We start from the raw sequence: 112,827 nt of genomic DNA, 5'->3' as shown, positions 1-112,827 counted from the left end.
CGCATCATCATCACCGGCGGCGGCTCCGGGCTGGGCGCCGAGACCGCCCGGGTGCTGGCCCGCGCGGGCGCGGAGGTGACCGTCGGCGTGCGTACCCCCGTGCCGACGCCGCCGGCCGGCGTGCGGGCCCGGCCGCTGGACCTCGCGGACCTCGGCTCGGTCCGGGCGTTCGCGGCGGCGTGGGACGGGCCGCTGGACGCGCTGATCGCGAACGCGGGCGTGATGGCGCTGGCGAACCGGCGGCTGAGCCCGGCCGGCTGGGAGATGCACCTGGCCGTCAACCACCTCGGCCACTTCGCGCTGGCCACCGCGCTGCACCCGGCGCTGCGCGCGTCCGGGCACGGCCGGCTGGTGGTGCTCTCCTCCGGCGCGCACCGCGACCACCCGCTGGACCGCGACGACCCGCACTTCGCGCACCGGCCCTACGACCGGTGGGCCGCCTACGGCCAGTCGAAGACCGCGGACGTGCTGCTCGCCGTGGAGGCCGCGCGGCGGTGGGCCGGCGACGGCATCCTGGCGAACGCGGCCAACCCCGGCTGGGTGATGACCGGCCTGCAACGGCACGTCGACGACGCGACGATGACCGCGATGGGCGCGACGGACGCGAACGGCACCGTCATCCCGCGGCCGTACTCCCGCACGCTCGCCGAGGGCGCGGCCGGCCCGGTCACGCTGGCCGTGTCCGCGACCACCACCGGCGCGTACTACGAGGACACCGCGCCGTCGGCGAACGTGGCCCCGCACGCGACCGACCCGGAGACGGCCGCGTGGCTGTGGGACCACGCGTCAGAGGCCGTCCGAGCGGCGTAACCGCCACCGTGGCACACCCGCGGTCGCCAGCTGCGCCGCCAGCTCCGGCGCCGGATCGTCGAAGAACACGGCGACCTGGTGCACGTCCGCGAGCGCGCAGGTGGCCGCGAACGTGCCCACATTGATCGAGTCGACGGACTCCGCCGCGGCCAGGTCGACGATCAGGCGCAGCGGCCGGGTGCGGCGCACCGCGTGCACCAGCATCTGCCGCAGCTGCACCGCGTCCTCCACCCCCACGTCCCCGATCGCGCGGATGACCAGGCTGCCGTCCGCGCGCGTGGAAACATGCAACGTCATGTCCATGAATGCCTTCCGGCGAATCGGAGTGCGTCCGGCGAGGGACCGTCGGGCGGACACGGTATGACCCGCAGGTTAACGAACCACCGGCCGCTGGTCGTTAACCGTGTTGCGAGTCGGACACATTCCGGTCCGCCCGGCCCTCACCGCGCACCCTCCGGCACGCCGCCCGGCATCGGTGTCAGGACAGCAGCGTGCGGATCTCCGCGGCGAGGGCGACGGAGGCCTCGATCTCGACCTTGCGGCGGGAGACGCTCTCGACGTTGAAGCCGAACGGGAGCCCGAGCCGGCGGCAGAACGCGATGAGCTCGCGCGCGTTCGACACGCACTGGTCGTACGACTCGTTCAGCGGGTCCTCGGTGTGCCGGAGCGTGTTCTCCAGCCAGCGCGGGACGTCGACGCCGAGCCACTGGAGGAACTCCAGCGTCTTGACCGAGCCGCAGACCGACAGCGTCAGGATGACCGGCCGTGGGGCGACGCCGCGCTCCCGGCAGGCGTAGAAGTAGTCGGACAGCATGCTCTTGGTGGCGCCGACGTCGTAGACCACCTGGGAGATGAAGAACGCGACGCCGCGCTGCTGCTTGTCCAGCATGCGCAGGTGCTCGTCACCGCGGCGGGTGTAGCGCTCGGTGATGCTGACCGCGCCGAGCGCCAGGTCGCCGCGGATCTCCCGGCGCAGCGCGTGGGCCTGGCCGAGGTGGGTGTGCACCGGCTTGTCGCCGGAGGAGGCGCCGACGAAGACGCTGAGCACGCGGTCGGTGTCGACGGAGCGCAGCCACTCGGCGAGGTCGGTCTCGGGGTACTTGCCGACGCACCGGTAGACGATCACCGAACGGTCCCAGCCGGTCAGGTGCGTGTCGTGGAACGACGCCGGGTCCATGGTCGGCAGGTACGGGAACGGGCGCTGCTCCGGGTTGCGGTCGCTCTCGTCGTCGATGTCGTAGAGGATCAGCCCGTCGATGTCGACGGCGGCGAGCCGCTCCAGCGTGCGGCCGGCGATCTCGGCCGCCTGCGCGGGGTCGGTGGACCGGCGGGGTGGCGTGATGCCCACCAGCAGGGGCTCCCCGCCTGTTTCGATCATCTGCCGGAGACTCGGCCTGGTTGCAGCGGACATAGCCGCCAAGCCTACCGAGCGTGATCCGCTTCTGCCGACCGCGTCCCACGGGTCAGTCGCATGCGGCGACCGCGGCCTCCCGGCTGATCACGACGCTGGTCTCCGAGATCGCGCTGTTGATCAGGATGCCGGCGCAGTCGAGGTCGCCGGCGGCCATCTCCAGCAGCACCGACCCGGGCACGCCGACGTTGAAACGCCGGCCGAACGTGCGCGCGTAGACCGGCGGGTCGGCGAACGTGAGGATGCGCGGCCGCCCGTCGCCGTGCGTGGTGCGGCCGACGCCGAACCCGGCGCCGGACGTGCCGTCGGCCGCGACCGGACCGGACCCGACCGCGCCGACGATCGAGTTGCGGAACACGCCGATCAGGTGTGCCCAGTTCTCGTCGGTCCGGTCTCCGGCATACGCGGCCAGGGCGTCGGAAAGCGGCGAATCGCTCATGCCCGAGCACTATAGATCCTGCGGTCATATCAATATTTGGCTATGGTCGGGCACATGACTCACGTCCGCCCGTTTCTGGAAGAGGTCGTGCTCGACGCGGTGGCGGCGTCGCTGCGCGCCCGGGGTCAACGGGTGGTCCGGCTGGACGCGTACGGCTGGACCGAGGACGACGATCCGCACCGGGAGATCGCGGCCGCGCTCGACCTCCCGGCCGGCGACGACACCTCCCCGGACGGGCTCCGGCACGCGCTGGACGGGGTACGCGCCCCGGACGGCCTCGCGCTGGCCTTCGTCGGCTACGACGGTTTCGCGGCCGCGCGCCCGGAGACCGCCCGCGCGGTGCTGACGGTCATCGACGAGTGGTGCGCGGCCGGGCCGCAGCGGTCCTGCCTAGTGCAGCCGCCGGTGGACGGCTAGCCCTCGGTTCCACCACAGCGACAGTCCCCCGCCGGTCACCACCAGGACCGCGCCGGCCAGCAGGAACCAGAACGAGACCTCCACGTCCTGCCGGTGCAGGCCGATCTCCCGGGGCAGGTCGCCGAGCACGTCGGTGAGCTGCTCCGAGTCCTCGGCCTTGAAGTACTGCCCGCCGGTCAGGTCCGCGACCGCGGTCAGCGCCTCCTCGTCGATCTCCTGGATCCGCCGGCCACCGCTGCCCCAGCCGCCGGGGTCGCGCCCGCCCGGCCCGCGCCGGCCGGAGAACGCGTCCGTGCCGATCTGGTCCGGCGTGCACACCATCTGCGCCGGCTCGGTCGTACCGAAGCCGATCGTGAAGATCCGCAGTCGCCGCGCGGCGGCCTGCTCGGCCGCGGTGACCGGGTCGACGCCGGTGCTGTTCGCGCCGTCGGTGAGCACGACGATCGTGTCCGGCTGGAACGCGGCCGGGTCCGCGACCGGTGGGTCGCCGATGTCCACGCCGGTCGCGGCCACATTCGGGTTGATCTCGGCGATCGCGTCGATCGCGGTCAGGATCGCCGCGCCGATCGCGGTGCCGCGCGCGGTCTTCAGCCCGTCGATCGCGGCGAGCAGCGCCTCCTTGTCCTCGGTCGGCGCGACCAGCAGCCCGGAGATGCCGGAGAACGCGACCAGCCCGATCCGGGTGCCGTCGCGCTGCTCGCGGATGAACTCGCGGGCCGCGTCCGCCGCGACCGCGAGCCGGTTCGGCGCGATGTCCGTGGTGCACATCGAGCCGGACACGTCGATCGCCAGCAGGATCGTCGTGTCGTTCGACGGGACCGCGAGCGACGCCTGCGGCCGGGTCAGCCCGCCGGCCAGCGCGGCCAGGCCGGCCAGGAACAGGATCACCGGCACCCGGCGGCGCCACGACGACCGGGCGGGCAGCGCGGCGCGGATCAGCGCCACGCTGGAGACGCGCAGCGCGGCCCGTTTGCGGCGCCGGAGCAGCCACCACCGGGCGATCAGCAGCAGCGGTACGACCAGCAGCGCGAGCAGGCCCAGCGGCCACGCGACCGACATCAGATGATCCTCCCGTGCCAGCGGGTGTGCAGCAGCGCGCCCACGGCGAGCAGCAGCAGCGCGGCCCCGGCGAACGGCGCGGTCAGCTCGACCGGCTCCCGCTTCGTGGTCAGCCGCAGGTCGATGCCGCCGGTGGTGTCCGCGAGCGCGTCCGCGTCCCCTGCGGTGTGGTATTCACCGCCACTGACCTGCGCGATCGCGGTCAGCAGCGTCTCGTCCAGCGCGGTGGTGAGCCGGTACCCGTCGACCTCGACGGTGGCGCCCTCGGGTGTGCCGACGCCCACGGTCTGGATCCGCACCCCGGCCGCCGCGGCCAGCCCGGCGGCGGCCTCCACGTCCGGGCCGCCGGTCTCCTCGCCGTCGGAGAAGAGCACGATCGTCGCGGACGGCCAGTAACCGAGGTCCGGTGGCGCGGCGTCCGGGTCCACCACCACCGGCTTCCCGGTGATCGCGCCGAGCGAGACCATGATCGCCTGGCCGAGCGAGGTGCCGCCGCCGGCCCGGGCCCGGCCGATCGCGGCGATCGCGAGGTCGTGGTCGTCGGTCGGCGCCTGCGTGTTCAGCGCCTGATCGCCGAAGACGACCACGCCCACGTCGACCGACTCCGGCTGCCGCCGGACGAACTCACCGGCCGCGGCCTGGGCCGCGCCGAGCCGGGTCGGGCTCACGTCGTCCGCGGCCATGCTGTTGGAGATGTCGAACGCCAGGATGACCGTGCCGGCCACCCGCGGCACCGCGACCTCCGCCTCCGGCCGGGCCGTGCCGGCCAGCATGACCGGCAGCGCGGCGAGGAAGAAGGCCCAGGGCAGGTGTCTTCGGACCGCCGCGCGCCGGTCCTTCGCGGCGACCAGACCGGCGGACACCAGCACGCGGGTACGACGGCGGGCCAGCCACACGTAGGCGGCGATCGCGGCGGCGGTCAGCGGCACGGCCGCGATCAGCACGGCCGGGTAGAGCACGGTCATCGGCGTACCCTCCCGGACCCGTGGGTCATCGAGACCAGCGTGCCGAGCAGGTCGGCGTCCGTGGTGACCCGGTGCGCGGCCACGCCGGCCCGCCGCATCGCGGTCGTGATCAGCGACTCGCGGCCGTCGACCTCCTCGGCGAGCCGCCGGCGCAGCAGCGGGTCGCCGGTGTCGACCAGCAGCTGCTCGCCGGTCTCCGCGTCCTCGACCAGCACCAGCCCCACGTCCGGCAGTTCCAGCTCGGCCGGGTCGACCACGCGCACCACCACCACCTCGTGCCGGTGGGTGAGCATCGCGAGCGGCTTCTCCCAGCCGGGGTCGCCGATGAAGTCGGAGACCACGAAGATCAGGCTGCGTCGCTGCTTCGTGGTGGCGGCCGCGAACGTCAGCATGCGCGCGAGGTCGGTGGTCCGCCCGGTCCCGCCGCGGGCCGGCTTCATCAGCTCACCGGCGATCCGCAGGATCTGGTCGCGGCCGCCGCGCGGCGGGACGACCCGCTGCGCGTCGTTGTCGAAGAGGATCGCGCCGACCCGGTTGCCGCCCCGCGACACCAGCCGGGCCAGGCTGACCGACAGCTCCGCCGCGACCGACTCCTTGCCCTGGTCGCCCGGCCCGAACCGCATGGACGCGGACCGGTCCACGACCAGCCACGCGGTCAGTTCACGGTCCTCGGTGTACTGCCGGACGAACGGCTCGTCCAGGCGCGCGGTCACGTTCCAGTCGATGTGCCGGACGTCGTCCTCGGCCGTGTACGCGCGCAGGTCGGTGAAGTCGAGCCCGGTGCCGTGCCAGACCGTGCGGTAGGCGCCCTGCAGCCGCCCGTCGAGCCGGCGGCCGAGCCGCCACTCCAGGCGCCGCAGCAGCCGGTCCGGTGCCGAGGTCATCGCCGGCCGGCGGGCTCGGGCACGGGCAGGTTCGCGAGGATCTTCTGCAGGACCAGGTCCGCGGTGACGTCGTCGGAGAGCGCCTCGTAGGACAGCACGAGCCGGTGCCGCAGCACGTCAAGAGCAAGATCGGTCAGATCCGCCGGTACGACGTAGTCGCGCCCGCGGATGAACGCCAGCGCCCGGCCGGCCAGCACCAGGCTGATCGAGCTGCGCGGGGAGGCGCCGTAGGTGACGTACCGGGCCAGGTCGTCCAGCCCGATCCGGCCCGGTTCCCGGGTGGCGTGCGCGAGGTTGACCGCGAACTCGATCAGCGACGGGTCCACGTACACCTGGTCGGCCTGTCGTTGCAGCGAGACCAGCGTGTCCGGGTCGATGATCCGCTGGATCACCGCGGCCGGGGCGAGCGCCCGCTCGACGATCACGAACTCCTCGGTCACGCTCGGATAGCCGACCAGGACCTTCATCATGAACCGGTCGGTCTGCGCCTCGGGCAGCGGATACGTACCCTCGCTCTCGATCGGGTTCTGCGTCGCCATCACCAGGAACGGGTTCGGCACCCGGTGCGTCTCGCGGCCGATCGTGACCTGCCGCTCCTGCATCACCTCCAGCAGCGCGGACTGCACCTTCGCCGGCGCCCGGTTGATCTCGTCGGCGAGCAGCAGGTTCGTGAAGACCGGGCCGAGCGACACCTGGAACTCGCCGGTCGGCTGGTGGTAGACGCGGGTGCCGAGGATGTCCGCCGGCACCAGGTCCGGCGTGAACTGCACCCGGTGGAACTCACCGCCGATCGCCTCGGCCAGCGACTTCACCGCGAGCGTCTTGGCGAGACCGGGCACGCCCTCGACCAGGATGTGGCCGCGGGCGAGCAGCGCCACGACCAGCCGTTCGAGCAGCGGATCCTGCCCCACGATGGTCTTCTTGACCTCGTAGAGCACCTGCTCGATCGGTCCTTCCGGCATGGTTTCTCCTTCTCGTCTACAGGGGCGGGGCCTGGCCGTCGCCCTCGCTCGCGCCGAGCGCGGCACCGATCGGGACCGCGAAGCCGATGCCGATGAACGTGCCCGCGTCGGTCGGGTTCGCCAGCGCCACCACGATGCCCACCACCTCCGCACGGTCGTTGATCAGCGGCCCGCCCGAACTGCCCGGGTTGACCGCCGCGTCGAACTGGATGAGTCCCGGCAGATCGGGCTCGTTCCCGCGATCCAGCGTGCGATCGAGCGCGGAGACGACCCCGCTGGTGGTGGTCCCGGTCAGGCCCAGCGGGTTGCCGATCGCCACCACCGCCGCACCGACCCCGACGGCACCACCCAGCGTGGCCGGGACCAGCGTCTCCGGCAGCCGGTCCGGTCGCAGCACCGCGATGTCCAGGTCCGGCTGGGCCCGCGCGATCGTCGCCGGCGTCGTGCTGCCGTCCGGGTACGTGACGGTGATCGCCTGCCCGTTGTCGACCACGTGATGAGCGGTGAGGACCGTGCCGTCCGCGTTCGCCAGCACCCCGGTCCCGGTCGACCCGCCGGCGGTTATCCGCACCACGGACGGCAGCACCGCCTCGTAGATCTGCGGCACGCTCAGCGGCCCCTCCGACGCGCTCGGCGACGGCGCCGCCGCCGACGGCACGGCCGCCGGCTCCCCGCGGGCGCTCTGGAACACGACGAGCCCGGTGATGACGACGGCCCAGACCGCGACCGCACCGGTCAGCAGCCGCCGCCGGTCCAGCCGCCGCCCCGGCCGCGCCCCGCCCTCCGGCGTCCCGCCCGGCACCGGGGGCGTCCCGGCCGGCACCGGGGTCGTCCCGGCCGGCTGCGAAACGGACGCGGGGTCGCGCACCACGGTCATCACCACCGGCGCCCGACGGTCGGTCTGCATCCACCGACTGTAGGAGCCCCACCTCGGAATCCGCCAGGCAAGTGGAACACGCTACGTAGCGGAACCCGGCGGACACGCCACGACTCGTACCCTGGCTGCGCGCTTTCCGCCGGACCGCCCGCCCGCGGCGACCCCGCGCGGACCCGATGTGCGGGATGCTTGGCCGGTGCAGCGTCCAGAGACACCGAAGGCCGCCCGCCGCCGCGGTCCCGCGGATCTCGCCCGCTGTCGCCCCATATCGTCCTGGATCCTGATCGCCACCTGCATCGCCATCCTGGGCGCGGTTGCTGCCGCCGGCGGGTGGATGTGGACCCAGACCGACGTGAGCGGAAGCATTCCCACCGATGGACTGACACCGAAAGAGCTGGCGGAGACACGGCTACGGGCCGCGCAGCTCCGCGCGGACGTCATCCGGAACATCCTGGGCGTCGCGGCCGGCGCCGGAGCCGTCATCGCGCTGATCCTGACCCTGCGGCAGACGATCGTCGATCTCCTTTGCGCCTGTCTCCGGATGCCCTACGATCCGGAACCGGGCTCGACGGACGCGACACCCCTCGGAGCGCTCACCGCCGGCGGCACACCGGAGGCCGACGCCATCACCCGGCAGGAACGGGAGGTGCGGCTGACCGCCCCAGAGCATCATCGCCCGGCACCTGAAGAATCCGGCGCCGCGGCCCCACGGCGGCATACCTCGACGCGTCCGAGGCATCCTTCCTCGGCGCGGCGAGCTTCGGCCGCTGCGTGGCGGACGATGCGGAATTCGGCCGGTCGGTGTTCTACCGGCGAGCCGTCTTCAGGGACTCGACCTTCGCCGAGCGGGTCGGCTTCAGCAGGGCGCTGTTCTTCGGCGACGTGCTGTTCCGGGGCGCGGAGCCGGCGGCGACGGACTTCGACGGATGCCGGTTTCTCGGCCGGGCCGACTTCTCGCAAGTCGTCTTCCACGCCGGCATCCGGATGCGCGACCTGGAGTTCGGTGAGCCGATCGCGCTGACCGGCAGCATCACCGGGTCGACGACGGACCGGCTCTGGGTTCCCGGCGGGTGGGAGATCGGTGCGGAGCTCGATGGCGTTCCCGCCTACTTCTCCGTGGCGGAAGCGTCGCGCACGCCCCTCGAACCGGACGGTCCCGCAGCCGACCCGGGGAGCGCGGGACACGCCGCCGCGGATCTCACCGAGGTGCATCCGGGAGTGATCGCCGCCCGGTCGACGCGACCGACACAGTTCGCCAGGGCGCTGGGCACGAACGAACCGCCCACCCGCCGATAGTGGCCCGGGGCGCTACCGGGTGCCGGCCGGTGGGCGTGGGGTGAGCAGGCCGCGGTGGAAGGCCTCGGTGACCGCGGCGGCGCGATCGTTGACCTTGAGTTTGGCGTAGATGCTGAGCGTGTGGGACTTGACCGTGGCCTCGGTCAGGAAGAGCTTGGTGGCGATCTCCCGGTTGGTGGCGCCGGCCGCGATGAGCCGCAGGACCTCGATCTCGCGCGGGCTGAGCGGGCTCGGCGGTGGGGTGCGGACGCGGTCCATCAGCAGCGCGGTGACGGACGGCGCCAGCACGGGCTCGCCGCGGGCGGCGGCACGGACCGCGCGGGTCAGGTCCTCGCGGGTGGCGTCCTTGAGCAGGTAGCCGACCGCACCGGCCTCGATCGCGGGCAGCACGTGATGGTCGGTGTCGTAGGTGGTCAGTACCAGCACGCGGGTCTCCGCGGCGAGTTCCCGGGTGGCGGCCAGACCGTCGGTGCCGGGCATGCGCAGGTCCATCAGCACCACGTCGGGGTGCAGCGCGCGGGCCAGCCGGATCGCCTCGGCGCCGTCGCCGGCCTCGCCGGCCACCTCGAAGCCGGGGTCCGCGTCGAACAGGCTGACCAGGCCGTCGCGGACGATCGGGTGGTCGTCGACGATCAGCAGCCGGATCGGCGCGGCGTCGCTCATGCCGGTCTCCCGTCGTCGATGGTGCGCAGCGGCACGCGGGCGGAGACGCCGGTGCCGTCGCGCGCGTCGGACTCGATCTGCAGCGTGCCGGAGAGCGCCTCGATCCGCTGTCGCATCGCGGTCACACCGAAGCCACCCGCGAAACCGCCGGCCCCGGCGGCACCGGACCCGCCACCGGACCCGCCACCGGACGCGGCACCGGACCCGCCACCGGACGCGGCCGCACCTGCACCGTCGCCGGTGGCCGGGAAACCGCGGCCGTCGTCGCGGATGTCGAGAGCCACCTCGGCGTCCAGGAAGGACAGCGTGACCCCGGCGCGGGTGGCGCGGGCGTGCTTGGCCACGTTCGTCAGTGCCTCCTGCGCGACGCGGAGCAGCGCGTCCTCCGCGTCCGGCGGGATCGGCAGCGGCGTGCCGGTCGTGGTGAACCGGACCGGGATGCCGTGCAGCGCCGACCAGCGCGACGCCACCCCGTCCAGCGCCTCGGCCAGCCGCGCGGTGCGCAGCGGTTCGGGGCGCAGCGCGTGCACGGAGCGGCGCGCCTCGGTCAGGCTCTCGCCGGCGAGCGCGGTCGCGGCCTCGACGTGCCGCCGCCGGCGGTGCGGGTCGTCGTCGGCGTGCGCGGCGGCCCGGAGCTGGCTGATGATGCCGGTCAGGCCCTGGGCGAGCGTGTCGTGGATCTCGCGGGCCATCCGCCGGCGTTCGTCCCGTACCGCCGCGTCCGTGGCCTGTGCCAGCAGCCGTTCGTGGAGTGCGGCGTTCTCCGCGAGCGACGCGGCCAGGCGGTGGTTGGCGTCGCGCGCCTCGGCGAGCGCGGCCTCGCGTTCCTCCTCGTGCCGGGCGGCGCGCCGGACGAACCAGGAGAAGCCACACATCGGTACCACGTTGCCGGCCACCACCGCGGCCCAGATCAGCGGGTGGTCCACACCGGACGACTGCGCGGTGCCGGCCACCGCCGCGCAGCCGGCCACCGCGACCGGCTGCCACGGCCAGTCCAGCTGCCGGAACGCGTTCACGTAGGAGACCGGCGTGAACAGGCCGAACCACGGCGTCAGCAGCACCAGCACCGCGTTGAGCGCGATCAGCCCGGCGACGAACCCGCCACGGCGCCACCACGGTTGCAGCATCCAGGCCGCGGTCAGCGCGCACACCGCGAGCACGGCCGGTGCGCCGGCGTTGACCGCCGCGAGCGCGGCCAGCAGCGCGAACGGCCACCACCTCATGGGCCGCAATCTACAGTGGCTCGACGGACAGGCCGTGCCGGAACACGTTCCGGGCGTCGTACCGCGTCTTGATCTGCCGCAGGCGCGCGTGGTTGCCGCCGTAGTAGGCGGCGCGCGGCAGGTCGGTGTCCGGATAGTTGATGTACGACCCGTCCGCGGGCACCGCGCCGAACACGTCCGTGTAGACGTCCCGCGTCCAGGCGATCATCGCGTCGTCGTGCGCCTCCTCCCGCCACACCGCCTGGCAGAGCGCCTTCATCACGGCGGACCGCTGCCAGATCGCGGTGGCGTCCGGCGCGACCGCGTTCGCCTGCCCGCCGTACCCGATGAGTGACGTGCTTCCGCCGTAGGCGCCGGTCAGGTGCCGCCAGATCGCGGCGAGCTGGTCGTCCGAGTACGCCCGTCGCAGGTAGGCGGCCTTGACCTTGTAGCGCCGGACCAGCACGTCACCCGGTTCGCCGGTGCCCGGCCAGGTCATCCGGTGCAGCCACGGGATCGGCGTGCGCAGGTCCAGCACCGGGGTGAGCCCGGTCCCGGCGGTCACGTCCGCGACGAACCGGTCGGTCAGCCCGCCCGCGTCCGGCAGGTCCGCGTCGGTCTGCGCGACCAGCATGACCGTGCCGGCCGTGCGGTGCGACGCCTCCAGCACGCCGTAGACGCCGCACTCCGGGGCGCCGGGCGCGCTGTGCCGCTCGTGCCAGGCACCGAAGTTGCGGATCAGGCCGGTCAGCGCGGCCTCGGTCATCCCGTCCCAGGACCAGACGAGCACGTGCTGCAGCATCGTGCGCGGCGACGGCGGCAGGTCGCGGAACAGGTACCTGGTGACCACGCCGAAGCTGCCGCCGCCCGCGCCGGTGTGCGCCCACCACAGGTCGCGGTGCGGGTCGCCGGGCTCCCGGGTGGCGACGACCGTGCGGGCACCGCCGGCGGCCGGCACCACGACCTCCACGCCGTACAGGTGGTCGGCGACCGTGCCGAACCGGCGGGACAGCGGCCCGTATCCGCCGCCGGCGACGTGCCCGCCCGCGCCGACCTCCGGGCAGCCGCCACCGGGGACGGTGACGCCCCAGCCGGTGAACAGCGCCCGGTAGACCTCGCCGAGGGTGGCGCCGGGCTCGACGTAGTGCGCCCGGTGGGCCGTGTCCCAGCCGACCCGGTTCAACGGCGACAGATCCAGCAGCAGGCGTACGGCCGGGTCCGCGGTGAAGTTCTCGAAGCAGTGCCCGCCGCTGCGCGGTGCGATGCGGCGGCCGGTCCGGACCGCGTCGGCGACCGCGCGCACCACGTCCGCGGTGGACGACGCGATCCGGATCTCGTCGGGCCGGCCGGCGAACCGGTGGTTGTTGCCGCGCAGCAGGTTGTCGTAGCGGCGGTCGCCGGGCCGGACGGCGATCGCGGGCGCGGCCGCCGCGGCCTCGGGGAGTCCGGCGACGCCGAACCCGGTGGCACCGACGGCGGCGGCCGCGAGAAGGCCCCGGCGACTGATCTCTGTCATGCCCTCAGCCTGCCGGGACGGCCCGGCCGGGCGCATCGCCCGGCCGGTGGGGAGCGGCGGTGGATCCCGCCGCTCCACCGAACGGTCAGATCAGTCCACCCATGCCCGGGTCGCTGATGCTCGGCCTGCCGTTCTCGACGTGACCGGCGTAGCGCAGCTCGGTGTCCGCGGCCGTGACGGTCAGGTCGTACCAGCCGCGGGTGCGGGCCAGTGACCAGCGCTCCGAGCGGCTCTCCCGCGGCCGGAGCGTGAGCGTGCGGGCGCGGCTGCGGTAGCGGTCCGCGACCCGGACCTCGGCGCGGACCGCGGACCGGTTGGTGATCTCCAGGATCACCTCCAGGCGGTGCTCGTCGTACCGGGCCCGGACGTCCACCGGCGTGCCCGCGCCGACCGCGAAGCGCCGGTAGAAGCCGTTCGGCCCGTGCACCTCGGTCTCGCGCAGGCCGGCGAGCGACTCGGTGATCTCCGCGCCGTTGCCGACCGTGACGCTGCGCGGGTCGCGGTCCGGCGAGCGGACGCCGAACACGGCCGCGGCACCGCCGTCGCTGCGCAGGCGAAGATCGGCACCCCGAAGGTCCGCGTACAGCCGGTACGGGAGTGCGCGCGCCGGCCGTACCCCCTTCTCCTGGGTGGGCAGTTTCGGGTCGGCCGGCGGGACCGGGACCTCGTCCGGGTGCCGGGTCAGGTCCGCCGGCCGGTACGAGCCGGTGTCCGGCAGCCGCACGTGCGCGGAGTCGTTCGGCGTGCGAAAGTCGAACGCGCCGGTCAGATCGCCGGTGATCGCGCGCCGCCACGGCGTGATGTTCGGCTCGCGCACCCCGAACCGCGCCTCCAGGAAGCGGATCAGCGACGTGTGGTCGGACAGCCGCGAGTCGACCCAGCCACCGCGCGTCCACGGCGAGACGATCACCATCGGTACGCGCATGCCCAGCCCGTACGGCCCGGGGACCAGCGTCGCGTCGCCGGGGAAGAGTTCGTTCACGGTCGGCACGGTGGAGACGTCCGGGGTCGGCGGGACCAGGTGGTCGAAGAAGCCGCCCTCCTCGTCGTACGTGATGAACAGCGCCATCCTGCTCCACACCTCCGGGTGCGCGGCGAGGATGTCGATGACCTGCGAGACGTACCAGGCGCCGTAGCCGGGCTCCCAGTTCGGGTGCTCGCTGTACGCCTCCGGGGCGACGATCCAGGACACCTGCGGCAGCCGGCCGGCGGCCACGTCCGCCTCGAAGTCGGCCAGCAGCCGCTCCGGGTCGCGTCCCTCGTCCACGACGGACGTGCCGGTGCGGCTCCGCCGGTGCAGGTCGTCACCCGGTGTGGCGGTGCGGTAGCGGTTGAAGTAGAGCAGCGAGTTGTCGCCGTAGTTGCCGATGAACGGGTCCTGCGTCCAGCCCCACGATCCGGCCGCGTCCAGCCCGGTGCCGACGTCCTGGTAGATCCGCCACGAGACGCCCGCCTCGGACAGCCGCTCCGGATATGTCGTCCAGTCGTAGCCCAGTTCCGCGTTCGTCACGACCGGCCCGCCGCCCCGCCCGTCGTTGCCGACCCAGCCGGACCACATGTGGTAGCGGTTCGGGTCGGTCGGCCCGAGCAGCGAGCAGTGGTAGTTGTCCAGCACCGTGAACGCGTCCGCCAGCGCGTACTGGTACGGCAGGTCGCCGCGCACGTGGTGGGTCATCGTGGTGACGCCCTTCTGCGGCACCCAGGCGTCGAACCGGCCCCCGTTCCAGGCCGCGTGCCCGTCGTTCCAGCCGTGCGGCGGGTCCGGCAGGAACATCCGTCCCACGTCCGGCACCTCCGGGCGGAACGGCAGCAGCACGCCGTCCCCGTGCGGCTGCCGCCAGACCGGGTCGCCGTTGCGCAGCCGCGCCGGATGCGGGTCGGCGAAGCCCCGCACGCCGCGCAGCGCGCCGTAGTAGTGGTCGAACGACCGGTTCTCCTGCATCAGGAAGATGACGTGCTCGACGTCGCGAATGCTGCCGTGCCGGCTGTCCGGCGCGATCCGTACCGCGCGCTCCAGGCCACCCGGCAGGGCCGCCCCGACCGCGGGCGCGCCGAGCATGGCCAGAAAGCTACGCCGATCGACGGTGCTCATGGTGCCCCACGCTAGGAGCGCAACCTTGCCTCCAGGTGACCACCAGCCGTCCCCCGCACGACGGACCGGATCGGCAGAAAGATCGCGTGGTGTTGAACGCAGCGGGCCGGTGCGGACGTACCTAGGGCCGGGTAGGTCGGACGGCCCGTACGGGTCCCGCTGCGAAGGAACTCACCGTTGTCGCTGATCACGCGCTTCCGCCGTACACCAGGTCTGGACATGCCGGTGGACACGCCGCCGGACGACGTGACCGCGACCGTGATCGCCGAAGCCGACGCCCCGGACGCCGCACCGGTACCCGGGCCGCGGAGCACCGGTGGCGCCGGGCGCGCGCGGCTGCGGACGGCCGCCGGGTGGATGGTCACGCTGCTCGCCGCCGTGCTGGTGCTGGGCGCGCTGCTGTCGCCGAACCAGGTGAGCAGCCTCGGGCCGGCGGCGTTCCTCCGGATCCCGCTCGAGGCGCTGATCGCGGTCGCCGTCCTGCGGCTCCTGCCGCGCCGGCCGCGGACCGTGCTCGCGGCGGTGCTCGGCGCGCTGCTCGGCCTCCTGCTGATCGTCAAGCTCGTCGACATGGGCTTCTACACCACGCTGTCCCGGTCGTTCGACCTGGTGCTGGACTGGCCGTTCTTCGCGGACGCCTACAACATCGTGCAGGGCAACACGAACACGGCCGTGGCCTGGCTGGTGCTGATCGGCGTGGTGCTGCTGGCGGTGGGCGTGCTGGCGCTGACGGCGGCCGCGACGATCCGGCTGTCCGGGTTCGTGGTGCGGCACGACCGGGCCTCGGTCCGTACCGTGGCGGTGCTGACCGTGATCTGGGTGTTGATCGCCGGCACCGGGCTGCGGGCCGATCCGGGCGGACCGGTGGCCGCGTGGAGCACCGCGCGGATGGCCGCGGACAAGGTGCGCCAGATCAACACCGGGCTGGCCGACTCGCGCGAGTTCGCGGAGCTGGCCGCGAACGACGCGTTCCGGGACGTGCCGCCGGAGCGGCTGCTGACCGGGCTGGCCGGCAAGGACTTCTTCCTCACGTTCATCGAGAGCTACGGGCGGACCGCGGTCGAGGGCCCGGACTACACCGGCCCGGTGACGACCGCGCTGGACGCCGGCGAGGAGCGGCTGACCGCGGCCGGGTTCAGCGCCCGCAGCGGCTGGCTGACCTCGCCGACCGCGGGTGGTGGCAGCTGGCTGGCGCACTCCACGCTCCAGTCCGGGCTGTGGATCGACAACCAGCAGCGGTACCGCAACCTGGTCAGCACCGAGCACACCACGCTGACCGGCGCGTTCCAGCGCGCGGACTGGCGGACCGTCGGCATCATGCCCGCGCTCACCTACGCCTGGCCCGAGCAGCACTTCTACGGCTTCGACCAGGTCTACGACTCGACCACGATCGGGTACGAGGGCGAGCACTTCACCTGGGTGGTGGTCCCGGACCAGTTCTCCTACTCCGCGTTGCAGCGCCGCGAGCTCGACGTGCACGACGGCCCGGTGATGGCGGAGATCGACACGCTGTCCAGTCACTCGCCCTGGACGAAGCTGCCGCGGATGGTCGACTGGACCGCGGTCGGTGACGGCACGATCTTCACCCCGCAGGCCCGGGCCGGTGTGCCCACCCGCGAGCTGTGGAGCAACTCCGACCGGGTCCGCGCCGCCTACCGGCAGTCCATCGAATACTCGATCGAGGCGCTGACCTCGTGGATCGCCACCTACGGCACCGACGACACCGTGGTCGTGTTCCTCGGCGACCACCAGCCCGCGCCGATCATCACCGGCGACGGCGCCAGCCGCGACGTCCCGATCACGATCGTCGCCAAGGACCCGGCCGTCCTGGACCGCGTCGCCTCCTGGGAGTGGACGCCCGGGCTCAAGCCGGCCCCGGACGCCCCGGTCTGGCGGATGGACTCGTTCCGCGACCGCTTCCTGACCACGTTCAGCGACCTCTAGAGCCGGCGGTGCTGTCGACAGCCTGCGCGAACGCGTGCCGGCGGACCTCGGCCGGAAGGCCGGGAGCGGCGCGGCCCGGTAGTGCTTTCGGCCAGAACCGTGCCGGGATTGGCGTCATCCGCGATCTCCGCGTCTGGTGCCCGGATTGACGGTCAGGAACGATGTCATAGACCGACAGTGAGCGGGAGGCGGCGCATGAGTGCGTTTCGGGTCGAGGTCGACGGCGGGAGCTGCATCGGCTCCGGGATGTGCCGCTCGATCGCCCCGGAGGTCTTCGACCTCGACGAGGACGCCGGCCTGGTCCGCCTGCTCGACTCGCGGCCACCCGCCCACACCGCGCTGGCGGTCCGCGAGGCCGTCCTCCGGTGCCCGGCCGCCGCCATCGTCAGCCACGAGCGACCGGCACCGGTCCGGACCTGACCCCCGCACACCGGACGGCGGCGCGGCCGAACCCGACGGCCCCGGCGCGGCCGAACGCGACGGCCCCGGCGCATCCACCCGGGAGGAGTGGGTGGGGCGCCGGGGCCGGGCGAGCGGCGATCAGGCCTTGACGGGCTCCGGCTCGGTGGCCGGGGTGGCCGGGTCGGGGCCGAGGAAGTCGTAGCCGGACTCGCGGTGGACGCTGTCGATGCCCTCCTGCTCGACCTCGGGGCTGACCCGCAGGCCGACCGTCAGGTCGAAGAGCTTCGCGATGACGAACGTCAGCACGAAGCTGTACGCCAGCACCGCGACCGCCGCGATGGTCTGGTCGAGCAGCAGCTCGACGCCGCCGCCGAAGAACAGGCCGTCGCGCTCGTTCGGCGCGTCGGCGGTGGCGAGGAAGCCGATCAGCAGCGTGCCGATGATGCCGCCGACCAGGTGCACGCCGACCACGTCGAGCGAGTCGTCGTAGCCGAGCTTGTACTTGAGGTTGACGGCGAGCGCGCAGAGCGCACCGGCGATCGCGCCGATGACGAGCGCGCCGAGCGGGTTCACGGCGCCGCAGGCGGGGGTGATCGCGACCAGGCCGGCGACGATGCCGGAGGACTTGCCGAGCGAGGTCATCGCGCCGCCGCGGAACCGCTCGACGACGATCCAGGCGAGGCCGGCGGCGGCCGCGGCCGCGACCGTGTTGAGCACGACCACGGAGGCGGAGTTGCCGGCGGCGAGCGCGGAACCGCCGTTGAAGCCGAGCCAGCCGAACCAGAGCAGGCCGGCGCCGAGCGCGGTCAGCGGCAGGTTGTGCGGCTTGTGCGGCGACGACGGCCAGCCGGTGCGCTTGCCGAGCACGATGACGACGGCGAGCGCGGCGATGCCCGCGTTGATGTGGACCGCGGTGCCACCGGCGAAGTCGATCGCGCCGACGTCGTTGGCGATCCAGCCGCCGACGACGGTGTCGCTGTCGAACGCGAAGACCCAGTGCGCGACCGGCAGGTAGACCAGCGTGGCCCAGACCGCGGTGAACGCGAGCCAGACGCCGAACTTCATCCGGTCGGCGACGCCGCCGGCGATCAGCGCGGTGGTCAGCGCCGCGAACAGCATCTGGAACACGGCGAACAGCGCCGGCGGGATGGTGGCGGACTCGTCCTCGGCGATCACGCCGCCGAGGCCGAAGTTCGCGGTGTCCAGGCCGAGGACGCCGGCCCCGCCGATGGAGTCACCGAACGCGAGCGAGTACCCGTAGAGCACCCAGATGACGCAGACCACGATGGCCGCGCCGAAGGTCATCATGACCATGTTGATGACGCGCTTGGCGCCGACCATGCCGCCGTAGAACAGCGCGAGGCCGGGCACCATGAGCAGGACCAGCGCGGTGCTGGTCAACACCCACGCGGTGCTTCCACTGTCCACTGTATGTACTCCCTCGAGTCTTCGAAGCGTTGTGAGCGGCAGTGAACTCAAGGTTGATTACGGGCGGTAACGCGCGGTGTTGCGTGATCGTTTCCTGACGTTCCGAAACATTTAAAACCGTGCGACGGTACGGATCCGCGGTGTTGATCATGGTCGCGCGGCCGGCGTGGTGCACCGTGGGCGGCGAATGTCACATCCGTTTCCGCCCGGATCTGGCACACTGGTTGATGCATCAACCTAAGACGGAGAGCGTGATCATGAGTTACGGACACCCCCTCGAGTTCGGCACGTTCGTCACGCCCGGGAACGCGCCGCCGCACGACCCGGTCGACCTGGCGAAGCGCTCCGAGGAGCTCGGGTTCGACCTGGTCACGTTCCAGGACCATCCGTACCAGCCGAGATTTCACGACGTCTGGACGCTGCTGGCCTGGGTGGCCGGGCAGACGTCGCGCATCCGCCTCGCGCCGAACGTGATCAACCTGCCGCTGCGTACCCCCTCGGTCCTGGCCCGCGCCGCCGCCTCGCTCGACCTACTCTCCGGCGGGCGCCTGGAACTCGCGCTCGGCGCCGGCGGCTTCCCGGACGCGGCGCGGGCGATGGGCGCGACCGTGCGGCCGCCGCGGGAGAAGATCGAGGCGCTCAGCCAGGCGATCGACGTGATCCGCGAGTTGCAGGACCTCTCCAGCGGCCGGCCGGCGCGCGCGGGCGGCGAGTTCCACCGCGTCGTCGGCGCGCAGCGCGGCCCGGCCCCGGCGCACGCGCTCCCGATCTGGGTCGGCGGCGTCAAGCCCCGCATGCTGCGGCTGATCGGCGCCAAGGCGGACGGCTGGCTCCCGTCGCTGCCCTACATCGGCCGGGACGGCGTCACGGCCGGCAACAAGATCATCGACGAGGCCGCGGTGGCGGCCGGCCGTGAACCGGCTGACATCCGCCGGCTGCTCAACATCTCCGGCGCGTTCCAGGACACGTCCGCCGGCTTCCTGCAGGGCCCGCCGGCGCAGTGGGTCGACGAGTTGCTGCCGCTGATCCTGGAGGACGGTGTCGGCACGCTGATCCTGATGACCGACTCGGCCGCCGACATGGAGACGTTCGCGACCGAGGTGATGCCGGCCCTGCGCGCCGCCGCGGCACCGCTGGCGAGGACCAACCACCGGCCCTCCGCGGTACGCGCGAAGCGCCGCCCCGGCATCGGCTACGACGACGTGCCGGCCTCGCTCGCCCGGTCCGCGGTCGAGCCCGGCGACGTGGAGTACCCCACGGTCCGGTCGAACTACATGCGCGGCGGCTCCCCCGGCCTGGTGCTGCGACCGTCCACCCCGGACGAGGTCGGCGACGCGCTGCGGTTCGCCGCCGGCCACCGCCACCTGCCGTTCGGTGTCCGCAGCGGCGGCCACGGTGTCAGCGGCCGGTCCACCAACGACGGTGGCGTCGTGCTGGACATGGGCCGGTTCCGGACCTTCGAGGTGCTGGACCCCGCGTCCCGGCTGGTCCGGATCGGCGCCGGGATGCGCTGGATGGAGGTGGCCGCGGCGCTCGCCCCGCACGGCTGGGCGCTGACCTCCGGCGACTACGGCGGCGTGGGCGTCGGCGGGCTCACCACCGCGGGCGGCATCGGCTGGATGACCCGCAAGTACGGGCTGACCCTCGACCACGTCCGCGCCGCGACCGTGGTGCTGGCGGACGGCTCGGTGGTGCGCGCATCCGCGGACGAGCACCCGGACCTGTTCTGGGCGCTGCGCGGCGCGGGGGCGAACGTCGGCGTGGTGACCGACTTCGACTTCCGGGTCGACGAGGTCGGCGACGTGGGCTGGGGCCAGTTCGTGCTGGACGCGTCCGACACCGCCGGCATGCTGGTCCGGTACGGGCAGGCGGTCGAGGCCGCGCCACGCGACCTGACCGCGAACCTCCTGATGGGCCCGCCGCAGCCGGGCCAGCCGTCGTTCGCACAGGTCATGGCGCTGGTCGACGCCGCCGACCCGGAGACCGTCGTGGAGCAGATGACGCCGATCGCCTCGGTGTCCGCGCTCTACGACCAGAACGTGGTGATCGCGCCGTACTCCGCGGTGATCTCGAACGCGTCCACCGAACCGCACCGCGGTCAGGGCGAGCCGGTCAGCCGGTCCGGGTTCGTCCGGCACCTGACCCCGGAGGTGGCGGCCGGCATCGCCCGTCTGCTGGCCAGCGGCGCCACCTACTTCTTCCAGATCCGCGCGGTCGGTGGCGCGGTCTCCGACGTCGCGGTGTCCGACACCGCGTACGCGCACCGGGACGCGAACTTCCAGATCGCCGCGATCGGCAGCAACCGGCAGCGGCTCGACCGGGTCTGGGACCGGGAGCTCTACCCGCTGATGGAGGGGCTCTACCTCAGCTTCGAGACCGACCCCCGGCCGGAGCGGCTGACCGACGCCTTCCCGCCGGCCACGCTGGCCCGGCTGCGGACGATCAAGGCGGTCTACGACCCGACGAACCTGTTCCGCGACAACTTCAACATCACCCCCGCAACGGAGGACCGGTCATGACCGACTACGGACACGAGCTGATCTTCGGCGCGTTCGTCACGCCCGCGGCCCGGCCGCCGCAGCAGGCCGTCGAACTGGCCGTCGCGGCGGACGGGTTCGGGCTGGACGTGGTCACCTTCCAGGACCACCCGTACCAGCCGTCCTTTCACGACGCGTGGACGCTGATGAGCTACGTCGCGTCCCGCACCAGCCGGATCAAGGTCGCCGGGAACGTGCTCAACCTGCCGCTGCGCGAGCCCGCGGTGCTGGCCCGGGCGGTCGCGTCGCTGGACCTGCTCTCCGGCGGCCGGGTCGAGCTCGGCCTGGGCGCGGGCGCGTTCTGGGACGCGATCGAGGCGATGGGGGGGCGGCGGCTCACCCCCGGTCAGGCCGTGGACGCGCTGGCCGAGGGCATCGAGATCATCCGCTCGGTGTGGGACACGTCGGTCAAGGGCGGCGTGCGGGTGCCCGGCAGGTACTACACGGTGGACGGTGCGAAGCGCGGCCCGACGCCGGCGCACGACGTGTCGATCTGGGTGGGCGCGCTCAAGCCGCGCATGCTGGCGCTGACCGGTCGGCTCGCGGACGGGTGGCTGCCGTCGCTGGCGTACCTGAAGGGCGGCCCGTCCGACCTGACCGACATGAACGCGCGGATCGACGCGGCGGCCGTGGACGCCGGGCGGTCCGCGTCCGACGTCCGGCGGCTGCTGAACGTGGGCGGGTCGTTCGGCGCGCAGAGCCGGGGCTTCCTGAACGGGCCGCCGGACCAGTGGGCCGAGGAGCTGGCCGGGCTGACGCTGGAGTACGGCACCAGCGGCTTCATCCTGGCCGCGGACGATCCGGCCGCGCTCGAGCTGTTCGCGAAGGAGGTCGCGCCGGCGACCCGGGAACTGGTGGCGGCGGAGCGCTGACGCCCGCACCGGCGCGCCCGCCCTCGCCGCGGCGCGCCGGGCCCGCGAACGCACGGCGACGCCGCCCGCCGGGAGGCCGACGTGGCCTCCCGGCGGACCGGGTCAGCCGGCGACCGGCACGTGCTCCCACTCGGCGAACGCGCCCGGCCATTCCTTCGTCTCCGCCACGTACGGCGCCTCGTGCTGGTGGTAGGCCCGCAGCCACGACTCGGACAGCGGGTTGGACACCCGCCAGGTCGGCACGGACCAGTCGCTCTTGGACGCCCGGAACACCTGGTGCGGGTTGGTCTCGTCGCAGTCGCGGAGCGCCAGCCGGCCGTTGTCCGGCAGGTACTCCCCGATCAGCTCCAGGCACTCCCGCACGTTCTTCCGCACCGTGAACACCGGCCGGCCGTCCGCGTCGACGTCGAGCTCCCGCGTCAGCCAGATCTGCGCGAACGACCCGTCGCACGGCTTGACCCGCACGATGGACCCGCCCGTGCTGTCGTCCCGGACCGCGGTCAGGCAGCCGTCCAGTCCGACGTTGCGGATGTAGGACGGCTCCAGGCCCGGAGCCGCGTGGGCGGCCCCGGGGAGTGCCATCGCCGCGAGAGCCCCGGCGATGACCGCCACGTACCGCACCTTGATTCGCATGATGTTTCCCCCCGTATCGGGCCGGTGGCGTGGTTTGCCCGCAACGGGCCGGCCCACCGGCGCACCGCGCACATCGTGTCACCGCGATCACCGGTGCGGGCGTGATCAGGGGAAATGCACCCCGGAACGGGTGACGCGCGCGGCCGTGCCGGTCACACCCGCGGGACGGCCGCCGCGGGCAGGGCACTCCCGATCGCGGCCACGAAGTCGCGCAGCACGGTGTCGTCCGGCGCGTGGTCCGGATTGATCTCGGTCAGCACCAGGGCGGCGAACCGCGGGGAGGCGGCGAGCACGGCCAGCGACGCGGTCAGCTCCGCCAGGGTCAGGCCGGCCGGGTCGCCGCCGGAGTCCGGGACGTCGGCGAGCGGCACGTCCACGAACGACAGCACGTCCACGTCCAGGTGCAGCACGAACGGCCGGCCGGTCGCCTCGATCGCGGTCCGCGCGCGCCGGGCCGCGGTCGTGGCGTCCGCGTGGACCTCGGCCGCGGTGACGTACGGGATGCGCAGCTCGTCCAGCAGGCGGCGCTCCGGGTCGTCGTCACCGGCCAGCGCGTCACCGTAGCTGACGATGTCGGACGGGTGCAGCAGCGGCGTCACCGGCCCGATCCCGGCGAGCTCGGGCGCGCAGCCCGGCAGGCCCAGCAGGTGCGCCGTACCCATCGCGTCCAGATTGCCGTTCGCCCTGGTCATCGGCGTGAAGAGGTCGGGCCCACCGTCCACGTAGAGCAGCGCGGGCGCGGTGCCGTGCCGGACGAAGCCGGCGACCACGCCGACCGTGATCGAGCAGTCCCCACCGATCACGACCGGCCGCTGCGCACGCGCGAGCACGCCGGCCACCGCGTCCGCCGTCTCGGCCGCCACGCGCGCGACCGCGCCGACGTTCTTCGCGTTCGGGCGCTCCCGGTCCGGCCGCCAGCGGAACGCGGCCACGTCGCCGTGGTCCTCCGCGCCGCCGGCCAGGACCGCGGCGAGCCCGGCCCGCCGGATCGCGGCCGGTCCCTTCTCCAGGCCGGGCGTGTGCGCTCCCGCGCTGGACGGTACGCCGACGATTCCCCAGGCCGCATCCATGACGATCATTCTGTCACGGGCGCGGCGTCCGCCCCGGCCGGGGAACGATCAGCCGGCCCGCCGGCGGGCCCGTCGCGCCGCGAGCTCGTCGCCGAAGGACTCCACCGGCTCCGGGTCCGCCGCGGGCCGGGCGAAGACCGCCGGCTCCCCCGGCAGGTGCGACAGCGAGCCCTGGATCTCCTTGAACGCGCCGCCGATCGCGATGCCGAACACGCCCTGCCCGCCCTGGAGCAGATCGACGACCTCCTCCGGCGACCGGCAGTCGTACACCGTCGTGCCGTCCGAGATCAGCGTGATCCCCGCGAGGTCCTCGACGCCGTGCGACCGCAGCGTCTCGATCGCCTTGCGGATGTTCTGCAGCGAGACCCCGGCGTCGAGGAGGCTCTTGACAACCTTGAGAACGACCAGGTCGCGGAACGAGTACAGCCGCTGGGTCCCGGAGCCGGAGGCGTCGCGGATGCTCGGGACGACCAGCTGGGTCCGTGCCCAGTAGTCGAGCTGCCGGTAGCTGATGCCGACCGCGTGGCAGGCGGTCACGCCGCGGTATCCCACGGTGCCGTCCTCGCCGATCCCGATGCCGTCGTCGACCCCTGGGGCCGACCCTGATCCAGCAGATTCGTCCATGCGACTACCTCCCGCTGTGCGGTGCCGCGTCCCTCGACGAGCCCCACCATATAGCGCACATCGGACCGGATCGCGGATGCTTTGCCGCGACACGCCGCGTACGGGGGATCCTGCGCAGCGTGATGACTCCGTCACCGTATCGCAACGCCGCGGAAACCCGTTGATGCCGAGCCGGACGTCAGCCCGCGAAGTCCTCCGGGCGGACGCCCTCGAGGAACTCGCGGAACTTCTCGACCTCGTCCTCCTGCTCGTCCGGGATGACGATGCCGGCCTCGGTGAGCACCTGCTCGGCGCAGCGGATCGGCGCGCCGACGCGCAGTGCGAGCGCGATCGAGTCGCTGGGCCGGGCGGAGACGCGCACGCCGTCGCCGATCAGGAGATCCGCGTAGAACACGTTCTCCTTCAGCTCGGTGATCTCGACGGCCTGGAGCGGCGCCTTGAGCGCCGTCAGGATGTCCCGGAGCAGATCGTGGGTCAGCGGCCGGGCCGGCTTGACCCCCTGCTGCTCGTAGGCGATGGCCGTGGCCTCGACCGCACCGATCCAGATCGGCAGGTACCGGTCGCCCTCGACCTCGCGGAGCAGGACGATCGGCTGGTTGTTGGGCAGTTCCACCCGAACCCCGACCACGCTCAGCTCGCGCACCGCTGCCTCCGTGTCGCTTATGTGTGTACGCCCCGACGCCACCGCACAGCAGCGGCCCCGAGGCGCGTTTCTGCCCCTCACCTGCACGGTACACGGATCACCATGCGTAAGTGCCACCCGCGCCGTGCGGTGCCGGGCACCGTACCCAAGCGAGCCTACGGCACGCGTGTTACGGACAAATCCCCAACTCAGCGCTCAAGGACGTCGCGCAGACCGGCCCGGAGCAGCGCCGCGTGCAGCATCTGCGAAAGTCCGGCCAGCTCAAGCGCGGTCTCGGCGGCCCGGGCCCGGGCGGCGGGGTCACGCTGCCGGGCGAGCGGCGCGATCAGCTGCGCGTAGAGACCCACCTCACGATCGGCCGCGGCCCGGAACGCCCGCAGGTGCCGGGCCTCGATGCCGTGCCGGGCGAGACCCGCGACGGCCTGCGCGACCGCGAGCGCGTCCTCGTCGTACCACCCGGGCGAGCGACACGTGATCAGACCGAGCCGCTCGATCTCGCCGAGCCCGGTGTCCGACAGGCCGGTGCGCTCCAGCAGCTCGGTGCGGCTGCACCGGGTGTCGACGGGTTCCGCGGCCGGCTCGTCATCCGCGGGAGCCCCCACCAGCCGGAGGGCCACCGGCGCGGAGCCGGCGGCCTCCATCTCGGCCAGCTGCGCGCGGATGACGCGCAGCGGGAGGTACTGGTCCCGCTGCGCGGTCAGCACGAATCGCAGGCGCGCGACATCGTCCCAGCTGTACTTCCGGTAGCCGGACGCGGTGCGCTCCGGCTCCACCAGGCCCTCGGCCTCGAGGAAGCGCAGCTTGGAGATCGTCGTGTCGGGGAACTCCGAGCGCAGCTCGGACAGCACCTCGCCGATGCTCATCAGCCGGCGCCCGTCCTGCTGCGCCGCCCGGTGGTTCCCGGGCGGCGGACCGGGGAAGGCGGCCGCCGCCCCGGATACGGTCATGACATCTCCTCGCTAAACAGGAGGATCAAGGTCATCAGCGGCCACCCTCGTCCGGGCGCGGCCCGGCGATGAAGACGAGCCGGAACTTGCCGATCTGGACCTCGTCGCCGTTGGAGAGCGTCGCGGCCTCGACCCGCTCCCGGTTGACGTAGGTGCCGTTGAGGCTGCCCACGTCGCGGACCGTGAACGTGCCGCCGTCACGGTGGAACTCGGCGTGCCGGCGGGAAACCGTGACGTCATCGAGGAAGATGTCGCTGTCGGGGTGCCGGCCGCTGGTCGTCACGTCGTGGTCGAGCAGGAACCGGGCGCCGGCGTTCGGCCCCCGGCGGACGACGAGCAGAGCCATGCCGGGCGGCAGCGAACCGGACATCCGGCTGGGCACCACGTCGGCATCCGGACCCTCGAGGACCTCGTCGAGCGAACCCAGGTTCAGCGTCGACGTGACGTCGAGCGGGGGGAACTCGTCGTCTGGGCGCGTCATCGGACCACCTCGTGTCTGTTTCGGTCGCGCGTCCCCCGGACCGGGACAACCGCCGGTCAGCGCCCGGCGGGGCCTCCCCCGGCTGCCATCCGTGGCATGTGAAGGACGTTCGACAATGCGGTTTCAATATCAAGTTCTCGCGTGACTACGGCAGAGTAGCCAGCGGGGTACAGTGCGGCAACCGGACGCGCGCAACGCGTCAGGTTGTCAGATATCACACTCTGTCGGTGCGACGAAAACTACTTGTTGATCAGTTCACCGTAGGCCGCGCCGTCGAGCAGGCCCGCGACCGAGGCCGGGTCCGCCGGAGTGATCTCGATCAGCCAGCCCTCACCGTACGGATCGGTGTTGATCAGCTCGGGCTGGTCGTCCAGCGCGGCGTTCTTCGCGGCCACGGTGCCGGAGATCGGGGCGTAGATCTCCGAGACGCTCTTGGTCGACTCGACCTCGCCCAGCGACTCGCCGGCCTGGACCGTCGCGCCCACGTCGGGCAGCTGCACGAAGACGATGTCGCCCAGCGCCTGCTGCGCGAAGTCGGTGATGCCGACACGCACGGCGGCGGAGCCGTCACCGGACACCCACTCGTGTTCGGCGGTGTATCGCAGGTGCTCAGGAATCACGGGTCGTTCGTCCTTCGATGAGAGCCGGGTCAGGAGACCGGCCGGGCGTACCGCAGCGTGGTGACGTCATGGATCGCAGACACGTCCACCACACCTTGCTCTTGCACGGTCACGTTACCGCCGTCATCCGTGATCGATTCGATCACCCCGCCGGGAATGCGCAACGCGGTGTCCATCGTCTTCGGGTCGCCGATCACGGTGATCGTGTAGGTGGACGTCAGCCGCTTGCCGTCGACGACCACGCCGAACCGGTCGCCGCCCTGCCCGGCCGGGGAGTCCTGGAACGAGGTGGACGCCACGACCCGCACCGCGGTGCCGTCGCCGCCCTCGATCTGCATCGCCTCCGCGCCCGCGCCGCGCAACTCCTGCACCGCGTTGAGCAGCGCGTCCGACTCGACCTGGTCCTGTCCCCCGTTGATCCGGATGACCAGCCCGGTGCCGCGCGCCGGCAACTCACCGGCGAGCACGCCGAGGTCGTCCGCGCGCTCGGTCGCCTCGCGCAGCGCCGCCTCGGCACCCTCCGCGCCGGAGCTGAGCGACTGCTTGCTGTCCTCCAGCGCGGTGACCTCCTGCTGCAACCGCTGCTCCTGCGACTCGAGGTCGGACAGGATCCGGACCAGGTCCTCCTGCCGCGCGGTGAGCAGCGTCGAGTCGCCGTCGTTCGCCTTCAGCTGCACGACCAGCGTGAACCCGAACAACAGCAACAGCACCGCGATCATCACGGTGGTCGCGGAGAACCGCCGCGACGCCGGCGCCGCGTCGGTCCCCGATCCATCCGACGGTACGGACGGCGGCACCTCGGCCGCGGCCGGCAACCCGGCGTCGTCGCGCTCCGGCTTCGCCGCTGCCGGGGCTGCGCGTTCCACCGGGACCCGGCTCGGCGCGACGATCTTCCGCGCTTCCGCGGGCGCGCTCTCCGCGGAAGCGGCCACCGGCGGGACGGCCGGCTGCCGCGGGGGCACCGGAGCGGGCCTCGGCGCGCCCGGACTGACCGGCACGACCGGCGCCGGCTTCGCCACCGGCGTGCTGCCCGGCGCCACGGCCGGCGTGCTGCCGGGCGTCGCGGCCGGCGTGCCACCCGGCTTTGTGCCCGGCGTGCTGCCGGGCGTCGCGACCGGCTTTGTGCCCGGCGTGCTGCCGGGCGTCGCGACCGGCGTGGTGGCCGGGGTGGTGCCGGGCGGCGTCGGGCTCGGCTTCCGCGGCGCGGTCCGCTCCGGGTCGGTGCCGGTCTTCGCGGGCACGACCTCGGACGGCGGCGCCACCGGCGGCAGCATCACGGGCGGCACGGACGTCGCCGCCGGCTCGGTGTGACGCAGATCCGCCCGGGTCAGTTCGACCGTCGTCTCGTCCCCGGCCGGCGGGTTCTTCGGTTTCGGCGAGTCGGCTCGCATCGGCTCGTCGCTGCTCATGCCGGATTACCCTCCGGGCTGCGGCTACATGGGGGTCGGCTGTCCGGGAGGCGGCGGCCACCCGGGGGTCGGTGGTGAGCCACGGACTCGCGCGCAAGCTCGCTCATCGGCACACGCTACCCGTCAGGCGCTGAACAGGTGGCGGCGGATGGCGGCCACGTTGCCGAAGATCCGGACGCCGAGCACGACCACGACGCCGGTGGAGAGCTGCCCGCCCACGCCCAGCTGGTCACCCAGGTAGACGATCACGGCGGCGACCAGCACGTTCGAGATGAAGGAGATCACGAACTGCTTGTCGTCGAAGTTCCGGTCGAGCCGCGCCCGGACGCCGCCGAACACCGCGTCCAGCGCCGCCACCACCGCGATCGGCAGGTACGGCTGGAGCGCCGGTGGCACGGTCGGGTCCAGGAACACGCCGAGCAGGACGCCCGCTATCAACGCGATGACCGCGTACATCAGTCGCCTTCCGGGGAGGTCGGGGTGGTCGGGGTGGGGGTGCCGGACGGACCGGGGGCTTCCGGCGTGCCGCTGACGGTCGCGGGCGGCGTCGGCTCCGGCGACCGGTAGGCGTGCTCCAGGTCTCCGCCGGCCGCGGCCGGCAGCGTGAGGTCGTCCCGGCCGTCGACCTCGAACGTCATGCCGTACTTGTCGACCAGCGCGCGGAACAGCGCCGCGCTGCCGGTCTTCTCGAACCGGTCCCTCAGGTCGTCCGGCCCGATCGCCGCCACCTCGTACGGGCTGGTGACCGGCGCGAAGTCGACCAGGATCGCCTCACCCGCGGCCCGGATCGTGGACGTCGCGGTCAGCCGCTCGCCGTTGATCGCGATCGCCTCCGCACCGGACGCCCACAGCGCGTTCGCGATGTCCTGCAGGTCCCGGTCGAGGACCTTGGAGACCTTCTTGCTGCCGCCGGTGACCACGTTCACGTCCGCGTGCCCGTCCGCGACCGTCACGACCACGCCGTCGCCCTCGACGTCGGCGAGCCCGGTGAGCGCCTCCAGGTTGCGCAGCCGCTCCGCGGTGTCGCCCGCCAGGTTCGCCTCGCGCAGCGCGTTCACCTCGGCCCGGAGCGCGGCGGCCCGCTGCTCCAGCCCTTCGGCCGCGTCCTGCCGGGTGCGGATCTGGTCGACCAGCGCGGCGCGGGCCTTGCCCCGGGCCGGCTCCTCGGCCATGGTCTGCCGGTAGGCGATCGCGAACAGGAAGCCGACCAGCACCAGCGTGGTGAGCGCGAGCCCGCGGGCGGACGCGCCGCGCCAGCCGGTCCGCGGTCCCTCCTTGGCGCGCCGGGCGGCCGCGTCCGCGTACCCCGGGTCGAGCGGGTTGCGGAACAGCTCGGTGAGGAAGTCGGGAGCGTACTGGCGCCGGGGGGCCTGGCCGCCGGTCCGCTCGTCCGCCCCGGACGGGTCCGCCGGGCCGTTCGTGGTGTGCGTCATGCGGTCCCGTTCGCCGGGCGGGTCGCGCGGACCAGCAGCGACACCTGGTAGATGTAGAAGAACGCGGCGATCCAGTAGAGCACCAGGCCCCAGATCGCGCAGGCCCAGCCGAACGCGTGCGCGAACGGCCCGGCCGCCTCGGACGCCTTCGACAGCAGCAGCACCGGGAACGCGGCGAGCAGCATGAACGTGGCGGTCTTGCCGACGTAGTGCACCGGCGGTGGACCGTAACCGTGCGCGCGCAGGATCAGCAGGCAGACGCCGAGCACCGCCTCGCGGGCCACCAGCGCGGCCGTGAACTGCCAGGGCACCACCGCGGTCAGCGTGAACGCGACCAGCGTGGCGACGATGTAGAGCCGGTCCACGAACGGGTCGAGCAGCTCACCCAGCCGGCTGACCTGGCCGAGCCGGCGTGCGACCCAGCCGTCCACCCAGTCGGTCGTGCCGCCGATGGCGAGCACGATCAGCGCGGCCACCTGCTGGTCGTCGAAGCCGAGCAGGAGCCAGAGGAACACCGGCACGCCGATCAGGCGCACGAAGCTGATCGCGTTCGGCACCGTGATGACCCGCTCGGTGAAAATGCCCTCGAGCGGTTGTCCGGGCGCCCAAGGCGCAGGCAGACGCGCCACAGCTTCCCCTCCCGCGCAAGCACGCCGGGCATGCCCCACCGATGCCCGGCTCCGCCGAGGCGGCGGTCCGTGGTGCGGTGACGTCCGGCTCCCACGGCCGGTCGGTCGCACTGCGGGGCCACTATAACGCCCGGTGGGCGGCCTCCCATGAGCCCCACGCTGATCTTGTGATTACACCCCGTTCGTGACGATTCCTGCGTCCTAGGACTTCGTTATCCGGCTGTGACCCGCCGAGGGCGAGTTTGTCCCTACGCTATGCACCCGTGATACGGGGTTGGCATCGCGCGATCGTTCTCCCGGTGGCTGTCCTCTGCCTGGCCACCGGCTGTGGCACCACGGGCGGCGCGGGCGCCGCGACCGCGACCGGCACCCCCTTCCTGCCGGTGTACGTCGACGAGTCCGCCGCGCCGGACCGGCCCATCACGCTCGGCTTCGCCGGTGACGTGCACTTCGCCGGCCGCACCGCCGCGCTGCTGAACGATCCGTCCACCGCGTTCGGCGACCTCCAGGACGCGCTGTCCGACCCGGACGTCACCGTGGTGAACCTCAAGTCCGCGATCACCAAGGGCGGCACGCCGGTCCGGACCGAGGGCAACTTCCGCGCGCCCGCGACCGCGTTCGCGGCGCTGGAGGAGGCGGGCGTGGACGCGGTCTCCATCGCCAGCGACCACGTGCTCGACTTCGGCCCGCAGGGGCTCACCGACACGGTCGCGGCCGCCACCAAGGCCGGCTTCCCGGTGTTCGGCGCCGGCCAGGACGAGGGCGCCGCGTTCCGTCCCTGGGTCACCGAGGCGCAGGGCGTGACGGTCGCGGTGGTCGCGCTCAACACCACGCCGCTGTTCGCGGAGAGCTTCGCGGCCGCGGCTGACCGGCCGGGCGTGGCCTCGCCGGCGGACACCAAGCGGGCGATCGCGGCCGTGATCGACGCCAAGCGCTCCGCGGACGTGGTCGTGGTCTACACGCAGTGGGGCGAGACCGACGCGCAGTGTCCGTCGCCGGCGCAGAAACGGCTCGCCACCGCGCTGGCCGAGGCCGGCGCGGACGTGATCGTCGGCACCGGCGCGCCGCACACGCTCCAGGGCGCGGGCTGGCTCGGCTCGGCGTACGTGGCGTACAGCCTGGGTGATCTGGTGTGGTTCAAGGACTCGCCGGTCTCGCCGGACACCGGCGTGCTGCGACTGACCGTGAACGGCGGCGCGGTGACGGACGCGTCGTTCACCCCGGCCCGCGTGTCGACCGCGACCGGTCAGGCGGAGCCGCTGGCGGGCCGGGCCGCGGAGACCGCGCTCACCCGGTTCGCCGCGCTGCGCGAGTGCGCGGGCCTGTCGGCCGAGCCGCCGGGCGCGTCACCGTCGCCGGCGCCGGCGCCGGCGCCGGCCTCCGGACAGCCGGGCTGACCGTTCAGCGGCGGCGGGACCGCCGTGGACCCGCGGCGACCGCCTGGGCGGCCGGCGCCGTGCTCTCCTCCACCGCCTGACACAGGTGCTCCACCGACTCGGCCTCGACCGTGGTCGCGAGCCGCTGCAACAGCACCCGGAACACCGCGCGGTCGCCGACCGGGAGCGTCGCCAGCACGTGCTCCTCGGCCTCCTCGAACCCCCGGGTGAGCACCTCGAGGCGCTCGTGCCCGTGCGGCGTGGCGACGATCCGCCGGGTGCGCCGGTCGGCCGGGTCCGGACGGCGCTCGACCAGCCCGGCACCCTCCAGATCGTCCAGCAGGTATGTCATCACGGTGCGGTCTATGCCGAGATGCTGGGCGAGCTGCGCCTGGCTGAACGCGGTGTCGCCGGTCGCGATCCGGAGGATCTGGTAGCCCCGAGGGCCGCCCGGCAGGTCCGCGACCACGTGCTCGGACGCGCGGACGTAGGTGCGGAAGACCACGCCGAGACCCCAGCCGAGATCGGTGTCGATCGGCTTGTGGCCCTGCTCCGCGCAGGCCTGCGCGCGCTCGGCGATCTCGGTCAGCGCTTCGGCTGCGGTCGTGGTCACACACCCATAGTACGGACCTCCGCCACACCCCCCGCGTTGCCAAGAGCGCCAGATCATCTGTGATTTATACTACCGTTGACGAGATAGTATTTCAGGCAGACGATCTGTGGGACAGACCGGCAACTCTCCTGGAGTGAAGATGACCCTGTACCGCCTCGACGCCAGCATCCGCACCGAGGGCTCGGTGACCCGCGCGGTCGCCGACACCGTGCAGAACGCCTGGTCGGAGACGCACCCCGGCGCCCAGGTGCTCCGCCGCGACCTGGGCGCGCACCCGCTGCCCGCGGACTCCTGGCGCAACGCCGTCGGCGTCGGCTTCACCCCGGTCGAGGAGCGCACGGCCGCGCAGCGCGACGCCGCGGCGCTGGCCTCCGTCCTCGGGGACGAGTTGCTCGCCGCGGACGCGTACCTGTTCGCGATCCCGCTCTACAACTACAACATCCCGCACCACGTGAAGTCGTGGTTCGACCTGCTGCTGACCGAGCCGCGGTTCGCGCCCGGCGGCGACCGGATCCTCGAGGGCCGGCCGGCCGTCGTGGTCACCGCGCGCGGCGGCGGCTACGGCCCCGGCACACCGCGCGAGGGCTGGGACCACAGCACGCCGTACCTGCGCCGGATGTTCGCCGACATCCTCGGCCTGGACGTGCACGTCGCGGAGGCGGAGCTGACGCTGGCCGGCGTGAACCCGGCGATGGAGGCGCTGCGCGGCCTGGCCGCCCAGTCGCTCGCGGACGCGCACACCACCGCCGAGGAGCACGGCCGCACCATCGCTGCCCGGGTCGCCGCCCTCACCGCGGCCTGACGCACGCGCCGCAGCCGGAGCGTCCCGCAAACCGTTCGCGCGGCGCGCGGGACGCCCGGCCGGGCGCCTCAGGCGGCCGGCACCGGCGTCCAGGACGGGTACTTCGCGGATCGCCCGTCGCCGGACGAGCGACCCCGGAGCCGCCGCTGGACGAACGGCAGCACGTGCTCGCGGTAGTAGCGGGCCTCCTCGAGGAGCCGGCGCGCCGACGCGGGCGCCGGATCCAGCCGGTGGTCCTCGACCGCGTGCCCGAGCGCGGCCAGCACGATGCCCGCGACCCGGCGATGACCCGCGCCGTTCAGGTGCAGACGGTCCGCCGCCCAGTACTCCGGGCGCCGGATCTCCACGTCGTCGAACGAGTTCGCGAACGGCAGGCCGTGCCGGGCCGCCAGCTCCGCCACCGCGACGGTCAGCGCCGCGCCGCGCCGGTGGATCCGCCGGCCGAACGGCAGCCGGCCCGACGGGTCCGGCCCGCTGATCAGCAGCAACCGTACGCCGGCCGCCGCGCACCGCTCGACCGCGTGCTCGGTCAGGCGCATCAGGTGGCCGACCTCCATGCCGCGCCGCAGCATGTCGTTGCCGCCTCCGTTCAGCGAGATCAGCGTGGGTCGCGGCGACATGGACAGCGCCGCCTCCAACTGGTCCTCGATGATCGGGGCCAGCAGCCGCCCGCGCACGGCCAGGTTCGCGTAGTGGACCGTCTCCCCGGCGGCCGCCGCGAGCCCGGCCGCGACCAGGTCCGCCCACCCCCGCACGGTCCCGTCGGGCAGCTCGTCGCCCACACCCTCGGTGAAACTGTCGCCGATCGCCAGGAAACGCACCCGCCAGACGATAATCCACTCCCGATCACACCGCGCGCAGTGCCCGCGCACCGGCACCCGCGGCCACGGCGAGAACCACCGCACAACCCACGAGCAGCGGGGGTACGCCGTGCGTGCCGGCCAGCGCGCCGAGCACGGTGTTCGTGACCAGCAGCGGCAGCGTCTGCGCCAGCACGACCACGGACTGGGTCCGGGCCAGGTGCGTGGCCGGGACCCGGGCGAGGAACAGCGGCCCGACATGCGTCGCGAACAGCCCGGACCCGGCACCGGCAAGCAGCGCGGCGAGCGCGGCCGGCCACGGATCGGCAACCGGCGCGAGCGCGCCGGCACCGGCCGCCGCGAGCAGCAGCCCGCCCGGGACGACCCGGCCCGGCCGGCCCAGCGTGCCACGGGCCAGCACCAGCACCGCGACCGCGCCGGTGCCGGCGGCGAGCGCACCGGCGAGCAGGCCGGTGTCCGCGGCGGACCAGTGACGTTCCCGGGCCAGCAGCGGCAGCAGCAGCCCGGAGACCGGCAGCAGGAACCCGGCGGCCACCGCGGTCAGCGCCAGTGCCGGCCGCAGCACCACGTCCGCGAGCAGCAGCCGCAGCCCGGCGTCCACGCGATCCGCGGCACCCGCACGATCCGCGGCAGCCGCACGATTCGGGGCGCCGGTGGGCGGTGCCGGGACCAGGAACGGGCGCAGCCGGAGGAGGACGATCACCATGGCGGCGAACGTGGCCGCGTTCGCCGCCATCACCGGCGCGGGGCCGACGGCCGTCACCAGCAGTCCGCCGAGCGCGGGACCGGCCAGCGCCGCCGTCTGCGCCGCGATCTGCCGGCCAGCCATCAAGCGGGACAGGCCGGTCCCCGGCCGCTCGGCCACGGCCGTCGGTGCGTCCGGCCGGCCGTCGGCGGGCCGCGCGGCGCCCGCTTCCACCGGTGCGGCGCCGGCCGCGCTCCCGCCGCGGGGCCGGCCGGCACGCGTGCTCCCAGGCGTGCGTCCGCCGGCGGACGTGCTCCGGCCGGATCCCTTCAGTCCGCCGCCGGCGGACGTGAGGTGGTGGTTCGTGGCGTCCGTGAGCAGGCGGGGGACGGTGGCGGAGGCCGGGAGGTGGGCGACGTCGGCGAGGCCGGTGGCCAGGGCCGCCAGCGGGATGAGCCACCACGTGGTCGGTGACGCGGCCAGGAGCAGCGCGAAGAGCAGCGTCGCGGCGGCGGCGAACGTGTCCGCCGCGACCAGCACGCGCCACGCGCCGAGCCGGTCGGCGATCGCGCCGGCCGGGAGCAGCAGCAGCGCCCGCGGCAGGGTGACCGCGGTCAGCGTGAGCGCGGCGAGCGGCGCACCGCCGGCCGCGGCGGACCAGAGCAGCGCGAACGCCATGGCCTGGGTGCCGAGCAGGCTCACCGCGGTGCCGCTGAGCCAGAGGACGGCAGGGGTACGAAGGGGCACGACATCTCCACCGGCGTCGGGGACATGAGCAGCCCGACGGTGCGGGGTGGAGCCGGTCGAGGGTCAAGCGCGAGTCGTCCGCCGTACCGTGTGGTGGTCGAAAATCGGTACGGCGTCAGCCGGGCCGTCGTTATCGTGGCGCGCTGTGGACAACGACTGGCACGATCCCGACTGGCGATCCGCGGCGCACGCCTGGGTGCGGGATCGGCTCGACGCGCTCGGCACGCCCGCCACCGGGCCGATCGAGGAGATCCGGGCGCGCCCCTGGTCGGTCACCCACCGGGTGCCGACCGCGGCCGGGCCGCGCTGGTTCAAGGCCAACACCGTGGACTGCCGGTACGAGGCCGCGCTCGCCGGCGCGCTCGCCCGCCGGCTGCCGGACCGGGTGCTGGTGCCGCTGGCCGTGGACGTCACCCGTGGCTGGCTGCTCACCGCGGACGCCGGGCCGACGCTGCGCGACGTGCTCCCGGCCGGCGACCCCGGCACGAGCATCGCGCGGTGGGCGGAGATGCTGCGGGCGTACGCGGCGCTGCAGCGGGACGCCACGCCGCTCGCGGACGACCTGCTGGCGCTCGGCGTGCCGGATCACCGGCCGGAGGTCCTGCCGGGGCAACTGGCCGAGCTGCTGGCCGATCCGGACGTGCGGGCGGCCCTCGGCCCGGCGCGCTGGGCGGCGGTCTCCGCGATGGCTCCCGCGTTCGCGCGGTGGTGCGCGGAGCTGGCCGCGTCCGGCGTCCCGGCGACCGTGCAGCACGACGACCTGACGGACGCGAACGTGTTCCCCGGCCCGCCGTACCGCTTCTTCGACTGGGGTGACGCGGGCGTGGCGCACCCGTTCGGGTCGCTGCTGGCGGCGCTCTCGTCGGCCGGGCACACGCTGGGCGTCGAGCGGGGCGCGCCGGAGCTGGCCCGGCTGCGTGACGCCTACCTGTCGGAGTGGCCGGGCGACCCGGCCGCGCTGCGCCGGGCGGCCACGCTGGCCGGCCGGGTGACCCGGGTGTCCCGGGCGATGTCCTGGCGGCGGGCCCTGCGGGCTTCGGCGCTGCCGGTGCCGGCCGAATTCGCCACCGCGGTGGCGGAATGGCTGGGCGACCTGACGGAGTCGGACCCGGTGTGACGCCGCGCGTCCCGGCCCGGCCGTCGCGCGTCCCGGCCCGGCCGTCGCGCGTCCCGGCCTGTTCGCACCGGCCGCGACGGACACCGCGGGCCGGTGCGGCGGGCCGGTGCGGCGGGCCGGCGGCCTCAGGCGGCGGTGAGACGGGCGACGACCGCGGTGATCGCGGCGTCGATCGCGGCGCGCGACTCGTCGGTGTCGTCGAGGATGTCGAAGCTGTGCTGCCCGTTCGGGGTGTCGACGAGGTGCAGCCGCGCACCGGCAGTCTCGGCCGCCGCGACGAACGTGGCCACCGTGGCCGCGATGAACGGGTGTTCCCGGCCCGCGCGGGTCAGCACGATCGGCAGGTCACCCGCGGACGCGACCGCCTCGGCCGGCCGGAACGCCGGGTCCACGTCCATTCCGGGGAACGGTTCCAGCAGCGGGTAGCTCAGCGCCAGGCACCGCAGCCAGCTCGGCGGCTTCCGCAGCGGCGCGGCGGTCAGCATGCCGCCGCCGGAGAAGTACCACACCGCCACCCGGTCGCCGTCCACGCGCGGGTCGGCGCGGACCGTCTCGATCGCGGCGTCGATCGCCTCGGCCGCGGCCGGGTAGTCGGCCGGCGTCCGCAGTGGGTGGTCGACCACCGCACCGACCACACCCCGGGACGCGGCCAGCGCGCCGTAGCCACGGAAGACCGGCCAGTGCCGCGGTGACGGCCGCATCTCCGGCGGGATCGGTCCGCCGTGGACGAAGACGATCGCCGGACGCGGGCCGTCCCCGGCCGGCGGGTAGAGGTCGATCGGGTCCTGCGACTCCGGCTCGATCGGTGCGACCGGCAGCACGAATGGGTTCAGGTACGTCGGTTCTGCCATGCCGATGACCCTATGTGCACCGCACAACCGGTTTTCGCGCTGCTCAGAGGCCGGTGCAGGTGCGGCCGTTGATGGTGCAGGCGCTGGGCTCCCGGTCGGCGAAGAGGGAGCCCTTCAGGTCGGCCTCGAAGGTGAACGACGCGGTGCCGCCGGACGCGCCGATCGGGGTCGCGCCGGCCGCCGGCGTGAACGTCACCGTTTCACCCGACTGGGTGAAGGTCGCGCCGTCCGCCTTCGTCACCGTGATCGGGCTCTTCAGCGTGAGCACGACGGTCCAGGTGCCGTTCTGGTACACGCCCGGGTTCGCCAGCGAGATCTTGCCGCGGTAACCGAACGCCCAGTCGCCGTCCGTCGCGTACGCGGCCGTCAGCACGTCCTCCGCCGGGGTCGGCGCGGCGCCGGTCGGCGTGACCGGCGGCCGGAGGCTCGGCAGCAGCGCGGCACCGTCCGGCGCCGGGGACTGCGTCGGTGTCACGCCCGGCGTCGGCAACCCGGCGCTGGTCGACGACGTGACCGGTGACTCGGTGACCGACGCCGCCGGGGTCGGCGACGAGGTGATGGCCGTGACACCGCCCTCCGCGGCCACGTCGCCGCCCCCGCCGTCGCGGCCCCAGACGATGCCGGCGGTGACCGCGGCCAGCCCGACCACCACGGCTCCGCCCGCGATCATCAGCGGTACGCGGGCGCTGCGCAGCCGCGCGACGCTGAGCCGGGGCAGGATCACGGTCTCCGGGCCGCGACGGCCGCGCATGCCCTCGAGGTCGACCTCGCCGAACGCGAGCCAGTCGAGCACGGCCGCGAGCGGCTGGCCGAGCGCGGTCTCGTACGCGATGCGCTTGTCGGCCAGTTCGGCCTCGGAACCGCCGCCCTCCCGCCAGGACTGGTGCAGCATGATCCGGGTGCGCTGCTCGTCGACCGCGGTGAGCTCCCAGCGCAGCCGGGACACCAGGCCCGGCCCGTGCAGGAACAGCACCAGCCGCTCGCCGGTCTCGACGCCGACGACCTCGCCCTCGACCGTGGAGCCCTGGTCGGGTTGCTCGGCGTCCGGGTCGGGTTGCAGGCCGGGCAGGTCGGTGCCGGAGAGCTGGAAGAACGCGCCGACGCGCGGCTTCAGGTCGGTCTCGGCGAGCCACTGGCGGAGCAGACGCGGCTCGGTGAGCGCGCGCCAGACCCGCTCGGTGGGGTGCTCGACCTCCACCTCGATCTCGATCTCGACGCTCGCGGCGCTCTCCGTCGTCACGACATGCACTGTAGAAGCTTGTTCATATCCACGCGCACCGGGCACGCGCTGTCATTTCGTCACGATCAGTAGTCATCGACCGTGATGAGCGCCGCGCGGCCGGCCGGATGCTTCCCGGCCGGCGGCATGATCACCCGTCGGGGGTCCGGCTCAGAAGAACAGCGGGCCGAGCAGCATGGCGACGGCGGCGCCGCCCGCGGTGCCGGCCGCGACCTGCAGCCAGGTGTGGTCGGCCAGCCGCACGCGGGACCAGGCGACGGCCGCGACCACCGGCACCAGGATCAGCAGCGGGGGGCCGAAGAGCCAGATCAGGCCGGTGGTGGAGGCGGCGGCGACGGCCGCGTGCACGCTCAGCTTCCAGACCAGGTTGCTGAGCATGACGAGCGTCAGCACGCCGAGCATGACCACGATGATGCCGATCAGGTGGCTGGGCGCCTCGAGCAGCCAGATCAGCAGCAGGCCGGCCAGGACGGAGACGATCGCGAGCAGCAGCGGTGTGCGGCGCTGCTCCCGGCGTCCGATGTGGTGGTCGGTGAGCGTCCCGCGCATCACGCCGTACCGGACGATGCCGTACGGGATCAGCGCGCAGGGTATGGCGGCCAGCAGCGCCCACCAGAAGCCCGCGGCCGACCGGGTCTGCTCGATCGCGAAGACGAACGGCATGGTCACGGCCCAGATCGTCGGCGCGAACGCCTCGGTGATCACCCGTGCGAGTCGGTCCACAGTGGTCTTCTCCGGGGCGGTCACGGTCATCGCCAGATCATGTCAGGCGCGGGGGCCGCCGCACGCGGCAGGTGCGGACGACGACTGTATCGATCCAGAAAAGGCCTTGAAGGTGCGCGGACCCCGGCGTACTGTATCGATCCAGAGGGCACTGGATCGATACAGAGGAGGCGCGGCGTGAAGCCGACGCTACAAACCGTGGCGGACGAGGTGGGCGTGTCCCGCAGCACCGTCTCGAACGCGTACGGGCGGCCCGACCAGCTCTCGCCCGAGCTGCGCGAGCGCATCCTCGCCGCGGCCCGGCGGCTGGGCTACGCCGGCCCGAACCCGACCGCGCGATCGCTGCGCCGCGGCCGGGCCGGCGCGATCGGCGTGCTCTTCACGGACGTGCTGTCCTACGCGTTCAAGGACCCGTTCGCGGTGCGCTTCCTGCAGGGACTGTCGCTGGCCGCGGAGCGCCACTCGACCGGTCTGCTGCTCATCCCGGTCCCGGACGACCCGGACGCGGCACGGGCCGCCGTGCGCAACGCGGCGGTCGACGGCTTCTGCGTGTTCTGCGTGGCCGAGGGGCACCCGGCCCGGGAGGCGATCTTCGAGCGCGGGCTGCCGGTGGTCGGCACCGAGTTGCTGGCCACGGACCCGGACATGTTCGCGGCCGGCATCGACGAGGCGGCCGCGACCCGGGCGGCCGGCGCGCACCTGACCGCGCTGGGCCACCACCGCGTGACCGTCGTCGCGGACATGCTGCACCCGGCGCTGAGCCCGCGGTCCGCGCCGATCCGGCACCTCGAGGACATCTCGTACCAGGGCGAACGCGAACGGCTGCGCGGCTACCAGGAGGCCTGGGACAAGGCCGGCCTGGACTGGGACGAGGTGACGATCATCAACGTGCCCGGCAACAGCCGCGAGGCCGGGCTGGAGGGCGCCGCCACGGCGCTCGACCGGCGCGACCGGCCGACCGCGCTGATCGCGTTCAGCGACGTGCTGGCGCTCGGCGCGCTGGACGCGCTGCGGGCCCGGGGCCTGCGCCCGGGCCGGGACGTGTCGGTCATCGGGTTCGACGACATCCCACAGGCGGCCGAGGCGGGCCTGACCACGGTCCGCCAACCGGCCAAGGAGAAGGGCCGCATCGCGGGTGAGCTGCTGCTCGACCCGCCGGCCACCGCCGAGGGGCGCCGCGTGGCGCTCCCCACCGAGCTCATCGTCCGGGCCAGCACCGGCCCGGCCCCCGACGGGAGGATCTGACATGGACACCAGCGACGCTCTCGGCATGAACATGGCGATGAAGGCGATGCTGCGCGAGGTGACCTCCGCGCAGCCGGGTGCGCCGGTCCGGCCGGACCGGCCCGCGCGGACCGTGCGCGCGGCCGGTGCGCGCCGGGCCCTCGCCCGGGCGCTGCACACCGTGGCCGACCGGGTCGAGCCGCGGACAAATTCCGGGACGTGCGCCACCGCCTGAGGTTAGGGTGCGCGGGTGCTGTCCCCACGCTACGAGGTGCGCCGCCCCACCCCGGCGGACGCTGAGACGATCTTCGCGGTGATCCGGGCCTACCAGACGGCCCGGATCGGCCGGCTGGACTACACACTCGCCGACGTCGAGGACGAGCTGCGCTCCCCCGAGGGTGACCTCGGCACGGACGCGTGGCTGGTCCTCGACGAGCACGGCACCGCCGTCGGCTGGGGCTGGGCGTGGCCGAGCGGCGACGGCATCGTCGACATGGACGTGTTCACGCTGGACGACGAGGTCGCGGACCGGCTCTGGGCCATGGCGCGCGAGCGCGCGGCCGCGATCGGCCGGGAGCGCGGCTGGCCGTCCGTGACCGGCGGCGTCGGCGTCTACCGGGAGGACACGCCGACCGCGCGGCGGCTCACCGGCTACGGCTTCGAGGTCGGCACGGTCTACCACCGGCTGCGCGCCGACCACACCGGGGACCGCGCGTTCCCGGACGTGCCTGCGGGGTTCGTGGTGCGCAACGGTGCGGAGTCCGAGCGGGTCCGGCGCGATGCGCACGAGACGCGCGAGGCCGCGTTCCACGATCACTACGGGCACGTGCGCAAGAGCTACGACGAGTGGGCGGCCGCGCGCGAGACGGAGAGCGTGCACGACTGGTCGTTCCTGAGCGTGCTCTACACCGACGCGGGCGAGCCGGCCGGGATGACGCTGCGGTCCACGCTGTTCGCGCCGGACGAGAAGTGCGGCTACCTGCGGCTGCTCGGTGTGCATCCCACGTTTCAGGGTCGCGGGCTGGGACGATGGCTGCTGCGGCACGCGTTCGCGGAGGACACCCGGGACGGCTGGGCGGGCACGATCCTGCACGTGGACACGGACCCGCGGCGCCCGGCGCTCGGGCTGTACCTGTCCGAGGGCATGCGCGCCGTCCAGATCATCGACGCCTGGCGGCGTCCCGTGTAAGGGTTCTCGATGCGTCACGCCCGACTTATCGCACCGGCTGTCGTACCCGCGGTGGTGCTGCTCGTCACCGCGTCGGTCAGCATCACCGGGCCGGGCTTCAGCTGGGACGAGGTCGCCACCGCGGACATCGCGCGGCGCACCCCCGCCGAGATCTGGGCGCTGATGCGGCACGTGGACGGCGTGCTCGGGCCGTACTACCTGCTCATGCACGTGTGGACCGGGTTGGCCGGCACGTCCGAGACAGTGCTGCGGCTGCCGCAGGTGGTCGCGATGGCGCTGGCCGCCGGCCTCACCGGCGAACTGGGCCGCCGCCTGTTCACGCCGCTCACCGGTCTGACGGCCGGTCTGCTGCTGGTCATCATGCCCAATTCCTACCGGTACGCGGCCGAGGCCCGGCCGTACGCGTTCAGTGTGCTCTTCTCCGCCCTGTCCCTGCTCCTGCTGCACCTGGCGCTGCGCCGCCCGGACCGGTGGCGGTGGATCCCGTACGGCGCGTCGGTGGCGTTCCTCGGCCTCAGCCACATCGTCGGCGTGTCCGTGCTGGCCGCGCACGCGGTGATCGTGCTGCGCCGCGACCGCCGCCTGCTCCGGGGCTGGGCGCTCACGGCGACCGTCGTGCTGGTGCTGCTCGCGCCGCTGGTGGTGCTCGGCGCCGGCCAGCAGGCCGGGCAGGTCGCGTGGATCAAGCCGCTGTCGGCCGCGATCCTGCGCCGCTCCCCCGCCGAGATCGTCGGGTCCGCCGCGGCCGCGTGGCTGCTGATCGGGCTGGTGCTGGCGTTCACCTGGCGGTCCCGGTACATCGAGCTGGTCGCGCTGTGCGCCGCACCGATGCTGGCGCTGGCCTCGTACTCACTGCTGGTGGGCCCGCTCTGGGTCCCGCGCTACCTACTGGTCGTGCTGCCACCGCTGGCCCTGCTGGCGGCCGCGATCGTGTGCGCGCCCCATCCGTCGCCGCCCCCGCCGTCTTCTCCGTCGCCGTCGGCGGCACCTCCGCGGTCCCCAGCGGCGGCATCCGCGCCGTCGCCGTCGTCTCCGGCGCCGTCGGCGGCACCTCCGCCGTCGCTGGCACCGCCGGTGCCGAGCCGGTCGGCTCGCCTCGGCACCCGGTGGCCGCGCGGCCGGGCGTGGCTGCCGGTCGCGGTGACGCTCGCCGTGCTGTTCGCCGCCGCCTGGCCGGAGCACCGGCAGCAGCGCGGCGCGCTGGCCAAGAACGGCGCCGACTACCGCGCGCTCACCCGGATGATCGCCGCCCGGGACCGCCCCGGCGACGCCATCATCTACCAGGACAACAACCGCGCGCTGCGGGCCGGCGTCGACTTCTACTACCGCGGCGACCCGGACCGCCCGGCCGACGTGCTGCTCGCGCGGACCGCCGGCCAGGCCGGCCGGCTGACCGCGGTTGAGCACCCGGACGTGGCCACCCACCTGCGTGACGTCCCCCGCGTCTGGTTCGTGGTCGCCGCCACCGGTCCCGAGGACCCGCTGATCCACAAGCCACGCGCCGCCCTGGCGCTCCGCACCGGCTTCCGCCGGACGGACCTGTTCACCGTGCACGGCGCCACGGTCGCGCTCTACCGCCGGGTCGGCTGACCGGTCCGCCGCCCGATGTGCCTCGAAACGGCGACGGCGTCTCGGCCGATGTCCCGCGCGCCCGCGCCGGGAACGGTGGGCCGGCGCCGGAAACCGCAGGCCGGCGCCGGAAAGCGCGCGGCAGCACCGGAAACCCTGGGCCGGCGCTGGGAACGGTGGGTCGGCGCCGGGAATCGCGGTTCAGCGGACCTCCGCGCGGCGGCGGTGCCGCGACGGGGTCAGCCGGTGCGGCGGGCCAGGTGGGCGACGATGTCGGTGGTGAGGTCGACGGTGGGTGGGAGGACGGCCTCGACGGCGCGGAGGGCCTGGTCGCGGACCGGTGCGGGGAGCTGGAGGTAGGCGGAGACCGTGGCGAGGTGGCCGAGGTAGCCGGCGGCGGTGACCGTGATCCGGCGCGGGATCGTGGTCTGGCGGACGTCGGTGAAGAGGTCGCAGCGCTCGAGCTCGGTGCCGGGCCACTGCATCTCGTCCTCGGGTGGGGTGCCGTCCGGCGACGGGATGTCGTCGGTGGCCAGGAACGGGGCGCGAGCGGCCCGGACGGCGGCGTCGACGGCCGGGTCGGCGAGGCGGGCGGGGCCGCCGAAGGAGGCGACGGTGCCGCCCGGTGCGAGCAGCCCGGCGATCCGGGTCCAGCGGCCGGCCGGGGACGTCCAGTGCAGTGCGGCGGCCGCGTAGACCAGGTCGTACGTCCCGGCCGGGGACAGTTCCTCGAACGCGCTCCGCACGGTGCGCACGTCCGCGGGCAGATGGCGGCGCAGCTCGGCGAGCATGGCCGGGTCGGGATCGGTCGCGGTGACCGTGGTGCCGGGGCGGGCGAAGAGGCGGGTGGCCTTGCCGGTGCCGGCGCCGATCTCCAGCGCGGTGCGGATCGGGCGGCCCGCGTAGGCGGTCACCAGATCGCGCAGTTCCGGTGGATAGCCCGGCCGGAATCGTTCGTACGCTTCCGCCACCGACCCGAAGCTCATCGCCCGATCCGACATGCCGGGCATCGTGACATGTCCGTGCCGGCCACCGCCGCCGCTTCGGCCGGGTGGACGACCGCGCGCCGGGGTGACGACCGTGGCGTGGAAGCGCAGCGGACCGTAAAACGGCAGCCGACCGTACCGTGTAGCAGTTTTTGGTGGGTTTAGATGTTCTTCAGGGGTTTTAAGCCTAAAGAGGGAGTTTGGCGTTTCATCGTGTCCGTTTTGGGGGATCTTGCATATTTTTGTCATCGCGGGGCGCCCGGCTGCCACATATGTGCGCCGGATGATCTTTGCTTCTCTCCCAGGCCGCACCGCGCGAGAACGCGTGGTCGCCACATCGATCGGAGCTATGCGCGTGACTCTTCTGGACACGGTCGGGACCCGGCCCGCGGAGAACGGCGATCAGCCGCAGCGGCGGTCCCTCGGGCCGGAGGCCGCACGGAACCTGGCCACGACGACCAAGACCGCGCCCCAGATGCAGGGGATCACCTCGCGGTGGCTGCTGAAGCTGCTGCCCTGGGTGCAGGTCTCCGGCGGCGTCTACCGGGTCAACCGGCGGCTCAGCGTCGCGATCGGCGACGGCCGGGTGACGTTCACGTCGACCGGCTCGCAGGTGAAGGTCGTGCCGATGGAGCTGACCGAGCTGCCGCCGCTGCGCGGGTTCTCGGACGCGAACGCCCTGGCGGCGCTGGCCGAGCGGTTCCAGCAGCGGGAGTACGGGCCGGGCGAGATCATCGTGACCGAGGGGCAGACGCAGGACCGCGTCTACCTGATCGCGCACGGCAAGGTGCACAAGGTCGGGGCCGGCGAGTACGGCGACCAGACCGTGCTCGGGCTGCTCGCGGACGGCGACTACTTCGGTGAGCAGGTGCTGACCGGCGCGCCGGGACGCTGGCGGTACTCCGTCAAGACGATCACCTCGTGCACCGTGCTGGAGTTGCCCGCGCAGGCGATGCAGCAGCTCAACGGCCAGGCGGAGCCGCTGCGCGCGCACATGCAGCGGATGGCGGAGCGGCCGGGCCGCAAGCAGAACAAGCACGGTGAGGCCGCGATCGAGCTGGCCTCCGGGCACGACGGCGAGCCGGACCTGCCGGCCACCTACGTGGACTACGAGACCGCGCCGCGCGAGTACGAGCTGAGCGTGGCCCAGACCGTGCTGCGCGTGCACAGCCGGGTCGCGGACCTCTACAACGAGCCGATGGACCAGATCGAGCAGCAGCTCCGGCTGACCGTCGAGGCGCTGCGCGAGCGCCAGGAGCACGAGATGGTCAACAACCGCGACTTCGGGCTGCTGCACAACGCGGACCTGAGGCAGCGCATCTACACCCGGTCCGGCCCGCCGACGCCGGACGACATGGACGAGCTGCTCGCGCTGGTCTGGAAGGACCCGACGTTCTTCCTGGCGCACCCGCGCACGATCGCGGCGTTCGGCCGGGAGTGCAGCAAGCGCGGCGTCTACCCGAGCGCGATCGACGTGGCGGGACACCAGGTGCCGGCCTGGCGGGGCATCCCGATCTTCCCGTGCAACAAGATCGGCGTGTCCGACCGGCGGACCAGCTCGATCATGCTGATGCGCGCGGGCGAGGACAAGCAGGGCGTGGTCGGGCTGCACCAGACCGGTATCCCGGACGAGTACCAGCCGGGCCTGAACGTGCGGTTCATGGGCATCACCGAGCAGGCCATCATCCAGTACCTGGTCAGCGCGTACTACTCCACGGCCGTGCTGGTGCCGGACGCGCTGGGCATCCTGGAGAACGTCGAGCTCGGGCGCGAGGACTGATGACCGTCCTGCGCGAGAGGGTGGCAGAACCGCGGCGGTCCCTCGGACCCGCCGCCGCCCGGAACCTCGCCACCACCACGAAGACGCGGCCGCAGAACGCGGCGGACTCACCGCGGTGGCTGCTGCGCATGCTGCCGTGGATGCCGGTCAAGGGCGGCGCGTACCGGGTCAACCGGCGGGCGCGGTACCGGACCGGCGACGGGCGGGTGCGGTTCGTCAACGACGGCGCGGCGGTACGGGTGATCCCGCCGACGCTGCGCGAGATCCCGGCCCTGTCGTCGTTCGCCGACCCCGCCGGGCTCGCGGTGCTGGCGGACCGGTTCGTGCAGCGCGAGTACGTCGCGGGCGCGATCATCGCCGCCGAGGGTGAGGCGGTCGACCGGCTCGTCCTGATCGCGCACGGCAAGGCGTCCCGCCGGCAGACCGGCGAGTACGGCGACCCGGTGCGGCTCGGCATGATCGCGGACGGTGATCACGTGGGCGGCGAGGCACTGACCTCGACGCTGCTCGGGTCGCAGCGCGGGGCGCCGGTGACGTACCCGCACACGGTCCGCGCGGAGACCGCGTGCACCGTGCTGTCGCTCTCCGCGGACGCGCTGCTCGCGCTGGACGGTCCACTCCGTACCCAGCTGATCGGGTACCTGCGGGCCTGGCTCGGCGAGCTGTCCGCGATCCCGCGCAACCGGTTCGGCGAGACCGACATCGCGCTGGCCAGCGGCCACGACGGCGAGCCGGACCTGCCCGGCACGTTCGTCGACTACGAGCTGGCGCCGCGCGAGTACGAGCTGAGCGTCGCGCAGACGATCCTGCGCGTCCACACGCGCGTCGCCGACCTCTACAACGACCCGATGAACCAGGCCGAGGAGCAGCTGCGGATCACCATCACCGCACTGCGCGAACGGCAGGAGGACGAGCTGGTCAACAACCCCGGCTTCGGCCTGCTGCACAATGCGGACCTGACCCAGCGCGTCGCCACCCGCACCGGCCCGCCCACGCCGGACGACCTGGACGAGCTGATCTCCCGCCGCCGCAAGACCCGGGTCGTCCTGGCGCACCCGCGCGCGATCGCCGCGATCGGCCGCGAGATCACCAGGTGCGGCCTGACCGTGCCGCCGGTCGAGGTCGAGGGCCGGCTCGTGCCGTCCTGGCGCGGCGTGCCGATCCTGCCCTGCGACAAGATCCCGGTGACCGGCGCGGGCACCACGTCGATCATCGCGATGCGGCTCGGCGCCGACGACCAGGGCGTGGTCGGCCTGATCCCGAAGAACCTGCCGCACGAGACCGAGCCCGGCCTAAACGTCCGGTACATGGGCGTCGACCCGAACGCGATCACGTCGTACCTGGTCAGCAACTACTTCTCGGCCGCGGTGCTGACCCCGGACGCGCTCGGCGTCCTCGAACACGTCGAGATCGGCACCACCTCATGACCACCCTTTCCACGGTACGGGGCTCCGCCGGGTCGTCCGGCGCGGCGGAGCCCGCCGCCGCTGTGCTGGCCGGCGCCCGCGCCATGGTGGAACCGGCGCTGCGGGCCGCGATCGGCGCGCTGCCGCAGTCCACCGCCCGGCCGAGCGGATACCACTTCGGCTGGTGGGACCCGGCCGGGCAGCCGGCCGCGCAGTCCGGTGGCAAGGCGCTGCGCCCCGCGCTCGCGCTCAGCGCCGCCGCGGCCGTCGGCGGCGACCGGGCGGCGGCCGTGCCCGCCGCGGTCGCGGTCGAGCTGGTGCACAACTTCTCGCTGCTGCACGACGACGTGATGGACGGCGACGCCACCCGGCGCCACCGGCCGACGGTCTGGGCGGTCTTCGGCGTCGACACCGCGATCCTCGCCGGGGACGCACTGCTGGCGGCCGCGATCGACGTGCTGGCCGCGTCCGGGGCGCCGGCGACCGGACCGGCGATCCGCGGGCTCTGTGCCGCGGTGCAGGCGCTGGTCGACGGGCAGGCCGCCGACCTGAGATTCGAGCAGACCACGACGGTACGGCTGACGGACGTCCTCGAGATGGCCGCCAACAAGACCGGCGCGCTGCTCGGGGCGTCGTGCTCACTGGGTGCGCTGCTGGGCGGCGCGCCCGCCGCGCGGGCCGCGCTGCTCGGCGAGTTCGGGGAGCGCGTCGGGCTCGCGTTCCAGATCGTCGACGACCTGCTCGGCATCTGGGGGGACCCGGTGGTGACCGGCAAGCCGGTCTTCTCCGACCTGCGCAACCGGAAGAAGTCGCTGCCGGTGCTGGCCGCGCTCACGTCCGGCACGCCGGCCGGACGGGAACTGGTCCGGTTCTACGACCGGGACACCGCGTTCACGGACGCGGAACTGCCCCGGATCGCCGAACTGGTCGCCGACGCCGGCGGGCGCGCCTGGTGTCACGCCCACCGGGACGCGCTGCTGCACCAGGCGTCGACGTCGCTGGCGGCCGCCGACCCGCTGCCGGCCGCCGCCGCGGAACTGACCGCCCTGGCGCATCTGGCGACCCACCGTTCGTACTGATCGGCCACTATCCTCGGTGGCATGTCCTCCGCGGAGCAGTTGCTCGAGGCACGTCTGACCGCGCTCGGTGAGCTGTGGGCGGTGTGGGCGGCGCACGGACACGATCTGGACGCCGCCCGCTGGACCCGTCCGACCCGGCTGCCGGGCTGGGACGTCAAGGCCCTGTTCGCCCACCTCGCCGCGTGGCCGCACGGCTTCGCCCAGATGCTCGACCTGGTCCGGGCCGACGAGCCCACCCACCCGTCCGCCACCGCCCTGCTGCGCGACCTGAACCGTCCCGGCGGGCTCGCCGCGCTCCAGTCCCCGCGCGTCGCCCAGGGCGCCCGGGACGCCGCCCAGCAGCACACGCCCGCCCAGCTGACCGCCGCGTTCGCCGAGGTCGGCCCGCGCGCGCTGGCCGGTGCCCGCGCGCGTGGGCCGGTCGTCGTCGACTACTTCGGCATAGCCCGCCTCGACCTCGCCGAGGCCGCCGGGATCGGCATCGTCGAGTCCACCGTCCACCTGCTCGACCTGCAGCGCGCGCTGGGCCGGGAGCCCGCCGTGCCGCCGTCGGGCCTGGCCGAGACCGCAAAGATCCTGGCCGCGATCCCGTCCCCGGTCGCGTTCGTCGAGGCCGCCACCGGCCGTTCCACCGGACCGCTGTTCCCCCTCGTCTCGTGACCGCCGGTGGGATGCCGGGCATTCTGGCCGGCCCGGACGCTGTCGGTCGCCGGTGACTCGTTCTCGCTGATCGCCGTGCCGCTGCTGGTCCTGCACACCACCGGCTCGGTCACGATGACGGGCCTGCTCACCGGCGCCGCCGGCGTCGCCACCGTGCTGGCCGGGACGGTCGCCGGCCCGGTCGTCGACCGGGTCGACCGCCGCCGCCCGCTGATCGGCTGCGACCTCGCGCGCTGCGCGCTGCTGGCGACCGTGCCGCCGGCCTGGCTGCCCGCGATGGGCTGGCCGGCAAACCGACCCGCTGCGCGGTCGGCGGGCCGCCGGTGCGGCGCGGCGAGGTGCGGCGCGGTGCGGTGCGGCAGTGCGGTGCGGCGTGCGGCGAGGTGCGGTGCGCGGCGAGGTGCGGTGCGCGCGGTGGTGCGCCTCGGTGGGTCAGGGCTGCGACGTGAACCACCAGTTGTCCGCCGGGGGCTCTTCGGGGGGCCGGCGGGTGGCGAGGGAGACGATGGCGCACCAGAGGGTCAGCGGGGTCGCGGCGGCTCCGGCCAGGACCGCCCAGGTCTTCAGTGGGTCGGTGGTGAGCCGCAGAGCGGCGACGAGCAGGGCCAGCAGCACGGCGGCGATCGCGAGGGCGGCCGGCCAGCTGAAGCGCCGGGCCATCCGGCCGATCAGCACGGCCGGGAGCAGCACGGCGATCGTGAGGACCGCGCCGGTGACGGCGACGAGCAGGAGCGTGACGGGCCCGTGCAGCGGGCCGCCGGGATCCGCGACGATGCCGAGCACGGAGACCAGCAGGCCGAGGTAGAGGAGCCCGCATTCCAGGCAGAACAGCACCCAGGCCGCGACGGCACCGGCGACGTGAGCGGAGATCGTGAGCAGAATCCGGCTTCGCACGGACCGGATCATGGCGTGGCGCGGCCGGGTTCCGGCGCTTCCGCACCGGATCTGCACGATGTCTTCACGGACGGGTGCGGAACCGGTTCCGGCGGCGACACGCCCGTTCGGTGTTCCCGCGGCGCGACGGGAGACGCGGTCGGGCACCGGAACACAGCGCGCCGGGTGCTCGCGGATCGCTATCGGTAGCCGGTGGCGGCGGTGAAGGCGTACCAGTCGTCCATCATCGTGTTGAAGGCGGCGAGGCACTGGAGTTTGCGGGCCGGGAGGTCGTCGCAGGGCTGCCGCACGGCCGCGGCGCTCTCGTCGAGGCCGGCGATCGCCGCGGAGACGTCGGCGAATCGGGACGGGTCGGGGCGTGCGGCCACGTCCCGCCGCACCGTCGTGGTCACGTCGCCGACCAGGTCCGCCAGGGCGGTGCCGGGGCACCACTCGCTCTCCGCGCCGTTGAACCTGCCGATGCACGACGACAGCACGATGTTCGCCGACCCGATCTCGGTGAAGTGGGCGTCGAAGGGCCCGCTCGACGACGGTACGGAACTGACCGCCGGTGACGGCGTGGACACCGACGGCCCCACGGGCGACGGCCCCGCGTCCGGCGCACAGGCCGCGAGCAGGAGTGACCATGCCACGGCACCGAGCACCGGGCGGAACCTCGTCGACACCCGCCGGTCAGCCATCGACGGATCCGCTCACCCGCAGCGTGCCCTCGCCGGTTCCGGCGCCCCGGGTCTGTCCGGCCACGGCGCCGTCCAGGGTCGCGACGAGCTCGGCCCGGCCACTGCCGTGCGTCAGGGTCAGGCTCCACCGGTGCGGGCGGCCGTCCGCCGGCACCTCCACGGTCCCGCGCCACGGCGGCGACACCGGCCCCTCGGTGGTCCGCTCGCCGTCGAGCTCGCGGACGATCGAGATGATCTCGGCGTCGCCCTCCACCGTGAACATCAGGATCCGCGGCGCGGCCCCGGCCACCGACGGGGGCGGCGACGGCACCGCGCTCGGCGCCGACGTGCCGAACGCCGACGTGCCGGGCCGCGGCGCGGCCGGCTCACCGGTGTCGCCGCAGCCCGCGAGGAGAACCGCCACCAGTGTGGCCCCGCACCCAAGACGTCGCATGCCGCGACTCTATGCACGGGCCGTACCGGCCTCAATTCCCTGTGCAGGGACTGGCGCGCACCGCGAACGGTGTGATCGGCGCGCCGCCGGACGCGGGGCGCACGGGCCGGCGCCTCGGCCGCAACCAGCACTTGCCTTCGTCATCGAGGTGTATCTATGCTCCAGGAATGCGCTTTCCAGAATGGAAGCGGTGTGGCGCCGGCGCACTTGTCGACCATGAAGGTGAGACACGGATGAAAAGATCAGCAACCCTCCGGTGGGTGACCGGAGGCGCCGTCGCGGCGGTCGGGGCGGCGGTCATGCTGTCGCTGCCGCAGGCCTGGGCGGCGGACACGAACCTGAGCCTGAGCGGCGGTGCCGACGGCTCGAGCAAGGCCACCGGCACCAGCTACGGCAACGTCAAGGACGGTGACGCCGGCACGTACTGGGCGCCGGGCAGCGCGACCGGCTACGTGTCGGTCAAGTGGAGCAGCGCCACCTCGGTGAGCAGCGTGGTCATCAAGCAGGCGTCCGGCGGTGGGTCGATCACCGCGTGGCGGTTGCTCAACGGGGACAGCGGCGCCGTCCTGACCAGCGGCAGCGGCAGCCCGAGCACCATCAACTTCACCGCGACCTCGCTGAAGAAGGTCACGCTCGACATCACCGGCGCGTCCGCGGCACCGCGGATCGCGGAGTTCGAGACCTACTCCGGTGGCAGCTCGAACCCGACGCCCGGGCCGACCACGGGCGGGCCGACCGGCACCCCGACGCCCGGCCCGACCGGTGCCCCCGGCACGCCGACCGGCGCCTGGCCGTCGTCGCAGGGCAACGTGTCGATCTCCGGCACGGTCAGCGTGTCCGGCACGTTCGACGGCGGGATGAAGACCTACTGCTGCATCGGTGACGGTGGGCAGAGCGAGTCCCAGGACCCGATGTTCAAGATCGCCAACGGCGGTACGCTGCAGAACGTCATCCTCGGCTCGCCGGCCGGGGACGGCGTGCACTGCGAGGGCACCTGCACGCTGCGCAACGTCTGGTGGAACGACATCGGCGAGGACGCCGCGACGTTCAAGGGCACGGGCGGCGGCACGTCGTACGTGATCGGTGGCGGCGCGCGGTCCGGCAGCGACAAGACCTTCCAGCACAACGGCAACGGGACCGTGAGCATCAGCGGCTTCTACCTGAAGGGCTCCGGCAAGCTGTACCGGGCCTGCGGCAACTGCTCCAGCTCGTACACCCGGCACGTGAAGGTCGACAACGTGCTGCTGGACGACATCGACATGGTCGTCGGCATCAACAGCAACTGGAACGACACCGCCACCATCACCCGGGTCACGGTCGTCGGCTCGGCCACGGTGTGCGGCAAGTACAAGGGTGTCGCCAAGGGCAGCGAGCCGAGCTATCTCGGTGAGGGCTGGAACGACGCCAACTGCAAGGTGAACCGCAGCGACGTCACGTTCAGATAGGACGGTGCCCGTGACGGAGGCGCCCACCGCGCGGTGGGCGCCTCCGTCCGTGTCGTGACGGACGGCCGCCGGTCCGCCATCATGAGATCTCATTCGATCGAACGGGGGCTACGACATGGGTCAGCGGGTGTTCGGTACGGCGGCGAAACGATGGCTGCTCGGGGTGACACTGCTGGTGGGCGTGGTGATCGCCGCGCTGATGGCGGTGGCGCTGCCGCCGGACGAGCGCACGTTCGCGTTCGTCGCGTTCGGCACGCAGATGTTCATGTCGGTGGTGCTGCCGTTCCACGGCGTGCTGCTCGGCCGGGACCTGCTGACCACGGCCGGCCGGGACGCGGTGCCGGTGCTCGGCACGGCCGTGCTGCTGGGCGCGGCGACCGGGCTGACCGGGAGCCTGCTGGCCGCGGGCGCGCCGGCGGCCGCCGGCGGCACCTGGGCCGGTGCGGGCACGGTCCTGGCCGGCGGCGTGCTGGTGCAGGTGGTGGCGAACCTGACCGGCACCGGGCTGGGCGTGCTGATCAGGCCGGCCTGGGTCGCGTGTCTCGCCACGATCGTCGTACCGCTGGGGTTGTGGGCCCTGCTCCTGCTCGTCCCGCCGCTCGGTGACTGGCTGACGCCGTTCCCGGTCGCGGGCACGCTGCTGTCCGGCGACGCGCGCCCGGTCGACTGGGCACGGTGGACGGTCGTCGCGCTGATCTGGGGCGTCGCCCTGAACGCGCTGGCGGTCCGCCACGCGCGCACGCGCCGCCCCACCACCGCACCCGCCTGACCCACCGCACCGCCCGGCGCACCGCACCGCCCTACGCACCCGCACCGCACGGCCCCGGCCGGCGTGATCCGCCGGCCGGGGCGCGGGATCAGTGCGACGCGGGGGTACGCGCGAACAGGCGTGCCGCCCCGGTGCCGAGGCCGGCCGGCGCGGGCAGCGTGACGGTCAGCGCCGGCGCCGCGGGCGCGGCGACGCCGCCCGTGGCGGGGACGGTCGCGGGCACGGGCGCACCGGTTGCGCCGCCGACAGCAGCCGGGCCACCGGCGGCTCCGGCAGCGGAAACCCGCGGCGCGGACGCGGCACGGCCCGGCACACCGGCCGGTCCGGGCAGCCGGCTCCCGGGCCGGACCGCACCGGACCGGACGGCGGAACGGACAGCAGAACGGGCAGCAACGGAACGGGCGGCGGCGGGACGGGAAGCGGCGAGACCTACGACGTTGCGCGGTGAGTGCGGGAGCTTGCGCAGGTCGGCCTCGCCGTAACGGTGGGTGCCGCGGTGCCAGCCGAGCACGCCGGCCATCCAGTCGCGCAGCTCCTGCACGTACCGCTGGATCGTGGTGATGCCGTCGGGTTTCAGGTCGAAGTCCTGGTAGAGGATCGGCAGCTCGTCGCGGGCGATCCGCTCGAACTGCTGGAGCCGGGCCGCCATCAGGTCGGCCGCGACCCGCATCGCCTCCGTCGGCGTGATCTCCAGGAAGCGCTCGATGACCAGGACGCCGTTGTTCAGCTCGCCCTCGAACTCGATCTCCTTGCGGTACGAGAACACGTCGTTGGCCAGGCAGGCGTAGTCGGCGGCGGAGTTGTCCAGGCCGCGCATGGTCCGGGTGCGGTAGATCTCCGGCGGCAGCAGCGCGCCGTGCTTGATCCGGCACAGGCTCATGGTCAGTTCGGAGCCGAACGTGCGCCGCCGCATCTCCACGTAGTCGACCGGGTCGGCGATCCGGTGCTGGAGGTGGTTCTGCAGCTCCCACAGCCAGCTGTCCAGCATGTCGGCGACCGCGTGGCGGAACCGGGCGCGCTGGTCCGGGCTCATCGGCCCGGCCGTGCGCGGCCACAGGTCGGCGAGTCCGGCCTCGAGCGGGTGGGCGGGCGCGGGCATCGACAGCGCGCCGTCCACCGGCATGAACAGCTTGAGCCGCTCCACGTGCGCCGTCGCGGCCGCGTAGTCCCGGGACCGGTTGAACACCAGCGGGAAGTAGTCGTCCGCGTAGGTGCCCCAGGTCAGCCAGTGCGACGAGACGTCGAGCTGCTCCGCGGACGCGTCCCAGTTGATGTGCGCGGCGCAGAGCGGGAAGTCGAAGCCGCGCAGCAGGTCCTCGGTCCAGACCGGCGGGCCGGGCACGCCGGCCACCGGGTCGAAGAAGCCCATCGCACGTGACCAGGCGACCGTGCTCTCCCGGGACCGGTCCAGGTGCGGGCTGGTCCGCAGCGGGTACGGCATCCGGAAGTCCGGCATCGGCAGCTCGCCGACCGGTGTGTGATGCGCGTGCGTGTGCTGCTTGATCCGCCCGGCGCCGAGCGCGCTCCCGAACCGCCGGGCCGCGGACATGCCGAGCCCCGGCCGCGAGCCCTTGTTCATGTATCGGCTGGACCGCAGGTGCCACTCGTGCCCGCCGGACTGCCAGTCCTGGAGGCCCTTCGCGTACCGGGCGACCGCGGAGGCCTCGGCCGGGGTGAGCCCGTGCGCGGCCGCGACCATCGGGACCTCGGTCAGCGCGGTGTTCTCGAACTGCTGCAGGCGCGAGGTGAGCAGGTCGTTGACCGCGTCCGCCGCGGCCTGCGGGGTGATCTCGAAGAACCGCTCGAAGACCAGCACGCAGTTGTTGACCTCGCCCTCGGACTCGGTCTCGCGCTGGTAGGAGAAGATGTCGTTGCGCAGGTGGACCGCGTCGGAGAACGTGTCCTTGAGGACGCGCAGCGGCCGGGTGCCGGCCACCCGCGCCGGGACCTCCGCCGCGACCGCGTGCTCGACCAGGTCCGCGGACCAGGGCGCGCCGCCGACCTTGCGGCGCATCTCGACGTACTCGATCGGGTTCGCGGTGCGGCCGTCGGAGATGTTGGACAGTTCCCAGACGCACTCGACCAGCAGGTGCTCGGTGCTCTGCCGGAACCGCCGCTGCCAGTCGGTGGACATCGCCGGGACGGTGCGCCGCCACAGGTCCGCGAGGCCGGCCTCGATCGCGTTCGTCGGCTCCGGCATCGAGGACGGGTCGCCGACCGGCATGAACTCGGGCAGCCGGTCCAGGTAGGCCTTGGCGCCGGCCTGGTCGCGGGTCTTCTTGTACAGCTCGAGGAAGTGGTCGTCGAAGAAGAACACCCACACGTACCAGTCGGTGATCAGGTCCAGCTCCGGCCCGTCCGCGTCCGGGTGGGTGTAGGCGCAGAGCAGCGCGTAGTCGTGGTTGTCGAAGTCGGCCTCGTCCCAGATACCGGAGCCCTCGATCATCTCCATCTCGCGGGCCCACGCCTTGGAGTGCGTGCGGGCGCGCTCCAGCTGCGGGTTGAGCCGCGCCGGGTGCGGCACGTAGAACTCGGGGAGGGTGAACGGCTGGCTCACGCTGCTTCGGCCTCTCGTCTTTCCGGAACGACGTACCCCATCACACCTTTTCATCCCAATTCATGCGTTGAAAGGACATAAAACCCCCCCATCAGGGGTACGGCAGACAGCCGGCCCGGCGTTCTGTGCCGCCGCCCCGGCCGGGCCCGTTCGGCCGCCCCGCCCGGTCTCGTTTATCCGCCGCTTATGCGCGCGTCCGTACGTTCGGCGCCCATGAGCACAGCATTGATCGAGGCGCCGTCGCGGACCGAGGTGGCGGCGCCGGAGGCGAACGCGCCGGGCCGCCCCGCCCGCTGGCCGCACCTGCTGGCGGCCGGCGTCTACCTCGCGCTCGGTCTGGTGGTGATGGGCCGGTACCTGGCCGATCCGCAGGGGACGCTCACGCCGCAGATCCCGGCCGACCACACCTGGTTCCAGTGGTTGCTCAGTCACGGCGCGCACGCGGTCCGGCACCTGGAGAACCCGCTGTTCTCCACCGCGCAGAACGCGCCGGACGGCGTGAACATGATGGCGAACACGTCGGTGCTCGGCGTGACCGTCCCGATGGCACCGGTCACGCTGCTGGCCGGGCCGCGCGTGGCCTACGTGGTCTGGATGGTCGGCGCGTGCGCCGGCACCGCGCTGACCGCCTACTGGGCACTCCAGCGGTACCTGGTGCGCAGCCGGGCCGCCGCGTTCGTCGGCGGCGCGTTCGCCGGCTTCGCGCCCGGGATCATCCACCACGCCAACGGGCAGCCGAACTTCGTCTCGAACTTCCTGATCCCGCTGATCGTGGCGGCCGTGATCCGGCTCGGGATCGACGGCCGGTGGCGGCGCGACGGGCTGGTCCTGGGCGGGCTGGTCACCTGGCAGCTGTTCATCAACGAGGAGGTGCTGCTGGTCACCGCGGTGGCGTGCGCGGTGCTGGCGTTCGCCTGGGCGGCGTTCCGGCCGGACCAGGCACGCCGGCGGTGGCGGTCGTTCGGCGCGGCGCTGGGCGTGACCGCGCTGACCGCGGGCGTGCTGTGCGCGTACCCGATCTGGTTCCAGTTCCACGGGCCCGGCTCGTTCAGCGGCATGCCCGCGTTCAACACCTGGGGCGAGGACCCGGTGACCTGGGTGACGTTCGCCCGCGACACGGTGGCCGGCTCGCCGGAGGCGGAACTGACGCAGGGGCGGACCGAGCAGAACAGCTGGTTCGGCTGGCCGCTGGTGCTGACCGTGGCCGCGGTGACGGTGGCGCTGTGGCGGCGGACGGAGATCGTGCGGACCGCGGCTGTGGTCACCGGCGTGGCCGCGGTGCTGTCGATCGGACCGGCGCTGCGGTTCGGCGGCGAGCTGACCGGCGTGCCCGGGCCGCAGGCGCTGCTCGGCGAGGACTTCCCGGTGCTGAACCTGGCGATGCCGAGCCGGATGACGTACGCGGTGATCGGCGCGTTCGTGGTGGTGCTGGCGCTGGCCTGGGACCGGCTGCCTGCCCGCGCGTTCCGGGTCGCGATCGTGCTGGCGCTGGTGCCGCTGATCCCGCAGCCGCTGCCCGCGATGCCGGACCGGGTGCCGCCGCGGTTCATCACGTCCGGCGCCTGGCGGGCGTACGTTCCGGCCGGCCGGACGATGGTCACGCTGCCGCTGCCGAGCAACTGGGCCGGCCGGGAGCAGCTGAGCTGGAGCGCGTGGGCCGGGCACGAGTACGCGGTGCCGGAGGGCTACTTCCTCGGCCCGGACGTCGACGGCGCCGGCCGGATGGGCCCGGCCCACCTCAGCCGCACCACCGCGCTGGTGCACCTGACGGTCGAGGCGGGTGCCGCACCCACGGTGACCGCGGAGGACCGCGCCACGGTGTGGACCGAGGTGGCGCGGTGGCGTGGCGCGGTCGTGGTGGTGCGCGACACGGCGGGCGACGCGGCCTACCGGGACCTGGCCGGGCAGCTGTTCGGGCCCGGTACACAGGTGGACGACGTGTGGGTCTGGGACCTGCGCGGCCGATACTGACCGGCTCCTTATCCCGGCTTTATACCCGCGTCTGCCATGCTGTGCCCCGGGTACCGACGTGACTGGGAGTGACGAGGGTGCGGGTTCTGGTTGCCGACGACGAACGGCTGCTCGCCGACACGGTGGCGCTCGGGCTGCGCCGCGAGGCGATGGCGGTGGACGTCTGCTACGACGGGGACGGCGCGCACGAGCGCCTCTCCGTGCACCGCTACGACGTGGCCGTCCTGGACCGGGACATGCCGGGCCGGTCCGGTGACGACCTGTGCCGGTGGGCCGCGCGGGAACGGCCGGAGACGCGGCTGCTGCTGCTCACCGCGGCCGCCGGCGTCTACGACCGGGTGGCGGGTCTGGGACTCGGCGCGGACGACTACCTGACGAAGCCGTTCGTGTTCGCCGAGCTGGTGGCGCGGGTGCGGGCCCTGGCGAGACGTACCGCACCCGCGCTGCCTCCGGTACTGGAACAGGACGGCATCGTGGTCGACGTGGCCTCGCGCACCGCCACCCGGGACGGCCGGGCGCTGGCGCTGACCGCGAAGGAGTTCGCGCTGCTGCACGCGCTGATGCGGGCCCGCGGGCAGACCGTCACCACGGAGGACCTGCTGGAACAGGTCTGGGACGAGCACACCGACCCGTTCACGAACGTGATCCGGGTGACGGTGATGACGCTGCGCCGCAAGCTCGGCGAGCCACCGATCCTGCACACGGTGCCGCGCGCCGGATACCGGATCGGCCGGTGACCGTCCGGCCGCGGCTGGCACTGGTCTGTGCCGGGCTGATCCTGCTGACCGCGATCGTCTACAGCAACTGGTGGCGGCTGCCGTTGTCGCTCAACGTGCTGGACGACAACTGCCTGAACTACTACTACGACGACAACGAGTACACCGACGCGTCGAACATCTGCGCCCAGGTGCAGCGGTTCCTGCCGCTCCGGACGGTCACCCCGCTGCTCGCCGCGCTGCTGGCGGCCGCGCTGCTCTTCCCGCTGCTCGCGTACTGGGTGCTGCTGCCGCTGCGCACCATGGTCCCGGCGATCGCGCAGATGGGCCCGCAGAACCTCGGGCACCGGATCCGGCCGCGGGGCCGCCGGGACGAGCTGGCCCGGCTCGGCCGCACGCTGGACGCCATGATGGACCGGATCGCGGCCGGGTACGAGGGCCAGCGCCGGTTCGCCGCGAACGCGTCGCACGAGCTGCGCACGCCACTGGCGCTGCAACGGACGCTGATCGAGGTCGGCATGGCGGTGCCGCTCACGCCGGAGCAGTCCGCGCTGCTGGCCAGCCAGTTGCTGGCCGCGAACGCGCGCAACGAGCGGCTGATCGAGGGCCTGCTCGTGCTCAGCCAGGCCGACCAGGGGCTGGCCGGCCGGAACCCGGAGCGGCTGGACGAGATCGTCCGGGCGGTGCTCGACGCGCACGCCGGGCCGGCCGCGGAACGCGAGGTCACGGTGGTGCCCACGGTACGGCCGCGGGTCGTGCCCGGCGACGCCGTGCTGCCGGAGCGGCTGGTCCGCAACCTGGTGCACAACGCGATCAGCTACAACGTGCCGGGCGGCACCGTACACGTCACGGTCGGGTCCGACCCCGCGCTGGTCGTGGAGAACACCGGCACGCCGATCCCGGCCGGCGAGGTGACGCGCCTGTTCGAGCCGTTCACCCGGCTGGCCACGGACCGGATCGACCACGGTGGCGGCAGCGGCCTCGGCCTGGCGATCGCGCGGTCGATCGTGGGCGCGCACGACGGCACGATCACGGCGGAGCCCGGACCGTCCGGCGGTCTGCGGATTACCGTCATGTTTCCTCGCGTCTGACCGAGTGACACCTTGAACCTTCCGCGGAGCGGTTCCGTATCTCGCTTCGGGTGGACCGGCGCGGTCTGCCTGCCCGGAGACGACAGAGGAGGCGTTTCGCGTGAGGAGCAGAGCACGCGCGGCCGGCGGGCCGAGCTGGTCGCTGCGGGTCGGCGCCGCACTCGCCGGCCTGGCGGGGGGCGTCGTTCTGGCGGCCGCGCCCGCCCACGCCGAACCCGGTCAGGTCGATCTGCGCATCTCCGACGACCTGGCGACCGACGACGTGCCCCGCGAGGCGACGCTGCGGGTGACCCGTACCGACGAGGGGTGTGTGCGGGTCCAGACGCTGATGACCGTACAGATGAGCGGCCTCGAACGCGACGAGATCGAGATCGCGGTCAACGAGGACGGCGTGTGGATCCCGCTGAACACGGTGCAGCTCACCGACGACGCGGTGTCCAGCGTGCCGGTCGTACCGGTGAACTCGCAGCTCTGTGAGAACCAGCGGATCCAGGTCCGCTACCGGGTTACGTTCTTCCGGACCGCGCCGGACGGGCGCGTCGACTTCATCGGCGAGGCGTTCGACGCGGCCGGGGACCGGCTCGACCGCGCGTCCGCGAACCGGCAGGTGCTGCAGGGCACCGGAAACGCCCGCGCGACCGATGACGAGGACTCCGGCGACGCCGCCCAGGACGACCCGGACGACAACGACAGCACCGCAGACGAGGAAGAGACCGGTGAGCCCAGCCCCGATGATGAGGAGACCGCCGAAGCCGGCGCCGCGCAGGAGGACGACACCGACGCACCGGCCGCCGGGCCGGGAGACCAAGCGGCCGGGGTCGACCTCACCACCGCGGAGGGGCAGACCACGTTCTTCAACGGACTCGGCCCGCTGATCATCGTGGTCGGTGTCGGCATGACCGGCGTCGGCGGCGCGCTGCTGGTGACCGTGATGCGCCGGTCCCGCGCGGACGCGCTGCCCGACGAGGACGACGACGGTTTCGCCCCGCCGGCCCGCCGGCGCGGCGCGCTGGCACCGACGCTCCGCCGCTGACCCGCGCTCCACGGCCGCGGGCATGCCCGCGGCCGTGGGTGGGTGCCTTGCCGGCCAGCCGGAATGGGGTACGCCGTTCGGCCGTCATTTGCGCAGGTCGTTGTCCCGCCGTCGGGCGCGGTGCCAGACTCGGGTGCCGGAACGCTGACGCGGAGGCACCCGATGGTGGCGAGATCCCCCGAACGACAGGCACCGCCCGGACCGGTCCGGACCGGTGGCGGACGTCCCCTGCTCTATCCGGTGCCCGCCGCCGACCTGCCCGCGTCGCTGCGCGCCCGTGCCGCGCGGGGTGCCCGGTTCGCCGGCGCGATCTTCCCGCTCACGCTGCCGCCGCTCCGGCGCGGTGAACGCTACGCGGGCGCGCGGCTCACCGTCGACCTGCGGCATCCGGACCCGGTGCGGGCGCTGGCCGTGCACGCGGACCCCGGCGAGTTCGGCCTGCCGCCGGACGGCGACGCGACCACGCCGATCGGCTGGCGGGCGCACCGGGCGCTCGCCGGCCGGATCCGGCCCGCCGACCGGGCCGCGGCCGTGGACGGTGCCGGTTCGGCCCGGTTCGGCTGGCGCTTCACCGATCACCGGACCATCCCGGACCTGCCGCGCGAGCTGGCCGGTCACGCGCTCCTGGAGATCCCGGAGGGCGTGTCCACGCTGCTCGGCCTCGTGTCCGTGGACGTGGACCTGACCGGCGGCGGCCCCGGCCGGCACCGGCCCGGCACACCGCGGCCGCGACGGTTCTCCGTGCCGGTCCCGGTCTCCCCCGCGCCTGCCCCCGCGACGCTGCTGTGGCTGGCCGCGGCGCCGGGCCCGCACGCCCCCGGCCGGGACGCGGCCGGCACCGGCGAGGGCTGGGACGCACCGGGTTCCGGCGACCGCTGGGCAGCGCCGGCATCCGGCGGCGCCGACGTGGCCGGGACCGGCCGGGGCGGGTTCGCGGTCGCGGACGTGCTGGCCCGGCTCGCGCGGGGCAGCGGTCTCGGCGCACGGCAGGCGCTGACCGCACCGGACGGTGCCCGCTTCGCCGCGCTGGCCGCCGGCACCGACGTGGCCCGGGTGGCCGCCGCGCTGGCCACGGCCGTCTCGCACGCGCCGGACGAGCGGCCGCGGATGCGGTTCGCGCTGCACCGCAGCCTGGCGGCGGGTACCGCGCCGGCGCCCGGAACCGCGCCGGCCGAGGCCGCGCTCACCGCGCTGCTCGAGGCTGCGGCGGTGCGGTCCGCGCTGGCCGAGCACCGGGACGCCGCGTTCGCGCTCGTGGTGCCGGACGCGCTGTTCCGGGACGCGATCGCCGGCGGCGACGGCCCGCCCGACCCGGCCGCGTTCCGGCGGATCACCGCGGACGCCGGCGGGCACGCCTGGCTCTACCTGCGCCGGCCGGGCCTGCCGGGATGAACGGCGCAAAAAATGATCGGCTCTCCTGCTGCGTACCGGCTCGGATCCCGCTTGGATGGAGGCAGACCCGCCCGCCGCGGCCCTGAGGAGCTTCGATGGTCGACCACCGGAACAACCGTGAAGAGGCACTCCGCATCCTGGAGGAGGCGTCCGCGAACCCGGCCGGCGATCGCCTGATCGCCGAGGCCAATGTCCGCGCTCTCCTCTCCATCGCCGACGAGATCCGCAGCCTCCGTGAGGCGCTCACGACGACCCCGACCACCGCACCACCCGTCCTCTGACCCGCTGATCGAGGCGTTCGGGCCCGCCGTGGCGACGGCGGGCACGGACGCCGGATCAGTGTGCCGCGGGCAGACCCGCGTCGCGCGCGCGGAGCACGGCCTGCGTCCGGTCCGTGACGCCGATCTTCGCGAAGACCGCGGTGAGCTGGTTGCGGATCGTCTTCTCGCTGACCGTCAGATGCTTGGCGATCTCCACGTTCGCCTCACCGGTCAGCAGGTGCGCCACGATCTCCCGCTCGCGCGGCGTGAGCTTGTCGAACGGTGGTGGCAGCTCCCGCCCGGCACCGCGGTTCATGCCGCCGAGCACGGTCGCGGTGATCGACGGCCCGAGCACCACGCCGCCGTTGCCCGCGGTGCGCAGCGCGTCGATCACCACGTCCGGGTCGTCGTCCTTGACCACGAAACCGGCCGCGCCGGCGTTGAGTGCCTTGAGGACGACGTCGTGGTCGTCCGTCATGGTCAGCATCACGATCCGGGCGGCGGGCCGGGCCGCGAGGATCCGGCGGGTCGCCTCGATGCCGTCGCCGTCCGGCAGCGCGAAGTCCATCGCCACCACGTCGGCCTGACCGGCGACCGCCTCCCGCACCGCGTCCGCCACGGACGCGGCCTCGAGCACCTCGGAGACCCAGCTCTCGCCCTCCAGCATGGCGCGCAGCCCTCGCCTCACCACCGGGTGGTCGTCCACCACGAGCACCCGTTTCGTCTGGGCCATGCAACGCCGCCTTCGGTTTCCCGGCCTCCTCCGGCGGTTCCCCCAGTCCCCGCCTCTGCCAAGCAGAAGACGATAGTGCGCGCGTGACCAACATCGGAACCGCCCCCGTCGATCCCGGCGCCCGGCAACCGAAAAAGATCGCTTTCCGGTACGTTCCGCAGCCCTGCAGATCGCGGCGCGACGACACCGGGGGAAGCGGCCGGCACCCCCACCAGCCGCTTCCCCGCTCACTGTCGTCTTGGTTACACCTGCCGCGCCTTCCCCCGGGCTCCGCGGCTCGGCCGGTGCCTAGACCGACACCGCGATCGGCAGGTGGACGCGGACCGCGGCGCCGTGCGGGACGGTCGAGGCGATGACGCACTCGCCGCCGAGTTCCTCCGCGCGTTCCCGCATGGACTGCAGGCCGACGCCGGCCCGGCCGTTGTCCGACGACGCGAGTCCGATGCCGTCGTCGATGACCTCCAGATCCAGCGTCCGGGTGCGGGTGATCGACACCCGGCAGTGCGACGCGCGGGCGTGCCGGGCCACGTTGTTGAGCGACTCGGAGACGATCCGGTACGCGGCGACCTCGACCGCGGCCGGGAGCCCGGTCAGGTCACCGTCCGACTCGAACGTGACCTCCAGGCCATCGGTGTCGAACCGCTGGCACTCGGAGCGCAGCGCCTCGCCCAGCCCGCGGTCCAGCGACGGCGGCCGCAGCGCGGTGACCAGCGAGCGGACCTCCGCGGTGCAGATCTGCAGGTCGCCGGTGAGCCCGTCGAGCAGGTCGCCCACCTTGGACGGTCCGGAGAGCTTCCGCGCGGCCCGCACCTGCATGGCGATGCCGGTCAGCGCGGGCCCGACGCCGTCGTGCAGGTCGCGGCGCAGCCGGCGGCGTTCCTCCTCGCGGGCCATCACCAGCCGCTCCCGGGATTGGCGGAGGTCCTGGATGAGCCGGGTGGCCTCGGCCGCCATGGCCGCGTTGAGCGCGACGTCCGCGAGCAGCCGGCGTTCCCGGACGGTGAACCGGGCGCCGGGACTGCGGCGGCCGATCAGCAGGCGGCCGACCTCGGTGCCGTGCGTCTGCATCGCGAACGTCTCCAGGTGGTCGCCGCGCTCGCCGTGCTCCGCGACGATCCGGGTGCCGTCGGTGTCGCTGAGCGCCACCGCGACGTAGGGCAGCCGCAGCGACTCCGCGACCGCGCTGGTCAGCCGGGGCAGCACGTCGCCGTACTCCGCGGTGTGCCGGAGCAGGTCGAGCAGCGCGGCGATCACCTTGTACGGGTTCGCCCGGTCGCCGTACAGCAGCTGGTCGACGCTCTGCTGGACGCGGCGGCGGACCGGCTCGAACCCGACCGCGATCAGCCCGGTGGCGACCAGCGACGCGTTGGTGCTGCCGGTGTCGCCGACCAGGACCATCCGCAGCGCGGTGACCAGGGCGACGAACGTGACCACGACCAGCAGCGTCATCACGAGCCAGACCGTGGTGCGGTTGACCGCGCGGTCGAGCCCGTAGAGCCGGTAGCGCAGGATCGCCACCGCCATCGCGATCGGCACCGCGACCGCGATCAGCGGGAAGCCGAGCGGGAAGCCGAGCCCGGAGTCGAGCCCGATGCCGATGACCATCAGGATCGCGGCCGGGATCAGGCAGGCGAGCTGGCGGCGCGTGTCCCCCTCGGCCACGCGCCACCGTGCCCACAGCGAGCCCACGATCGCCAGTCCGAGCGTCAGCGTGACGGCCACGCCGATCAGCGCCACCAGCAGCGACGCCCGGCCGAGTGTCGTGTACTCCGGGTTGAACTCGATCAGGAACGCGTACGGCCGGTCCGCCGCGACGCCGGCCAGGCCCACGGTGGAGATCAGCACCGCGGCGCCGAGCGCCCAGGCGACCGGCCGCCACCGCCGGGACGGCAGCCGCCCGTCCGGGAAGAACAGCAGCGCGAACAGGACCAGGCCGAACGGCGGCCACCACAGCCACTTGCTGAGCCACACCAGGATCACGCTGCCGGTCCAGGAACCGGCGAGCACGGAGATCGCGGCGCTGAGCCCACCGGCCGTCATCAGCAGGCCCACCGGGTGCCGGGGCGCGCCGGTGAGCACGAGCATGCCGGCCGCGGTGAACGCGACCGCGATGGCCGCGTTCAACCCGATGAAGTCCAGCGCGTACGGGTTGTCGCTGGTGATCTGGCCGATGACGGACAGCACCGCGATGACGAAGGTCGCCGCGGCTATGGCGCCACTCGGAGTCCCGAGCCAACCACGCGTCCTGGGCAACGTGACTCCTATGCAGATGGTGGGGAGACTGCTTACCAGCTGTGGCAGAGCAGCATGTGCAGCGCGCTGCCCTGGGTCATCATGACCAGCGACCGAACCGCGGGCGGGTCGGTCAGCGCGCCGAAGTTCGGCTCCAGGTCGTCGGCGATGTCGGCGAGCGACCGGCCGGACGTCGCGGGCAGCTGTGCGATGGTCTGCTCCGGGTCGAAGCCGGCCTGGCGGAAGTCGTCGGCGTGCTCGCGGATCATCGTCTTGGTCCGCTCGATGACCGTGGTGATCCGGGCGTGCACCGCGTCCGGGTCGGCCGGGTCGCCGCTCTCGGTCAGGTCGACCAGCGTCCAGTCCCGGCCGAACGCGGGCAGCAGGCGCTTGCCGGACGCGTTGAAGAACTCGATCGTGTTCGTGACGGTCGGCTCGTGGCCGGCGCCCATGTCCGTCTCCGCGAGCAGCGTCTTGACGTCGCGGTAGACGTGCACCCAGGCGTTGTTCGCGGCGACCGCGAAAATCGCGTGCGTGGCCTCAGTGGACATCGGGATCTCCTGTATCTGAAGGGATTGCGGATCGGTCACGGGGCTTCGGCTCATCCTGCACGCCGCCGGTGGCCCGGATCCATGGGACGGATGTCCCGAGACGACCGGAGGTTCCGGCATCCGCGTGCGCCGCTCGGCCGGGCGGAAGTGCCGAAAGCTCCGGGACGCCGGGACACCAGCCCGCATCGGGCGGGACATCCCAGCGGCCAATGTCTTCTTCAGGACAGCGGCGCGGCAGACGCGCCGGCCGGTACGACAGATCGGATGCCGACGATGTACGCGACGAGCCTGCACCACGCGACGCTCTCGTACACCCACAGCGGCGGATATGCGACATCCTGCCGCTACCTCGGGCCTGGCTGATTCGCTCCGCACGGTCTTTGCCGCACTGGGGGGTGCGCGAAGGCCCCCATCCTCGGGGGGGAGGATGGGGGCCTTCGTCGGGGTCGTGCCGGACCTACTCCTCGGTGGACGGCGCCGTGCCGAGATCCGCGGGGACCGCGTCCGGCACCTCGGCCGGACGCTCCGAGGCCCGGAAGACGAGCTTGGACTCGTCGATCTTCTCCGGGTCGCCCTCGCAGTCGATGACCACGATGTGACCGGGGCGCAGCTCGTTGAAGAGGATGCGCTCGGACAGGTTGTCCTCGACGTCACGCTGGATCGTCCGGCGCAGCGGCCGGGCACCCAGCACCGGGTCGAAGCCCTTCTTCGCCAGGTACTTCTTCGCGTTGTCGGTCAGCTCGAGCGCCATGTCCTTGTTCTTCAGCTGGCCCTCGATACGCGAGACGAAGATGTCCACGATGGACAGGATCTCGTCCTGCTGCAGCTGGTGGAACACGATCGTGTCGTCGATACGGTTGAGGAACTCCGGGCGGAAGTGCTGCTTCAGCTCGTCGTTGACCTTCTGCTTCATCCGCTCGTAGTTCGACTCCTGGTCCTCCGACGCCTGGAAACCGAGCGACACCGCCTTCGCGACGTCACGCGTACCCAGGTTCGTCGTCAGGATGATCACCGTGTTCTTGAAGTCCACGATCCGGCCCTGACCGTCGGTCAGGCGACCGTCCTCCAGGATCTGCAGCAACGTGTTGAACACGTCCGGGTGCGCCTTCTCGATCTCGTCGAAGAGCACCACGGAGAACGGCTTGCGGCGGACCTTCTCGGTCAGCTGGCCACCCTCGTCGTAACCCACGTAACCGGGAGGCGCACCCACCAGGCGCGACACCGTGTAACGGTCGTGGAACTCCGACATGTCCAGCTGGATCAACGCGTCCTCGGAACCGAACAGGAACTCCGCCAGCGCCTTCGTCAGCTCGGTCTTACCCACGCCGGACGGGCCGGCGAAGATGAACGAACCGGACGGGCGCTTCGGGTCCTTGAGACCGGCCCGGGTACGCCGGATCGCCTTCGACACGGCCTTGACCGCGTCGAGCTGGCCGACGACCCGCTTGTGCAGCTCGTCCTCCATGCGCAGCAGCCGGGAGGTCTCCTCCTCGGTGAGCTTGTAGACCGGGATGCCGGTCCAGTTACCCAGCACCTCCGCGATCTGCTCGTCGTCGACCTCGGACACGACGTCCAGGTCGCCGGCCTTCCACTCCTTCTCCCGCTGCGCCTTCTGGGAGAGCAGCTGCTTCTCCTGGTCGCGCAGCTGGGCCGCCCGCTCGAAGTCCTGCGCGTCGATCGCGGACTCCTTCGCGCGGCGCACCTCCGCGGTCTTCTCGTCGAAGTCGCGCAGGTCCGGCGGCGCGGTCATCCGGCGGATGCGCATCCGGGCGCCGGCCTCGTCGATCAGGTCGATCGCCTTGTCCGGCAGGTAGCGGTCCGAGATGTAGCGGTCGGCCAGCGTGGCCGCGGCCACCAGCGCCGCGTCGGTGAAGCTCACCCGGTGGTGCGCCTCGTACCGGTCGCGGAGACCCTTGAGGATCTCGATGGTGTGCGCCAGCGACGGCTCCCCGACCTGCACCGGCTGGAAACGGCGCTCGAGCGCCGCGTCCTTCTCGATGTACTTCCGGTACTCGTCGTTGGTGGTCGCGCCGATCGTCTGCAGCTCACCCCGGGCCAGCATCGGCTTCAGGATGTTCGCCGCGTCGATCGCGCCCTCGGCCGCGCCCGCACCGACGAGCGTGTGGATCTCGTCGATGAACAGGATGATGTCACCGCGGGTGCGGATCTCCTTGAGCACCTTCTTCAGGCGCTCCTCGAAGTCACCGCGGTACCGCGAGCCGGCGACCAGCGCGCCGAGGTCCAGCGTGTAGAGCTGCTTGTCCTTCAGCGTCTCGGGCACCTCGCCCTTGACGATCTTCTGGGACAGGCCCTCCACCACGGCGGTCTTGCCGACACCGGGCTCGCCGATGAGCACCGGGTTGTTCTTGGTACGGCGGGACAGCACCTGCATGACCCGCTCGATCTCCTTCTCGCGCCCGATGACCGGGTCGAGCTTGCCCTCCTGGGCGGCCTGGGTGAGGTTCCGGCCGAACTGGTCCAGCACCAGGCTGGTCGACGGCGCGGACTCGCCCGGCGCGGTGCCGGCCGTGGCCGCCCCGCCCTTGCCCTCGGAGTAACCGGAGAGGAGCTGGATGACCTGCTGGCGGACCCGGTTGAGGTCGGCGCCCAGCTTGACCAGCACCTGCGCGGCGACGCCCTCACCCTCACGGATGAGACCGAGCAGGATGTGCTCCGTACCGATGTAGTTGTGCCCCAGCTGAAGGGCCTCGCGGAGCGACAGCTCCAGCACCTTCTTCGCCCTGGGGGTGAACGGGATGTGCCCGCTCGGGGCCTGCTGCCCCTGACCGATGATCTCCTCAACCTGCTGGCGGACGCCCTCCAGTGAGACCCCGAGGCTCTCCAGGGCCTTGGCGGCGACGCCCTCACCCTCGTGGATGAGACCGAGCAGGATGTGCTCGGTGCCGATGTAGTTGTGGTTGAGCATCCGGGCTTCTTCCTGAGCCAGGACGACAACCCGACGCGCTCGGTCGGTGAACCGCTCAAACATGCCCATCACGTCCTCACTGCGGGCTCCCATGCACTCCCGCTGAAACGTACGGCACAAGCAGCACTTCAACCACAGCGCCACCAGTGCAGCACTGTTGAAACACCAGCACCACAGCGGCAGATGCGCCCGTTTTGTCCCCAGGGTTGCGCTGAGGTAAGCCTCTTGGCCGCGATCGCATGGGCTCTCGCTGTGTCACCCGACTCTTCGGTGACTGCCATGCAGTGGCTCGGGCAGGCGCTCTGCCGCATGACTCACCCTACCGCAGTGAAGATCTTTCACAGTGCGGGAACGGCTCAAAACGGACCACTTCCGCTGACAGGTGAATACCTTCCGCCCTGAGCGGAATCACGCGGGCGCGGGGTCGCCGGGAAACCCACCGGAGTGGCATCCTATGTGCTCATGTACGCACGCGACCAGGACGATACCGCCGCCGAGGCCGCCTTCGGTGCCGCCGTCGCCGCGCTCCGCCTGCTCGGCGACGAGACCCGGCTGCGTCTGCTCTGGCATCTTCGCGACGGCGAACGCGACGTCACCGCGCTGACCGCCGCACTCGGCACCGCCGCCCGCCCCGCCGTCTCCCAGCACCTGGCCAAACTCCGCCTCGCCGGCCTGGTCACCACCCGCCGCGACGGCCGCCGCGTCCTCTACCGGCTGAACGGCACCCACGTCCGCCGCCTGGTCCTCGAATCCCTCGCCCAGGCCCAGCACCTGCTCACCGCGCCCCCTCCCGCACGCTGACCACGCCGGCCACGCCGCCCGGCGCACCGGCGGCCGCCCCGAACACCCGCCGTGCCGCGCCCGGACCCGGCGCCGGAAGCCCGCGGACGGGAACCGGCCGCACCTTTCCCGGGTCCGCACCCGGAAGCCGCGGACGAGAACCGGCCGCCCCACGCCCCTGTCCTGCGCCGCCAGCCTGCGGACGGGCACCGGCCGCAGCTCGCCTCGTTCCCGCACCGGGAGGCCGCGGACGGAAACCGGCCGCGGGCGCGGCACCTCACATCAGCCTCTCGGGCGGAACGGTGCGGCGCGGGTGAACGAGAGAACTCCGGCGCCGAGGGCGAGGACGGCGGCAGCGAGCAGGATCGGGCGGTAGCCGGCGACCGGAAGCAGGCCCGCGGCGGCGGGGGTCGCGATCGCGGGTGTCGCGAAGATCAGCGAGGTCGCGGTGGCGGAGACGCGACCGAGCCGAGGTCCGGGCGTGCCACGCTGGACCGCGGTGAACGCGGCCACAACCGTCCAGGGGAGGCCGAGACCGAGGGTCAGGCTGCCGGCGATCACGGCCGGCGACCAGGGCACGGCCCGCATCAGCAGTGCCGCTCCCACCAGCACCGCACCGCACGCGGCCAGCAGCGTCTCGCCGGACGGCAGCGTCCCGCCGGGGCGCCGATCGCCGCGGGACGCCAGCAGGCGGCCGGTCAGCAGACCGCCGAGGATCGCGCCGCCACCCTGCACCGAACTGAGCACGCCGGCGAACGCCGGGTCACGGCCGAGCCCTTCGTCGATCATCGCGTAGAGCACGCCGGAGCCGAGCGCCGCCGCCGCCATCGCCGCGGTCGCCACCAGCACGATCGCGCCGAGCCCGGGCTTCCGCCGCAGATGTCCCGCCCCCACCGCCCACGCCGCCCACACACCGCCGGAACCTACGGCCCCACCGGAACCCACCGCGCCACCGGAACCCACCGCGCCACCAGAAGCCGCCACGCCACCAGAAGCCGCCACGCCACCGGAAGCCCTCGCACCGTCGGAGCCCGCCGCCCCGCCGGAACCCGCCGTGCCGCCGGAGCCCGCCGGGACGCCGGAAGGCGCCGGGACGCCGGAGTGGGGGAGGTGGAGGGCCGCGTAGAGCGCGGCGGAGGTGGAGAGCAGGACGGCGTTGCGGCGTCCATCCGACGTGAGCTCCACCGGCTCAACCCTGATAGTTGAGCCCGTCGAAGTCAACCCGGCCGGACTCCGGCCTCCCGGGCCGCGGAGCGCAGCCGGGCCATCGCGGCCCGCTGGGCGTCCGGCAGCGTCGCCTCGTCCCACCCGCGCAGATCGTTCAGCACGTCGCTGACCAGGCTGTAGAGGCCACCTGGTGGATCGCTCACGCGCAGCCCGGCGGCGATGCCGAGGCACTGCCGGACGAGCGCCGCCGCCGGGTGCCGGTCGTCCCAGCCGGGGTCGGCGGCGATCGCCGCGCCCGCCGCGGACACGGCCTCGACGAGGTCGCCCAGCGGCGTGTCAACGGAATGTTGACACGCCGCGATCCGGCGCCGCAGCCGGGCGAGGCGCTGCTCGCCCGCCTGGCGGGAGGACAGGCCGAGCGCGGACGCGATCGCCGACCAGCCGGCGCCGCCGTCGCGGGCCGCCTCGATCAGCGCGGCCTCGGCCGCGTCCAGCTCGGCGCGGAGCGCGGGCAGCCGGCCGAGCGCGGCCAGGGCCTCGGCGGCCGGCGGACCGGGCGCGGCGAGCACCGCGCGCACCTCGTCGTAGGGACGCATGGTGGCGATGCTCTCCACGTACCGCCGGGGTTGTCAATGGTCTGTTGACGGTCGCGCTGGTAGCGTCGCGTCGTGAGCTGTGCGGGACACACACGACCATGCCGCCGGGAGGCCCGATGAGTGAGTTGCTGCGGGTCGATCTCGGCGAGGTGCCGTACGACGAGTCGGGCGCCACCATGACCGGCTGGGCGGACGAGTGCCGGGACGGGCGCGCACCCGACCGGCTGTTCCTGCTCACCCATCCGCCGGTGATCACCTATGGCCGCCTGACGCCGCCGGAGGAGCTGCCCGGCCCGCTCGGCGCGATCCCGACGGTGCCGGTGGACCGCGGCGGGCACGCGACCTACCACGGCCCGGGTCAGCTGGTCGGCTACCTGATCGTGAACCTGCGGGAGCGGCAGCGCGGGCCGGTGGACATCATCCGGCTGGTCGAGAACTCGTTGATCGAGGCGGTCGGCACGCTGGGCTTCGAGGCGGTCCGGCGGGACACGCCGAAGGGCGCGGCGAGCCTGGTCGGCGTGTGGACGCCGGACCACCGCAAGCTCGTGTCGATCGGCATGCGGATCCGTGGCGGCGTCACCACGCACGGGTTCGCGCTGAACGTGGACCCGGACCTGTCGGTCTTCGACACGTTCGTCGCCTGCGGTCTCGCGGACGTGTCGATGACGTCGCTGCGGCAGCTCGCCGACGAGCGGGGCATGCGGACGCCGGATCTCGCCACGGTCCGGGACGCGGTGGCCAAGGCGTTCCAGGCCAGCTGATTGGCACGCGTGTTCGAACGCGGCTAGGATCGGCGGCATGGCCCACCAGCCCTCCCTGCTCGACATGGCGTCCGGCGCCGGCCCGGTGCTCGGCGACCTGCGCGACGCGGTCCGGCACCCGCTCACCCGCGGCGCCTGGGTCGACCACCTGCCCGGCTGGGTCTCCGGATCCGACGCGGTGCTGGACACGCTGCTCGGCGACATCGGCTGGCGGGCCGAGCGCGTGCGGATGTACGAGCGGCAGGTCGACGTCCCCCGGCTGCTTCGGTGGTTCGGCGCGGACGAGCCGCTCCCCCACCCGCTGCTCACCGCGGCCCGCACCCGGCTGACCCGGCACTACGCGCCGGAGCTCGGCGAGCCGTTCACCACGGCCGGCATGTGCCTCTACCGTGACGGGCGGGACAGCGTGGCCTGGCACGGCGACACGCTGGGCCGGTCGGCCACGTCGGACACCATGGTCGCGATCGTCTCGTTCGGCTCGCCGCGCACGCTGATGCTGCGGCCGCGCGGCGGCGGGGAGAGCCTGCGGTTCCCGCTCGGCCACGGCGACCTGATCGTGATGGGCGGTTCCTGCCAGCGCACCTGGGAGCACGCGATCCCGAAGACGGCCCGCCCGGTGGGCCCGCGGGTCAGCGTCCAGTTCCGCCCGCACGACGTCGCTTGACCTGGAGCGCGCTCCAGGTCATAGCGTCGGTACGCGACGGCACATCGACGGCCTTCCCGGCGACCGGGGCGTCCGTCATGTCGCGTGCGACGACATGACGGCGGCCCGGTCCCGGCGCGGGCACGTGACACGGGAGGAAGCACGATGCGTACCAGGGACTTCGGACCGCTCGGGCAGGTCAGCGCGCTCACGCTGGGCGGCGGCGGGATCGGTGCGGTCTGGGGCGAGACCAGCCGCGCGGAGGCGGTCGCGACCGTGCACGCGGCGCTGGACGCCGGGATCACGCTGGTCGACGTGGCGCCGAGTTACGGGCCGGACTTCGAGGCCGAGCGGGTCGCCGGCGAGGCGCTGAAGGGGCGCGACGCGCTGCTGGCGACGAAGGCGCAGCTGCACGACGACGAGTTCAGCGACCCGGTGGCGCGGATGGTGGAGAGCCTGGAGGCCAGCCTGCGCCGGCTGGGCCGGGACTCGGTCGACATGTTCCTGCTGCACACGCAGCTGCGCCCGGCCGGCACCGACGGCCCGAAGGGCACGCTCGACTACGACCGGTACGCGACCGAGGTCGCGCCCGCGTTCGACCGGCTGCGCGCCGACGGCAAGATCCGGTCGTGGGGGCTGACCGCGGTCGGTCACCCGGAGAGCATCGTCGAGGCGATCGGCAGCACCGCGCACCGGCCGGACTACGCGCAGGTCATCGTGAACGCGCTGGACATGAACGGCGACATGTGGATCTACGACGACGTCCCGTCGCGCAACGCGGAGATCGTCGCGGCCGCGAACGCGGCCGGTGTCGGGGTGATCGCGATCCGCGCGGTCGCGGCCGGCTCGCTCGCCTCGTCGCTGGACCGCCCGGCGACCCCGGACCACCCGGCCGCCGTCGACTTCGCGCGCGCCGCGCCGTTCCGCGCGCTCGCGGCCGAGTGGGGCGAGTCCCCCGCCGCGCTGGCCCACCGCTGGGCGCTGACCGCACCGGGCGTCGCGACCGTGGTGCTCGGCGTGAGGAACCGCGCGGAGCTGGCCGAATGCGTCGCGGCCGAGGCCCGCGGCCCGCTCTCCGACGCGGAGATGACCGCGATCGCGGCGCTGCGCGGGTAGCCCCGGTGCCGACGTGGCCGGCCGATCACGGCGTGGGAGGCGAGTTCCGGGCCGTTCCCCACGCCGGGACCGACAGCGTGGCGAGCTCCGGGCCGTTCCCCACACCGGGACCGGCAGGGAGGAGCCCTGGCGACGACCGGTGCCCGCGGGAGCACGCCCGAAGCGACCACGCCGGGAGCGGGAAAATCATGAACTCGCCGCGAAGCGGAAGAATGTCCTTCATGGACCTTGTCACCTACACGCCGGCCGAGGCGGCCGAGAAGACCGGGCTGACGCTGGACACGCTGCGGTACTACGAGCGGTCCGGGTTGCTCAACGACGTGGAGCGGACCGCCGGCGGCCGGCGGGTCTACACCGACGCGCACCTCGGGTGGCTGGACGTGCTGATCTGCCTGCGCCGGGGCGGGATGCCGATCCGTCAGGTGCAGCAGTTCGTGGACTCCACCAGGGCGGGCGTGCGGCTGCGGATCCTCCAGGAGCACCGGCGGAACGTGCTGCGGGAGATGGCGGAGCAGCGGCGGGCGCTGGACGTGATCGACGGCAAGATAGCCGCGTACCGGCGGCTGGAGAAGGAGGAGCACCCGAACGAGTAACCCAGCGAGGAATATTCCGGGCGAAGTTGAACTCTCCGGCGACGCATTCCCGTATGAGTCGGCAACCAGGTCAGCCGCTGCAGATTCACCAGGACCCGGAGGACAAGAGCATGACGGAGCTGGCACAGATCGGTGTCACCGGTCTGGCGGTCATGGGCCGCAACCTCGCCCGTAACCTCGCCCGGCACGGCCACGTGGTCGCGGTGCACAACCGGTCGGAGAACCGCACCAAGGAGCTGATCGAGGAGTTCGGGCACGAGGGCGCGTTCCTGCCCGCGCAGACCGCCGCCGAGTTCGTCGGCGCGATCGCGCGGCCCCGGAAGATCATCGTGATGGTCACGGCCGGCGATCCGACGGACCGGGTGATCGACGAGCTCACCCCGCTGCTCGACCCCGGCGACATGATCGTCGACGGCGGCAACGCGAACTTCGCGGACACCATCCGGCGCGAGGAGGCGCTGCGCGAGAAGGGCCTGCACTTCGTGGGCGCGGGCATCTCCGGCGGCGAGGAGGGCGCGCTGCACGGGCCGAGCATCATGCCGGGCGGCTCCACCGAGGCGTACGCGGAGATCGGCCCGGTCCTGGAGGGCATCGCGGCGCGGGTGGACGGCCGGCCCTGCTGCACGCACGTGGGCCCGGACGGCGCCGGGCACTTCGTCAAGACCGTGCACAACGGCATCGAGTACGCGGACATGCAGCTCATCGCGGAGGCGTACGACCTGCTGCGCAAGGCCACGAACCTGGTGCCGGACGACATCGCCGAGGTCTTCGCCGGCTGGAACGAGGGCCGGCTCGCCTCCTACCTGGTCGAGATCACCGCGGAGGTGCTGGGCCAGGTCGACGCGGACACCGGCCGCCCGTTCGTGGACGTGGTGGCCGACCGCGCGGAGCAGAAGGGCACCGGCCGCTGGACCGTGCAGACCGCGCTGGACCTGGGCACGCCGGTCCCGGGCATCGCGGAGGCGGTCTTCGCCCGCACGCTGTCCGGCCAGTCCGAGCTCCGGGCCGCCGCCCGGGAGCTGCCCGGCCCGCCGCCCGGCGCCCGGGAGGCGTCCCGCGCGCTGGTCGAGGACATCGAGAAGGCGCTCTACGCCTCCAAGATCGTCGCGTACGCGCAGGGCTTCCACCAGATCGCGACCGCGTCCGCCGAGTTCGGCTGGAAGATCGACATGGGCGCGATGGCCCGGATCTGGCGGGGTGGCTGCATCATCCGGGCCCGGTTCCTGGACCGGATCTGGTCCGCCTACAACGCGAACCCGGACCTGCCGACGCTGCTCACGGACGAGTACTTCCGCGAGGCGCTGGCCGACGCGCAGAAGGCCTGGCGGCGCGTGGTGTCCACCGCGACCTGGCTGGGCATCCCGGTGCCGGGCTTCAGCTCCGCGCTCGCCTACTACGACGGGCTGCGGGCGCAGCGGCTGCCGGCCGCGCTGATCCAGGGGCAGCGCGACTACTTCGGGGCGCACGGGTACCGCCGGGTCGACCGGGCCGGCACCTACCACACCGCGTGGTCCGGCGACCGCGGCGAGTCGCCCAGCTGATCGGCGGCCGGTTCCGGGCGCCCCGCAGCAGGGCGCCCGGAACCGCCGCACGCGGGTCACGGCCAGAGGTTCGGACCGTTGAGGGCTGACCGGATCGTTCCGCTCCCGGACGGGATCGTGCCTGTTCGCGCAGGTCACGTGTTGTCAGGATCGGAGCATGACACAAGCGCTTATCGTCGTCGACGTGCAGGAGTCGTTCCGTCAGGGCCCGCGCTGGGCGTCCGTCTCGGTCCCGGACGTCGCCGACCGGGTGAGCCGGCTGGTCGGTGCGGCGCGCGACCGCGGCGACACGGTGATCTGGGTGCTGCACGCCGAGCCCGGCACCGGCGGCCCGTTCGATCCCGCGTCCGGCCTGGTCCGGATGATGGACGGCCTGGAGCCGCGGCCCGGCGAGCCGGTGCTGACGAAGACCACCCGGAACGCGTTCACCAGCACCGAGCTGCAGCGGCTGCTGACCGTGGCCGGGATCCGCGAGCTGACCGTCTGCGGCATCCAGACCGAGCAGTGCTGCGAGACCACCACCCGGGTCGCCGCCGACCTCGGGTACGACGTCGTGTTCGTGACCGAGGCGACCGCGACGTTCCCGATCCCGCACCGTTCGGCCGCCGACCGCCCGTGGGACGAGATCCTGGCCGACCCGCGCACGCTGGGCACCGCCGCGATCGTCGAACGCACCGAGTACGCGCTGGCCGGGCGGTTCGCGACCATCCGTACCGTGGCGGAGGTCGTGGGCCGGTGACCGGCGTCGTCTTCCTGCTCGTGCCCGGCGTGCACCTGCTCGACCTGGCCGGCCCGGCCCAGGTCTTCGACACCGCCGGTTACCGGCTGCACTTCGTGGCCGAGCGGGAGGACGTCCGGTCCGCGCAGGGGCTGCCGGTCCGCGCCTCGCTCGACTGGCCGGACGACGCCGGCCTGGTCGTGGTGCCCGGCTGGCGGGCGTCCCCGACGCTGGCCGGCACCGGGCCGCTGTCGGTGGCCACGCTGGACCGGCTGCGCGCCCACCACGACGCCGGCGGCACCGTGGCCAGCGTCTGCGCCGGGGCGGACGCGCTCGGCCGGGCCGGCCTGCTCGACGGCCGCCGCTGCACCACCCACCACGAGCTGCAGGACGAGCTCGCCCGCCGCCATCCGCGCGCGATCGTGGTGCGCGACGTGCTCTTCACGGTCGACGGCCGGGTCGTCACGTCCGCCGGCATCGCCAGCGGCATCGACCTGTCCCTGCACCTGGTCGCGGCCGCGCACGGCCCGGCCGTCGCGGCCCGGGTGGCGCGCGCGATGGTCGTCTACGCCCGCCGTAACGGCGACGAACAGCAGGCCAGTGCCATGCTCCGGCACCGCGCCCACCTCAGCGACGCCGTGCACCGCACCCAGGACCTGATCGACGCCCGCTTCACCGAGCCGCTGCCGCTGGCCACGCTGGCCGCCGCGGCCGGCGTCGCCGAGCGCACGCTGACCCGCCTCTTCCGGGCCGCCACCGGCCTGACCCCGCTCCGCTACCAGCAGCAGCTGCGCCTGGAGCGCGCGGAGCACCTGATCGCCCACGGCGCCACCGTCGAGTCCGCGGCCCACGCCGCCGGCTTCACCGACCCCCGCATGCTGCGCCGGCTCAGGTCCAGGCCCACGTGACGGTTCGGGCACCCGGCCGCGCGCACGCATCGAGCGGCGGGACCGGTCCGGTGGCCGCCCGCGGACGCGCTGCCGTACCGCCGAAGAGGTGATCATTGATCCGACAAAAGCGTCTTTAGCTGGACGAATGATCTTCGTGGGGCCACCGCGGACGTGACCGGTACGGCATTCTTGGGCGGGGCTCGTGGACCGCGGCGACCCCGCCCGCAGAATGATGTGGTCGGCCGGAAGGGGTGCCTGCGTGGAGAAGTTCATGTCCGGGAGCCGGATCTGGCCGGACGAGCAGACGCGCCTGCACTTCTACCTGCTCCCGTCGCTCGACCTGAACGGTGAGCTCGACGCGCTGATCCAGGACTACCGGGACGTGCTCGACGAGTTCCCCTTCCTGACGCTGGTGCAGGACGAGTGGCTGCACATCACGCTGCACATGGTGACCGGTGTGGCGGCCGAGGAGGTCGGTGACCGGCAGCGGCGCGGACTGATCCGCACGGTCGGCACCTATCTCGAGGGTCTCGGGCCGATGACGCTCACCGCCGGCCCGGCGCTGGCCACCCGGAACGCGGTGGTGCTGGACGTCGACGGCGATCTGCCGGGCGAGCCGTTCCACGAGGTCTACACGCGGATCCGGGCCGCGGTGGAGGACACGATCGGCCTGGAGGCGGTCGAGTTCGACGCGATGCCGCCGCACCTGACGCTGGGTTACGCGAACGGCAGCGGCGACTCCGGCCGGGTGCAGAGCCTGGTGCGGCGCAAGGTGCGGCCGAGCCGGGCCCCGTTCACCGTGGACGAGATCCACCTGGTGGAGGTCGAGCAGGACGCGATGCGCACCGAGTACCGCTGGGATCCGATCGCGACGTTCCCGCTGCTCGGTTAGGGCGCTATGCCCGGCGTGACCGGGCCAGGCGCAGCGCCGCCGGGTGGTCGACGCCGACCACGGCCAGCGCCCGGGACAGCACCGTGTCGGCCGGCGTCGCGGTCACCGGGTCGGCGATCGCGTGCAGCAGGCCCAGGAGCAGGTGCTCGGTGCCGGTGCGCGGGTCGCCGGTGCGGCGGGCGTCGTCCAGCGCGTGCCTCAGCGCGACCTCGGCGGTCGGGGTGAACGGCAGGTTGGCCGGGGACGGGTCGCGCCCGGTCAGCAGCAGCGGGCGGATCGCGCCGGCGACCACGGCCTTGCCGCCGGCCAGGTCGCGGAGCAGCTGCGCGCCGGGGCCGCGGGCGCCCAGCACGCCGAGGATCAGGTGGATCGGCGCGATGACGCCGCTGCGGCTCGCGGTGGCCTCGGCGTGGGCCAGGCCGAGGACGCGCTTGACCCGATCGGTCAGATCGATGGCGGGCGAGGTCATGGGAACCTCCTCAGGAGAAGACGGCCGAGGTCCACTGTTCCGCCGCGCGGGCACGTGAGGCAAGGACTCCCGCTCGATCGGTCACGTTCATTCGCGCGGGCCACACCCCCTCAGTCGTCCTAGGAGGCTAGTTCCGTTCCATCCGGGGGTCGGGTCGGATAGCGTCTCGACGTGATCTCCGGCGACGTACCCACGGCGGTTTTCGATCTTCTGGAGGGCGCTCCGGACTCGCCGGTCGTGCTGCACGTGCCGCACGGTTCCCGCACGCTCACCGCCGAGGCCCGCCGCGGTCTGCGACTCGACGAGGCCCGGCTGACCCGGGAACTGGATCTTCTCACGGACGCGCACACCCGCGAGATCGCCCGGCAGGCGGCGGCGCTGGCGCGAAAGACCCCGTGGACGTTCGCGAACGCCTTCTCCCGCCTGGTCGTCGACCCGGAGCGCTTCCCGGACGACACCGAGGAGATGGCCCGGGTCGGGATGGCCGCGGTCTACACCCGCACCGCGCACGGCGAGGTGCTGCGCGACGACGACCCGGCGCGCGACGCGCGGCTGCTCGACACCCACTACCGGCCGTACGCGGACGGCATGACCGCGCTGGTCGACCGGCGCCTGGCCGCGCTCGGCCGGGTCGTCGTCCTGGACGTGCACTCGTACCAGTCCCGTCCGCTCCCCTACGAGTTGCACGCGGACGGCCCGCGGCCGGAGATCTGCCTCGGCGTCGACGACTTCCACACCCCGCCCTGGCTGCTCGCCGCCGCCCGGGAGACGCTGCCCAACACCGAGATCAACACCCCGTTCGCCGGTACGTACGTGCCGCTGCGGCACTACCGGAAGGAGCCCGCCGTGAGCGCGCTGATGGTCGAGATCCGCCGCGACACGTACATGACCGAGCCGGGCGGGCCACCGCACGACGGGCTGCGGGAGATCGCCGCGCGGCTCGCCGCACTGGTGGACGCGGTGCGGGCATGAGCGTCGACGTCACCCGCGTGCTGCGGGAGTCCCCGGTGGTCGACGGCCACAACGATCTCCCCTGGCAGCTGCGGGTCCATCGCGGGTACGCCGTGGCGGGCCTCGACGCCGGCCTGCCCGCGCTGCACACCGACCTGCCACGGCTGCGCGCCGGTGGCGTGGGTGCCCAGTTCTGGTCCGTCTACGTGCCGTCCAGCCTGCCGGAACCGGAGGCGCTGGTGTCCACGCTGGAGCAGATCGACGCGGTGCACCGGATGGCCGCGGCCTTCCCGGACGAACTGGTGGTCACCGCGACCGCGGCCGCGACCCGGGACGCGATGGCCGCCGGGCGGATCGCCTCGCTGATCGGCGTGGAGGGCGGCCACAGCCTGGCGTCCTCGACCGCGGTGCTGCGCTGCCTGGCCCGGCTCGGCGTCCGGTACGTCACGCTGACCCACAACCACCACACACCCTGGGCGGACAGCGCGGCGCACCCGCCGGTGCACGGCGGGCTGACCGACGAGGGGCGCGCGATCGTCCGTGAGATGCAGCGGATCGGCGTGCTGGTCGACCTCGCGCACGTGGCGGAGTGCACGATGGACGCGGCGCTGGACGTGGCGACCGCCCCGGTGATCTTCAGTCACTCGTCCTGCCGCGCGCTGACCGAGCACGGCCGCAACGTGCCGGACCGGGTGCTGCACCGGCTGCGCGACAACGGCGGCGTGGTGCAGGTGACGTTCGTGCCGCCGTTCGTCTCCGCGGAGGTGCTGGCCTGGGAGCGGGCCGCCGACGCGGAGCGGGCCCGGCGCGGGCTCCCGGCCGGCGTGGTCCCGTGGCCACCGGCGCCGCGCGCGCACGAGGAACCGGTGTTCACCGACCGGGTCGTGGCCGACGACCTCGCCGACTGGTGCGCGGCCAACCCGCGTCCCCGCGCCACCGTCGCGCAGGTCGCCGACCACGTCGAACACGCGCGTGAGGTCGCCGGCGTCGAGCACGTCGGGCTCGGCGGCGACTTCGACGGCACCGACACGCTGCCGGCCGGGCTGGAGGACGTCTCCACGTACCCTCGGCTGCTGGCGGAGCTCGCCGACCGTGGCTGGACGGAGACCGAGCTGGCCGCGCTCACCGGCCGTAACGTGCTGCGCGTGCTGCGGGACGCCGAGGAGGCCGCGGAGGAGCTACTGCGGTAGCGGCTTGCGGAACCGGTACGCGATGTCGTTCAGATCCTCGAAGCCCAGGCCGCGGTAGAACCGGTGGGCCGCCTCGCGCTCCGGCCGCCGGCCGCTGGTCACCTCCACGAACGCGCACCGGAACGCGCTCGCGTACGCCTCCACGGCCGCCATCAGCGCGCGCCCGATCCCGCCGCGCCGCGCGTCCGCGTCGACGACCAGCGCCACCACGCGCGCGTAGTGCCCGTCCACCTCGAGCAGCGGGCTCACATGCACCGCGGTCACGCCGACCACCAGGTCGTCGGCGACGGCCACGAACACGGCGGCGGACGGCTCGTCACCCCAGTAGTCCAGCCGGGACGCCACCGCGGCGCCGTCGGCCGGGTAGCCGAGCTGGTCGAGCAGCTCCGCCACCCGGTCCGCGTCCGTGCCCTGCACCGGCCGCACCAAGATCGTCATGCGGCACAGTGTGGCAGATTCACGTTTCCCCGGCAGTCCTCGCGGGTCCACCAACCCGGCACCGGCGCCGGCCGCCGCCCGGTGCCGGCGCTGGTCATCCGGGTAGCCCGTGCCGGTCGGCGAACGCGGACAGTTCGTCCCGCTGTTCCGCCCAGGTGGCGCCGGACGGGCTGACCACCAGGCGGTCCACGCCCTGCCGGGCGAAGCCGGCCGCGGACTCCGGGGTCAGCGAGATCGCACCCCAGCGCGTGTACTCGATCGGCCGCCCGGACGAACGGGCGGCCGCCAGCTGCGCGATCCGGTCGGCCGGGCCCAGCATGCCGCCGGCGAACCAGCCCGCGCCGTACTTCGCGGCCCGGCGCGCCGCGGCCATCGACGAGCCGCCGACGTGCACCGGCAGCGCGCCGCCGGCCGGGTGCGGGCGGCTGGTGACCCGGTCGAGCCGGTAGAACTCGCCGTCGTAGCTCACCTCGTCCCGCGTCCACAGCAGGTTCAGCACCTCGAGTGCCTCGTCCGCGCGCCGGCCCCGGGTCCGGAAGCTGACGCCGGTCGCGTCCGCCTCCTGCGGGAACGCGCCGACCCCCACGGTCAGCAGCCGCAGCCGGCCCTTGGCGAGCAGATCCAGTGTGGCGAGCCGCTTCGCGAGCGTGACCGGGTGGTGGTACGGCAGCAGGAGCACGCCGGTGCCGAGCAACAGCCGTGACGTCGCCGCCGCCACGAACGTGAGACACACGATCGGGTCCGCGTAGGGCAGGTCGACCGGCATCTCGTACTCACCGAACGTCATCCCCGGCGCGAGTGCGACGTGTTCGGGCAGGTAGATGCCCTCGAACCCGAGCTCCTCCGCGTGCCGCGCGAACCGGACCAGGTGGTCGGGGTCGACACCGTAGGCCGTCGAACCATAGCTGACCGCGAATCTCATGGAGATCAGCCTAGGGCCTGTATCGACCTGGGCCTCGCCGCAGCCCGGCCATCCACGTCGATACCGGCCCCGCGACCCGGTTAGTGAGGCGCGAGGGCGGGTAACCGCTCGCATGGGCACCTACGCGGAGGACGTCGCCCGGCTGGCACTGACCGGCCGCGAGGGCACGGACGCGCTGCTGGACCGGATCGGTGACCGGCGCGTGGTCATGCTCGGCGAGGCGACGCACGGCACGCACGAGTTCTACCGATGGCGGTCGGAGATCACCAAACGCCTGATCACCGAGTACGGATTCAGCTTCGTCGGCGTGGAGGGCGACTGGCCGGACTGCGCGCGCATCGACCGCTCGGTGCGCTGCGCGGCCGACGCGCCCAGCGATCCGCGCGCCGCGCTGGCGCTCTTCGAACGCTGGCCGACCTGGATGTGGGCCAACGACGAGGTCGCCGACTTCTGCCGCTGGCTGCGCCGGCACAACGCGTCCCGGGAGCCGGCCGGCCGGGTCGGCTTCCACGGCCTGGACCTCTACTCGCTGTGGGAGTCGCTGCGCGAGATCCTCGACTACCTGCACCGGTCGGCCCCGGACGCGCTGGACGAGGCGCGGGCCGCGTTCCGCTGCTTCGAGCCGTTCGGCGAGGACCCGCAGCGGTACGCGACGGCGACCCGTTTCGTGCCCGCCGGCTGCGAGGACGAGGTGGTCGCGCTGCTGCGCCGGCTGGCCGGAGACACGACGTTCGACGCGGGGTTCGACGCGGGGTTCGGCGCGCGGCAGAACGCGGAGGTGGTGGCCGGCGCGGAGGCGTACTACCGGGCGATGGTCCGCGGCGGCCCCGACTCGTGGAACGTGCGCGACCGCCACATGGACGCCACGCTGGCCCGCCTCCTCGACCACCGCGGCCCGGACGCGAAGGCCGTGGTCTGGGCGCACAACACGCACGTCGGCGACGCCCGCGGCTCGGACATGGCCGCGGCCGGCGAGGTCACCATCGGCGGGCTGGCCCGCGACCGCTTCGGCGCGGAGCACGTGGCGCTGGTCGGGATCGCGGGCGGTCCCGGCTCGGTGATCGCCGGCCGGTCCTGGGGCGGCGCGACCGAGGAACTGCCGGTCCCGCCCGGCCGCCACGGTTCCCTGGAGGCGCTGCTGACGGAGCACGCCCCGCCCGAGGCGGTGCTGCTCTTCCCGGCCGCGCGCCCGGCGCTGCTGACCGACACCGTCCCGCACCGCGCGATCGGCGTGGTCTACCGCCCGGAGCGGGAGTCCTGGGGCAACTACGTGCCGACCGTGCTGGCCGACCGCTACGACCATCTGGTCTGGTTCGCCACCACCAGCGGGGTGCGCCCGATGCACACGCTGCACGCGGACGTCCACGAGCTGGAGGCCTACCCGTCCGGCGTCTGACCCCGGCCGGGCAGGCCTCCGCCGCGGTCAGGGCAGCGTGTCCAGGTGCGGGCCCACGGTGCCGGCGAAGCCGTTGCCGTTCGTCACGTCCCAGTTGACGGACCAGGTCATCGCGCCGCGAATGCCCGGGTAGGTGCGCGGCGGCTTGAACGAGCCGCAGTTGGTGCCGCGGGCCAGGCAGTCCAGCGCCGCGTTGACCACGCCGGGCGACACCACGCCGCCGCCCGCGGCACCGGGGCCGGCCGGCAGACCCAGCGCGACCTGGTCCGGGCGCAGCCCGTTCTCCAGCTGGATGCAGGCGAGCGCGACGATGAAGTTGACCGTGCCCTGGGCGTACGCGGCGTTCTGGTCACAGCCGAGCATCGCGCCCGAGTTGTAGAACTGGGTGTGCACGACCGTCAGGATGTCCTTGATCGCCAGCGCCAGCGCGAAGTAGGACCCGCCGGTCGACTGCATGTCGATCGTCTGCGGCGCCATCGTGATGATCAGGTTGCTCTTCTTGGCGTGCAGCGACCGCAGCGCCTGCGCCATGTAGGTCGGGTTCAGCCCGTTCTCCAGGTCGATGTCGACGCCGTCGAACCCGTAGCTCTGGATGATCGAGAACATCGTGTTCGAGAACGCGGCCGCGCTCGCCGCGTCGGACACCGCCACCCGGCCGGCCTCGCCGCCGACCGACAGGATGACCTTCGAACCCCGTGCCTGGAGGGTACGGACGTCAGCGCGGAAGTCCGCGTCCGAGTAACCGCCGAGCGCGGTGGACAGCTCCGGGTCCACGCCGAACGTGACCGCGCCCGGCGTGCTGGTCGCCTCCGCGAACGAGACCGCGACCAGGTCGTACTGTGCCGGTGTGTCGCGCAGCCGCAGCTCCACCGCCGGATTGACGAAGTTGTGCCAGTACCCGGTGAGGAAGTGCTTCGGCAGCGCCCCGTTGTTCGGCGGCGGCGTGGTGGGCGGCGGCGTGGTCGGCGGTGGCGTAGTGGGTGCGGGGGTGGTCGGCCGCGGCGTGGGTGAGGTCGTCGTGGGCGGCGGCGTGACCGCACCACCGCCGCAGGCGGCACCGTTGAGCGTGCAGTTCGACGGGCTGCCCGGCCCCGCACCGATCAGGCCGAACGTCAGCGACGCACCGCCCGCGACCGTACCGTTGTAGGACTTGTTGCGGAACGTCCATCGGGTCCCGGAGGCGCTCACGTCCGCCTCCCAGGCCGAGCTGACCGACGTCCCCGCCGGCAGGTCGAACGCCACGGTCCACGAGGTGAGCGCGGACGTGCCACCGTTCGTCACGGTGACCCGGCCCTCCCACCCGGAACCCCAGTCCGACGTCTTCGTGAAGGTGGCGGTGTTCGCCGCGGCCGCGGCCGGGCCCGCCGTCCACATCACCGCCGCACCCGCCAGCACCAGCGCGGACGTGGTTATCAACGCCGCGAGCCGGGACCGTCTCATGAGCACCTCCCATGATCGAGGCGGTTGGGGGTCGACCGCCGTCACCGGAATTATTAGGACTGTTAACAGTCCAGGGGAAGACTGTTATGGATTAATTAGGGTTCGCGCGCGTACCGGCCCACCGGCGAGACCGACCCAACCGCGGCCCGGGGCCGATCGCGACCAGTAGGGTCGGCCGCATGGCAACGCCCTGGACACTCTGTTTCGACGCCACCGACCCGCACCGGCTCGCCGCGTTCTGGGCGGCGGCGCTCGGCTACCTGCCGGAGCCCGGCTACGACGACCCGGACGGCGCCTCGATCGTGGATCCCGAGGGCCGCGGCCCGGCGATCTCGTTCCTGCGGGTGCCGGAGGGCAAGGTGGCCAAGAACCGGGTGCACGTCGACGTCCGTCCGGCCGGCCCGGCGACGGACGAGGCCACGATCCGGCGCCGGGCGGACGAGCTGGTCGCGCTCGGCGCCACCCGGGTCGCGGAGCAACGCTACGCCGGCGTTTTCGGCCACCTCGTGATGCGCGACCCGGAGGGCAACGAGTTCTGCATCGCCTGATGGTGCGGCAACCCGCGGGAGACCTTGACAGCGCGCGTCGAGTGAGCGCTAACATGCGGCATATACATCGATGAGCCTGATTGCCTCAGTTGGTCTCCACCCGGCCGGGCGCGATCGGGCCGAGAGGGGAAACCCATGCCCATGTCCCGGATCGCCCGCCGGGGACTGTTGGCCACCGCCACCGCGGCGGCGCTGCTCACCGGTGGCCTCGCCACGCTCACCGCGCATGCGGCCGAGCCGCTGCCACAGCCGGCCGTGCTCGCCACGCCGACGGTGCCGCCGGCGGCGTACCCGAATCCCGGGGTCGTCAACGGTGACGTCGGGGTGCACGACCCGACGATCGTGAAGACGCCGGCCGGTGGCTATCTGCTCGCGCACACCGGCGACAACATCGCGCTCAAGACCTCGACCGACCGGACCACGTTCCGCAACGCGGGCACGGTCTTCCCGAACGGCGCGTCGTGGACCACGACGTACACCGGGGGCAGCCGCAACCTGTGGGCGCCGGACCTGTCGTACCGGAACGGGAAGTACTACCTGTACTACTCGGCCTCGACGTTCGGGTCGAACCGCTCGGCGATCTTCCTGGCCACGTCCACGACCGGCGCGTCCGGCAGCTGGACCAACAACGGGCTGGTGATCGAGAGCAACACCGGCAACGACTACAACGCGATCGACCCGAACCTGACGGTCGACGCCGGCGGCACGTGGTGGCTGAGCTTCGGGTCGTTCTGGTCCGGGATCAAGACGGTCCGGCTGGACCCGGCGACCGGCAAGCGGGCCGACAGCACGGTCCGCGGCCTGGCCGGGCGCGGCGGCGGCGCGATCGAGGCGCCGGTCGTGTTCCGGCACGGCAACTACTACTACCTGTGGGTGTCGTTCGACCTGTGCTGCCGGGGCGCCGACAGCACGTACCGGATCATGGTCGGCCGGTCGACCAGCCCGACCGGGCCGTTCGTGGACCGCAACGGCACCGCGATGACCAGCGGCGGCGGCACCCAGGTGCTGGCCCGGCACGGCAGCGTCATCGGCCCCGGACACCAGGCCGTGTTCGCGGACACCGACTCCGAGGTGCTCGTCTACCACTACTACACCAGCAGTGGCGCAGCCCGGCTCGGGATCAACCTGATCGGCTACGACACGGCCGGCTGGCCGTTCGTCTACTGAGGAGGACGACGATGCGACGTTCCCTCGTCGCCGCGGTGTGCGCGGCGGTCCTGGTCCTGACCGGCAGCACGGTGGCGACCGCCGAGGAGCGGGCACCCGCCACCTTCACCAATCCGATCAAGCGCAACGGCCCCGACCCGTGGATGACCTACCACAACGGCTACTACTACCTGGCCACCACGACCTGGAACTCGACGATCACGATGCGGCGGGCCACCACGCTCGCCGGCCTGAACGCCGCACCCGACCAGGTGATCTTCAACCTGGCCGGCCGGCCGAACGGCTGCTGCAACATGTGGGCGCCGGAGTTCCACCTGGTCAACGGCCGGTGGTATCTCTACTACGTGGCCGGGCAGAACGTGTCCGACTACAACCCGACGCAGCGGCTGCACGTGCTGGAGAGTGCCGGGACCGACCCGATGGGCCCGTACAGCTTCAAGGCCGATCTCGGCAACGACTGGCAACTCGACGCGAGCGTGCTCACGGTCAACGGCACGCTCTACCTGATGGGCACGTACCAGGCCGGTGGCAGCTACGGGCAGAGCAACTTCATCCAGCGGCTGTCGAACCCGTGGACGCTCAGCGGTTCCCGGGTCCGGCTCAGCTCGCCCACGCTGTCCTGGGAACGGCAGACCGCGCCGGTCAACGAGGCGCCCGAGCCGCTCTACCACAACGGCCGGGTGATGGTCGTGTACTCGGCGTCCGCGTGCTGGGGCCCGGACTACAAGCTCGGGCTGCTCACGCTCACCGGCACCGACCCGCTCAACCCGGCGCACTGGACGAAGAAGCCGACGCCGGTGTTCCAGCGCAGCGATGCGAACGGCGTCTACGCGCCCGGCCACAACGGCTTCTTCAAGTCCCCCGACGGTACGGAGGACTGGCTCGTCTACCACGCGAACAGTTCCGCGTCCGGCGGCTGCGACATGAACCGTTCCACCCGGGCGCAGAAGTTCACCTGGAACGCGGACGGCACGCCGAACTTCGGCACCCCGGTCCGGCTCGGCACCAGCCTGGCCGGCCCGTCAGGTGAGTGACACCCCGCCCAGACAACTGTCCCGGATCGCGATCTCCGCGATCCGGGACACCGGCACGTCGAGCGGGTTCTCCGCCAGCACCACGAAGTCGGCCAGCCGCCCCGGGGTGAGCGCGCCCAGCTCGTCCTCCCAGCCGCAGGCCGCCGCCGCCCCCACGGTGTAGGCGCGCAGCGCGTCCAGCACGCTCATCCGCTCCGCCGGGCCGACGAGCCGGCCGCCGCGGGTGAGCCGCTCCGCCATGAACTGGATCGCGCGCAGCGGCGCACCGTCCGTCACCGGCCGGTCCGAACTGGCCGCCAGCCGCACGCCGGCCTCGAGGAACCCATTGCCCCGGTAGAGCCAGCCGGCCCGGGACGGCCCCATGATCTCGGCGTAGTCGTCACCGAGATACCAGAGGAAGTTCGGCTGCACGACCGCGGTCACGTCCAGGTCCCGGAAGCGCGCCAGCTGGTCCGGCCGCACCAGGCCGGCGTGCTCGATCCGGTGCCGCCGCCCCGGCTTGACCGCCTGCGCGGCCGCGATCGCGTCCAGCGCCACGTCCACCGCCCGGTCCCCGATCGCGTGCACGGCCAGCTGCCAGCCGGCCCGGTGCCCGTCGACGATCGTCCGGGTGAGCGCGTCCGGGTCACCGGCGAGCTGGCCGGCGTGGTCCAGACCGGCGTAGTTCTCGGTCAACGCGGCGGTCCGGGCCATCATGCCACCGTCGGTGAACACCTTCAGCGCGCCGACGGACAGCCACTCGTCGCCCAGCCCGGTCCGTACCCCCAGGTCCAAGGCTTGTGGAACGTCGTCGTCCGGGTGCGCCGCCACCGCGTGCGGCACGTCCGCCGCCACCATCAGCCGCGCCCGCACCGGCAGCCGCCCGAGCTCCCGCGCCGTCTGGTAGGCCGCCAGCTCCACCGGCGAGTGCCCGACCAGCCCGCCCGCGATCCCGGCCTCGCACACCGCGGTCACGCCCTGCGCCCGGCACTCCCGGCCCGCGTGCTCGATCGCCGCGCACAGTTCGGCCACGGAGTACGGCCAGCGCAGCCGCCGCACCACCGCCATGTCGCCCTCGGTGAGCAGGCCGTCCTCGTGCCGCACCCCGGCCGGCAGCATCGCCAGCACCGCGCTGTTGACCAGGCACGCGTGCCCCGATTCGTGCGTCACGAACACCCGGCGGCCGGCACTGACCGCGTCCAGCTCCGCCGCCGTCAGGTGCCGGCCCAGCGGCCGCTGGTCGTATCCGCCGACGTCCACCCAGCCGCCCACCGGCACCCGGCGCGCCGCCTCCGCGATCACCCGCAGCATCGCGGCCACGTCGTTCGACGGCGCCACGCTCGCCGCCCGCGCCTTCAGCCCGGTCCACGCCAGATGCGTGTGCGCGTCGACGAACCCCGGCACCACCGTCGCACCACGCAGATCCAGCACCTCGCGCGCCGGCATCCCGGCCGCGTCGCCGCCGCTCGCGAACACCCGCCCGCGCCACACGCCGAGCGCCCGCACCACCGGCCGCGCCGGATCCATCGTGACGATCGTCCCGTTCTCGATCCGCAGGTCCAGCACGCGGCCCCCTCCAGACAGCCCGGACAGCTCCGGCCAGCCTAGAACCCGAAGATCACACTTCCTCCGCCCGCTCCCGGCGTCTCACCGGCCGCACGCTCCCGCGGTATCGGCGCGGGGTTGGCCCGCGAGCCGATCATTGACCGATGCGAAAAGGCTGCCGAACCTCGCTGTTGACCTCCTTTTCGCATCGGTCAATGATCCGCGGGAGCCGGGCGGGTGCCGCGCGGGGTCCGTACCAAGATCGGTGTTTCCGGCTCTTCGGTCAGTAGGTTTCGGCGGCCGGCCAGCGGTCACCGAAGGTGATGGCGAAGGCGTTCAGCACGGGCTTCCAGCGGATCGTCCATCGTGCGCGGCCGGCCCCGGTCGGGTCCAGGCTGCGGGTCACAAGATACAGGCATTTCAACGCGGCCTGCTCGCTGGGGAAATGCCCGCGTGCGCGAACAGCACGACGGTAGCGGGCGTTCAATGATTCGATCGCGTTCGTCGAACAGATCACCTTCCTGATCTCGACGTCGTAATCGAGGAACGGGATGAACTCATCCCACGCGTTACGCCACAACCGGATCATCGCCCGGTATTTACTCCCCCATTTCTCCTCGAGGTCGTCCAGAGCGGCGAGCGCGGCGTCGGCGTTGACCGCCGTGTAAATCGGTTTGATGTCGCGTTTGATCGCGTCGGCATCCGCCCGGGAGGTCAGACGAAAAGTGTTCCGGATCAGATGAATGATGCAGGTCTGGACGATCGCTTGCGGCCACACCGCCTCGACGGTGTCCGGCAGCCCTTTCAGCCCGTCGCAGACGACGAAGAACACATCCCGCACGCCACGGTTCTTCAGATCCACCAGGACACTCATCCAGAACTTGGCGCCCTCGCCACCGGAGCCGGACCACAACCCCAGGACGTCTTTGTGGCCGTCCACGGTGACCCCGATGGCCGCGTAGACCGGCCGGTTGGCGACCTGGCCGTCACGGACCTTGACGACGATGGCGTCGATGAACACGGCCACGTAAACGGCATCGAGTGGCCGGGTCGACCATTCCGTCATCTCCGCCACGACTTTATCGGTGATCCGCGAGATCGTCTCTTTCGACACCGACGCACCGTAGATCTCCGCAAAATGCGCGGAGATCTCCCCGGTCGTCATTCCCTTCGCATACAACGACAACACGATCTCGTCGACCTCGGTCAGGCGCCGTTGCCGTTTCTTCACGATCTGCGGCTCGAACGTCCCTTCCCGATCTCGCGGCACGTCGATACGCACCTCACCGGCCGCATCCGAGATCACCGTCTTGCCGCGGCTGCCGTTGCGCACATTTGTCGACTCACGCTCCGGCGATGCCTGGTTCTTCGCATGACCGAGGTGTTCAGTCATCTCCTCGTTCAACGCGGTCTCGAGGACATTCTTGGTGAACAGCTTCAACAGGCCGTTCGGACCGGTCAGTTCCAGCCCGCGCGCCTTCGCCTCGGCCACCATCGCCGCCGCAGCGGCCTGCTCCGGCGACAGCTGCCGCCCGTCACCCTCGATCTTCTTCCGTGGACTCACAACGTTCGATGTCATCACTCACGGTGCCCATCCCGCCAGGACTTCAGCCCGGCGTGTCGGGCCGGAAACACCCCTCGTGGCACAGTCCCGCCGCGCGCGCTTGATATCTCGTCGCGTCGGCGGGGGTCCGACCCGTGCGGAGCCTGCGGGTGAGCGCGTGCGCGGCGGGGGACGCCGGACGGGACGGCGGCCGCTGAGTCGATGCACTGGTGCGGGCCGATGACGGAGTGTTCCGTACCGTGGCGGGATTTGGGGTGCGGAAGAGGCGGGCGGGAGACGCGCCGCGGTCCCGGGGGACGCGGGGATCGCGATGGTCAGGGGGCGGTCAGGATGATCGGGCCGGTGGGGGTGACGGCAACGGTGTGTTCGGTGTGGGCGGCGCGGGAACCGTCGTGGGTGCGCAGCGTCCAGCCGTCGGGGTCGGTGCGGTAGGCGTCACGGCCGGACGCGATGAGCATCGGCTCGATCGCGATGACCAGGCCGGCCTCGATGCGTGTGCCGTGGCCGGGGCGGCCCTCGTTGGGGACGGACGGCGGCTCGTGCATCAGCCGGCCGACACCGTGACCGCCGTGACGTGCCATGATGCCGAACCCGGCGGCGCGGGCGACGGTACCGACCGCGTGGCCGATGTCGCCGATCCGGGCGCCGGGCCGGGCCGCGTCGATGCCGGCGGCGAGTGCGCGCTCGGCCGCGTCGACCAGCGCGAGATCGGCCGGGCGCGGCTCGCCGACCGTGAAGCTGATCGCGGAGCCACCGCACCAGCCGTCCAGGTGGGCGCCGCAGTCGATGCTGACCAGGTCGCCGTCGGCGAGCCGCGCGCCGGTGGGGATGCCGTGCACGATCGCGTCGTTGACGCTGGCGCAGATGACAGCCGGATACGGCCGGGGTGCCCCCGGCGGGTGGTAACCCAGGAAGGACGGCCGGGCCCCCGCGTCCGCTATGACCTTGGCCGCGACGTCGTCGAGCTCGAGGAGGCTGACACCGACGGCCGCGTGCGCCCGGACCGCGGCGAGCGCCCGCGCGACGATGCGGCCGGCCTCGCGGAGCGCCGCGATCTCCGAGGGCGACTTCAGCTCGATCATGCCGACTCCTTGCCGTGCTGGCCGTGGCTGCCGGTCGATAACTATACCGGTATTACTATCAGGACCATGGTGAGGGTGCCGTTGAGCGAGGAAGAGCGGGAACGCGGCGAGCGACTGGGCCGCGCACTGCGCGACGCCCGCGGCGCGCGCAGCATCGTCGAGGTCGCGTCCGCGGCCGGCATCTCCCCGGAGACGCTCCGCAAAATCGAGACGGGCCGCATTCCGACGCCGGCCTTCTTCACGGTCGCGGCCCTGGCGGCCGCGCTCGGCCTCTCCCTGGACACGGTCTCGGCCGCGTCGGCACCCCGTCCGCGCACCGAGGGCACGAGCAGCGACGACCTCGCGGCATAGCACCCGGCCGCCCGGCCGTGCCGCACGCGCGCGACACGCGATCCGCCGGGCAACGAGCGCACCGCCACGCCATCCCTACCGCACGACCCGCCGCACCCGCGACTCACCGCAACCGCCGGCCGGCCGCCGAACCCACTCCCGCTCACCCGGCGACCCGCCACGCCCGCGACCTTCCGCCTCCGAACCCGCCACGCCTGCGCGAGCCCGCCCCGCCACGCATCCACGAACGGCCGCCGGCCACGCCCGCGAATCGACGCCCACCGAGCCCCGCGAAGCGCCGCAACCAGCAATCCGCCGCACCCGCCAAGCGCCGCCACCAGCCACGCCACGCAGCCGGGCACGCCACCCGGCCGTTCGTCGATCGCGGTCGCGATCGGCCGCTGGACGGATCTGGCGACGCCGCGCGCAGCCCTGGGCGCAATCGTCTCTCACGCGGAATGCCGAGCGGACCGTGCGTGCCGGATGACGCGAGCGGTTGATGACGCGGGCGGTGCGCGCGGCTTGCTCTCCGCCGGGCAAGGGGAGAGCTGCCGGGGCCGGACGTGCCGGTGATTCACCGGGGCATTGGCGGGTATGCCCACGTCATGACGGTGATGGTGGCCGGGCAGATCACCCGTGATCTTGTGTTGACGGTGTCGGCGGTGCCCGCGGCCGGGGAGGCGGCCGACGCGGGCGCGCGGCGGGAGATGCTCGGCGGGAAGGGCGCGAACCAGGCGGTGGCGCTCGCCCAGCTCGGCGTGCCGGTCGGGCTGCTCGGGGTGGCCGGGGCCGACGAGACCGGCGAGCGGCTGCTGGACCAGGCCCGCACGGACGGTATCGACGTGTCGTCCGTGTCGGTCCGGGGCCGGTCCGCGTTGATCGTGGAACTGCTCGACGCGGAGGGCGAGTGGCGGTACGTCCAGCACCTGCCGGAGGAGTCGCTGCTCAGCCCGGACGACGTGCGGGCCGCGGCGCACCGGCTGGCGACCGCGGACGCCGTCGTCCTGCAACTCCAGCAGCCACCGGAGGCACTCCTCGCCGCCGCCCGCGCGGCACGCGGCACCGAACGCGCGGCACGCGGCACCGACGGGGCGGCACGCGGCACCGACGGGGCGGCACGCGGCACCGACGGGGCGGCACGCGGCACCGACGGCGCGGCGACCGGCACCGGGGGGACGGCGAGCGGCCCGATCGTGGTGCTGGACGGAGCGCCGGGGGATGACGCGCTCCTGGGCTGGGCCGACGTGATCCGGGCGGACGAGCAGGAGGCGGGACTGCTGGTGGGCGAGGCCGTCGGGACCGAGGAGCGCGGCCTCCGGGCGGCCCGGGAGATCCACCGGCGTGGGCCGTGGCTGGCCGTGCTCGCGCTGGAGGGCGGCGCCAACCTCTTCGCCTGGTCGGCCCGGTCCCCATGGGGCGCGGACGGGCACGTCGTCATCCCCGGCGTGCAGACCGCGAAGGTCGATACCACCGGGGCCGGGGACTCCCTGGTCGCGGGCCTGGTGGCGGCGCTGCTGCGCGGTGACGATCCGGCGTCGGCCGCGAAGCACGCGGTCGCTGCCGCCAGTTCCACGCTCGGTCACCCCGGCGGCCGTCCCGACCTGACGCCGGAGAGCCTGACCCGCCAGCTCGCCCTGATCGACGACGCGCTGCGCGGATCGGCCCGCTGAGCGACCGGCCCACCGCACGCACGGCCCGGGCGACGCGGGACGCCCGACGCGGGCAGCGTTCCGGCCACCGGGCCGGGAGCCCGCGGAGGGCACGTTCTGAGCTGATTACAGCGGATTCGCACCCTGGACGCGGTATCAAGGAGGCAAGTGCGTCGAACCCGGAGGTGTGGCTGATCATGACGACGGCTCGCGAGATCATGACGACTGACGTGACCTGCGTCGGCGAGAACGAGTACCTGTCGGCCGCGGCGAAGAAGATGGCGGACCTGGATGTCGGGTCGCTGCCGATCTGCGGCGTGGACAACAAGATCAAGGGTGTGATCACGGACCGCGACATCGTGGTGAAGGTGCTCGGCAAGGGCAAGGACCCGAACTCGATCACCGCGGGCACGCTCGCGCAGGGAGAGGCGATCACGATCGGCGCGGACGACGACGCCCGGGAGATCCTGCGCACGATGTCGCAGCACCAGGTGCGCCGGCTGCCGGTGATCGACGGCACCAGCCTGGTCGGCATCATCGCGCTGGCCGACGTGGCCCGCGCGATGTCCGACCGCCCGGTCGGCGACCTGCTCGAGGCGCTCTCCCAGAACGGCCGCTGACACCGAGAAGCTCCACCGAGAAGACCGCGGAACCGAGAAGACCGCGAACCCGGAAGACCGCGAACCCGAAAGACCGCGGAACCGGAGGAACGGCCGCCGGATCCAGCACCTGGTCGAGGCCTCCCGTACGTCGCCGCGACGACGTGCGGGACGCCTCGATCATGGCGTTAGGATCGGGGTGTGCGGACGGGCGAGTTCCATTACACGGCGCGGCCGAGCTGCACACCCGGCGAGGCGATGGCGCTGCTCGCCGACCTGACCCGGCAGGGGGAGCTGCACCCGCTGATCGTCGCGGTGCACCACGATCGGCCGCCCCGGCCCGGCGCGATCCGCAGCTACACGATCACGGACGCGATGCGCTGGGGCCCGCTGCGGTTCCGGATCAGGTACCGGGCCGACGTCCTGAGCGAGACCGGCACCGCGCTGGACACGGTCGCCCGCCAGTCCCCCGGCGTCACGGTCCGCAACCGCACCACGGTCACCCGGGAGCACGGGCCGGACGGCCGCACCCGCATCGACTGCCACGTCACGCTCACCGCGCCCACGCCGCTGTTCGCCTACGCCTTCGCGCAGGCGCGGCGAGCCCACGGGGAGCTCGCCGCGCGTATCGAGCGGACGCTAAGCGGCCCAGGCGGTCACCGCCCGGAATGAGCTGTCCGCGCGGAACGTGGCCGAGTCCTGGTAGAGCTCGACCCGCAGCTCGTAGTTGTAGTGCCGGATGTACCGGCCGGGATAGTTGTACGACTCCAGCGACACCGACCCGGTGACCGAGCCGGGTCGGGCGCAGTAGGTGGCGTCCTTCGCGAACGTCGCCGACCCGTCGGACGGGTCCAGCCGCAGCCGGTAGTCCCAGTGCCGCAGGTAGGACCCGTTCGCCGCGCGGAACGAGGAGCAGTTCGCGTCCGCCAGCCCCGGCACGATCGTGAACGTGGCGTCCTGCTTGACCGAGGCCGCCGACGAGGACGTGACCGGCTCCACGTAGCCGAGGTGATCGCGGTGCCGTACGTACCGGTCGGGGTAGTTGACCGACTGCAGCGACCGCGGCGCGGAGACGGGCAGCGACGCGCCGCCGGACACGACCTCCTTCAGCACCGTGAAGTGCCGGGCGAACCCGGACAGCCCGGGCAGCGTCTGCGGCGTGCTCCACGAGGCGAACCCGTCGTAGGAGTCGCTGAAGTAGTACTGCCCGACCGTGTAGCCGTCGTAGTAGATCCGCCAGCCGCCGTTGTCCAGCGGCACCAGCGCCTGGCCCTCGCGCGGTCCGCCCCAGCCGGCCCAGTTCCCGGTGCGGGAGATCGTGTACGGCCCGGTCAGCGAGGACGCGGTCGCGTACTCGATGAACTTGGTCGTCTCGTTCTTGGTGAACGCGTGGTAGGTGGAGCCGACCTTGACGACGTACGTGTCGATGTGGTTCGGCCCGATGCCGCTGAGCACCTGCGGCGCCGACCACGCGCTGAGCGCGGCGTTCGTGGCGGTCAGCTTGTACGGCTTGAAGTCCGCCCCGTTCGTGGAGAGCGAGACGATCACGTTCACGCTGCCGTTCGAGTCGATGAAGAACTCCGGCGCCCAGGTGTTCTGCACGGTCAGCGGGATCGTCACGTTCCGCACGAACGTCCAGTTGAGACGGTCGGTGCTGGTGGCGAGGCCGATCGTGTTGCCGGTCCAGTTGGTGGTGTAGACGACCCAGTACCTGCCGTCGGTGTGCCGGATGATGCTGGGGTCGCGGATCAGCCCGGTCGGCGGCGTGAAGGCCGGGCCGCGCAGCAGCCGGAACCCGGTCGCGTCCGGCGACTCGTACACGTACATGTTCGACTCGCTGCTGTTCGTGAACGCGGTCATCGTGTACCGCGTCCACGATCCGGGCGGCGGCGCGGCCGCGGACGCGGGGACGGACCACCCGAACAGAGCACAGACCACAATCAACAATCCAGCGACGGTACGTCTCACAGCAGCCTCCAAGGCGCACACGCTCGTGTCCGGCGTGTTGCATCGATGTGTCGGCGAGGCATCGGGAGACAGTGTTAGCGCTCACACGGCGCAAGTCAAGGCTGTCGATTCGATCCGCGCAGATACGCCAGCACCGCGAGCACCCGGCGGTTGGAGTCGTCGTCCGGCGGCAGGCCCAGCTTCGCCAGGATGTTCCCGACGTGCTTGCCGACCGCGGCCTCGGAGACGAACAGCGCCCGCGCGATCGCCGCGTTCGACAGGCCGGTCGCCATCGACGAGAGCACCTCGCGCTCGCGGGCGGACAGGCGGGCCACCGGGTCCTCGGGCGGGCGCTGCAGCAGCTGGCGGACCACGGTCGGGTCGATGATCGTGCCGCCGGCCGCCACGCCGCGCAGCACCTCGACGAACTCCTCCACGTCCGCCACCCGGTCCTTGAGCAGGTAGCCGACGCCCCGGCCGCCGTCCGAGTCGAGCAACGCGGCGGCGTAGGAGCGCTCCACGTACTGGCTGAGCGCCACGACCGGTAGCCCGGGACGGGCGCGGCGCAGCTCCAGCGCCGCGCGCAGCCCGTCGTCGGTCAGCGTCGGCGGCATGCGGATGTCCGTCACCACCAGGTCCGGCGTGTGCTCCCGGACGGCCTCGACCAGCGCGGTCGCGTCGCCGACGGCCGCGACCACCGGCAGCCCGAACCGGTCCAGCAGCCCGGCCAGCCCCTCCCGGAGCAGCACCCCGTCCTCGGCCAGCACCACCCGCGTCATGCCGCACGCTCCGTGGCGCGGACCCAGGGCAGCTCGATGCGGACCACGGTCGGGCCACCGGCCGGGCTGGAGAGCAGCATGCGGCCGCCGGCCGTCGCGGCGCGGTCGGCCAGCCCGGTCAGGCCGGTGCCGCGGTCCGGGCGTGCGCCGCCCCGCCCGTCGTCGGTCACCTCGACGATCAGCTGCCCCTTCTCCCGGTACGCCCGGACCCACGCCTGGCTCGCGTGGCCGTGCCGGACCGCGTTCGTCAGCGCCTCCGCGACCACGAAGTAGGCGGTGCTCTCCACGTGCGCGGCCGGCCGCTCGCCCAGGTCGCTGCGCACGGTGACGGGCAGCGCGGTCCGGTCCGCCAGTTCGCGCAGCGCCGCGGGCAGGCCCAGGTCGGTGAGCACCTGGGGGTGGATGCCGGCGATCAGGTCACGCAGCTCGGCCATCAGTGCCTTCGCCTCCTCGTGCGCCTTCGCGACCGTGGCCGCGGCCGGTGAGTCGTCCGGCACGTCCAGCTTCGCGAGCCCGAGCTGGAGCGTGAGCCCGACCAGCCGCTGCTGCGCGCCGTCGTGCAGGTCACGCTCGATCCGCCGCCGTTCCGCCTCGAACCCGTCGACCAGCCGCGCCCGGGACCGGGACACCTCGACCAGCTCGGTGTGCAGCCGGGCGCTGGCCGCCGGCTCGTGCAGCAGCGCGGCCGCGACCAGCCCGTGCACCCACGCGGTCAGGCCGACCACGTACGGCGTGGTCACCACCAGGGCGAGCCCGAGCGGCGTCCACGGCCAGGCCTCGGCCGGCGTGCTGACCTCCACGAACACCAGGTGCATCACGTCGTTCTCGGACACCAGGAACGGCGCGAGCAGCAACGCGACCGCGAACATCACCCAGCCGAGCGCGAACAGGTAGAAGACCGGCGCGGCGGCGGTGAGCAGCGTCCCGTAGGCGACCGCGCGCCACGTCGCGGCCTCGGTGTAGCGGGTGACCAGCCACGACCACGGCCCGGTCGACGGCGGCACGCGGTGCCCGCCGCGGGTCGGCTCCGGCCGGACCAGTCGCAGCCGGTGCCGTTCCAGCGCGGCGAGCGGCACCGCCAGCAGCGGTGCGAGCACGGCCCAGCACGCGACGCTGACGCCGGTGATGACCATCGCGGTGCCGGTCTCGACCGTGCTGTCCCGGGTCAGCGACACGAGCAGCGCGACCAGCGGCACCACCGGCAACGCGAGCGGCCACCCCAGCAGCGCGACCACCGGCGTGCTCGCCACGTACAGCAGCGACCGCCACGGCCACGGGGTGAGCAGGTAGTTCCGGCGTCTCAGCGCGGTCAGCGCGGTGTCGTCCATGACCGGAGACGCTATGCAACCGCGCCGCGGCGGACCACCGCCGTACGCCTACACCCGGGGTAGGTCTACCCCTACCCCGGCCGGTCGCAGCTGTTCGATCGGCTCGACCGCGGCCGGCGCGAACGCCTGGCCGCGGAGCAACGTGATGCCCAGGACCAGCACGCCGGCCGCGGCGGTGAACAGCGGGACGGCGGCGAGCAGGCCGGCGTCGTTGGCCACCGCGCCGAGCGCGGAGCCGGCGACGATGCCGACCTGGAAGACGATGCCGGTGAACGCGTTCGCGGTCTCGGCGCGCGGGCCGGGCGCGCGGCGCAGCACGGCGAGCGCGACGCACACGTTCAGCACGGAGAACGCGCCGCCCCAGAGCACCACCATCGGCAGGCCCGCGACGCCGGCGTGCACCGTGCCGGCGATCCACAGGACGGCGAGCGCGACCGTGTACGTGGCGGCTGCCGCCCGTACCCCCGGGACGGGGGTGACGTCGGCGACGCGGCCGGCGAGCGTGCTGCCGACCACCGCGGCCGCACCGTAGGCCAGCAGCAGGAGCGACAGCCCGGTGCCGGTCACGCCGAACCGCTGCTCGACGTAGGGCGCGATGAACGTGTACAGCGTGAACTGGCCGGTGACCGCGAAGAGCACGACCCCCTGGATCGCGAGTACGCCCGGGAGGCGCACGGTGGACAGCACGCTCGCGCCGGCACCGCGCACGGACGCGCCGGGCAGCATCGGCATCAGCCACGCGACCAGCACGCCGAGCCCGACCGCGACCACGCCGACGGCCAGCATCGCGATCCGCCAGTTCGTCGCCTGGCCGAGCAGCGTGGCCAGCGGCGTGCCGATCACCAGCGCGACCGAGCCACCGACCATCACGCGCGCGCCGGCCCGGCCGCGCACCTCCGGGCGGGCGAGGCGCATCGCGGCGGGCGCGGCCACCGCGAAGTAGACGCCGTGGCCCAGCGCGGCCAGCCCGCGGCCGAGCGCGAGCACCAGCACGTCCGGCGCGGCGGCCGCGAGCAGGTGACCGACGCCGAACACGGCCGCGCTGGCGAGCAGCACGTGCCGCCGGTCGAAGCGCGCGGACCACCGGGTGAGCGGGATCGCGGACAGGGCCGCGATCAGCGCGTACGCGCTGACGGTGAGCCCGACCCGGCTCTCGGTGACGCCGAGATCGTCCGACATCTCCGCGATCAACCCGATCGGCAGCGTCTCGCCGGTGACGATGATGAACGCGATGGCGGCCAGCGCCACCGTCGCCACCGCCTCCCCGCGACGCGACAGCCCGGTCATGCCCCACCCACTCTTCCTGGATCGTCAGCCCCTCATGATCCGGGAAGTGCGGCCACGGTACGAAGGGAATCGTTCCCGGTGGGAGCGGCGTCACCTCCGGGCGACGGCCCTGCGGTAGACCTCGGGCGAGAGCGTAGAGGGGCTGGTGACCCGGGCCGGGACGCCGGCCGACTCGGTGCCGCCGGCCGGGACGTCGGCCGCGGGCTTCTCCCGGGCGAGCAGGCTCTTACCGAGCGCCGCGATCGTGGTCACCACTGCAACGTTGAGCGCGGTCGTCCAGTCGAACTCGACCACGTTGAAGACGCCGGCCGCGGTGATCGAGGCGAGCAGCGAGGAGAGGAACGTCTTGGCGAGGCGGACGAACACGTCCGGCCAGAACGACAGATTGGTCGCCCTGCCGAGGTACTGCAACGCGGTGAGCAGCACGGACGCGAGCGCGGCGCTGAGCGAGACGGTGATCGCGTAGGTCCACGGCAGATCCGCGACCGAGGTGGCGGTGCCGCCGGCCAGCAGCGTGGCGAAGAAGACCTGCCCCGCGGACCAGCCGGCGCGCTCGGCGAAGTCGAGGAATATCGGGTTGGTGCGCAGCGTGTCGAACATGGCCCACATAGAACCATGTCCGTCCATAGAGGCGCACCCCCGGCGAGCGGGTGCGCCCCTGTCGGACATCAGCTGTTGTGCCAGGCCCGGCCGTCGCGCTCGAGCAGCCGGTCGGCCTCGGCCGGGCCCCAGGACGCCGCCTCGTAGAGCGGGACCGGCGTGCGGTCCGCGGCCCACGTCTGCAGGATCGGGTCGACGATCCGCCAGCACTGCTCGACCTCGTCCGAGCGGATGAACAGCGTCGGGTCGCCCTTGAGCGCGTCGAGCAGCAGCCGCTCGTACGCCTCCGGCGACTCCTCGCGGAACGAGCTGCCGTAGGAGAAGTCCATGGTCGCGGACCGGACCCGGAAGTCGTGGCCCGGCACCTTGGCGCCGAAGCGGAGCGTGATGCCCTCGTCCGGCTGGATGCGCAGGATCAGCGCGTCCGGGGCGAGGTCCTTGGCCTGGCCGACCGGGATCGGCAGGTGCGGCGGCCGCTGGAACTGGAGCATGACCTCGGTGACGCGCTTCGGCAGGCGCTTGCCGGTGCGGATGTAGAACGGCACGCCGGCCCACCGCCAGTTGTCGACGTCCAGGCGCAGCGCGGCGAACGTCTCCGTACGGCTGAGCGGGTTGACGCCCTTCTCGTCCCGGTAGCCGGGCATCAGGTCCTGCTCGGTGCCGCCCCGGGTGTACTGGCCGCGCACCGCGATCCGGGAGATGTCCCGGTTCGTGGGCAGCCGGATCGCCTGCAGCAGCTTGACCTTCTCGTTGCGCACGTTCTCCGCCTCGAACGAGGACGGCGGCTCCATCAGCGCGAGCGCGAGCACCTGGAGCACGTGGTTCTGCAGGATGTCACGGGTCGCGCCGGCCGTCTCGTAGAAGCTGCCGCGGGTGCCGACGCCGAGCGTCTCCGCCACGGTGATCTGCACGTGGTCGACCCAGGTGCGGTTCCAGATCGGCTCGAAGATCGCGTTGGCGAAGCGCAGCGCCAGCAGGTTCTGGACCGTGTCCTTGCCCAGGTAGTGGTCGATCCGGAAGACCTGGGACTCGTCGAACGCGCTGTGCACGGTGCCGTCGAGCTCGCGGGCCGACTCCAGGTCGTGCCCGTACGGCTTCTCGATCATGATGCGGGAGAACGCGCCCGGCCGCGGCTCGTTCAGGCCCGCGTCCTTGAGCCCGTTCACCACGTGCGGGAACGCCTCCGGCGGCGTGGCCAGGTAGAACGCGCGGTTGCCGGCCGTGCCGCGCTCCACGTCCAGCTGGTCCAGCAGTTCCCGGAGCCGACGGTACGTGTCCGGGTCGTCGTAACCACCGGCGACGTACCGGAAGCCGTCGTTGAGGTCCGGGAACACCGACTGCCCGCCGGTCATCCGGGTGCGGAAATCCTCGTCGGACATCTGCGAGCGGGCCACGCCGACCACCGCGAACTGCGCCGGCAGCCGCTTGTGGCGCGCCAGGTTCTCGACCGCGGGGCCGAGCTTGCGGGCGGTCAGGTCACCGGACGCACCGAAGATCACCAGGACGCCGGCGGGGGCACGGCGGTGATCCTCGGGGAAAGCGGTTTCCGGGGCCGGCAGTTCGTCAGTCATCAAGACCTCCACGGTTGACACGGAACACACGAACATTCTGTCGGTCCGGTTTCTCGCCGGACCGGGCCGGGCATGATCACTGACAGACACCCCCACTGTCACGTGCGCCGGGGCGGATCCGGTTCAAGTCTTCCCAAAGAGACCGGATCGCGGGAGCCGGATAGGTTACATACATGGGTGATCTTGAGGACAGCACCGGATTCTCGCTCCGGCAACTCGGGCTCACGGTCTACCTCCCGGCCACCGTCTACTCGATCGGGCACGCCTCCATCCTGCCCGTCGTCGCGGTCAGCGCGGTGGAACTCGGCGCGTCCCTGAGCGTCGGCGGGCTGATGGTCGGCCTGATCGGGCTCGGGCAGGTGGCCGGCGCGCTGCCGTCCGGCTCCCTGATCACCCGGTTCGGTGAACGCGCCGCCATGCTCCTCGCCACCGTACTTCTCGTACCCGCGCTCCTGGTCGCGATCGCCGCACCCGCGGTCTGGGCGCTCGGCGCGGCCGTGTTCGTGATCGGCCTGGCCGCCGCGCTGTGGGGCGTCGCCCGCCAGGCGTACATGGCGGAGGCGGTCCCGGTCGAGATGCGCGCCCGCGCGCTCTCCACCCTCGGCGGCGTCAGCCGGATAGGCGCGTTCGCCGGCCCGTTCGCGTCCGCCGCCGTGATGGTCTTCCTGGGTACGGCCGGCGCGTACTGGGTCTACGTGATCTGCGCGCTGCTGGCCGGCTCGCTGCTGATGACGCTGCCCCCGATCGCCCACGACCGGCGCGGGTCCACCCCGCCGACCCGCCTCCGGGACGTCGTCCGGGAACACCGCCGGGTGCTCGGCACGGTCGGCGCGGGCGCCCTGATGATCTCCGTGATGCGCGTGTCCCGGCAGACCGTGATCCCGCTGTGGGGCACCCACCTCGGCCTGTCCCCCACCGCGCTCGCGGTCATCTTCGGCATCTCCGGCGGCGTCGACATGTTGCTCTTCTACCCCGGCGGCGCCATCATGGACCGGTTCGGCCGCCGCGCCGTCGCGCTGCCGTCCATGTCGGTCCTCGCGGTCGCGCACGCGCTGCTCCCGCTCGCCTCCGGCCCGATCTCGCTGACCATGGTCGGCGTGCTGATGGGCCTCGGCAACGGCCTCTCCGCCGGCGTCGTCATGACGCTCGGCGCCGACGCCTCCCCCGCCGCCGGCCGCGCCCAGTTCCTCGGCGCCTGGCGCCTCTGCGCCGACCTCGGCAACGGCGGCGGCCCGCTGCTGATCAGCGGGATCATCGCGGCGTTCTCGCTGCCCGCCGCGGTCCTGACGATGGCCGCCGTCGGCGTCGCCGCGGTCACCACGCTCTGGCGTTTCGTCCCCCACCACCGCGTCGGTCCCGGCGATCCCCCGCCCGCGGCCGGCCCACCACGCGCACCCGGCCGCTGACCCACCACCCGCACCCGGCCGCCAGCCAGCACCCGGCCGCCGACCCACCACCCACACCCGGCCGCCGACCCACGACCCGCACCCGGCGGCCGACCCACCACCCGCGCCGGTCGCCGGGCCGCCGGGCCGCCGGGAAGCATGCCGTGACCCGGCGCCGGTCGCTCCTCAGCGCCCCACGGTGACGCCGTCGACGTCCAGGCCGTTCGTCAGCCAGCCACCGCGGGCCTTCGGCAGCAGGTCTCAGGAGGCCGACTCGGCCCGGCCGTGCCGGACCACCACGACGACCCGCGACTCGCCGATGAAGTCGCAGACGACCGTGGAGGTGGGAAGAGCCCTTCGGATCCGCGCCCAGCCCTCGGCGTCGATCTCGTCGACCCGCGGCCCCGGCTCGGCCCAGGTCACCCCGGCCTTCGGCGGCGCCGCGGGCAGCCGGCGCAGGCCCTCGGCCGCCTCCACCGACCCCGGCCCCGCGACGCCCGGGCCCGGCCGTCCGTGATCGCCGAGATGAACCAGCGCACCGAACCTGGGTAAACCGCCGGGCTCGCACTCGTCCGCCGTCGGATCAGCTTCCGTCAGATCCGCCGCTGTCGGATCCGCCGCTGCGGGGCGTGGCCGTGCCGGGCGCCGGCGGAGCCGTCACCGCACCCAGCACCACGGCGGCACCGGCCGCCGCCAGGATGCCTCGCAGACCCCACCGCCTCATCCCGCCCCCGCCCCTCGCCGGACACGCCACTCACCCACCGCGTTCGGTCGCGCCGCGAGGACACTGAGCCGAAACGGTCAGTGGGATCGCGGGCGGGCGCGGAGGTGCGCGCGCTCGCCCTGGGTGCCGAAGAGACTGAGGAACTCGACGGGTTCGGTGTCGGCGGCGCCGAACCAGTGCGGGACCCGGGTGTCGAACTCCGCGGCCTCACCCGGCTCCAGGATCAGGTCGTGGTCGCCGAGGACGGTGCGGAGCCGGCCGTTGAGGACGTACAGCCACTCGTAGCCCTCGTGCGTCTGCAGTTCGGGGGCGCGCCGGCCGTCACCGGGACCGATGACCATCTTGAAGGCCTGGATGCCGCCGGCGCGCTTCGTCAGCGGGATGACGGTCATCCCGTTCATGGTGGCGGGACGGAGGTGGATGCGCGGGTCACCGGTCTGCGGCGCGCCGACCAGGTCGTCGAGCGTCACACCGTGGGCGCGGGCGAGCGGCAGCAACTGTTCGAGCGTGGGGCGGCGGTCACCGGACTCCAGGCGGGACAGCGTGCTGACCGAGATGCCGGTGGCGGCGGAGAGCGCGGCGAGCGTGGTCTCCCGCTGTTTGCGCAGCGCACGCAGGCGCGGGCCGACCGCGTCGAGCGTCCTGCCGAGGTCGTCGTCCATGCCGCCAGCTTGCCACCGCGGCAAATCGCTTTGCCGGCGTCACGTGATCATCTTGGCCAGCGCCACGCGCGAGCTGATGCCGAGCCGATGGAAGATGTTGCGCATGTGGTGATCGACGGTGCGGGTGCTGAGGAACAGCCGCGCGGCCACCTCCCGGTTCGTCGCGCCGGCCGCGACCAGGCGGGCGATCTGCAACTGCTGCGCGGTCAGCGGCACGGTCGCCCCGGCCGGCCGGGCGGCGCCGCCGCACACCCGCAGCTCGGCGCGGGCCTGCTCGGCCCACGGCCGGGCACCGCACCGCACGAACGCGTCGAGCGCGGCGCCGATCTGCTCGCGCGCCTGGCCGGGCCGCCGCCGGCGGCGCAGATCACGACCGAACAGCAGCTGGGTACGCGCCCGCTGGAACTCGCTCTCCCCGGCCAGGTGCAACCGCAGCGCCTCGCGGAAGTGCGCCTCCGCCTCCGCGCTGCCCCGCCGGGCCAGCAACGCGTGACAGCGCGCCGCGAGCGCCCGGCGCAGCGGCTCGCCGGTGCTGGCCGCCCACCGGTCGAACGCGGTCAGCGCCGCCCGCGCCGCACCCGGATCGCCGGCCAGCACGGCCGCCTCCACCAGGTCCGGCGCGGCCATCACGGCGACCAGCACGTGGCCGCGGCCGGTCCGCGGATCCGCGATCCCACCGAGCCGCGCCGCCGCCTCGTGCGGACGCCCGGCCAGCAGATCCAGCACACCGAGCGCCCACCGCGCCAGCGCACGCGGCCGCCCGTGCCCCGCCCCGGTCCACCCCGCCCCGGACCGCTCCCCACCCAACCCGGCCGCACCCAACCCAGCCGCACCCGGCCCAGCCGCACCCAATCCAGCCGCACCCGGCCACGCAGCACCGGGGCGCGCCGGCCGGACGTGCACCGTGCCGGCCTGGGCGAGGCGCCATCGGCACGCCGCCCGGTCGCCGCGCAGCGCGGCCAGCAGCGCGAGCATGGCGAGGTGGTTGTCCGCGTCGGCCGGGCGGCCCGCGTCCGTCGCCGCGCGGGCACCGGCCAGTGCCGTGCTCACCGCCGCGTCATGGGCGCCGCGCCAGAGCTCCGCCGTGCCCTTCAGCTCCAGGGCCCGGGGTACGGCGGCGATGTCGCCGCCGGCTGTCGCGATCGCCTCCGCGCGGGCCGCGAACCGCAGCGCCGCGTCGTCGTCACCGCACACGAGCGCCGCCGCACTGCCTCGCAACAGCTCGGTCACCCCCACCCGGCCGCCGTCCACGCCCTCGGCGAACGTAACGACCCGGCGTAGCGCCACCACAGCGTCCGGATAGCGTCCCTCGAACAGCGCGCCGAACCCGTCGATCTGCGCCAGCAGCGCCGGCGAGACCCCCTCGGCCCGGCCACCCGCCGCGCGGCGCACCACCTCCGCATACCGGAAGTGATCGCCGAGGAAGCAGATCGCCTCCCCCGCGCGGACCAGCGCGTCCGCCCGTGCCGGCCCGGCCAGCGAGTCCGCGGCCGCCAGCAGGCCGGACAGCGCCACGTCGGGATCGACGGCCCATATCTCCCGCACCTCCGCCGACCCCGCCTCCGCCGGCCTCGCACCGTCCGAGCCCGCGCCACCCGGCCCCACACCGGCCGGGTCCGCGCCGGGCAGACCCGCACCGACCGGGTCCGCGCCGGCGGAGTCCCCCGCGGCGGGGCCGGAGGCGGGACGGGCCGGCGGGAGCGGTGCCGCCGGGACGCGAGCGGCCGGCTTCGGGACGAGGGCGGCCGCGAGCGCGCGCACCGCCGCCGGGTCACCGCCCGTGCGATCGATGACCGACGATACGAGTGACGCCAGCGCGTCGCGCAGATCGGGGCGGCCCACCCTGGATATCTGCACCGACAATGCATCATCCATCGGGACAGTGTTACGCAGAAGTAACGCGGTTGGGAAGGCCCGGGCGATTCCACCGATGACAAAACACACTCACGGTGCTGATACTGGGGCCATGGCGCAGAGATTCACCTCCTTCGACGGCGTACGGATCAGCTATCAGGAGTGGGGACGGCCGACCGCGGCCCCGCCGGTGATCCTCCACCACGGTTTCGCGGTCGACGCGCGTACCAACTGGGTCCTGCCCGGGATCGTCGACGCCCTGGCGTCGGCCGGCCGGCACGTGGTCGCGCCGGACGCACGCGGCCACGGCGCCTCGGACAAACCCACGGACCCCGCGCGGTACGGCGAGGCGACCATGGCCCGGGACCTGACCGCGCTGCTCGACCGGCTCGGCGCGGCCGAGGCCGACCTGGTCGGCTACTCGATGGGTGGCGTGGTCGCCGCGATCACCGCCGTCACCGACCGCCGGGTCCGCCGCCTGGTGATCGGCGGCGTGGCCGCCAGCCTGGCCGAGCAGGGCGGCGTCGACTCCGGCGTGCTGCCCCGGAGCGAGGTGATCGCGGTGCTGCTGGCCGACAACCCGGCCACGGTCGCCACCTCACCGGCGCTGGCGTTCCGCACGCTGGCGGACGCGGCCGGCGCGGACCGCCGCGCGCTGGCCGCCCAGATCACCGCCGCCCACCACGCCCCGATCCCGCTTCGCGAGATCACCGCGGAGACGCTGGTCCTGACCGGACGGGACGACCCGTTCGCGGCCCGCCCGGAGGTGCTCGCCGCCGCCATCCCGCGCGCCCGGTTCCACCAGGTCCCGGGCGACCACCTCGGCGCGGTCCGCGACCCCACGTTCGCAGCGTCCGTCGTGGACTTCCTCACGGCACCCGGCGGTGCACACCGTACGCATCCGGCCGGCCGGGCGATCGCCCCATGAGTTCCGGTTCGCGGTGGTGCCGTTCCGCCGGCACCACCGCCTCAACCGCGGAGATGCCCTACTTTTAGGACATCTCCGCTCGCACCGCCGTTCAGGATGGCTTGTCCGTCACATCGGGCACCGCCGCCTGAGGGGAGTGCGCAGCGTGTCCACGTACGATCTGCCCGTCCGACGACTTCTGGTCGCCGTCGACATGGAGAACTACAGCCGACGGGACAACGTCCTACAGTTCCGCGCGCAGGCTGACCTGCAGAAGATCCTGGCCTCGGCCGCCGACGACCTGGGTTTCGATCGCTCCGCCTGGTGGACCCAGCCGCAGGGCGACGGTGAACTGGCCGTCCTGCCCGAGGGCACCAACGAGATCCGGATCGTCACCCGGCTCACCGCCACGCTCGACCGGCTGCTCCGTGAGCACAACCGGGGCTTGACGGAGGAGGCCCGGGTGCGGTTGCGGCTCGCCATGCACGAGGGCATCGTCCACCTCGACGGTGCGACCGGGGCCGCCGGAGCCGCCGCCGTCACCGTCTGCCGTCTTCGGGATGCGGAACCCGCCAGGGCCGCGCTGCGGCGGTTCCCACATGCGAACGTCGTACTGATCATCTCGGACCGGCTGTTCGAGGACATCGTCCGCCACTACCACGACGCACGGCCGGATCGGTTCGCTCGAGTGGTGGCGGACGTTCCCGGGAAGGGCTTCACCGAGCCCGCCTGGATCCATGTCCCGGACGAGGACGCCACGCTTCCCGGCCCGCGACCGGACCGGACCGCCGGGGACGATCGGCCCGCCGGCCGGTCGTCCCCGGACGGGTACCGCCACATCCATAACAGCGGCGCGCTTGCGCTGGGTGACGGCAACACCGTGTCGAACCGTCAGACGGGCAGATTCGATGACCGATGACGACGCCGCCCGGACGAAATCGGAACAGGCGCCCGAACCCGGGAACAGTGCCGCGGGCGGCGCACAGGCGGGCACCGGCGGGCCCGGGACCAGCGGTGAGCCGCGGCCGAGCGGGAGCGGCAAGGAAGAGCAGGACGGGATCGTCCGCGAAGGGTTCACCCGTAACTCGTTCCGGGTCGGCCCGAACGTGGACGAGGAGCTCTACTACTCGGTCACGTCGACCGGTGCCACCGTCATCGGGGACCACAGTTCGGCGGCCAATGCCCAGATCTACATCGGTACGGACGACAAGCCGGGACCACAGGCCGGTCTGATCACCGGCCTCGACGACCTGCAGCGGGTCTACGCGCCCGCGCCGTCCGACCGGGACCTCGACGAACTCCTCGGGCAGCGCCACGTGGTCTGCCTGACCGGAGCTCCGGGCACCGGCCGTTTCACGACGGCCCGGGTCCTGCTGGCACGGCGCCACGGCGAGGACAGCATCCGGGAGATCTTCCTGCCGGCGAGGGTCGATCCGGAGAGCCTCTGTGCCGACAAGACCGTGCCGGTCGAGGGCGCCGGGCACATCCTGCGACTGCCAGGCGGGGACGGTGCACGACTCGCGCGCCTCCTGGAAGAACGTTTTCGGCAGCGCAAGGCGAGTCTGGTGCTGATCCGCGATCTGAATGCCCACCGGGCCACGGAGGCGGGGGCCGAGGTACGGCACGAGCGGCCGGACCCGGCGGACGTGTTCGAGCGGCATCTCTGCCACCTGCTGCGCCGGGTCGACGGCGCCGAGTGCCGGGACGCCTGCGGGGCGGACGGCTGCCGCAGCAGGTACGTCCGCGACTGCCTGGGGATGTCGAACCTGCGGAAGGCGCTCGCCGATCAGTACCGGCCCGCCGACATCGTCGCGATCGCAGCGACCGTGGCGCGTCACCTGCCCACCGACGAGCAAGCCATGCAGCGGTCGCTGGCGACCACGCCACCGCAACTACGAAGCCGGGCGATCTCCATTCTGCTGCCCGGGGAGGCCGCGGACCGTCTGCGTCACCAACGGATCGGGCAGTACGAACGGGCCTTCCGCATCGCCTATGCCGTTTTCCTGCACCAGCCGCTCCGCTACGTCCTGAACGCCACCGGCCTGCTCCTCGGCCTGATCGACGAGGAGGCTCGACGGCCTGACCTGGGGCGTCCGGCGCTCGAGCACCCGGTGGACGAGTTGCTCGGTGACGTGCTGCGGCAGGACTGGAACGACGGACGCAGCGGTGATCCGGGCGCATCCCGGCGGGTGCACCTGCGCAATTCGGCCATGCGTGGGGCGATCCTCAGCGTGGCGTGGCACGAGTTCGACAACAGCCGGTCGGCGTTGCTGCGCTGGCTGGGCAGGCTGGCCCAGGACGGTGACGCGACCGCGCGGCGGGCGAGCGCGGAGATCGCCGGGCTGCTCGCGCACCACGAGTTCGAGCAGGTGTACGAGGAGCTGATCGACGGCTGGGCGCAGTCGCCCCGGCCGTCCGTGCGCGAGGCGGCCGCCCTCGCGACCGCGGTGGCGGATCGTGGCGGCGAGGTGGGCACGCAGGTCCGCGAGAAGGTGCGCGAATGGGTCCATAACGGCACCAACCGTCAGCGCGACACCGCGGTCCTCGTGTACGCCGGCGGCATGCACCAGCCGCACCTCGGCTGGGAACTGGCCGATCTGCGGCGGATCGCGAAGGACCGGATGCAGCGGCACAACCAGGTGATCGCGGAAGCGATCTATCAGCTCTACCAGCCGGCCGCGGCCGGTGCGATCGTCGCCGAGCTGAGCCGGTGGCGGACGGTCGTGCCGGCTGGGCGGCACGCGGTACGCGCGTGGCTCGCGCTCGCGGAGCGCCCCGCGTCCGACGGCATCAGCCCCGAGATGCTGGCCCGGCTGAACAGCGGCGACGTCGACCCACGGCACGTCGCCGCGCTCTGGCGGTCGGCGCTGCTGTCCCGGGAACGGCCGCCGAAGGGCAGACCGGAGTCGTCGCGGGCCTGGGATCTGTTCGGCGAATGGATGCACCGGGCCGACGCGGCACCGGCCCTCCGCGCATCGATGCTCGAACTGCTCCGCAGGCTGGCCGTCACACCTGCCCTGTACCAACGCCTCTGCTTCTACCTGCCGCGAATCTTCGCGAACGCCGGCCGCCTGCCGGACTGGCTCGACACCGTCTGACCCGAGGAGCCGACCATGACGACGGAAACCCACGTGCCGTTCCGCACCAGGCTCTGGCGCGCGATCGTGGCTGCGGTTCGCGGCCCCGACCCGGTCCCCGAGCCGGAGCCGGGACGGATCACCGAGCGGCAGGAGTCCACCGAGCCGATCATCGTGGCCGCGCACGGCCAGGTGTTCGACTTCCTTGTCCGTCCCTCGTACACGTGGACGGCGCACGGAGTGGAACGCCCGGTCCTCCGGAGCTGGCTGCCGCACCTGACTGCGATCGCCCGGCGGGAGCTGACCGAGTTGGCCGCCGGGCTGGCGCGGAAGCATCCACCGCACGACGCGCTGCCGTTCGAGACCGCGCTGAACGAGGCGCTCGGTCTCCGTGACTGGCGCTTCGACCGGCGTGACGCCGAGATCCGCTGCCGTCCCCGGGTCCGCGTACTGCTCGACGCCCGGGTCCGCGACCAGATCCAGCCGTTCCTGGAGCGGCAGATCGAGCAGCAGTACCGCCACGATCTGGAGGTGCAACGCGCCGCACTGCTCAAGACACGTGTCCAGGTCTGGCTCGACGTGCTGGCCGGCATGATCGATAAACCGCTGGTCTCCGGTGCCACAGAGCTGACCGACGATCAGCTGTCCACGGTCATGGCCCGGCTGATCGCGGACCGGAAAGCCGTCACCGACATGCTGAACGATCTGATGACCGAACCGGGCGATATCGACGACTTCGAGCGGGCGCGTTTCGAGGAGATGGTCGCACAGATCCGGCGAGAGGAGGGACTCGCTCCGTAGCGGACCGCCGGGGACGATTGCCGCCTGCACGGCCGGGGCACCGATCGGTGCCCCGGCCGTACGGTCAGCGCTTCTCGCAGGCGACGCCGTCGCGGTCGCGGTCGAGGTGGGTGTTGGCCAGGTAGATCGCGGTGATGACCTTGAACTTGGTGACCGGCTTGGTCTTGCCGCGCACCCTGTCGATCGCGCCGTACTTCGCGACGCCGTGCGGGTGGTCCGCGTTCATCGCGGCGCAGTTCCGGTAAACCGGCGGCTTCTTCGGCGCCGCCGTCGCGGTCCCCGCGCTCAGCGCGAGCCCGGGTCCCACCAGCGCCGCCACCAGCAGCACCCGCATCGTTCGTGACATTCCGCCCCCAAACCGAAGATCAAAGCCGACAGCCCAGATCCTCACGGGTACGGGAAGTCCGCGCGCCACAACGGAACCGCTTCACCCGCCGGAGTGATCAGCCCTCCGCCGGTCCTCGCGGCCGGTGGCGCCCGGTGGGGCGGACCCGGCGGGCCCGCCCCACGGTGTCGTCAGCTCAGTGCGGCCACGACGTTGACCACGAGGCTGACCAGCAGTACGGCCAACGCGATGACGTTCAGCCGGCGGCGACCGGCCGGGTCCTTCGCCCGCAGCGCGGCGAGCAGCAGGACGAGGGCGACGGCGCCGAGAACGGCACCGATGATCAACAGGGTTCTCATGCGTACGCTCCCGGTCGGCTCAGTCGCAGAAGATGCTCGACAGGAATCCTGCCGTGACCCCGGCACCGGTCAGACCGGCGGCGATCCCGCCGGCGGTCGACGCCGAGATCGCCACGCCCAGGATCACGCCGCCACCGGCCGCGGCGATCGCGGCGAACGCGGCGGCGCCCAGACCGTACACCAGGGTCTGGATGACCAGGCTGCACACCGCCTGCCCGGTCGGGTCGACGTAGTTGACCGGGTTGCAGCCGGCGTAGGCGTACCGGTTGCCCTGGGCGGGGTCACCGATCAGGTTGAGGCTGTCCTGCTGGGTGAACCGGCCGGTACCGGCGTCGTACCAGCGCTTGCCGAACTTGGTCAGGTCGCCGTGCACCAGTCCCGCGGCGTACCCCAGGACGGTGTGGC

The 112,827-nt window shown here is 73.1% G+C and carries 111 protein-coding genes (2 of these 111 only partly in view); 51 read left to right on the top strand and 60 right to left on the bottom strand.

The features are described from left to right. Positions 1-810: the 3' portion of an SDR family NAD(P)-dependent oxidoreductase gene (locus tag J2S44_RS33995; protein ID WP_310422455.1), read on the top strand. The gene continues 51 nt to the left of window position 1, outside the view; 810 of the gene's 861 nt are visible here — the last part of the coding sequence; its start codon lies beyond the left edge, outside the window; it ends in the stop codon at positions 808-810. Here the strand turns inward: J2S44_RS33995 and J2S44_RS33990 are convergent. From J2S44_RS33990 to J2S44_RS33980, 3 genes are all read right to left on the bottom strand, one after another. Further along, on the bottom strand, positions 787-1,107 hold the full coding sequence (locus J2S44_RS33990) for an STAS domain-containing protein (protein WP_310422452.1): 321 nt from the start codon (positions 1,105-1,107) through the stop codon (positions 787-789). The two genes, J2S44_RS33995 and J2S44_RS33990, sit on opposite strands and share 24 nt — an antisense overlap. Before the next feature lie 181 nt (positions 1,108-1,288). After that, complete coding sequence (locus tag J2S44_RS33985; RefSeq protein ID WP_310422449.1) at positions 1,289-2,188, bottom strand: 5,10-methylenetetrahydrofolate reductase; 900 nt, start codon at positions 2,186-2,188, stop codon at positions 1,289-1,291. A gap of 85 nt (positions 2,189-2,273) precedes the next feature. After that, positions 2,274-2,660, bottom strand: a complete 387-nt coding sequence (locus tag J2S44_RS33980; protein ID WP_310422446.1) for a hypothetical protein — start codon at positions 2,658-2,660, stop codon at positions 2,274-2,276. 54 nt (positions 2,661-2,714) lie between these two features. Between J2S44_RS33980 and J2S44_RS33975 the strand changes: the two genes are divergently transcribed. Further along, complete coding sequence (locus tag J2S44_RS33975; protein WP_310422443.1) at positions 2,715-3,077, top strand: barstar family protein; 363 nt, start codon at positions 2,715-2,717, stop codon at positions 3,075-3,077. On the opposite strand, the gene J2S44_RS33970 is transcribed toward J2S44_RS33975, so the two are convergent. The 5 genes from J2S44_RS33970 to J2S44_RS33950 are packed head-to-tail and all read right to left on the bottom strand — an operon-like array spanning position 3,051 to position 7,854. Then, positions 3,051-4,136, bottom strand: a complete 1,086-nt coding sequence (locus tag J2S44_RS33970) for a VWA domain-containing protein (RefSeq protein ID WP_310422440.1) — start codon at positions 4,134-4,136, stop codon at positions 3,051-3,053. The two genes, J2S44_RS33975 and J2S44_RS33970, sit on opposite strands and share 27 nt — an antisense overlap. Next, on the bottom strand, positions 4,136-5,101 hold the full coding sequence (locus tag J2S44_RS33965) for a VWA domain-containing protein (RefSeq protein ID WP_310422437.1): 966 nt from the start codon (positions 5,099-5,101) through the stop codon (positions 4,136-4,138). The genes J2S44_RS33970 and J2S44_RS33965 overlap by 1 nt, the downstream gene beginning before the upstream one ends. After that, on the bottom strand, positions 5,098-5,985 hold the full coding sequence (locus J2S44_RS33960; RefSeq protein WP_310422433.1) for a DUF58 domain-containing protein: 888 nt from the start codon (positions 5,983-5,985) through the stop codon (positions 5,098-5,100). The genes J2S44_RS33965 and J2S44_RS33960 overlap by 4 nt, the downstream gene beginning before the upstream one ends. Continuing rightward, entirely contained in the window at positions 5,982-6,947 is a 966-nt protein-coding gene (locus J2S44_RS33955; protein WP_310422431.1) for an AAA family ATPase, read from the bottom strand. The genes J2S44_RS33960 and J2S44_RS33955 overlap by 4 nt, the downstream gene beginning before the upstream one ends. A 16-nt stretch (positions 6,948-6,963) precedes the next feature. Further along, the gene (locus tag J2S44_RS33950) at positions 6,964-7,854 is read right to left on the bottom strand and encodes a S1C family serine protease (protein WP_310422428.1); all 891 of its coding nucleotides are present in this window, start codon (positions 7,852-7,854) and stop codon (positions 6,964-6,966) included. Between the two features lie 741 nt (positions 7,855-8,595). Between J2S44_RS33950 and J2S44_RS33945 the strand changes: the two genes are divergently transcribed. After that, positions 8,596-9,120 (top strand): pentapeptide repeat-containing protein, encoded by a 525-nt coding sequence (locus J2S44_RS33945; protein WP_310422425.1) that lies wholly within the window; start codon positions 8,596-8,598, stop codon positions 9,118-9,120. A 12-nt stretch (positions 9,121-9,132) separates the two neighbouring features. Here the strand turns inward: J2S44_RS33945 and J2S44_RS33940 are convergent, their stop codons facing one another. The 4 genes from J2S44_RS33940 to J2S44_RS33925 all read right to left on the bottom strand — a co-directional run bounded on the left by J2S44_RS33940 (position 9,133) and on the right by J2S44_RS33925 (position 14,593). Further along, a complete protein-coding gene (locus J2S44_RS33940) occupies positions 9,133-9,783 on the bottom strand; it encodes a response regulator (RefSeq protein WP_310422422.1) in 651 nt (216 codons plus the stop codon). After that, on the bottom strand, positions 9,780-11,006 hold the full coding sequence (locus J2S44_RS33935) for a sensor histidine kinase (protein WP_310422419.1): 1,227 nt from the start codon (positions 11,004-11,006) through the stop codon (positions 9,780-9,782). The genes J2S44_RS33940 and J2S44_RS33935 overlap by 4 nt, the downstream gene beginning before the upstream one ends. 10 nt (positions 11,007-11,016) lie before the next feature. Continuing rightward, a complete protein-coding gene (locus J2S44_RS33930; RefSeq protein WP_310422416.1) occupies positions 11,017-12,501 on the bottom strand; it encodes an FAD-binding oxidoreductase in 1,485 nt (494 codons plus the stop codon). A gap of 85 nt (positions 12,502-12,586) precedes the next feature. After that, positions 12,587-14,593 carry a phosphocholine-specific phospholipase C gene (locus J2S44_RS33925; RefSeq protein WP_310422413.1) on the bottom strand — a complete coding sequence of 669 codons (2,007 nt, stop codon included), beginning with the start codon at positions 14,591-14,593 and terminating at the stop codon, positions 12,587-12,589. Between the two features lie 177 nt (positions 14,594-14,770). On the opposite strand from J2S44_RS33925, the gene J2S44_RS33920 reads away from it, so the two are divergent. Both J2S44_RS33920 and J2S44_RS33915 read left to right on the top strand, forming a co-directional pair. Further along, positions 14,771-16,537 carry a sulfatase-like hydrolase/transferase gene (locus J2S44_RS33920; RefSeq protein ID WP_310422410.1) on the top strand — a complete coding sequence of 589 codons (1,767 nt, stop codon included), beginning with the start codon at positions 14,771-14,773 and terminating at the stop codon, positions 16,535-16,537. 195 nt (positions 16,538-16,732) lie between these two features. Further along, a complete protein-coding gene (locus J2S44_RS33915) occupies positions 16,733-16,957 on the top strand; it encodes a ferredoxin (protein ID WP_310422408.1) in 225 nt (74 codons plus the stop codon). Between the two features lie 120 nt (positions 16,958-17,077). Here the strand turns inward: J2S44_RS33915 and J2S44_RS33910 are convergent, their stop codons facing one another. Further along, entirely contained in the window at positions 17,078-18,367 is a 1,290-nt protein-coding gene (locus J2S44_RS33910) for an ammonium transporter (RefSeq protein ID WP_310422405.1), read from the bottom strand. A gap of 257 nt (positions 18,368-18,624) precedes the next feature. Between J2S44_RS33910 and J2S44_RS33905 the strand changes: the two genes are divergently transcribed. Continuing rightward, positions 18,625-20,886: an LLM class flavin-dependent oxidoreductase gene (locus J2S44_RS33905; protein WP_310422403.1), complete on the top strand. Its 2,262-nt coding sequence runs from the start codon at positions 18,625-18,627 to the stop codon at positions 20,884-20,886. Continuing rightward, on the top strand, positions 20,883-21,776 hold the full coding sequence (locus tag J2S44_RS33900; protein WP_310422400.1) for an LLM class flavin-dependent oxidoreductase: 894 nt from the start codon (positions 20,883-20,885) through the stop codon (positions 21,774-21,776). Before J2S44_RS33905 ends, J2S44_RS33900 begins: the two co-directional genes overlap by 4 nt. Positions 21,777-21,878: 102 nt before the next feature. Here J2S44_RS33900 and J2S44_RS33895 read toward each other — a convergent pair whose 3' ends face one another. The 8 genes from J2S44_RS33895 to J2S44_RS33860 all read right to left on the bottom strand — a co-directional run bounded on the left by J2S44_RS33895 (position 21,879) and on the right by J2S44_RS33860 (position 27,513). After that, the gene (locus tag J2S44_RS33895; RefSeq protein ID WP_310422397.1) at positions 21,879-22,409 is read right to left on the bottom strand and encodes a DNA-directed RNA polymerase subunit beta family protein; all 531 of its coding nucleotides are present in this window, start codon (positions 22,407-22,409) and stop codon (positions 21,879-21,881) included. Positions 22,410-22,561: 152 nt separating this feature from the next. Further along, complete coding sequence (locus J2S44_RS33890; RefSeq protein ID WP_310422393.1) at positions 22,562-23,479, bottom strand: arginase family protein; 918 nt, start codon at positions 23,477-23,479, stop codon at positions 22,562-22,564. A 48-nt stretch (positions 23,480-23,527) separates the two neighbouring features. Further along, a complete protein-coding gene (locus J2S44_RS33885) occupies positions 23,528-24,103 on the bottom strand; it encodes a MerR family transcriptional regulator (RefSeq protein WP_310422391.1) in 576 nt (191 codons plus the stop codon). Positions 24,104-24,281: 178 nt separating this feature from the next. Further along, entirely contained in the window at positions 24,282-24,746 is a 465-nt protein-coding gene (locus J2S44_RS33880; RefSeq protein ID WP_310422388.1) for a bifunctional nuclease family protein, read from the bottom strand. 188 nt (positions 24,747-24,934) lie between these two features. Continuing rightward, positions 24,935-25,693, bottom strand: coding sequence for a transcriptional regulator FtsR (gene ftsR, locus J2S44_RS33875; RefSeq protein ID WP_374727935.1), 759 nt, complete (start codon positions 25,691-25,693; stop codon positions 24,935-24,937). A 34-nt stretch (positions 25,694-25,727) separates the two neighbouring features. Further along, entirely contained in the window at positions 25,728-26,174 is a 447-nt protein-coding gene (odhI, locus tag J2S44_RS33870; RefSeq protein WP_307246713.1) for an oxoglutarate dehydrogenase inhibitor Odhl, read from the bottom strand. A 239-nt stretch (positions 26,175-26,413) separates the two neighbouring features. Further along, complete coding sequence (gene gcvH, locus J2S44_RS33865; protein WP_310422383.1) at positions 26,414-26,794, bottom strand: glycine cleavage system protein GcvH; 381 nt, start codon at positions 26,792-26,794, stop codon at positions 26,414-26,416. A gap of 29 nt (positions 26,795-26,823) precedes the next feature. Then, entirely contained in the window at positions 26,824-27,513 is a 690-nt protein-coding gene (locus J2S44_RS33860; RefSeq protein ID WP_374727934.1) for a DUF881 domain-containing protein, read from the bottom strand. On the opposite strand from J2S44_RS33860, the gene J2S44_RS33855 reads away from it, so the two are divergent. Further along, complete coding sequence (locus tag J2S44_RS33855; RefSeq protein ID WP_310422378.1) at positions 27,479-28,105, top strand: hypothetical protein; 627 nt, start codon at positions 27,479-27,481, stop codon at positions 28,103-28,105. The two genes, J2S44_RS33860 and J2S44_RS33855, sit on opposite strands and share 35 nt — an antisense overlap. 221 nt (positions 28,106-28,326) lie before the next feature. Here the strand turns inward: J2S44_RS33855 and J2S44_RS33850 are convergent, their stop codons facing one another. Genes J2S44_RS33850 through clsA form a run of 3 tightly spaced genes read right to left on the bottom strand, consistent with a single transcriptional unit; the run spans position 28,327 to position 30,265 of the window. Further along, on the bottom strand, positions 28,327-28,659 hold the full coding sequence (locus tag J2S44_RS33850) for a small basic family protein (RefSeq protein WP_307246706.1): 333 nt from the start codon (positions 28,657-28,659) through the stop codon (positions 28,327-28,329). Beyond that, the gene (locus tag J2S44_RS33845) at positions 28,659-29,636 is read right to left on the bottom strand and encodes a DUF881 domain-containing protein (RefSeq protein ID WP_310422375.1); all 978 of its coding nucleotides are present in this window, start codon (positions 29,634-29,636) and stop codon (positions 28,659-28,661) included. Before J2S44_RS33845 ends, J2S44_RS33850 begins: the two co-directional genes overlap by 1 nt. Next, complete coding sequence (gene clsA, locus J2S44_RS33840) at positions 29,633-30,265, bottom strand: cardiolipin synthase ClsA (protein ID WP_374727933.1); 633 nt, start codon at positions 30,263-30,265, stop codon at positions 29,633-29,635. The genes J2S44_RS33845 and clsA overlap by 4 nt, the downstream gene beginning before the upstream one ends. A gap of 299 nt (positions 30,266-30,564) precedes the next feature. Here clsA and J2S44_RS33835 point away from each other — a divergent pair, with 299 nt between their 5' ends. Further along, a complete protein-coding gene (locus J2S44_RS33835) occupies positions 30,565-31,662 on the top strand; it encodes a CapA family protein (protein WP_310422372.1) in 1,098 nt (365 codons plus the stop codon). A gap of 4 nt (positions 31,663-31,666) precedes the next feature. On the opposite strand, the gene J2S44_RS33830 is transcribed toward J2S44_RS33835, so the two are convergent. Then, the gene (locus tag J2S44_RS33830) at positions 31,667-32,254 is read right to left on the bottom strand and encodes a MarR family winged helix-turn-helix transcriptional regulator (RefSeq protein WP_310422369.1); all 588 of its coding nucleotides are present in this window, start codon (positions 32,252-32,254) and stop codon (positions 31,667-31,669) included. A 139-nt stretch (positions 32,255-32,393) separates the two neighbouring features. Here J2S44_RS33830 and J2S44_RS33825 point away from each other — a divergent pair, with 139 nt between their 5' ends. Next, the gene (locus J2S44_RS33825) at positions 32,394-33,056 is read left to right on the top strand and encodes an FMN-dependent NADH-azoreductase (protein WP_310422366.1); all 663 of its coding nucleotides are present in this window, start codon (positions 32,394-32,396) and stop codon (positions 33,054-33,056) included. Positions 33,057-33,124: 68 nt separating this feature from the next. On the opposite strand, the gene J2S44_RS33820 is transcribed toward J2S44_RS33825, so the two are convergent. Beyond that, entirely contained in the window at positions 33,125-33,877 is a 753-nt protein-coding gene (locus tag J2S44_RS33820) for an SGNH/GDSL hydrolase family protein (RefSeq protein WP_310422363.1), read from the bottom strand. Between the two features lie 25 nt (positions 33,878-33,902). After that, entirely contained in the window at positions 33,903-35,309 is a 1,407-nt protein-coding gene (locus J2S44_RS33815) for an MFS transporter (RefSeq protein WP_310422359.1), read from the bottom strand. Between the two features lie 145 nt (positions 35,310-35,454). Here J2S44_RS33815 and J2S44_RS33810 point away from each other — a divergent pair, with 145 nt between their 5' ends. Further along, positions 35,455-36,426 carry an aminoglycoside phosphotransferase family protein gene (locus tag J2S44_RS33810; RefSeq protein ID WP_310422356.1) on the top strand — a complete coding sequence of 324 codons (972 nt, stop codon included), beginning with the start codon at positions 35,455-35,457 and terminating at the stop codon, positions 36,424-36,426. A 125-nt stretch (positions 36,427-36,551) separates the two neighbouring features. Here the strand turns inward: J2S44_RS33810 and J2S44_RS33805 are convergent, their stop codons facing one another. The 3 genes from J2S44_RS33805 to J2S44_RS33795 all read right to left on the bottom strand — a co-directional run bounded on the left by J2S44_RS33805 (position 36,552) and on the right by J2S44_RS33795 (position 39,270). Next, positions 36,552-37,277, bottom strand: coding sequence for an alpha/beta hydrolase (locus J2S44_RS33805; RefSeq protein ID WP_310422354.1), 726 nt, complete (start codon positions 37,275-37,277; stop codon positions 36,552-36,554). 43 nt (positions 37,278-37,320) lie between these two features. Beyond that, entirely contained in the window at positions 37,321-38,517 is a 1,197-nt protein-coding gene (locus J2S44_RS33800; protein WP_310422351.1) for a cellulose binding domain-containing protein, read from the bottom strand. A 150-nt stretch (positions 38,518-38,667) separates the two neighbouring features. Continuing rightward, positions 38,668-39,270, bottom strand: coding sequence for a hypothetical protein (locus tag J2S44_RS33795; RefSeq protein ID WP_310422348.1), 603 nt, complete (start codon positions 39,268-39,270; stop codon positions 38,668-38,670). A gap of 168 nt (positions 39,271-39,438) precedes the next feature. Between J2S44_RS33795 and J2S44_RS33790 the strand changes: the two genes are divergently transcribed. Genes J2S44_RS33790 through J2S44_RS33775 form a run of 4 tightly spaced genes read left to right on the top strand, consistent with a single transcriptional unit; the run spans position 39,439 to position 43,243 of the window. Then, a complete protein-coding gene (locus J2S44_RS33790) occupies positions 39,439-40,485 on the top strand; it encodes a LacI family DNA-binding transcriptional regulator (protein WP_310422346.1) in 1,047 nt (348 codons plus the stop codon). 1 nt (position 40,486) lies between these two features. Continuing rightward, positions 40,487-40,699: a hypothetical protein gene (locus tag J2S44_RS33785; RefSeq protein WP_310422343.1), complete on the top strand. Its 213-nt coding sequence runs from the start codon at positions 40,487-40,489 to the stop codon at positions 40,697-40,699. A gap of 15 nt (positions 40,700-40,714) precedes the next feature. Beyond that, positions 40,715-41,653 (top strand): GNAT family N-acetyltransferase, encoded by a 939-nt coding sequence (locus J2S44_RS33780; protein ID WP_310422341.1) that lies wholly within the window; start codon positions 40,715-40,717, stop codon positions 41,651-41,653. 51 nt (positions 41,654-41,704) lie between these two features. Further along, the gene (locus J2S44_RS33775) at positions 41,705-43,243 is read left to right on the top strand and encodes a glycosyltransferase family 39 protein (RefSeq protein WP_310422338.1); all 1,539 of its coding nucleotides are present in this window, start codon (positions 41,705-41,707) and stop codon (positions 43,241-43,243) included. A 218-nt stretch (positions 43,244-43,461) separates the two neighbouring features. Here the strand turns inward: J2S44_RS33775 and J2S44_RS33770 are convergent, their stop codons facing one another. Next, a complete protein-coding gene (locus J2S44_RS33770; RefSeq protein WP_310422335.1) occupies positions 43,462-44,223 on the bottom strand; it encodes a class I SAM-dependent methyltransferase in 762 nt (253 codons plus the stop codon). Positions 44,224-44,572: 349 nt separating this feature from the next. Here J2S44_RS33770 and J2S44_RS33765 point away from each other — a divergent pair, with 349 nt between their 5' ends. Genes J2S44_RS33765 through J2S44_RS33750 form a run of 4 tightly spaced genes read left to right on the top strand, consistent with a single transcriptional unit; the run spans position 44,573 to position 49,133 of the window. Beyond that, entirely contained in the window at positions 44,573-45,988 is a 1,416-nt protein-coding gene (locus tag J2S44_RS33765; protein WP_374728044.1) for a family 2B encapsulin nanocompartment shell protein, read from the top strand. Further along, complete coding sequence (locus J2S44_RS33760) at positions 45,988-47,415, top strand: family 2B encapsulin nanocompartment shell protein (protein ID WP_310422331.1); 1,428 nt, start codon at positions 45,988-45,990, stop codon at positions 47,413-47,415. The genes J2S44_RS33765 and J2S44_RS33760 overlap by 1 nt, the downstream gene beginning before the upstream one ends. Beyond that, complete coding sequence (locus J2S44_RS33755; protein WP_310422327.1) at positions 47,412-48,473, top strand: family 2 encapsulin nanocompartment cargo protein polyprenyl transferase; 1,062 nt, start codon at positions 47,412-47,414, stop codon at positions 48,471-48,473. The genes J2S44_RS33760 and J2S44_RS33755 overlap by 4 nt, the downstream gene beginning before the upstream one ends. A 21-nt stretch (positions 48,474-48,494) precedes the next feature. Beyond that, positions 48,495-49,133 carry a maleylpyruvate isomerase family mycothiol-dependent enzyme gene (locus tag J2S44_RS33750; RefSeq protein WP_310422324.1) on the top strand — a complete coding sequence of 213 codons (639 nt, stop codon included), beginning with the start codon at positions 48,495-48,497 and terminating at the stop codon, positions 49,131-49,133. A gap of 432 nt (positions 49,134-49,565) precedes the next feature. On the opposite strand, the gene J2S44_RS33745 is transcribed toward J2S44_RS33750, so the two are convergent. The 3 genes from J2S44_RS33745 to J2S44_RS33735 all read right to left on the bottom strand — a co-directional run bounded on the left by J2S44_RS33745 (position 49,566) and on the right by J2S44_RS33735 (position 51,140). Next, positions 49,566-50,027 carry a hypothetical protein gene (locus tag J2S44_RS33745; RefSeq protein ID WP_310422321.1) on the bottom strand — a complete coding sequence of 154 codons (462 nt, stop codon included), beginning with the start codon at positions 50,025-50,027 and terminating at the stop codon, positions 49,566-49,568. 179 nt (positions 50,028-50,206) lie between these two features. Continuing rightward, complete coding sequence (locus J2S44_RS33740; protein WP_310422317.1) at positions 50,207-50,707, bottom strand: hypothetical protein; 501 nt, start codon at positions 50,705-50,707, stop codon at positions 50,207-50,209. Then, positions 50,700-51,140 (bottom strand): hypothetical protein, encoded by a 441-nt coding sequence (locus J2S44_RS33735; RefSeq protein WP_310422314.1) that lies wholly within the window; start codon positions 51,138-51,140, stop codon positions 50,700-50,702. Before J2S44_RS33735 ends, J2S44_RS33740 begins: the two co-directional genes overlap by 8 nt. A 260-nt stretch (positions 51,141-51,400) precedes the next feature. Here J2S44_RS33735 and J2S44_RS33730 point away from each other — a divergent pair, with 260 nt between their 5' ends. Both J2S44_RS33730 and J2S44_RS33725 read left to right on the top strand, forming a co-directional pair. Further along, on the top strand, positions 51,401-52,585 hold the full coding sequence (locus tag J2S44_RS33730; RefSeq protein ID WP_310422311.1) for a pectate lyase: 1,185 nt from the start codon (positions 51,401-51,403) through the stop codon (positions 52,583-52,585). Positions 52,586-52,700: 115 nt separating this feature from the next. Continuing rightward, the gene (locus tag J2S44_RS33725; RefSeq protein ID WP_310422308.1) at positions 52,701-53,354 is read left to right on the top strand and encodes a hypothetical protein; all 654 of its coding nucleotides are present in this window, start codon (positions 52,701-52,703) and stop codon (positions 53,352-53,354) included. A gap of 88 nt (positions 53,355-53,442) precedes the next feature. Here J2S44_RS33725 and J2S44_RS33720 read toward each other — a convergent pair whose 3' ends face one another. Beyond that, on the bottom strand, positions 53,443-55,911 hold the full coding sequence (locus J2S44_RS33720) for a terpene synthase family protein (protein ID WP_310422305.1): 2,469 nt from the start codon (positions 55,909-55,911) through the stop codon (positions 53,443-53,445). A 213-nt stretch (positions 55,912-56,124) separates the two neighbouring features. On the opposite strand from J2S44_RS33720, the gene J2S44_RS33715 reads away from it, so the two are divergent. From J2S44_RS33715 to J2S44_RS33690, 6 genes are all read left to right on the top strand, one after another. Further along, complete coding sequence (locus J2S44_RS33715; RefSeq protein WP_310422302.1) at positions 56,125-57,882, top strand: DUF6311 domain-containing protein; 1,758 nt, start codon at positions 56,125-56,127, stop codon at positions 57,880-57,882. 77 nt (positions 57,883-57,959) lie between these two features. After that, entirely contained in the window at positions 57,960-58,619 is a 660-nt protein-coding gene (locus J2S44_RS33710) for a response regulator transcription factor (protein WP_310422299.1), read from the top strand. Further along, complete coding sequence (locus J2S44_RS33705) at positions 58,616-59,689, top strand: sensor histidine kinase (protein WP_310422296.1); 1,074 nt, start codon at positions 58,616-58,618, stop codon at positions 59,687-59,689. Before J2S44_RS33710 ends, J2S44_RS33705 begins: the two co-directional genes overlap by 4 nt. A 100-nt stretch (positions 59,690-59,789) precedes the next feature. Continuing rightward, entirely contained in the window at positions 59,790-60,722 is a 933-nt protein-coding gene (locus tag J2S44_RS33700; protein WP_310422293.1) for a hypothetical protein, read from the top strand. A 162-nt stretch (positions 60,723-60,884) separates the two neighbouring features. Then, on the top strand, positions 60,885-62,114 hold the full coding sequence (locus J2S44_RS33695; RefSeq protein WP_310422290.1) for a hypothetical protein: 1,230 nt from the start codon (positions 60,885-60,887) through the stop codon (positions 62,112-62,114). A 95-nt stretch (positions 62,115-62,209) separates the two neighbouring features. Next, positions 62,210-62,395: a hypothetical protein gene (locus J2S44_RS33690; RefSeq protein ID WP_310422287.1), complete on the top strand. Its 186-nt coding sequence runs from the start codon at positions 62,210-62,212 to the stop codon at positions 62,393-62,395. A gap of 55 nt (positions 62,396-62,450) precedes the next feature. Here the strand turns inward: J2S44_RS33690 and J2S44_RS33685 are convergent, their stop codons facing one another. The 4 genes from J2S44_RS33685 to J2S44_RS33670 all read right to left on the bottom strand — a co-directional run bounded on the left by J2S44_RS33685 (position 62,451) and on the right by J2S44_RS33670 (position 68,879). Beyond that, positions 62,451-63,107: a response regulator gene (locus tag J2S44_RS33685; protein WP_310422284.1), complete on the bottom strand. Its 657-nt coding sequence runs from the start codon at positions 63,105-63,107 to the stop codon at positions 62,451-62,453. Between the two features lie 288 nt (positions 63,108-63,395). Continuing rightward, complete coding sequence (locus J2S44_RS33680; protein WP_310422281.1) at positions 63,396-65,360, bottom strand: histidine kinase; 1,965 nt, start codon at positions 65,358-65,360, stop codon at positions 63,396-63,398. Between the two features lie 32 nt (positions 65,361-65,392). After that, entirely contained in the window at positions 65,393-65,890 is a 498-nt protein-coding gene (locus J2S44_RS33675; RefSeq protein ID WP_310422278.1) for a hypothetical protein, read from the bottom strand. A gap of 457 nt (positions 65,891-66,347) precedes the next feature. Beyond that, on the bottom strand, positions 66,348-68,879 hold the full coding sequence (locus J2S44_RS33670; RefSeq protein ID WP_310430060.1) for an ATP-dependent Clp protease ATP-binding subunit: 2,532 nt from the start codon (positions 68,877-68,879) through the stop codon (positions 66,348-66,350). 399 nt (positions 68,880-69,278) lie between these two features. Here J2S44_RS33670 and J2S44_RS33665 point away from each other — a divergent pair, with 399 nt between their 5' ends. Continuing rightward, positions 69,279-69,617: an ArsR/SmtB family transcription factor gene (locus J2S44_RS33665; RefSeq protein WP_310422276.1), complete on the top strand. Its 339-nt coding sequence runs from the start codon at positions 69,279-69,281 to the stop codon at positions 69,615-69,617. A gap of 261 nt (positions 69,618-69,878) precedes the next feature. On the opposite strand, the gene J2S44_RS33660 is transcribed toward J2S44_RS33665, so the two are convergent. Together J2S44_RS33660 and J2S44_RS33655 are read right to left on the bottom strand one after the other, a co-directional pair. Beyond that, on the bottom strand, positions 69,879-70,490 hold the full coding sequence (locus J2S44_RS33660; protein ID WP_310422273.1) for a hypothetical protein: 612 nt from the start codon (positions 70,488-70,490) through the stop codon (positions 69,879-69,881). Positions 70,491-70,813: 323 nt separating this feature from the next. After that, positions 70,814-71,359: a hypothetical protein gene (locus J2S44_RS33655; RefSeq protein ID WP_310422270.1), complete on the bottom strand. Its 546-nt coding sequence runs from the start codon at positions 71,357-71,359 to the stop codon at positions 70,814-70,816. 116 nt (positions 71,360-71,475) lie between these two features. Between J2S44_RS33655 and lipB the strand changes: the two genes are divergently transcribed. The 8 genes from lipB (at position 71,476) to J2S44_RS33615 (ending at position 78,513) form a co-directional block, all read left to right on the top strand. Next, positions 71,476-72,120 (top strand): lipoyl(octanoyl) transferase LipB, encoded by a 645-nt coding sequence (gene lipB / locus J2S44_RS33650; RefSeq protein ID WP_310422267.1) that lies wholly within the window; start codon positions 71,476-71,478, stop codon positions 72,118-72,120. Positions 72,121-72,157: 37 nt separating this feature from the next. Further along, entirely contained in the window at positions 72,158-72,784 is a 627-nt protein-coding gene (locus J2S44_RS33645; protein ID WP_310422264.1) for an alpha-ketoglutarate-dependent dioxygenase AlkB, read from the top strand. A 144-nt stretch (positions 72,785-72,928) separates the two neighbouring features. Next, a complete protein-coding gene (locus J2S44_RS33640; RefSeq protein ID WP_310422261.1) occupies positions 72,929-73,879 on the top strand; it encodes an aldo/keto reductase in 951 nt (316 codons plus the stop codon). Positions 73,880-74,100: 221 nt separating this feature from the next. Further along, positions 74,101-74,472, top strand: coding sequence for a MerR family transcriptional regulator (locus tag J2S44_RS33635; protein ID WP_310422258.1), 372 nt, complete (start codon positions 74,101-74,103; stop codon positions 74,470-74,472). A gap of 110 nt (positions 74,473-74,582) precedes the next feature. Next, positions 74,583-76,013 (top strand): NADP-dependent phosphogluconate dehydrogenase, encoded by a 1,431-nt coding sequence (gene gnd / locus J2S44_RS33630; protein ID WP_310422255.1) that lies wholly within the window; start codon positions 74,583-74,585, stop codon positions 76,011-76,013. A 157-nt stretch (positions 76,014-76,170) separates the two neighbouring features. After that, positions 76,171-76,752: a cysteine hydrolase family protein gene (locus J2S44_RS33625; protein WP_310422253.1), complete on the top strand. Its 582-nt coding sequence runs from the start codon at positions 76,171-76,173 to the stop codon at positions 76,750-76,752. Next, positions 76,749-77,639 carry a GlxA family transcriptional regulator gene (locus J2S44_RS33620; protein WP_310422251.1) on the top strand — a complete coding sequence of 297 codons (891 nt, stop codon included), beginning with the start codon at positions 76,749-76,751 and terminating at the stop codon, positions 77,637-77,639. The genes J2S44_RS33625 and J2S44_RS33620 overlap by 4 nt, the downstream gene beginning before the upstream one ends. 241 nt (positions 77,640-77,880) lie before the next feature. Next, entirely contained in the window at positions 77,881-78,513 is a 633-nt protein-coding gene (locus J2S44_RS33615; RefSeq protein WP_310422248.1) for a 2'-5' RNA ligase family protein, read from the top strand. A gap of 4 nt (positions 78,514-78,517) precedes the next feature. Here J2S44_RS33615 and J2S44_RS33610 read toward each other — a convergent pair whose 3' ends face one another. Beyond that, positions 78,518-78,982: a Clp protease N-terminal domain-containing protein gene (locus tag J2S44_RS33610; RefSeq protein WP_310422245.1), complete on the bottom strand. Its 465-nt coding sequence runs from the start codon at positions 78,980-78,982 to the stop codon at positions 78,518-78,520. A 171-nt stretch (positions 78,983-79,153) separates the two neighbouring features. On the opposite strand from J2S44_RS33610, the gene J2S44_RS33605 reads away from it, so the two are divergent. Both J2S44_RS33605 and J2S44_RS33600 read left to right on the top strand, forming a co-directional pair. Beyond that, positions 79,154-79,954 (top strand): N-formylglutamate amidohydrolase, encoded by an 801-nt coding sequence (locus J2S44_RS33605; RefSeq protein WP_310422242.1) that lies wholly within the window; start codon positions 79,154-79,156, stop codon positions 79,952-79,954. Then, entirely contained in the window at positions 79,951-81,123 is a 1,173-nt protein-coding gene (locus J2S44_RS33600; protein ID WP_310422239.1) for a dipeptidase, read from the top strand. The genes J2S44_RS33605 and J2S44_RS33600 overlap by 4 nt, the downstream gene beginning before the upstream one ends. On the opposite strand, the gene J2S44_RS33595 is transcribed toward J2S44_RS33600, so the two are convergent. Together J2S44_RS33595 and J2S44_RS33590 are read right to left on the bottom strand one after the other, a co-directional pair. Beyond that, positions 81,112-81,561 (bottom strand): GNAT family N-acetyltransferase, encoded by a 450-nt coding sequence (locus tag J2S44_RS33595; RefSeq protein ID WP_310422235.1) that lies wholly within the window; start codon positions 81,559-81,561, stop codon positions 81,112-81,114. The genes J2S44_RS33600 and J2S44_RS33595 overlap by 12 nt on opposite strands. Positions 81,562-81,655: 94 nt before the next feature. Beyond that, positions 81,656-82,483, bottom strand: coding sequence for a TIGR03619 family F420-dependent LLM class oxidoreductase (locus J2S44_RS33590; protein WP_310422232.1), 828 nt, complete (start codon positions 82,481-82,483; stop codon positions 81,656-81,658). Positions 82,484-82,595: 112 nt separating this feature from the next. Here J2S44_RS33590 and J2S44_RS33585 point away from each other — a divergent pair, with 112 nt between their 5' ends. Further along, complete coding sequence (locus tag J2S44_RS33585; RefSeq protein WP_310422229.1) at positions 82,596-83,879, top strand: erythromycin esterase family protein; 1,284 nt, start codon at positions 82,596-82,598, stop codon at positions 83,877-83,879. A gap of 27 nt (positions 83,880-83,906) precedes the next feature. Here the strand turns inward: J2S44_RS33585 and J2S44_RS33580 are convergent, their stop codons facing one another. Beyond that, entirely contained in the window at positions 83,907-85,319 is a 1,413-nt protein-coding gene (locus tag J2S44_RS33580) for a chitinase (protein ID WP_310422225.1), read from the bottom strand. A 179-nt stretch (positions 85,320-85,498) separates the two neighbouring features. Here J2S44_RS33580 and J2S44_RS33575 point away from each other — a divergent pair, with 179 nt between their 5' ends. The 3 genes from J2S44_RS33575 (at position 85,499) to J2S44_RS33565 (ending at position 88,068) form a co-directional block, all read left to right on the top strand. Beyond that, positions 85,499-85,867 carry a VOC family protein gene (locus J2S44_RS33575; protein ID WP_310422223.1) on the top strand — a complete coding sequence of 123 codons (369 nt, stop codon included), beginning with the start codon at positions 85,499-85,501 and terminating at the stop codon, positions 85,865-85,867. Between the two features lie 135 nt (positions 85,868-86,002). After that, complete coding sequence (locus J2S44_RS33570; protein ID WP_310422220.1) at positions 86,003-87,034, top strand: arabinan endo-1,5-alpha-L-arabinosidase; 1,032 nt, start codon at positions 86,003-86,005, stop codon at positions 87,032-87,034. An 11-nt stretch (positions 87,035-87,045) separates the two neighbouring features. Further along, positions 87,046-88,068 (top strand): glycoside hydrolase family 43 protein, encoded by a 1,023-nt coding sequence (locus tag J2S44_RS33565; protein WP_310422217.1) that lies wholly within the window; start codon positions 87,046-87,048, stop codon positions 88,066-88,068. On the opposite strand, the gene J2S44_RS33560 is transcribed toward J2S44_RS33565, so the two are convergent. From J2S44_RS33560 to map, 3 genes are all read right to left on the bottom strand, one after another. Continuing rightward, a complete protein-coding gene (locus J2S44_RS33560) occupies positions 88,057-89,613 on the bottom strand; it encodes an amidohydrolase (protein ID WP_310422212.1) in 1,557 nt (518 codons plus the stop codon). The two genes, J2S44_RS33565 and J2S44_RS33560, sit on opposite strands and share 12 nt — an antisense overlap. A gap of 262 nt (positions 89,614-89,875) precedes the next feature. Further along, positions 89,876-91,156, bottom strand: a complete 1,281-nt coding sequence (locus J2S44_RS33555; RefSeq protein WP_310407910.1) for an IS256 family transposase — start codon at positions 91,154-91,156, stop codon at positions 89,876-89,878. A 314-nt stretch (positions 91,157-91,470) separates the two neighbouring features. Then, a complete protein-coding gene (gene map, locus J2S44_RS33550) occupies positions 91,471-92,238 on the bottom strand; it encodes a type I methionyl aminopeptidase (RefSeq protein WP_310422209.1) in 768 nt (255 codons plus the stop codon). Between the two features lie 66 nt (positions 92,239-92,304). Here map and J2S44_RS33545 point away from each other — a divergent pair, with 66 nt between their 5' ends. The 4 genes from J2S44_RS33545 (at position 92,305) to J2S44_RS33530 (ending at position 95,488) form a co-directional block, all read left to right on the top strand. Further along, positions 92,305-92,589, top strand: a complete 285-nt coding sequence (locus J2S44_RS33545; RefSeq protein ID WP_310422206.1) for a helix-turn-helix domain-containing protein — start codon at positions 92,305-92,307, stop codon at positions 92,587-92,589. 584 nt (positions 92,590-93,173) lie between these two features. After that, the gene (locus J2S44_RS33540; RefSeq protein WP_310422203.1) at positions 93,174-94,238 is read left to right on the top strand and encodes a PfkB family carbohydrate kinase; all 1,065 of its coding nucleotides are present in this window, start codon (positions 93,174-93,176) and stop codon (positions 94,236-94,238) included. A 176-nt stretch (positions 94,239-94,414) separates the two neighbouring features. Continuing rightward, positions 94,415-94,837 (top strand): CBS domain-containing protein, encoded by a 423-nt coding sequence (locus tag J2S44_RS33535; RefSeq protein WP_306831518.1) that lies wholly within the window; start codon positions 94,415-94,417, stop codon positions 94,835-94,837. Between the two features lie 180 nt (positions 94,838-95,017). Continuing rightward, positions 95,018-95,488, top strand: a complete 471-nt coding sequence (locus tag J2S44_RS33530; protein WP_310422200.1) for an SRPBCC family protein — start codon at positions 95,018-95,020, stop codon at positions 95,486-95,488. Here J2S44_RS33530 and J2S44_RS33525 read toward each other — a convergent pair. The 6 genes from J2S44_RS33525 to zwf all read right to left on the bottom strand — a co-directional run bounded on the left by J2S44_RS33525 (position 95,456) and on the right by zwf (position 102,328). After that, a complete protein-coding gene (locus J2S44_RS33525; protein ID WP_310430058.1) occupies positions 95,456-96,754 on the bottom strand; it encodes a glycoside hydrolase family 43 protein in 1,299 nt (432 codons plus the stop codon). The two genes, J2S44_RS33530 and J2S44_RS33525, sit on opposite strands and share 33 nt — an antisense overlap. A 125-nt stretch (positions 96,755-96,879) precedes the next feature. After that, positions 96,880-97,542, bottom strand: a complete 663-nt coding sequence (locus J2S44_RS33520; RefSeq protein ID WP_310422198.1) for a response regulator — start codon at positions 97,540-97,542, stop codon at positions 96,880-96,882. Beyond that, positions 97,539-98,870: a sensor histidine kinase gene (locus J2S44_RS33515; protein ID WP_310422195.1), complete on the bottom strand. Its 1,332-nt coding sequence runs from the start codon at positions 98,868-98,870 to the stop codon at positions 97,539-97,541. Before J2S44_RS33515 ends, J2S44_RS33520 begins: the two co-directional genes overlap by 4 nt. A gap of 48 nt (positions 98,871-98,918) precedes the next feature. After that, positions 98,919-100,157, bottom strand: a complete 1,239-nt coding sequence (locus J2S44_RS33510; RefSeq protein ID WP_310422192.1) for an MFS transporter — start codon at positions 100,155-100,157, stop codon at positions 98,919-98,921. A gap of 90 nt (positions 100,158-100,247) precedes the next feature. Beyond that, a complete protein-coding gene (locus J2S44_RS33505; protein WP_310422189.1) occupies positions 100,248-100,757 on the bottom strand; it encodes a hypothetical protein in 510 nt (169 codons plus the stop codon). A gap of 68 nt (positions 100,758-100,825) precedes the next feature. Then, on the bottom strand, positions 100,826-102,328 hold the full coding sequence (gene zwf, locus J2S44_RS33500) for a glucose-6-phosphate dehydrogenase (protein WP_310422186.1): 1,503 nt from the start codon (positions 102,326-102,328) through the stop codon (positions 100,826-100,828). A gap of 173 nt (positions 102,329-102,501) precedes the next feature. Here zwf and J2S44_RS33495 point away from each other — a divergent pair, with 173 nt between their 5' ends. Further along, positions 102,502-103,734, top strand: coding sequence for an MFS transporter (locus J2S44_RS33495; RefSeq protein ID WP_310422183.1), 1,233 nt, complete (start codon positions 102,502-102,504; stop codon positions 103,732-103,734). Between the two features lie 240 nt (positions 103,735-103,974). Here the strand turns inward: J2S44_RS33495 and J2S44_RS33490 are convergent, their stop codons facing one another. The 3 genes from J2S44_RS33490 to J2S44_RS33480 all read right to left on the bottom strand — a co-directional run bounded on the left by J2S44_RS33490 (position 103,975) and on the right by J2S44_RS33480 (position 106,974). Beyond that, on the bottom strand, positions 103,975-104,190 hold the full coding sequence (locus J2S44_RS33490) for a hypothetical protein (protein ID WP_310422180.1): 216 nt from the start codon (positions 104,188-104,190) through the stop codon (positions 103,975-103,977). A gap of 324 nt (positions 104,191-104,514) precedes the next feature. Next, positions 104,515-105,099, bottom strand: coding sequence for a helix-turn-helix domain-containing protein (locus J2S44_RS33485; protein WP_310422176.1), 585 nt, complete (start codon positions 105,097-105,099; stop codon positions 104,515-104,517). Positions 105,100-105,138: 39 nt separating this feature from the next. Continuing rightward, the gene (locus tag J2S44_RS33480; RefSeq protein WP_310422173.1) at positions 105,139-106,974 is read right to left on the bottom strand and encodes a LuxR C-terminal-related transcriptional regulator; all 1,836 of its coding nucleotides are present in this window, start codon (positions 106,972-106,974) and stop codon (positions 105,139-105,141) included. 91 nt (positions 106,975-107,065) lie between these two features. Between J2S44_RS33480 and J2S44_RS33475 the strand changes: the two genes are divergently transcribed. From J2S44_RS33475 to J2S44_RS33460, 4 genes are read left to right on the top strand one after another with little or no spacing between them, the layout of a single operon-like run. Then, entirely contained in the window at positions 107,066-107,881 is an 816-nt protein-coding gene (locus J2S44_RS33475; protein ID WP_310422171.1) for an alpha/beta fold hydrolase, read from the top strand. Further along, positions 107,838-108,779 carry a hypothetical protein gene (locus tag J2S44_RS33470; RefSeq protein ID WP_310422169.1) on the top strand — a complete coding sequence of 314 codons (942 nt, stop codon included), beginning with the start codon at positions 107,838-107,840 and terminating at the stop codon, positions 108,777-108,779. The genes J2S44_RS33475 and J2S44_RS33470 overlap by 44 nt, the downstream gene beginning before the upstream one ends. Then, the gene (locus tag J2S44_RS33465) at positions 108,769-110,958 is read left to right on the top strand and encodes a hypothetical protein (protein WP_310422167.1); all 2,190 of its coding nucleotides are present in this window, start codon (positions 108,769-108,771) and stop codon (positions 110,956-110,958) included. Before J2S44_RS33470 ends, J2S44_RS33465 begins: the two co-directional genes overlap by 11 nt. A gap of 15 nt (positions 110,959-110,973) precedes the next feature. After that, a complete protein-coding gene (locus J2S44_RS33460) occupies positions 110,974-111,738 on the top strand; it encodes a hypothetical protein (RefSeq protein WP_310422164.1) in 765 nt (254 codons plus the stop codon). Positions 111,739-111,802: 64 nt separating this feature from the next. Here the strand turns inward: J2S44_RS33460 and J2S44_RS33455 are convergent, their stop codons facing one another. The 3 genes from J2S44_RS33455 to J2S44_RS33445 form a co-directional block, all read right to left on the bottom strand. Continuing rightward, positions 111,803-112,084 carry an excalibur calcium-binding domain-containing protein gene (locus tag J2S44_RS33455; protein ID WP_310422161.1) on the bottom strand — a complete coding sequence of 94 codons (282 nt, stop codon included), beginning with the start codon at positions 112,082-112,084 and terminating at the stop codon, positions 111,803-111,805. Between the two features lie 170 nt (positions 112,085-112,254). Beyond that, entirely contained in the window at positions 112,255-112,422 is a 168-nt protein-coding gene (locus J2S44_RS33450; RefSeq protein ID WP_310422158.1) for a hypothetical protein, read from the bottom strand. Between the two features lie 19 nt (positions 112,423-112,441). Further along, positions 112,442-112,827 carry the final stretch of an RHS repeat-associated core domain-containing protein gene (locus tag J2S44_RS33445; protein WP_310422155.1) on the bottom strand. The gene runs 2,869 nt beyond the window's last position, so only the last 386 of its 3,255 coding nucleotides appear in the window; its start codon lies off the right edge, out of view — the gene reads right to left on this strand; the stop codon is at positions 112,442-112,444.

This window comes from Catenuloplanes niger, from assembly GCF_031458255.1.
Taxonomy (GTDB): domain Bacteria; phylum Actinomycetota; class Actinomycetes; order Mycobacteriales; family Micromonosporaceae; genus Catenuloplanes; species Catenuloplanes niger.
Note: the sequence above shows the minus strand (reverse complement) of the source record. Positions and strands in the feature narration are given on the sequence as shown.

Coding starts and splice junctions, on each gene's coding strand:
- J2S44_RS33990 (WP_310422452.1), bottom strand. CDS start 1,107: ATGACGTTGCATGTTTCCACGCGCGCGGACGGCAGCCTGGTCATCCGC.
- J2S44_RS33985 (WP_310422449.1), bottom strand. CDS start 2,188: ATGATCGAAACAGGCGGGGAGCCCCTGCTGGTGGGCATCACGCCACCC.
- J2S44_RS33980 (WP_310422446.1), bottom strand. CDS start 2,660: ATGAGCGATTCGCCGCTTTCCGACGCCCTGGCCGCGTATGCCGGAGAC.
- J2S44_RS33975 (WP_310422443.1), top strand. CDS start 2,715: ATGACTCACGTCCGCCCGTTTCTGGAAGAGGTCGTGCTCGACGCGGTG.
- J2S44_RS33970 (WP_310422440.1), bottom strand. CDS start 4,136: ATGTCGGTCGCGTGGCCGCTGGGCCTGCTCGCGCTGCTGGTCGTACCG.
- J2S44_RS33965 (WP_310422437.1), bottom strand. CDS start 5,101: ATGACCGTGCTCTACCCGGCCGTGCTGATCGCGGCCGTGCCGCTGACC.
- J2S44_RS33960 (WP_310422433.1), bottom strand. CDS start 5,985: ATGACCTCGGCACCGGACCGGCTGCTGCGGCGCCTGGAGTGGCGGCTC.
- J2S44_RS33955 (WP_310422431.1), bottom strand. CDS start 6,947: ATGCCGGAAGGACCGATCGAGCAGGTGCTCTACGAGGTCAAGAAGACC.
- J2S44_RS33950 (WP_310422428.1), bottom strand. CDS start 7,854: ATGCAGACCGACCGTCGGGCGCCGGTGGTGATGACCGTGGTGCGCGAC.
- J2S44_RS33940 (WP_310422422.1), bottom strand. CDS start 9,783: ATGAGCGACGCCGCGCCGATCCGGCTGCTGATCGTCGACGACCACCCG.
- J2S44_RS33935 (WP_310422419.1), bottom strand. CDS start 11,006: ATGAGGTGGTGGCCGTTCGCGCTGCTGGCCGCGCTCGCGGCGGTCAAC.
- J2S44_RS33930 (WP_310422416.1), bottom strand. CDS start 12,501: ATGACAGAGATCAGTCGCCGGGGCCTTCTCGCGGCCGCCGCCGTCGGT.
- J2S44_RS33925 (WP_310422413.1), bottom strand. CDS start 14,593: ATGAGCACCGTCGATCGGCGTAGCTTTCTGGCCATGCTCGGCGCGCCC.
- J2S44_RS33915 (WP_310422408.1), top strand. CDS start 16,733: ATGAGTGCGTTTCGGGTCGAGGTCGACGGCGGGAGCTGCATCGGCTCC.
- J2S44_RS33905 (WP_310422403.1), top strand. CDS start 18,625: ATGAGTTACGGACACCCCCTCGAGTTCGGCACGTTCGTCACGCCCGGG.
- J2S44_RS33900 (WP_310422400.1), top strand. CDS start 20,883: ATGACCGACTACGGACACGAGCTGATCTTCGGCGCGTTCGTCACGCCC.
- J2S44_RS33895 (WP_310422397.1), bottom strand. CDS start 22,409: ATGCGAATCAAGGTGCGGTACGTGGCGGTCATCGCCGGGGCTCTCGCG.
- J2S44_RS33890 (WP_310422393.1), bottom strand. CDS start 23,479: ATGGATGCGGCCTGGGGAATCGTCGGCGTACCGTCCAGCGCGGGAGCG.
- J2S44_RS33885 (WP_310422391.1), bottom strand. CDS start 24,103: ATGGACGAATCTGCTGGATCAGGGTCGGCCCCAGGGGTCGACGACGGC.
- ftsR (WP_374727935.1), bottom strand. CDS start 25,693: ATGACCGTATCCGGGGCGGCGGCCGCCTTCCCCGGTCCGCCGCCCGGG.
- odhI (WP_307246713.1), bottom strand. CDS start 26,174: ATGACGCGCCCAGACGACGAGTTCCCCCCGCTCGACGTCACGTCGACG.
- J2S44_RS33860 (WP_374727934.1), bottom strand. CDS start 27,513: ATGATCGCGGTGCTGTTGCTGTTGTTCGGGTTCACGCTGGTCGTGCAG.
- J2S44_RS33850 (WP_307246706.1), bottom strand. CDS start 28,659: ATGTACGCGGTCATCGCGTTGATAGCGGGCGTCCTGCTCGGCGTGTTC.
- J2S44_RS33845 (WP_310422375.1), bottom strand. CDS start 29,636: ATGACGCACACCACGAACGGCCCGGCGGACCCGTCCGGGGCGGACGAG.
- J2S44_RS33825 (WP_310422366.1), top strand. CDS start 32,394: ATGACCCTGTACCGCCTCGACGCCAGCATCCGCACCGAGGGCTCGGTG.
- J2S44_RS33805 (WP_310422354.1), bottom strand. CDS start 37,277: ATGGCAGAACCGACGTACCTGAACCCATTCGTGCTGCCGGTCGCACCG.
- J2S44_RS33795 (WP_310422348.1), bottom strand. CDS start 39,270: ATGACCGTGACCGCCCCGGAGAAGACCACTGTGGACCGACTCGCACGG.
- J2S44_RS33785 (WP_310422343.1), top strand. CDS start 40,487: ATGGACACCAGCGACGCTCTCGGCATGAACATGGCGATGAAGGCGATG.
- J2S44_RS33770 (WP_310422335.1), bottom strand. CDS start 44,223: ATGTCGGATCGGGCGATGAGCTTCGGGTCGGTGGCGGAAGCGTACGAA.
- J2S44_RS33760 (WP_310422331.1), top strand. CDS start 45,988: ATGACCGTCCTGCGCGAGAGGGTGGCAGAACCGCGGCGGTCCCTCGGA.
- J2S44_RS33755 (WP_310422327.1), top strand. CDS start 47,412: ATGACCACCCTTTCCACGGTACGGGGCTCCGCCGGGTCGTCCGGCGCG.
- J2S44_RS33750 (WP_310422324.1), top strand. CDS start 48,495: ATGTCCTCCGCGGAGCAGTTGCTCGAGGCACGTCTGACCGCGCTCGGT.
- J2S44_RS33740 (WP_310422317.1), bottom strand. CDS start 50,707: ATGGCTGACCGGCGGGTGTCGACGAGGTTCCGCCCGGTGCTCGGTGCC.
- J2S44_RS33735 (WP_310422314.1), bottom strand. CDS start 51,140: ATGCGACGTCTTGGGTGCGGGGCCACACTGGTGGCGGTTCTCCTCGCG.
- J2S44_RS33725 (WP_310422308.1), top strand. CDS start 52,701: ATGGGTCAGCGGGTGTTCGGTACGGCGGCGAAACGATGGCTGCTCGGG.
- J2S44_RS33715 (WP_310422302.1), top strand. CDS start 56,125: ATGAGCACAGCATTGATCGAGGCGCCGTCGCGGACCGAGGTGGCGGCG.
- J2S44_RS33695 (WP_310422290.1), top strand. CDS start 60,885: ATGGTGGCGAGATCCCCCGAACGACAGGCACCGCCCGGACCGGTCCGG.
- J2S44_RS33690 (WP_310422287.1), top strand. CDS start 62,210: ATGGTCGACCACCGGAACAACCGTGAAGAGGCACTCCGCATCCTGGAG.
- J2S44_RS33685 (WP_310422284.1), bottom strand. CDS start 63,107: ATGGCCCAGACGAAACGGGTGCTCGTGGTGGACGACCACCCGGTGGTG.
- J2S44_RS33675 (WP_310422278.1), bottom strand. CDS start 65,890: ATGTCCACTGAGGCCACGCACGCGATTTTCGCGGTCGCCGCGAACAAC.
- J2S44_RS33670 (WP_310430060.1), bottom strand. CDS start 68,879: ATGTTTGAGCGGTTCACCGACCGAGCGCGTCGGGTTGTCGTCCTGGCT.
- J2S44_RS33665 (WP_310422276.1), top strand. CDS start 69,279: ATGTACGCACGCGACCAGGACGATACCGCCGCCGAGGCCGCCTTCGGT.
- J2S44_RS33655 (WP_310422270.1), bottom strand. CDS start 71,359: ATGCGTCCCTACGACGAGGTGCGCGCGGTGCTCGCCGCGCCCGGTCCG.
- lipB (WP_310422267.1), top strand. CDS start 71,476: ATGAGTGAGTTGCTGCGGGTCGATCTCGGCGAGGTGCCGTACGACGAG.
- J2S44_RS33645 (WP_310422264.1), top strand. CDS start 72,158: ATGGCCCACCAGCCCTCCCTGCTCGACATGGCGTCCGGCGCCGGCCCG.
- J2S44_RS33640 (WP_310422261.1), top strand. CDS start 72,929: ATGCGTACCAGGGACTTCGGACCGCTCGGGCAGGTCAGCGCGCTCACG.
- J2S44_RS33635 (WP_310422258.1), top strand. CDS start 74,101: ATGGACCTTGTCACCTACACGCCGGCCGAGGCGGCCGAGAAGACCGGG.
- gnd (WP_310422255.1), top strand. CDS start 74,583: ATGACGGAGCTGGCACAGATCGGTGTCACCGGTCTGGCGGTCATGGGC.
- J2S44_RS33625 (WP_310422253.1), top strand. CDS start 76,171: ATGACACAAGCGCTTATCGTCGTCGACGTGCAGGAGTCGTTCCGTCAG.
- J2S44_RS33610 (WP_310422245.1), bottom strand. CDS start 78,982: ATGACCTCGCCCGCCATCGATCTGACCGATCGGGTCAAGCGCGTCCTC.
- J2S44_RS33600 (WP_310422239.1), top strand. CDS start 79,951: ATGAGCGTCGACGTCACCCGCGTGCTGCGGGAGTCCCCGGTGGTCGAC.
- J2S44_RS33595 (WP_310422235.1), bottom strand. CDS start 81,561: ATGACGATCTTGGTGCGGCCGGTGCAGGGCACGGACGCGGACCGGGTG.
- J2S44_RS33590 (WP_310422232.1), bottom strand. CDS start 82,483: ATGAGATTCGCGGTCAGCTATGGTTCGACGGCCTACGGTGTCGACCCC.
- J2S44_RS33585 (WP_310422229.1), top strand. CDS start 82,596: ATGGGCACCTACGCGGAGGACGTCGCCCGGCTGGCACTGACCGGCCGC.
- J2S44_RS33580 (WP_310422225.1), bottom strand. CDS start 85,319: ATGAGACGGTCCCGGCTCGCGGCGTTGATAACCACGTCCGCGCTGGTG.
- J2S44_RS33575 (WP_310422223.1), top strand. CDS start 85,499: ATGGCAACGCCCTGGACACTCTGTTTCGACGCCACCGACCCGCACCGG.
- J2S44_RS33570 (WP_310422220.1), top strand. CDS start 86,003: ATGCCCATGTCCCGGATCGCCCGCCGGGGACTGTTGGCCACCGCCACC.
- J2S44_RS33565 (WP_310422217.1), top strand. CDS start 87,046: ATGCGACGTTCCCTCGTCGCCGCGGTGTGCGCGGCGGTCCTGGTCCTG.
- map (WP_310422209.1), bottom strand. CDS start 92,238: ATGATCGAGCTGAAGTCGCCCTCGGAGATCGCGGCGCTCCGCGAGGCC.
- J2S44_RS33545 (WP_310422206.1), top strand. CDS start 92,305: ATGGTGAGGGTGCCGTTGAGCGAGGAAGAGCGGGAACGCGGCGAGCGA.
- J2S44_RS33540 (WP_310422203.1), top strand. CDS start 93,174: ATGACGGTGATGGTGGCCGGGCAGATCACCCGTGATCTTGTGTTGACG.
- J2S44_RS33535 (WP_306831518.1), top strand. CDS start 94,415: ATGACGACGGCTCGCGAGATCATGACGACTGACGTGACCTGCGTCGGC.
- J2S44_RS33520 (WP_310422198.1), bottom strand. CDS start 97,542: ATGACGCGGGTGGTGCTGGCCGAGGACGGGGTGCTGCTCCGGGAGGGG.
- J2S44_RS33515 (WP_310422195.1), bottom strand. CDS start 98,870: ATGGACGACACCGCGCTGACCGCGCTGAGACGCCGGAACTACCTGCTC.
- J2S44_RS33510 (WP_310422192.1), bottom strand. CDS start 100,157: ATGACCGGGCTGTCGCGTCGCGGGGAGGCGGTGGCGACGGTGGCGCTG.
- J2S44_RS33505 (WP_310422189.1), bottom strand. CDS start 100,757: ATGTTCGACACGCTGCGCACCAACCCGATATTCCTCGACTTCGCCGAG.
- zwf (WP_310422186.1), bottom strand. CDS start 102,328: ATGACTGACGAACTGCCGGCCCCGGAAACCGCTTTCCCCGAGGATCAC.
- J2S44_RS33495 (WP_310422183.1), top strand. CDS start 102,502: ATGGGTGATCTTGAGGACAGCACCGGATTCTCGCTCCGGCAACTCGGG.
- J2S44_RS33485 (WP_310422176.1), bottom strand. CDS start 105,099: ATGGACGACGACCTCGGCAGGACGCTCGACGCGGTCGGCCCGCGCCTG.
- J2S44_RS33480 (WP_310422173.1), bottom strand. CDS start 106,974: ATGGATGATGCATTGTCGGTGCAGATATCCAGGGTGGGCCGCCCCGAT.
- J2S44_RS33475 (WP_310422171.1), top strand. CDS start 107,066: ATGGCGCAGAGATTCACCTCCTTCGACGGCGTACGGATCAGCTATCAG.
- J2S44_RS33465 (WP_310422167.1), top strand. CDS start 108,769: ATGACCGATGACGACGCCGCCCGGACGAAATCGGAACAGGCGCCCGAA.
- J2S44_RS33460 (WP_310422164.1), top strand. CDS start 110,974: ATGACGACGGAAACCCACGTGCCGTTCCGCACCAGGCTCTGGCGCGCG.
- J2S44_RS33455 (WP_310422161.1), bottom strand. CDS start 112,084: ATGTCACGAACGATGCGGGTGCTGCTGGTGGCGGCGCTGGTGGGACCC.
- J2S44_RS33450 (WP_310422158.1), bottom strand. CDS start 112,422: ATGAGAACCCTGTTGATCATCGGTGCCGTTCTCGGCGCCGTCGCCCTC.